General features: G+C 64.2%; 102 protein-coding genes and 11 pseudogenes (2 of these 113 running past the window's edge). 61 read left to right on the top strand and 52 right to left on the bottom strand.

Annotated elements, in window-relative coordinates; translation table 11 throughout:
- Positions 1-700, bottom strand: the 5' portion of a protein-coding gene (locus tag ACVWW1_RS15430; protein ID WP_456656401.1) for a LysR family transcriptional regulator. Its footprint begins 215 nt before the window's first position; 700 of the gene's 915 nt are visible here — the first part of the coding sequence; it begins with the start codon at positions 698-700; the stop codon falls past the left edge of the window.
- 230 nt (positions 701-930) lie between these two features.
- On the opposite strand from ACVWW1_RS15430, the pseudogene ACVWW1_RS15425 reads away from it, so the two are divergent.
- From ACVWW1_RS15425 to ACVWW1_RS15415, 3 genes and pseudogenes are all read left to right on the top strand, one after another.
- Positions 931-1,814: pseudogene (locus tag ACVWW1_RS15425) on the top strand (nitrilase-related carbon-nitrogen hydrolase).
- Positions 1,811-2,170 carry an amidohydrolase family protein gene (locus ACVWW1_RS15420; protein WP_456656400.1) on the top strand — a complete coding sequence of 120 codons (360 nt, stop codon included), beginning with the start codon at positions 1,811-1,813 and terminating at the stop codon, positions 2,168-2,170. The pseudogene ACVWW1_RS15425 and the gene ACVWW1_RS15420 overlap by 4 nt, the downstream one beginning before the upstream one ends.
- A gap of 52 nt (positions 2,171-2,222) precedes the next feature.
- The gene (locus ACVWW1_RS15415; RefSeq protein WP_092124206.1) at positions 2,223-3,155 is read left to right on the top strand and encodes an N-carbamoyl-D-amino-acid hydrolase; all 933 of its coding nucleotides are present in this window, start codon (positions 2,223-2,225) and stop codon (positions 3,153-3,155) included.
- A 49-nt stretch (positions 3,156-3,204) separates the two neighbouring features.
- Here the strand turns inward: ACVWW1_RS15415 and ACVWW1_RS15410 are convergent, their stop codons facing one another.
- Positions 3,205-3,867, bottom strand: coding sequence for an aspartate/glutamate racemase family protein (locus ACVWW1_RS15410; protein ID WP_456656399.1), 663 nt, complete (start codon positions 3,865-3,867; stop codon positions 3,205-3,207).
- A 155-nt stretch (positions 3,868-4,022) separates the two neighbouring features.
- Here ACVWW1_RS15410 and hydA point away from each other — a divergent pair, with 155 nt between their 5' ends.
- The 6 genes from hydA (at position 4,023) to ACVWW1_RS15380 (ending at position 11,300) form a co-directional block, all read left to right on the top strand.
- A complete protein-coding gene (gene hydA / locus ACVWW1_RS15405) occupies positions 4,023-5,492 on the top strand; it encodes a dihydropyrimidinase (RefSeq protein WP_092124207.1) in 1,470 nt (489 codons plus the stop codon).
- A gap of 308 nt (positions 5,493-5,800) precedes the next feature.
- Positions 5,801-7,411: an ABC transporter substrate-binding protein gene (locus tag ACVWW1_RS15400; RefSeq protein ID WP_456656398.1), complete on the top strand. Its 1,611-nt coding sequence runs from the start codon at positions 5,801-5,803 to the stop codon at positions 7,409-7,411.
- Between the two features lie 20 nt (positions 7,412-7,431).
- Complete coding sequence (locus ACVWW1_RS15395; protein ID WP_456656397.1) at positions 7,432-8,373, top strand: ABC transporter permease; 942 nt, start codon at positions 7,432-7,434, stop codon at positions 8,371-8,373.
- Complete coding sequence (locus ACVWW1_RS15390) at positions 8,370-9,293, top strand: ABC transporter permease (RefSeq protein WP_106325643.1); 924 nt, start codon at positions 8,370-8,372, stop codon at positions 9,291-9,293. The genes ACVWW1_RS15395 and ACVWW1_RS15390 overlap by 4 nt, the downstream gene beginning before the upstream one ends.
- 19 nt (positions 9,294-9,312) lie before the next feature.
- Complete coding sequence (locus tag ACVWW1_RS15385) at positions 9,313-10,302, top strand: ABC transporter ATP-binding protein (protein ID WP_456656396.1); 990 nt, start codon at positions 9,313-9,315, stop codon at positions 10,300-10,302.
- Positions 10,299-11,300 carry an ABC transporter ATP-binding protein gene (locus ACVWW1_RS15380; protein WP_456656395.1) on the top strand — a complete coding sequence of 334 codons (1,002 nt, stop codon included), beginning with the start codon at positions 10,299-10,301 and terminating at the stop codon, positions 11,298-11,300. Before ACVWW1_RS15385 ends, ACVWW1_RS15380 begins: the two co-directional genes overlap by 4 nt.
- 455 nt (positions 11,301-11,755) lie before the next feature.
- Here ACVWW1_RS15380 and ACVWW1_RS15375 read toward each other — a convergent pair whose 3' ends face one another.
- Complete coding sequence (locus ACVWW1_RS15375; protein ID WP_456656707.1) at positions 11,756-11,986, bottom strand: hypothetical protein; 231 nt, start codon at positions 11,984-11,986, stop codon at positions 11,756-11,758.
- Between ACVWW1_RS15375 and ACVWW1_RS15370 the strand changes: the two are divergent.
- Positions 11,880-12,467 (top strand): annotated as a pseudogene (locus ACVWW1_RS15370) (hypothetical protein); the annotation flags it as partial. The gene ACVWW1_RS15375 and the pseudogene ACVWW1_RS15370 sit on opposite strands and share 107 nt — an antisense overlap.
- A gap of 75 nt (positions 12,468-12,542) precedes the next feature.
- Here the strand turns inward: ACVWW1_RS15370 and ACVWW1_RS15365 are convergent.
- Positions 12,543-13,670: a site-specific integrase gene (locus ACVWW1_RS15365; protein WP_456656394.1), complete on the bottom strand. Its 1,128-nt coding sequence runs from the start codon at positions 13,668-13,670 to the stop codon at positions 12,543-12,545.
- A gap of 134 nt (positions 13,671-13,804) precedes the next feature.
- On the opposite strand from ACVWW1_RS15365, the gene dusA reads away from it, so the two are divergent.
- Positions 13,805-14,800, top strand: coding sequence for a tRNA dihydrouridine(20/20a) synthase DusA (gene dusA, locus ACVWW1_RS15360; RefSeq protein WP_456656393.1), 996 nt, complete (start codon positions 13,805-13,807; stop codon positions 14,798-14,800).
- A 9-nt stretch (positions 14,801-14,809) separates the two neighbouring features.
- Here the strand turns inward: dusA and ACVWW1_RS15355 are convergent, their stop codons facing one another.
- From ACVWW1_RS15355 to ACVWW1_RS15335, 5 genes are all read right to left on the bottom strand, one after another.
- Positions 14,810-15,727, bottom strand: coding sequence for a LysR family transcriptional regulator (locus ACVWW1_RS15355; RefSeq protein ID WP_456656392.1), 918 nt, complete (start codon positions 15,725-15,727; stop codon positions 14,810-14,812).
- 165 nt (positions 15,728-15,892) lie between these two features.
- Positions 15,893-17,071: a muconate/chloromuconate family cycloisomerase gene (locus tag ACVWW1_RS15350; RefSeq protein WP_456656391.1), complete on the bottom strand. Its 1,179-nt coding sequence runs from the start codon at positions 17,069-17,071 to the stop codon at positions 15,893-15,895.
- Between the two features lie 67 nt (positions 17,072-17,138).
- Complete coding sequence (locus ACVWW1_RS15345) at positions 17,139-18,008, bottom strand: dioxygenase family protein (RefSeq protein ID WP_456656390.1); 870 nt, start codon at positions 18,006-18,008, stop codon at positions 17,139-17,141.
- Between the two features lie 71 nt (positions 18,009-18,079).
- Positions 18,080-18,604, bottom strand: a complete 525-nt coding sequence (locus ACVWW1_RS15340) for a flavin reductase family protein (protein WP_456656389.1) — start codon at positions 18,602-18,604, stop codon at positions 18,080-18,082.
- Positions 18,601-19,218: an FAD synthetase gene (locus ACVWW1_RS15335; protein WP_456656388.1), complete on the bottom strand. Its 618-nt coding sequence runs from the start codon at positions 19,216-19,218 to the stop codon at positions 18,601-18,603. Before ACVWW1_RS15335 ends, ACVWW1_RS15340 begins: the two co-directional genes overlap by 4 nt.
- 264 nt (positions 19,219-19,482) lie before the next feature.
- Between ACVWW1_RS15335 and ACVWW1_RS15330 the strand changes: the two genes are divergently transcribed.
- Both ACVWW1_RS15330 and catC read left to right on the top strand, forming a co-directional pair.
- Complete coding sequence (locus ACVWW1_RS15330; protein WP_456656387.1) at positions 19,483-21,060, top strand: 4-hydroxyphenylacetate 3-hydroxylase N-terminal domain-containing protein; 1,578 nt, start codon at positions 19,483-19,485, stop codon at positions 21,058-21,060.
- 111 nt (positions 21,061-21,171) lie between these two features.
- A complete protein-coding gene (gene catC, locus ACVWW1_RS15325) occupies positions 21,172-21,462 on the top strand; it encodes a muconolactone Delta-isomerase (RefSeq protein WP_456656386.1) in 291 nt (96 codons plus the stop codon).
- Positions 21,463-21,464: 2 nt separating this feature from the next.
- Here the strand turns inward: catC and ACVWW1_RS15320 are convergent, their stop codons facing one another.
- The 4 genes from ACVWW1_RS15320 to ACVWW1_RS15305 all read right to left on the bottom strand — a co-directional run bounded on the left by ACVWW1_RS15320 (position 21,465) and on the right by ACVWW1_RS15305 (position 25,365).
- The gene (locus ACVWW1_RS15320) at positions 21,465-22,049 is read right to left on the bottom strand and encodes a TIGR02281 family clan AA aspartic protease (protein ID WP_456656385.1); all 585 of its coding nucleotides are present in this window, start codon (positions 22,047-22,049) and stop codon (positions 21,465-21,467) included.
- 25 nt (positions 22,050-22,074) lie between these two features.
- Complete coding sequence (locus ACVWW1_RS15315) at positions 22,075-22,278, bottom strand: DUF1289 domain-containing protein (RefSeq protein WP_456656384.1); 204 nt, start codon at positions 22,276-22,278, stop codon at positions 22,075-22,077.
- Positions 22,279-22,426: 148 nt separating this feature from the next.
- Positions 22,427-24,031: a sensor histidine kinase gene (locus ACVWW1_RS15310; protein WP_456656383.1), complete on the bottom strand. Its 1,605-nt coding sequence runs from the start codon at positions 24,029-24,031 to the stop codon at positions 22,427-22,429.
- A 389-nt stretch (positions 24,032-24,420) separates the two neighbouring features.
- Complete coding sequence (locus tag ACVWW1_RS15305; protein ID WP_456656681.1) at positions 24,421-25,365, bottom strand: NAD(P)-dependent oxidoreductase; 945 nt, start codon at positions 25,363-25,365, stop codon at positions 24,421-24,423.
- A gap of 130 nt (positions 25,366-25,495) precedes the next feature.
- Here ACVWW1_RS15305 and ACVWW1_RS15300 point away from each other — a divergent pair, with 130 nt between their 5' ends.
- From ACVWW1_RS15300 to ACVWW1_RS15275, 6 genes are all read left to right on the top strand, one after another.
- Positions 25,496-25,933: a VOC family protein gene (locus tag ACVWW1_RS15300; RefSeq protein WP_353700242.1), complete on the top strand. Its 438-nt coding sequence runs from the start codon at positions 25,496-25,498 to the stop codon at positions 25,931-25,933.
- A 56-nt stretch (positions 25,934-25,989) separates the two neighbouring features.
- Positions 25,990-27,120 carry a P-loop NTPase gene (locus ACVWW1_RS15295; protein WP_456656382.1) on the top strand — a complete coding sequence of 377 codons (1,131 nt, stop codon included), beginning with the start codon at positions 25,990-25,992 and terminating at the stop codon, positions 27,118-27,120.
- Between the two features lie 210 nt (positions 27,121-27,330).
- Positions 27,331-27,567 (top strand): hypothetical protein, encoded by a 237-nt coding sequence (locus tag ACVWW1_RS15290; RefSeq protein WP_176532039.1) that lies wholly within the window; start codon positions 27,331-27,333, stop codon positions 27,565-27,567.
- Between the two features lie 309 nt (positions 27,568-27,876).
- On the top strand, positions 27,877-28,965 hold the full coding sequence (locus tag ACVWW1_RS15285; RefSeq protein WP_097672506.1) for a TRAP transporter substrate-binding protein: 1,089 nt from the start codon (positions 27,877-27,879) through the stop codon (positions 28,963-28,965).
- A 262-nt stretch (positions 28,966-29,227) separates the two neighbouring features.
- Positions 29,228-30,316 (top strand): TRAP transporter substrate-binding protein, encoded by a 1,089-nt coding sequence (locus ACVWW1_RS15280; RefSeq protein WP_456656381.1) that lies wholly within the window; start codon positions 29,228-29,230, stop codon positions 30,314-30,316.
- 84 nt (positions 30,317-30,400) lie between these two features.
- Positions 30,401-30,730, top strand: coding sequence for a hypothetical protein (locus tag ACVWW1_RS15275; protein WP_207837117.1), 330 nt, complete (start codon positions 30,401-30,403; stop codon positions 30,728-30,730).
- 51 nt (positions 30,731-30,781) lie between these two features.
- Here the strand turns inward: ACVWW1_RS15275 and ACVWW1_RS15270 are convergent, their stop codons facing one another.
- From ACVWW1_RS15270 to ACVWW1_RS15255, 4 genes are all read right to left on the bottom strand, one after another.
- Positions 30,782-31,114 carry a hypothetical protein gene (locus ACVWW1_RS15270; RefSeq protein ID WP_456656380.1) on the bottom strand — a complete coding sequence of 111 codons (333 nt, stop codon included), beginning with the start codon at positions 31,112-31,114 and terminating at the stop codon, positions 30,782-30,784.
- A gap of 303 nt (positions 31,115-31,417) precedes the next feature.
- A complete protein-coding gene (locus ACVWW1_RS15265) occupies positions 31,418-33,013 on the bottom strand; it encodes an efflux transporter outer membrane subunit (RefSeq protein WP_456656379.1) in 1,596 nt (531 codons plus the stop codon).
- Positions 33,013-36,273 (bottom strand): efflux RND transporter permease subunit, encoded by a 3,261-nt coding sequence (locus ACVWW1_RS15260; RefSeq protein ID WP_456656378.1) that lies wholly within the window; start codon positions 36,271-36,273, stop codon positions 33,013-33,015. Before ACVWW1_RS15260 ends, ACVWW1_RS15265 begins: the two co-directional genes overlap by 1 nt.
- Positions 36,274-36,329: 56 nt before the next feature.
- Positions 36,330-37,529, bottom strand: a complete 1,200-nt coding sequence (locus ACVWW1_RS15255; RefSeq protein ID WP_456656377.1) for an efflux RND transporter periplasmic adaptor subunit — start codon at positions 37,527-37,529, stop codon at positions 36,330-36,332.
- Between the two features lie 393 nt (positions 37,530-37,922).
- Between ACVWW1_RS15255 and ACVWW1_RS15250 the strand changes: the two genes are divergently transcribed.
- On the top strand, positions 37,923-38,597 hold the full coding sequence (locus ACVWW1_RS15250) for a response regulator (protein ID WP_176532034.1): 675 nt from the start codon (positions 37,923-37,925) through the stop codon (positions 38,595-38,597).
- Positions 38,598-38,599: 2 nt separating this feature from the next.
- Entirely contained in the window at positions 38,600-39,934 is a 1,335-nt protein-coding gene (locus ACVWW1_RS15245; RefSeq protein WP_456656376.1) for a sensor histidine kinase, read from the top strand.
- A gap of 48 nt (positions 39,935-39,982) precedes the next feature.
- On the opposite strand, the gene ACVWW1_RS15240 is transcribed toward ACVWW1_RS15245, so the two are convergent.
- The 7 genes and pseudogenes from ACVWW1_RS15240 to ACVWW1_RS15210 form a co-directional block, all read right to left on the bottom strand.
- Positions 39,983-40,726, bottom strand: coding sequence for a glutamate carboxypeptidase (locus ACVWW1_RS15240; RefSeq protein ID WP_456656375.1), 744 nt, complete (start codon positions 40,724-40,726; stop codon positions 39,983-39,985).
- Positions 40,727-40,784: 58 nt separating this feature from the next.
- Positions 40,785-40,880 (bottom strand): annotated as a pseudogene (locus tag ACVWW1_RS15235) (hypothetical protein); the annotation flags it as partial.
- Positions 40,881-41,409: 529 nt separating this feature from the next.
- Entirely contained in the window at positions 41,410-43,014 is a 1,605-nt protein-coding gene (locus ACVWW1_RS15230; RefSeq protein ID WP_229170963.1) for a TRAP transporter large permease, read from the bottom strand.
- Positions 43,011-43,550: a TRAP transporter small permease subunit gene (locus tag ACVWW1_RS15225; protein WP_092127299.1), complete on the bottom strand. Its 540-nt coding sequence runs from the start codon at positions 43,548-43,550 to the stop codon at positions 43,011-43,013. Before ACVWW1_RS15225 ends, ACVWW1_RS15230 begins: the two co-directional genes overlap by 4 nt.
- Positions 43,551-43,898: 348 nt before the next feature.
- The gene (gene moaA, locus ACVWW1_RS15220) at positions 43,899-44,933 is read right to left on the bottom strand and encodes a GTP 3',8-cyclase MoaA (RefSeq protein ID WP_456656374.1); all 1,035 of its coding nucleotides are present in this window, start codon (positions 44,931-44,933) and stop codon (positions 43,899-43,901) included.
- A gap of 314 nt (positions 44,934-45,247) precedes the next feature.
- Complete coding sequence (locus ACVWW1_RS15215; protein WP_456656373.1) at positions 45,248-45,730, bottom strand: hypothetical protein; 483 nt, start codon at positions 45,728-45,730, stop codon at positions 45,248-45,250.
- A 160-nt stretch (positions 45,731-45,890) separates the two neighbouring features.
- Entirely contained in the window at positions 45,891-46,571 is a 681-nt protein-coding gene (locus tag ACVWW1_RS15210; RefSeq protein WP_456656372.1) for an HAD hydrolase-like protein, read from the bottom strand.
- Positions 46,572-46,739: 168 nt separating this feature from the next.
- Between ACVWW1_RS15210 and ACVWW1_RS15205 the strand changes: the two genes are divergently transcribed.
- The 7 genes from ACVWW1_RS15205 (at position 46,740) to ACVWW1_RS15175 (ending at position 52,686) form a co-directional block, all read left to right on the top strand.
- Positions 46,740-47,483 carry an SDR family NAD(P)-dependent oxidoreductase gene (locus ACVWW1_RS15205; protein WP_456656371.1) on the top strand — a complete coding sequence of 248 codons (744 nt, stop codon included), beginning with the start codon at positions 46,740-46,742 and terminating at the stop codon, positions 47,481-47,483.
- A gap of 108 nt (positions 47,484-47,591) precedes the next feature.
- Positions 47,592-48,290 (top strand): ribose-5-phosphate isomerase RpiA, encoded by a 699-nt coding sequence (rpiA, locus tag ACVWW1_RS15200; protein WP_176532026.1) that lies wholly within the window; start codon positions 47,592-47,594, stop codon positions 48,288-48,290.
- Between the two features lie 23 nt (positions 48,291-48,313).
- On the top strand, positions 48,314-48,847 hold the full coding sequence (locus ACVWW1_RS15195) for a DUF2059 domain-containing protein (protein ID WP_223973379.1): 534 nt from the start codon (positions 48,314-48,316) through the stop codon (positions 48,845-48,847).
- A gap of 178 nt (positions 48,848-49,025) precedes the next feature.
- Positions 49,026-50,411: a glutathione-disulfide reductase gene (gene gor / locus ACVWW1_RS15190; protein ID WP_456656370.1), complete on the top strand. Its 1,386-nt coding sequence runs from the start codon at positions 49,026-49,028 to the stop codon at positions 50,409-50,411.
- A 543-nt stretch (positions 50,412-50,954) separates the two neighbouring features.
- Positions 50,955-51,605: an alpha/beta hydrolase family protein gene (locus tag ACVWW1_RS15185; protein ID WP_456656369.1), complete on the top strand. Its 651-nt coding sequence runs from the start codon at positions 50,955-50,957 to the stop codon at positions 51,603-51,605.
- 459 nt (positions 51,606-52,064) lie between these two features.
- On the top strand, positions 52,065-52,274 hold the full coding sequence (locus ACVWW1_RS15180; protein ID WP_456656368.1) for a DUF2934 domain-containing protein: 210 nt from the start codon (positions 52,065-52,067) through the stop codon (positions 52,272-52,274).
- A 58-nt stretch (positions 52,275-52,332) separates the two neighbouring features.
- Complete coding sequence (locus ACVWW1_RS15175) at positions 52,333-52,686, top strand: cupin domain-containing protein (protein WP_456656367.1); 354 nt, start codon at positions 52,333-52,335, stop codon at positions 52,684-52,686.
- A 97-nt stretch (positions 52,687-52,783) separates the two neighbouring features.
- Here the strand turns inward: ACVWW1_RS15175 and ACVWW1_RS15170 are convergent, their stop codons facing one another.
- A complete protein-coding gene (locus ACVWW1_RS15170) occupies positions 52,784-53,674 on the bottom strand; it encodes a LysR family transcriptional regulator (protein WP_456656366.1) in 891 nt (296 codons plus the stop codon).
- Positions 53,675-53,809: 135 nt separating this feature from the next.
- Between ACVWW1_RS15170 and ACVWW1_RS15165 the strand changes: the two genes are divergently transcribed.
- Positions 53,810-54,799 carry an aldo/keto reductase gene (locus tag ACVWW1_RS15165; RefSeq protein WP_456656365.1) on the top strand — a complete coding sequence of 330 codons (990 nt, stop codon included), beginning with the start codon at positions 53,810-53,812 and terminating at the stop codon, positions 54,797-54,799.
- On the opposite strand, the gene ACVWW1_RS15160 is transcribed toward ACVWW1_RS15165, so the two are convergent.
- The 3 genes from ACVWW1_RS15160 to ACVWW1_RS15150 all read right to left on the bottom strand — a co-directional run bounded on the left by ACVWW1_RS15160 (position 54,800) and on the right by ACVWW1_RS15150 (position 57,923).
- Complete coding sequence (locus ACVWW1_RS15160; protein WP_456656364.1) at positions 54,800-54,937, bottom strand: hypothetical protein; 138 nt, start codon at positions 54,935-54,937, stop codon at positions 54,800-54,802.
- 342 nt (positions 54,938-55,279) lie between these two features.
- Positions 55,280-56,332 carry an IS110 family RNA-guided transposase gene (locus tag ACVWW1_RS15155; RefSeq protein WP_456656363.1) on the bottom strand — a complete coding sequence of 351 codons (1,053 nt, stop codon included), beginning with the start codon at positions 56,330-56,332 and terminating at the stop codon, positions 55,280-55,282.
- Positions 56,333-56,993: 661 nt separating this feature from the next.
- Positions 56,994-57,923, bottom strand: a complete 930-nt coding sequence (locus ACVWW1_RS15150) for an alpha/beta hydrolase family protein (protein ID WP_456656362.1) — start codon at positions 57,921-57,923, stop codon at positions 56,994-56,996.
- Positions 57,924-58,069: 146 nt separating this feature from the next.
- Here ACVWW1_RS15150 and ACVWW1_RS15145 point away from each other — a divergent pair.
- The 3 genes and pseudogenes from ACVWW1_RS15145 to ACVWW1_RS15135 all read left to right on the top strand — a co-directional run bounded on the left by ACVWW1_RS15145 (position 58,070) and on the right by ACVWW1_RS15135 (position 61,745).
- Positions 58,070-59,460, top strand: a pseudogene (locus tag ACVWW1_RS15145) (class II 3-deoxy-7-phosphoheptulonate synthase).
- A 29-nt stretch (positions 59,461-59,489) separates the two neighbouring features.
- The gene (locus ACVWW1_RS15140; RefSeq protein WP_092127200.1) at positions 59,490-59,843 is read left to right on the top strand and encodes a diacylglycerol kinase; all 354 of its coding nucleotides are present in this window, start codon (positions 59,490-59,492) and stop codon (positions 59,841-59,843) included.
- A 147-nt stretch (positions 59,844-59,990) separates the two neighbouring features.
- Positions 59,991-61,745: pseudogene (locus tag ACVWW1_RS15135) on the top strand (NAD+ synthase).
- 3 nt (positions 61,746-61,748) lie between these two features.
- Here the strand turns inward: ACVWW1_RS15135 and ACVWW1_RS15130 are convergent.
- Both ACVWW1_RS15130 and ACVWW1_RS15125 read right to left on the bottom strand, forming a co-directional pair.
- Positions 61,749-62,903: a DUF2865 domain-containing protein gene (locus ACVWW1_RS15130; RefSeq protein WP_456656361.1), complete on the bottom strand. Its 1,155-nt coding sequence runs from the start codon at positions 62,901-62,903 to the stop codon at positions 61,749-61,751.
- Positions 62,904-63,046: 143 nt separating this feature from the next.
- Positions 63,047-63,370 (bottom strand): hypothetical protein, encoded by a 324-nt coding sequence (locus tag ACVWW1_RS15125; RefSeq protein ID WP_456656360.1) that lies wholly within the window; start codon positions 63,368-63,370, stop codon positions 63,047-63,049.
- A 296-nt stretch (positions 63,371-63,666) separates the two neighbouring features.
- Here ACVWW1_RS15125 and cysS point away from each other — a divergent pair, with 296 nt between their 5' ends.
- The 4 genes from cysS to ACVWW1_RS15105 all read left to right on the top strand — a co-directional run bounded on the left by cysS (position 63,667) and on the right by ACVWW1_RS15105 (position 67,663).
- On the top strand, positions 63,667-65,082 hold the full coding sequence (gene cysS, locus ACVWW1_RS15120) for a cysteine--tRNA ligase (protein WP_456656359.1): 1,416 nt from the start codon (positions 63,667-63,669) through the stop codon (positions 65,080-65,082).
- Positions 65,079-65,585, top strand: coding sequence for a GNAT family N-acetyltransferase (locus ACVWW1_RS15115; protein ID WP_456656358.1), 507 nt, complete (start codon positions 65,079-65,081; stop codon positions 65,583-65,585). The genes cysS and ACVWW1_RS15115 overlap by 4 nt, the downstream gene beginning before the upstream one ends.
- The gene (cimA, locus tag ACVWW1_RS15110; protein ID WP_456656357.1) at positions 65,582-67,180 is read left to right on the top strand and encodes a citramalate synthase; all 1,599 of its coding nucleotides are present in this window, start codon (positions 65,582-65,584) and stop codon (positions 67,178-67,180) included. The genes ACVWW1_RS15115 and cimA overlap by 4 nt, the downstream gene beginning before the upstream one ends.
- A 105-nt stretch (positions 67,181-67,285) precedes the next feature.
- Positions 67,286-67,663, top strand: coding sequence for a VOC family protein (locus ACVWW1_RS15105; RefSeq protein WP_456656356.1), 378 nt, complete (start codon positions 67,286-67,288; stop codon positions 67,661-67,663).
- A gap of 159 nt (positions 67,664-67,822) precedes the next feature.
- On the opposite strand, the gene ACVWW1_RS15100 is transcribed toward ACVWW1_RS15105, so the two are convergent.
- Positions 67,823-68,428, bottom strand: a complete 606-nt coding sequence (locus ACVWW1_RS15100) for an LOG family protein (protein ID WP_176532011.1) — start codon at positions 68,426-68,428, stop codon at positions 67,823-67,825.
- 213 nt (positions 68,429-68,641) lie between these two features.
- Here ACVWW1_RS15100 and ACVWW1_RS15095 point away from each other — a divergent pair, with 213 nt between their 5' ends.
- The 4 genes from ACVWW1_RS15095 (at position 68,642) to ACVWW1_RS15080 (ending at position 73,399) form a co-directional block, all read left to right on the top strand.
- Complete coding sequence (locus ACVWW1_RS15095) at positions 68,642-70,630, top strand: ABCB family ABC transporter ATP-binding protein/permease (protein ID WP_456656355.1); 1,989 nt, start codon at positions 68,642-68,644, stop codon at positions 70,628-70,630.
- Positions 70,631-70,683: 53 nt separating this feature from the next.
- A complete protein-coding gene (locus tag ACVWW1_RS15090; RefSeq protein ID WP_456656354.1) occupies positions 70,684-71,382 on the top strand; it encodes a phosphatidylserine decarboxylase in 699 nt (232 codons plus the stop codon).
- Between the two features lie 179 nt (positions 71,383-71,561).
- Entirely contained in the window at positions 71,562-72,440 is an 879-nt protein-coding gene (gene pssA, locus ACVWW1_RS15085; protein ID WP_456656680.1) for a CDP-diacylglycerol--serine O-phosphatidyltransferase, read from the top strand.
- Positions 72,441-72,679: 239 nt separating this feature from the next.
- The gene (locus tag ACVWW1_RS15080; RefSeq protein ID WP_176532009.1) at positions 72,680-73,399 is read left to right on the top strand and encodes an RraA family protein; all 720 of its coding nucleotides are present in this window, start codon (positions 72,680-72,682) and stop codon (positions 73,397-73,399) included.
- A gap of 168 nt (positions 73,400-73,567) precedes the next feature.
- Here the strand turns inward: ACVWW1_RS15080 and ACVWW1_RS15075 are convergent, their stop codons facing one another.
- The gene (locus tag ACVWW1_RS15075) at positions 73,568-74,188 is read right to left on the bottom strand and encodes a TerC family protein (RefSeq protein WP_456656353.1); all 621 of its coding nucleotides are present in this window, start codon (positions 74,186-74,188) and stop codon (positions 73,568-73,570) included.
- A 167-nt stretch (positions 74,189-74,355) separates the two neighbouring features.
- On the bottom strand, positions 74,356-74,649 hold the full coding sequence (locus tag ACVWW1_RS15070) for a hypothetical protein (RefSeq protein ID WP_456656352.1): 294 nt from the start codon (positions 74,647-74,649) through the stop codon (positions 74,356-74,358).
- A 324-nt stretch (positions 74,650-74,973) separates the two neighbouring features.
- On the opposite strand from ACVWW1_RS15070, the gene ACVWW1_RS15065 reads away from it, so the two are divergent.
- Entirely contained in the window at positions 74,974-75,801 is an 828-nt protein-coding gene (locus tag ACVWW1_RS15065; RefSeq protein ID WP_456656351.1) for an SDR family NAD(P)-dependent oxidoreductase, read from the top strand.
- Here the strand turns inward: ACVWW1_RS15065 and pdxR are convergent.
- Positions 75,779-77,233 carry a MocR-like pyridoxine biosynthesis transcription factor PdxR gene (gene pdxR, locus ACVWW1_RS15060; protein ID WP_456656350.1) on the bottom strand — a complete coding sequence of 485 codons (1,455 nt, stop codon included), beginning with the start codon at positions 77,231-77,233 and terminating at the stop codon, positions 75,779-75,781. The genes ACVWW1_RS15065 and pdxR overlap by 23 nt on opposite strands.
- A gap of 88 nt (positions 77,234-77,321) precedes the next feature.
- On the opposite strand from pdxR, the gene ACVWW1_RS15055 reads away from it, so the two are divergent.
- Together ACVWW1_RS15055 and ACVWW1_RS15050 are read left to right on the top strand one after the other, a co-directional pair.
- Positions 77,322-77,729, top strand: a complete 408-nt coding sequence (locus tag ACVWW1_RS15055; protein ID WP_456656349.1) for a cupin domain-containing protein — start codon at positions 77,322-77,324, stop codon at positions 77,727-77,729.
- Positions 77,726-78,193, top strand: coding sequence for a carboxymuconolactone decarboxylase family protein (locus ACVWW1_RS15050; protein WP_456656348.1), 468 nt, complete (start codon positions 77,726-77,728; stop codon positions 78,191-78,193). Before ACVWW1_RS15055 ends, ACVWW1_RS15050 begins: the two co-directional genes overlap by 4 nt.
- 130 nt (positions 78,194-78,323) lie before the next feature.
- On the opposite strand, the gene ACVWW1_RS15045 is transcribed toward ACVWW1_RS15050, so the two are convergent.
- The 6 genes and pseudogenes from ACVWW1_RS15045 to ACVWW1_RS15020 form a co-directional block, all read right to left on the bottom strand.
- A complete protein-coding gene (locus tag ACVWW1_RS15045) occupies positions 78,324-79,241 on the bottom strand; it encodes a DMT family transporter (RefSeq protein ID WP_456656347.1) in 918 nt (305 codons plus the stop codon).
- A gap of 126 nt (positions 79,242-79,367) precedes the next feature.
- On the bottom strand, positions 79,368-79,667 hold the full coding sequence (locus tag ACVWW1_RS15040) for a GrpB family protein (RefSeq protein WP_456656346.1): 300 nt from the start codon (positions 79,665-79,667) through the stop codon (positions 79,368-79,370).
- A 19-nt stretch (positions 79,668-79,686) separates the two neighbouring features.
- The gene (locus tag ACVWW1_RS15035) at positions 79,687-79,926 is read right to left on the bottom strand and encodes a GrpB family protein (protein ID WP_456656345.1); all 240 of its coding nucleotides are present in this window, start codon (positions 79,924-79,926) and stop codon (positions 79,687-79,689) included.
- Positions 79,927-79,971: 45 nt separating this feature from the next.
- Complete coding sequence (locus ACVWW1_RS15030; protein ID WP_456656344.1) at positions 79,972-80,568, bottom strand: DUF2889 domain-containing protein; 597 nt, start codon at positions 80,566-80,568, stop codon at positions 79,972-79,974.
- 228 nt (positions 80,569-80,796) lie between these two features.
- Positions 80,797-82,355: pseudogene (locus ACVWW1_RS15025) on the bottom strand (acyl-CoA synthetase).
- The gene (locus ACVWW1_RS15020) at positions 82,285-83,109 is read right to left on the bottom strand and encodes a TetR/AcrR family transcriptional regulator (RefSeq protein ID WP_456656343.1); all 825 of its coding nucleotides are present in this window, start codon (positions 83,107-83,109) and stop codon (positions 82,285-82,287) included. The pseudogene ACVWW1_RS15025 and the gene ACVWW1_RS15020 overlap by 71 nt, the downstream one beginning before the upstream one ends.
- A gap of 94 nt (positions 83,110-83,203) precedes the next feature.
- Between ACVWW1_RS15020 and ACVWW1_RS15015 the strand changes: the two genes are divergently transcribed.
- From ACVWW1_RS15015 to ACVWW1_RS14995, 5 genes are all read left to right on the top strand, one after another.
- Positions 83,204-84,388, top strand: coding sequence for a lipid-transfer protein (locus tag ACVWW1_RS15015; RefSeq protein ID WP_456656342.1), 1,185 nt, complete (start codon positions 83,204-83,206; stop codon positions 84,386-84,388).
- Between the two features lie 8 nt (positions 84,389-84,396).
- Positions 84,397-84,828, top strand: coding sequence for a MaoC family dehydratase N-terminal domain-containing protein (locus ACVWW1_RS15010; protein WP_456656341.1), 432 nt, complete (start codon positions 84,397-84,399; stop codon positions 84,826-84,828).
- Entirely contained in the window at positions 84,825-85,232 is a 408-nt protein-coding gene (locus ACVWW1_RS15005; protein WP_207837182.1) for a MaoC family dehydratase, read from the top strand. The genes ACVWW1_RS15010 and ACVWW1_RS15005 overlap by 4 nt, the downstream gene beginning before the upstream one ends.
- Positions 85,233-85,324: 92 nt before the next feature.
- A complete protein-coding gene (locus ACVWW1_RS15000) occupies positions 85,325-86,152 on the top strand; it encodes an SDR family NAD(P)-dependent oxidoreductase (protein ID WP_456656340.1) in 828 nt (275 codons plus the stop codon).
- Positions 86,153-86,230: 78 nt separating this feature from the next.
- Entirely contained in the window at positions 86,231-87,376 is a 1,146-nt protein-coding gene (locus ACVWW1_RS14995; protein ID WP_456656339.1) for an acyl-CoA dehydrogenase family protein, read from the top strand.
- 24 nt (positions 87,377-87,400) lie between these two features.
- Here the strand turns inward: ACVWW1_RS14995 and ACVWW1_RS14990 are convergent, their stop codons facing one another.
- Entirely contained in the window at positions 87,401-88,891 is a 1,491-nt protein-coding gene (locus tag ACVWW1_RS14990) for a methyl-accepting chemotaxis protein (RefSeq protein WP_456656338.1), read from the bottom strand.
- Positions 88,892-89,781: 890 nt separating this feature from the next.
- On the opposite strand from ACVWW1_RS14990, the gene ACVWW1_RS14985 reads away from it, so the two are divergent.
- Both ACVWW1_RS14985 and ACVWW1_RS14980 read left to right on the top strand, forming a co-directional pair.
- Entirely contained in the window at positions 89,782-91,437 is a 1,656-nt protein-coding gene (locus tag ACVWW1_RS14985) for a thiamine pyrophosphate-binding protein (protein WP_456656337.1), read from the top strand.
- A gap of 86 nt (positions 91,438-91,523) precedes the next feature.
- Positions 91,524-92,796, top strand: a pseudogene (locus tag ACVWW1_RS14980) (NAD(P)/FAD-dependent oxidoreductase).
- 10 nt (positions 92,797-92,806) lie between these two features.
- Here the strand turns inward: ACVWW1_RS14980 and ACVWW1_RS14975 are convergent.
- Positions 92,807-93,040 (bottom strand): hypothetical protein, encoded by a 234-nt coding sequence (locus ACVWW1_RS14975; RefSeq protein ID WP_456656336.1) that lies wholly within the window; start codon positions 93,038-93,040, stop codon positions 92,807-92,809.
- Positions 93,041-93,058: 18 nt separating this feature from the next.
- Here ACVWW1_RS14975 and ACVWW1_RS14970 point away from each other — a divergent pair, with 18 nt between their 5' ends.
- Positions 93,059-93,244, top strand: a complete 186-nt coding sequence (locus tag ACVWW1_RS14970) for a hypothetical protein (protein WP_456656335.1) — start codon at positions 93,059-93,061, stop codon at positions 93,242-93,244.
- 340 nt (positions 93,245-93,584) lie between these two features.
- Here the strand turns inward: ACVWW1_RS14970 and ACVWW1_RS14965 are convergent, their stop codons facing one another.
- From ACVWW1_RS14965 to ACVWW1_RS14955, 3 genes and pseudogenes are all read right to left on the bottom strand, one after another.
- A complete protein-coding gene (locus ACVWW1_RS14965; protein WP_456656334.1) occupies positions 93,585-94,052 on the bottom strand; it encodes an SDR family NAD(P)-dependent oxidoreductase in 468 nt (155 codons plus the stop codon).
- A complete protein-coding gene (locus ACVWW1_RS14960) occupies positions 94,045-94,434 on the bottom strand; it encodes an SDR family NAD(P)-dependent oxidoreductase (RefSeq protein ID WP_456656333.1) in 390 nt (129 codons plus the stop codon). The genes ACVWW1_RS14965 and ACVWW1_RS14960 overlap by 8 nt, the downstream gene beginning before the upstream one ends.
- A gap of 184 nt (positions 94,435-94,618) precedes the next feature.
- Positions 94,619-95,122, bottom strand: a pseudogene (locus tag ACVWW1_RS14955) (IS110 family RNA-guided transposase); the annotation flags it as partial.
- 164 nt (positions 95,123-95,286) lie between these two features.
- On the opposite strand from ACVWW1_RS14955, the gene ACVWW1_RS14950 reads away from it, so the two are divergent.
- A complete protein-coding gene (locus tag ACVWW1_RS14950) occupies positions 95,287-95,556 on the top strand; it encodes a hypothetical protein (protein WP_456656332.1) in 270 nt (89 codons plus the stop codon).
- 394 nt (positions 95,557-95,950) lie between these two features.
- On the opposite strand, the gene ACVWW1_RS14945 is transcribed toward ACVWW1_RS14950, so the two are convergent.
- From ACVWW1_RS14945 to ACVWW1_RS14920, 6 genes are all read right to left on the bottom strand, one after another.
- Positions 95,951-97,387, bottom strand: coding sequence for an IS1182 family transposase (locus tag ACVWW1_RS14945; RefSeq protein ID WP_456656331.1), 1,437 nt, complete (start codon positions 97,385-97,387; stop codon positions 95,951-95,953).
- A 252-nt stretch (positions 97,388-97,639) separates the two neighbouring features.
- On the bottom strand, positions 97,640-98,011 hold the full coding sequence (locus tag ACVWW1_RS14940; protein ID WP_456656706.1) for a hypothetical protein: 372 nt from the start codon (positions 98,009-98,011) through the stop codon (positions 97,640-97,642).
- Positions 97,944-98,447, bottom strand: coding sequence for an SGNH/GDSL hydrolase family protein (locus tag ACVWW1_RS14935; protein ID WP_456656330.1), 504 nt, complete (start codon positions 98,445-98,447; stop codon positions 97,944-97,946). The genes ACVWW1_RS14940 and ACVWW1_RS14935 overlap by 68 nt, the downstream gene beginning before the upstream one ends.
- A 466-nt stretch (positions 98,448-98,913) precedes the next feature.
- Positions 98,914-99,339 (bottom strand): GFA family protein, encoded by a 426-nt coding sequence (locus ACVWW1_RS14930; protein WP_456656329.1) that lies wholly within the window; start codon positions 99,337-99,339, stop codon positions 98,914-98,916.
- 203 nt (positions 99,340-99,542) lie between these two features.
- Positions 99,543-99,731, bottom strand: a complete 189-nt coding sequence (locus tag ACVWW1_RS14925; protein ID WP_456656328.1) for a hypothetical protein — start codon at positions 99,729-99,731, stop codon at positions 99,543-99,545.
- 828 nt (positions 99,732-100,559) lie between these two features.
- A complete protein-coding gene (locus tag ACVWW1_RS14920; RefSeq protein ID WP_456656327.1) occupies positions 100,560-101,540 on the bottom strand; it encodes an NADPH:quinone oxidoreductase family protein in 981 nt (326 codons plus the stop codon).
- 374 nt (positions 101,541-101,914) lie between these two features.
- On the opposite strand from ACVWW1_RS14920, the gene ACVWW1_RS14915 reads away from it, so the two are divergent.
- The 9 genes and pseudogenes from ACVWW1_RS14915 (at position 101,915) to ACVWW1_RS14875 (ending at position 111,514) form a co-directional block, all read left to right on the top strand.
- Positions 101,915-102,688 (top strand): motility protein A, encoded by a 774-nt coding sequence (locus tag ACVWW1_RS14915; protein ID WP_029078588.1) that lies wholly within the window; start codon positions 101,915-101,917, stop codon positions 102,686-102,688.
- Between the two features lie 32 nt (positions 102,689-102,720).
- Positions 102,721-103,551, top strand: a complete 831-nt coding sequence (locus ACVWW1_RS14910; protein WP_097672457.1) for an OmpA/MotB family protein — start codon at positions 102,721-102,723, stop codon at positions 103,549-103,551.
- Between the two features lie 112 nt (positions 103,552-103,663).
- Positions 103,664-105,562, top strand: coding sequence for a potassium transporter Kup (locus ACVWW1_RS14905; RefSeq protein ID WP_456656326.1), 1,899 nt, complete (start codon positions 103,664-103,666; stop codon positions 105,560-105,562).
- A 154-nt stretch (positions 105,563-105,716) separates the two neighbouring features.
- Positions 105,717-107,643 (top strand): annotated as a pseudogene (locus ACVWW1_RS14900) (potassium transporter Kup).
- 137 nt (positions 107,644-107,780) lie between these two features.
- Positions 107,781-108,110: a rhodanese-like domain-containing protein gene (locus tag ACVWW1_RS14895; RefSeq protein WP_176531973.1), complete on the top strand. Its 330-nt coding sequence runs from the start codon at positions 107,781-107,783 to the stop codon at positions 108,108-108,110.
- 8 nt (positions 108,111-108,118) lie between these two features.
- Positions 108,119-109,289 (top strand): annotated as a pseudogene (locus ACVWW1_RS14890) (aminotransferase).
- A gap of 6 nt (positions 109,290-109,295) precedes the next feature.
- Positions 109,296-110,406 (top strand): annotated as a pseudogene (locus ACVWW1_RS14885) (polyamine ABC transporter substrate-binding protein).
- Positions 110,407-110,568: 162 nt separating this feature from the next.
- Positions 110,569-111,231 carry a pyridoxal-phosphate dependent enzyme gene (locus tag ACVWW1_RS14880; protein WP_456656325.1) on the top strand — a complete coding sequence of 221 codons (663 nt, stop codon included), beginning with the start codon at positions 110,569-110,571 and terminating at the stop codon, positions 111,229-111,231.
- Positions 111,158-111,514, top strand: a complete 357-nt coding sequence (locus ACVWW1_RS14875; protein WP_456656324.1) for a pyridoxal-phosphate dependent enzyme — start codon at positions 111,158-111,160, stop codon at positions 111,512-111,514. The genes ACVWW1_RS14880 and ACVWW1_RS14875 overlap by 74 nt, the downstream gene beginning before the upstream one ends.
- 22 nt (positions 111,515-111,536) lie before the next feature.
- On the opposite strand, the gene ACVWW1_RS14870 is transcribed toward ACVWW1_RS14875, so the two are convergent.
- Positions 111,537-111,995, bottom strand: the final stretch of a protein-coding gene (locus ACVWW1_RS14870) for a lipid A biosynthesis lauroyl acyltransferase (RefSeq protein WP_207837224.1). The gene runs 477 nt beyond the window's last position; 459 of the gene's 936 nt are visible here — the last part of the coding sequence; the start codon falls outside the window, past its right edge; the stop codon is at positions 111,537-111,539.

Here is a 111,995-nt window from a genome sequence, read left to right as displayed (position 1 = left end):
CGGCGGCCGCGAGCACACAGGCAGTGTTGCAGTATCGCACCTCCACCGTCGGCTGAAACGGCGCACCGGCCCGGGCAAAGCTCTCGCGTACCGCTTCGCCCAGTCGCGTTCCGCGCTCCAGCCCGATGAAGGGCAGGCCGACAAGATCGGAGGCGGATATGACGGGATGTTCAGCCAGTGGATGCTTCGGCGGCAGGACACAGACCATTTCGCCGGTGTGGACCACCTCATGCGCGATGCCGGGATGATGCGACAGGCCGAGCACGAAGCCCAGTTCGGCGACCCGGCTCGTCACGCCTTCGATGATTCCTTCATAGCGACGCACGTCAAAGAAGACCCGCGTCTGCCGCCGCTGTTGCAGGAAGTCCGAAAGCGCGGGAGGAATGATGCTATAGGCCAAGGGGGGCGTCGCCACGATCGACAACAGCCCCGAACGACTTTCCCGCAAATCGCGCACGCGGTTTTCAAGCTTGGCGTGAAGCGCAAAGATCGCTTCGCTTTCCTTGTAAAGCGCCATCGCCTCTGATGTCGGGAATAGCCGGTTGTTGACACGTTCGAACAGGGCAAAGCCGGCCTGCGCCTCCATTGCCTTGAGTGCATTGCTGATCGCCGGTTGAGACAGCGCCAGTTCGTCCGCCGCCGCGACCGTGGTCCGGTGCCGGATGACCGCTCGCAAAATCTCCAACTGGCGAAGGTTCATATAACTGCCGGTTATTGTCTCGCCCGAAATATCATAGCACGGGTGATTGCAATTAGCAGGCCGTTTTCACGTAATGGGCGGCGCGGCGGAATGCTGATGGAGCAGAGCATCGCCTCGTGCATTGGCAATCCGCACAGTTTGGAGGCAATATTGGTCCGCATACTTCGCGCCGCTGCCGCCCAGATGGGGCGACGCAAAAAGCGGATCCTCGAGAGCGCACGCTTGGCCGGATGCTGGAGCTTCTGGAGACGGCTGCCGCGCGCGGCGCGGGCCTGGTCGTGTTTCCTGAACTGGCCTTCACCACGTTTTTCCCGCGATGGTACCTCGAAGGCGATGCGCTGGATCAGTATTTCGAGTGCAGCATGCCCAATCCGGCCGTGCAGCGCCTGTTCGATCGCGCCCGCGCGCTCCGCGTCGGATTTTATATCGGCTACGCCGAACAGACTGCCGACCGCCAACGCTACAACTGCTCGATACTGGTCGATCGCGACGGAGCGATTCTCGGCCGCTATCGCAAGGTGCATCTGCCGGGTTCGGTCGAGCCGCGCGCCGACGCACGCTTCCAGCAGATTTCCTGCCTTTCGCGCAGGACCGGATTGGTGTCACGCCGATCATGGGTATGATGATCTGCAACGATCGCCGCTGGCCCGAATCCTGGCGCGTCCTTGGCTTGCAGGGGGTTGAACTGGTCTGCGTCGGCTACAATTCGGCAGCCTATGCCCCCAATGGCGGCGTCACGGAAGATGCCGCGCTGCGCACCTTCCATTCAACGCTGGTGACGCAGGCCAACGCCTACATGAACGCGACCTGGGCGATCGCCGTCGCCAAGGCGGGCGACGAGGACGGCTCCGGACTGATCGGCGGCTCCTGCATCGTCGATCCGAACGGCCGCATCGTCGCCGAAGCGGCGACGTTGGGAGATGAGGTCGTCGTTGCAGACCTTGATCTCGACCTCTGCCGGCAGGGCAAGGACAAGATGTTCGACTTTGCCGCCCATCGGCGGCCCGAGCAGTACGCCGTCATCACCGAGCGTGCCGGTGTTGTCGAGCCGGCCGGGCTCGATGCGGTGGCAACGAATCTTCGGAACCAGGAGGCCGAGCGCCGATCCCGATGAGTAGCTCCGTCAGTGCCGACGTGGCGAATGCGCCCGATCTGATCGAAGTGATGACCGCAACCGCCGCTGCGCTGATCAGGCGGCCGGACCTCGGAGCGATCGCGCCGGGGGCAACCGCCGACCTCACCGTGGTCGACCTGACGCATCCGCATCTGCAGCCGCTGTTCGATCCGCGTCGCGGCCTGATCGCGTTGGCGAACCGCGCCACTATCGACCAGATCGTCGTTGATGGACGCGTGCTGATCGATGTCGGCCGCTATGTCGCCGGCGACGAGGCGACAATTATTTCGGCCGGGACCGCGGCGATCGGCAGGATCTGGGATCTGCCGGAAGCGCAGGCGGCCTTCGATGGATGACGGATCGGCGATGCTCAAACGCAACACCAGGTAAGGTAATCGGGAAAAGCTCATGCGTGTCATCAATGTTGCCGCTGCCCAGATGGGACCGATCCAGAAGGCAGACAGCCGCGAGGCGGTCGTCGGGCGCATGATCGCGCTGATGGATCAAGCCAAGGCTCGGGGCGCCGATCTGATCGTCTATCCGGAGCTGGCGCTCACCACGTTCTTTCCGCGCTGGTACATGACGGACCAATCCGAGGTCGACCGCTGGTTTGAGCGCGACATGCCCAATGCGGCGACCAGGCTGCTGTTCGAGCGCGCGGCAAAACACCAGATTGCGATGAACTTCGGCTACGCCGAATTGACACCGGACGGCCACCATTTCAACACCAGCATCCTGACCGACAAATCCGCCCGCATCGTCGGCAAGTACCGCAAGGTTCATCTGCCCGGTCATTCGGAATTCGATACCGAACGCGCATTCCAGCATCTTGAGAAACGCTACTTCGAACCGGGGGATCTTGGCTTTAATGTCTGGCGTGCGCTTGGCGGCATCCTTGGCATGGCGATCTGCAACGACCGGCGCTGGCCGGAGACCTATCGCGTGATGGGCCTGCAAGGCGTCGAGATGGTGATGATTGGCTACAACACGCCCTCGGTGAACGCCGAGAAGAGCGAGGAGGGGCCGGCGAAGCGGTTGTTCCACAACCGGCTCTCGGTGCAGGCCGGTGCCTACCAGAACTCGACATGGGTCGTGTGCGTCGCCAAGGCCGGCGTCGAGGATGGTCATCCCTTGATCGGTGGCACCCTGATCGTCAATCCCGACGGCGAGATTGTGGCCGAAGCCGGCACCGAAGAGGACGAATTGCTGGTTCACCCCTGCGATCTGGACGCCACCGCCTTCGGCAAGGACACGATCTTCAACTTCGCGCAGCATCGTCGCATCGAGCATTACGGCCTGATCACCAGCCGTACCGGCGCACAACCGCCTCCGGAAAACTGATGTCCGAAACCCGGACGCCGTGGCTCGCAGGTGTCAAGAACGATTGGAATCAGTGATGGGCGAACTGCACCGTGCCCAACGCCATCGTCACGGCGGCCTGTGTCGGATCGATCACGGGAATCCCGAGGGCCTGTTCCAGCGCTCGGCGGTGACGCGCCATGCCGGCGCAGCCCATCACGATGGCTCCGGCGCCATCTTCGTCCTTCATAGCGCGACCGACCTCGATCATCCTCGCCAGCGTTCCTTCACCCGATGCGGTCTCCGCCACGCTCATGTTGAGCGGTCGTTCCCCGGACAGGCGATCCATCAGGCCCATCTGCCGGAGATAGCGCATATGACGGCGGATCGAGCGCTGCGTGATCGCGATGACGCCGAACGAATCGGCGCGCGCCAGCGCCGTCAGCACGCCGCACTCGGCGATGCCGAAGATGGGCCGGTCGGTTGCTTCACGGCAGACATGCAGACCAGGATCGCTGTAGCAGGCAATGACGAAGGCCGCCGAGCTGTTGTCGCTCTCCACCAGCCGGCGCAGCGGCATCGTGACACTGTCGGCATCGGCCTGGCTCTCGATTCCGTAAGGACCTTCCGCCAGCTTCGTGCAGATGATTTCGGGGCCGCCCTCAAAGCAAAGCGGCTTCAAGGCGTCCTCGAGGCCCTGGGTGACGAGTTGGTTGGAATTGGGATTGATCACGAGGATGCGTGGCCGGGACATCGTGGTTTCCTGCGGGATGATGCTTCGCGCGGCAACGTGAGGCAGCGCTATGGCGAGATTACAGCAGAGGCAATCGACGTGCCATCAGCGATGCGCGGCCCGCGCGATCTGTGCGTTCTTCGAAGGGCGTAAGAGCCAGGACCCGGGAGTTTGTGATGACTGAATTCACGTATGATCTCGTCATTCGCGGCGGACGCGTCGCGACTGCGAGCGATGTGTTCGAGGCCGATGTCGCGATTTCCGGTGAAACGATTGCTGCGATCGGTCACCGGCTGGCGGGCGGGCGGCGCGAGATCGACGCGCGCGGCAAGCTGGTTCTGCCGGGCGGTGTCGACAGCCACGCCCACATCGAGCAGCTTTCGGCCGCGGGCATCGTCAACGCCGACACGTTCGAGAGCGCGACCGTCTCGGCGGCCTTCGGCGGCACCACCACCGTGATCCCGTTCGCGGCCCAGCACGTTGGCATGAAGCTGCCTCAGGTGCTCGAGGAGTATCACGCGCTCGCCAGAAAGGGCGCCGTCATCGATTATGCCTTTCACATGATCATTGCTGATCCGACCAGGGAGACGCTGGAAACGGATTTGCCTCGTCTGGTCAAGCAGGGGCATGGTTCGATCAAGATCTTCATGACCTACGACCGGTTGAAGATCGAGGATGAACCGCTGCTGGATATCCTGCTGGCGGCGCGTGAGGGCGGCGCGATGTTGTGCGCTCATGCCGAGAATCACGGGATTATCTCCTGGATGGTGAAACGGCTGCTCGCGCGCGGCTACACTGATCCGAAATACCACGCCATCAGCCATGCGCGCGTCTCTGAAGCGGAGGCGTTCAATCGCCTCATCGGCATGGCGGCCCTGATCGACCAGCCGATCATGATCTTTCACGTGTCGACGGCGGAAGGCGCTAGGGTGATCCGCGATGCGCGCGGCCAGGGGCTGAAAGTATTCGCGGAAACCTGCCCGCAATATCTCTTTCTCACCGCCGCCGATCTCGACAAACCAGGCGTGGAAGGCGCGAAGTGGATGTGCAGCCCTCCACCACGTCGCGCGACCGATCAAGAGGCGTTGTGGCGGGCGCTCGCGCTCGGAGATTTGCAGACGGTTTCGTCCGACCACGCACCGTATCGGTTCGACGAAACCGGCAAGCTGCGCGCTGGCCCCAATCCCAACTTCAAGCAGATCGCGAATGGCTTGCCGGGGCTGGAAGTGCGTTTGCCATTGCTGTTCGACGCGATGGTCTCCCAAGGCCGTCTGAGGCTTGAAAAATTCGTCGATTTGACCGCGACTGCACCGGCCAAGATCTACAATCTGCATCCGCGGAAGGGCTCGATTGCAGTCGGGGCCGATGCGGATATCGGGATCTGGGATCCGCAGCGTGAGGTCACGCTGAGCGACGCCATGATGCATGATCTCGCCGGCTACACGCCCTTCACCGGCCGCAAGCTGCGCGGCTGGCCGGTCACCGTGCTTTCGCGCGGGCGTGTGATCGTGTCCGACGGCAAGCGTTCGGTCGAAGCGGGTTCCGGCCGTTTCCTTGCGCGTGGCGGCGGCGAGGCAGCGAAGCCAACCGGACGGCTGATGCCGGACATGGATCCGGAGCTGAATTTCGGTGCAAGGCTTCTGTAAGCCACTTGCGGCGACCTGTCCGGGGTGAGCGTCAGCCCGTCCGGACAACGTCATGATCGACAACACAGCGATGTCGAGATTGTCGGTAAGCACCTGATAGGGGATCGCAAATCCGCGTGATCGCATTGAAAATGCGCGCGCCCGAAAGTTGCCGCTCCCCCGGTGCCGCCGGACCATGCTGGCATACCATTTGCACGCAAATTGATCAGCATCACCGGTTCGACCGCCTTTGTCACCTCGCCTTGTGCCAAACCTCCACCGATGAAACGGGCGGAGTCGCCACAACAACCGACGTTTGGGAGAGTTTCATGGATCGCAGGACTTTGTTGAAAGGATTGGCCGGGGCAGGCAGCCTCGCGGCGACAGGCGGCCTTTCGATGCCGGCCCTTTCCCAAGGCGCAGCGGCGCGCACCTTGCGCTTCGTGCCGCAGGCCAATCTTGCGAATTTCGATCCGATCTGGGGGACCCAGTATGTGGTGCGCAACGCCGCCGCGCTGGTGTGGGACACCCTCTATGGCGTCGACGCGACATTGCAGCCGCAGCGTCAGATGGTCGAGTCCGAGGAAGTCACCGATGATGGCTTGACCTGGACCTTTCGTCTGCGGTCGGGGCTCAAGTTCCACGACGGCGAGCCTGTGCGCAGCAAGGACGTGATCGCAAGCCTCACGCGGTGGTCGGCCCGCGATCCGATGGGACTGATGATCAAGGCGCTCCAGCAGGAGTTGGAGACTGCCGTCGACGACAGGACTTTCAAATTGGTGCTGAAGCAGCCCTATCCGAAGCTGCTCTACGCGCTCGGCAAGAACAATACGCCGATTGCCTTCATCATGCCTGAGCGCATTGCGCAGACCGACCCGTTCAAGCAGATCACCGACTATGTCGGTTCGGGGCCGATGAAGTTCGCGAAGGCCGAGTGGGTCCCCGGCGCCAAGGCGGTGTTCGAGAAATTCGCCGACTATGTGCCGCGGCAGGAGAAATCGTCCTGGCTCGCCGGCGGCAAGCAGATTCTGATCGACCGCCTGGAATGGGTGGTGATCCCGGATCCCGCAACGGCAGCGGCCGCATTGCAGAACGGCGAGGTCGATTGGTGGGAAAGCCCGATCACCGATCTCGTGCCGGTACTCAAGAGCAACCGCAACATCAACGTCGACATCGCCGATCCGCTCGGCAACGTCGGTTCTTTCAGGATGAACCACCTTTACCCGCCGTTCAACGACGTCAGGGCGCGGCGTGCGGTACTGATGGCGATGAGCCAGGAAGACTACATGCGGGCGCTGGTTGGAGATGACACCTCGCTCTGGAAGCCGCTCCCCGGCTTCTTCACGCCGGGCACGCCGCTTTATTCGGAGGCGGGCGGCGAGATCCTCAAAGGCAAGCGCGATTTCGACGCGGCCAAGAAGCTGCTGGCGGAGAGCGGCTATTCGGGCCAGCCGGTCACCTGCCTCGTGGCACAGGACCAGCCGATCACCAAGGCGCAGGGCGACGTCACCGCGGATTTGCTGAAGAAGCTCGGCATGAATGTCGATTTCGTCGCGACCGACTGGGGCACGGTCGGATCGCGCCGAGCCCAGAAGACGCCTCCGGGGCAGGGTGGCTGGCAGATGTTCCACACCTGGCACGCCGGTGCCGACTGCATCAACCCCGCGCCCTACAACGCCATTCGCGCCAATGGCGACAAGGCGTGGTTCGGCTGGCCTTCGAGCGATGCCGTGGAGAAGGATGTCGTGGTGGCGTGGTTCGAGGCCAAGAATCTCGATGAAGAGAAGGCGGCGATCAATCACCTCAACAAGGCGGCACTCGAGAACGTGGTCTATGCGCCGACCGGCTTCTTCCTGGGTTACACGGCATGGCGCAAGACCATCTCCGGCATCGCGAAGGGGCCGCTGCCGTTCTTCTGGGGCGTGTCGAAGACCGCATGACGACGGCACGGTGAACTGACATGGTCTCGTATATCCTGCGGCGCATTGTCGCGACGTTGCCGGTGATGGCAATCGTCGCGCTGTTCGTCTTCAGTCTGCTCTACATTGCACCGGGCGATCCCGCAGTCGTGATCGCCGGCGATCAGGCCAGCCCCGCCGACGTTGAACGGATACGCCAGAGCCTCGGCCTCGACCGGCCGTTTCTGGTGCAGTTCGGGTCATGGCTCTGGCACATCCTGCACGGCGATCTTGGCACCTCGATCTTCACCAGCCTGCCGGTCTCGACGCTGATCGCGCAGCGTATCGAGCCGACACTCTCTCTGATGGCGATTGCCCTCTCCCTGACAGTTCTGATCGCCGTGCCACTCGGCGTCGTGGCGGCGTGGAAGGCGGGAAGCTGGATCGACCGCAGCATCATGGCATTCGCCGTGTTCGCCTTTTCGCTTCCTGTCTTCGTGATCGGATACGTCCTGGCCTACGTGTTCGCGCTCAAGCTCGAATGGCTCCCGGTGCAGGGCTATACGCCGATCGCCGAAGGCGTCTGGCCGTGGCTGCAGAACCTGATCCTGCCGGCGGTTGCGCTCGCCGATATCTACATCGCGCTGATCGCGCGCATCACGCGCGCTTCCATGCTCGAAGTGTTGCAGCAGGATTATATCCGCACGGCTCGCGCCAAGGGCCTTGGGATGCGCGACATCCTGTTCGTTCATGCACTGAAGAACGCCGCGGTTCCGATCGTGACGGTGATTGGTATTGGCATCGCCCTGCTGATCGGCGGCGCCGTGGTGACCGAAAGCGTGTTCGCGATCCCGGGCCTTGGCCGACTGACGATCGACGCGATCCTGCGCCGCGACTACCCGGTCATCCAGGGCATCGTGTTGGTGTTCAGCTTCCTTTATGTGCTGATCAACCTAATGGTCGACGTCATCTACACCCTGGTCGACCCGAGGATCCGCTATTGACCGTATCCACCACCCGCACTGTAACCCTGCCTCCGGGCCTCGTCATCGCGCCGCAACTGCCTGATCTGCTGCGGCCGGTGAAAATCCGGCGCGGCGTGCTCGGCTTCCTTCGCAGTCATCCGACGGTTGCGATCGGCGGCGCATTGCTGCTCTGCCTGGTCCTGGTTGCGATCTTCGCGCCTTATCTCGGGACCGTCGACCCGACCGCGCTCGCACCCGCCAAGCGTACACGCGCGCCATCGGCCGACTTCTGGTTCGGCACCGACATGCTGGGCCGCGATATCTATTCACGCGTGCTCTACGGGACGCGGGTCTCGCTCACCGTCGGACTTTCGGTGGCGGTGCTGGCCTCGCTTGCCGGTCTTGCGGTCGGCCTCGTCTCGGGCTTCGTGCGTTGGGCAGATGGGATCTTGATGCGGTTCATCGACGGGTTGATGTCGATACCGCCGATCCTGCTCGCGGTTGCGTTGATGGCGTTGACACGTGGCAGCGTCGGCAACGTCATCCTGGCGATCACGGTCGCCGAGATCCCGCGCGTGACGCGGCTCGTGCGCGGCGTCGTGCTGTCGTTGCGCGAGCAGCCTTACGTGGACGCTGCCACGGCCTCCGGCACGCGAACGCCGATGATCATCATGCGTCACATCCTGCCCAACACGCTGGCGCCGATGTTGGTCCAGGCCACCTATATCTGCGCCAGCGCCATGATCGTCGAGTCGATCCTCTCCTTCATCGGCGCAGGTACGCCGCCGACCATTCCGTCCTGGGGCAATATCATGGCCGAGGGCAGGGCGCTGTGGCAGGTCAAGCCTTTCATCGTATTCTTTCCTGCCGCGTTCCTGTCCGTCACCGTGCTTGCCGTCAACCTGCTCGGCGACGGCCTGCGTGACGCGCTCGATCCGCGCATGGCGAAAAGCCTGTAGGAAGTCGAGGCTTGATCCGATGGCATTGCTCGAAGTCGAGAATCTGCAGACCCATTTCCGGACGCCCGACGGGATCAACCGGGCGGTCGACGGCGTGTCCTTCCAGGTCGACGAAGGTGAGACACTGGCGATCGTCGGCGAATCCGGCTGCGGCAAGTCGGTCACCTCGATGTCGCTGATGCGGCTGATCCCCGAGCCGCCGGGCAGGATCGCGGGCGCGGTTCGTTTCCAGGGCAGGGACTTGCTGCAACTCTCCGAGCGCGAGATGCGCGCCGTCCGCGGCAACGACATCTCGATGATCTTCCAGGAACCGATGTCGAGCCTCAATCCGGTGCTGACCGTCGGTCGCCAGATCGGCGAGACATTGCGGATGCATCAGGGCCTGGACAAGCAGGCTGCAGAGGTGCGCGCCGTCGAGATGTTGAATCTGGTCGGCATCCCGGAGCCGGCGCGGCGTGTGCGCGAATATCCGCATCAACTGTCCGGGGGCATGCGCCAGCGCGTGATGATCGCGATGGCACTGGCCTGTAATCCAAAGCTCCTGATCGCCGATGAGCCGACCACAGCGCTGGACGTCACGATCCAGGCGCAGATCCTGCAGTTGATGCTGGACCTCAAGCGCCGGGTCGGGGCGGCGATCGTCCTGATCACTCATGATCTCGGCGTGGTTGCCGAGATCGCCGAACGCGTCATGGTGATGTATGCCGGCCGCAAGGTCGAGGAAGCGCCGGTGGCCAAGCTGTTCCGCTCCCCCCGCCATCCGTATACGCAGGGCCTGCTCGGCGCGGTACCCAAGCTCGGCTCTTCCCTGACCGGCGCGGCGCGACGGCTCACCGAGATTCCCGGGCAGGTCCCCAGCCTCAAGAAGGCCATCGAGGGCTGCGCCTTTGCCGGGCGGTGTGCGCTCGCGACCGATCTTTGCCGGCAGGTCGCGCCGGGTCTCGAAGTAAAGGGCCCCGGCCATATCGCCGCGTGCCATTACGCTGCCAAGGAAGCTGCTGCGGCATGAGCGCCCCGCTGCTCCAGGTCAACGACCTCAAGAAGCATTTCCCGGTTCGCAGCGGCCTGTTCGGCCGCCGGTCCGGCTCGGTCTATGCCGTCGATGGCGTGTCCTTCGAGGTCGACCGTGGCGAGACCCTGTCGCTCGTCGGCGAATCCGGCTGCGGAAAATCGACGGTCGGCCGGGCGATCCTGCGACTGTTCGACGTCACCTCGGGCCAGGTGGTGCTCGATGGCCAGCGCATCGACGATCTTTCACCCGGCGGGCTGCGCGCCATGCGCCGCCGTGTTCAGGTGGTGTTCCAGGATCCGTTCTCCAGCCTCAATCCGCGGATGCGCGTGCGCGATATCCTGGCCGAGCCGATCCGCAATTTCGGTCTCGCCAAGTCTTCCGCCGACCTCGAGATGCGCGTTGCGGCGCTGATGGACACCGTGCGCCTGCCGCGCGACGCGCTGAACCGGCGGCCCCACGAATTCTCGGGCGGTCAGCGCCAGCGTATCGGGATCGCCCGCGCGCTTGCGGCGGAGCCCGACCTGATCGTCTGCGACGAGGCGGTGTCGGCGCTCGACGTCTCCGTCAAGGCTCAGATCGTCAATCTGCTGCAGGACCTTCAACAGCAATTCGGTCTCGCGTTGCTCTTCATCAGCCACGATCTGGCGATCGTCGAGCACATGACGCACCGTGTCGCTGTGATGTATCTCGGCAGGATCGTCGAGATGGCGCCAAGGCGGAAGATCTTTACCGCACCGGGGCATCCCTACACCAAGGCCTTGCTCTCGGCGGTGCCGGTGCCGGAGCCTGGCGCCGCGCGAAACCCGATCATCCTGAAGGGCGACGTGCCGAGTCCGATCAATCCGCCGAAGGGTTGTCGCTTCAACACCAGGTGCCCGTTCGTCTTCGACCGCTGCAAGGCAGAGGAGCCGCAGCTTGTTCGGTCGGCCGGAGACGGTCAGTGGGTGGCATGCCATCTCGAAGCGCTTCCGGAGGCGCCAGGCTCCGCCGGATGAACGATGTGGGCGCCGCGATGCAACGGTCGGCCTGGCGGACAATGCATGCGCATGCCACTACCAGCGAGCATCGGAGGAGATGTTTGGCGCCTCCCCGATTCAACCCCGCGAGGCCTCAGGGCGAACGAAGCCCGGTATTGGTCTAATGTCCGGCCGGCGCCGAATACCTACCGGTGTAGTAGGACGGAGCGGGACTGATCACCCTGGAAGGCTGCGATGCTGCATAGGCGTCGGTGGGACGTGCCTGTGATTAATGTGTCGGTGCAGCCTGGGGCTAGCGGTGACGCTCTGTGGCCGTCGCGCTCTGCACGGTCAATGCAAGCAACAGACCTGTCGCGACAGCGTAAACGTTCTTCCTCATTGGGCATCTCCCTTGCGCGTTTTAGCCGGCGTTATCGCCGGCCCGTTCCTCACCAAATAGTGCTTGCAAGGGCGTTCCCTTAGGGTGGCTACAATCACGAAGCAGTGCGCAAATAATTGGGCGCAAGATCCTGAAGAGCGTGCAGGCCGCGGACGCCGGCCGTGTCTCCTTGCGCTTCACTCTGGGGGTCTTTCACGATGTTCAACATTCGCCGAACCTTGTCGGCCGCCGTACTGTCATTGGGGTTGGTACCGGCCGCCAATCTCGCGAGCGCCGCTGATCTGCCGGTCAAGGCGCCCGCCGACCTGCCTTTTTTCTTGGTCATCGATGATCGCGTGACCTACTCCTACATTTTCTCCGGCACCGATCCGGGCGTATTCTCCGTCCGTCCTGACGGCAGCATCAATGGAAAGACCGCCAAGCAGGTCTATTCGTTCACGCACTTCGACATCTGGGCCTACGGCCAGAACTTCTTCACGATCTCGATGTACAAGTCGGACCACAACGACCCGGCATCGCCGTGCTCGAATGTCGGTGTGACCATCACCGGAGCTCCAGCAACCTGCGCTGGCGCCACCGAAATTTATGGCCTGTTCCGATCTACCTTCGGCTGGAACCAGATCTTCGACACGAAGGCGTTCAGCATGGGGCCGCTGAACAACATCTCGTTCGAAGTCGGCATGGACGCCAACACGGAGAACAATTTCCTGGGGCCCGCCAAGCGGGACGTCGTCGCCGGTCTCCAGTTCGAGTTCAACCTTCGCTACAAGGGTTACATCAACGTGGGGCCGTTGATGTACTACGAGTAACCCGTTGAAATCACATCAAAGGAGATCGCCCTTCGAGCGCACCATAAGATCGCAGCTCGCGTCCTTAGATTTCTAGATCTGTCGTCGGACCGTTGCCGTAGCAGGCTCGGTTGTTGTGAGCGTCTGGATGAACTCCTCCAACGATGGTTGCGGCGCCGTTTGTAGCTTGTGGAGTTCTTCCGGCTTCAGCTTGGTGTAACGCCGCAATGTCCGCCAATCCTTGTGACCAGTCACGAGCGCGACCTTCTCGATCGTGAGACCTGCTTCGAAGAGGCGGCTAGTACCCTCGTGTCGCAGGTCATGAAAATGCAGATCCTCGATTTTCAACTCATCGCAGGCTCGTGTGAAGGCCGCGCTCACTGAGCGGTGGTTGTAAGGGAATACACGCCCCCAGCCACGAGTGATGATGCGCTGCTGAAGCATGATCTCCCACGCATCGTAGCCGGTCAGATTGAGAAGCGGGACCTTCTGATCGTTGCCATCCTTGGCCCGAGGATCCTTGCGATCGCGAATGATCAGGGGCCGCTTTTGCATATCGACATCAGGCCAGTCGGGCCGGCAAATCTCTTCCTGCCGCATCGTTGTCGCCACAGCGTATCGAACGATGCGGCCCATAGGGACGAACTGCCGACGATTGGTCTCGAAGTATTCGACGAGCTCATCAAGTTCATCTTGGGTTGGTCGCCGGTCTCGCTCCTCCGAATTGCCGACAAGTCCCAAATGCTTCATTGCGAAGCGCGCTAGTCGAACCTCTTCGGCCGAGACCTCAATGCCGTGTACCGCGGCAGCATGAGTGGCAACAGTTCTGATGAATGAGAAGTCGATTGCAAGTGTGGCCGGCCCGGCACCTTGCTTCGCGCGCTTCCGACCGAATTCGATCAGTCGCTCACGATTGAGCTGGGACAACTTCACTGCTCCCAAGGAATCTTTCAGCGCCTCCAAGACGGCGGCCTTGGAGCGGCGGGGAGGGCGGCCGACTTCGTGCATATCTTCGACATGAAGATCGATAATGTCGCCGAACGTTCGAGCCTGTGCAGCAGCCTTCGGTTTTGGTGATCCGCGGCGATCGATATTGCGCTCCATGTCGAGCGCCCAGTCTTCACCGTCCTTGCGTCGACGGAAGGTCTCTGACACGTAGCGGTTCTTGCGGCGGACCTGGACGCGCCAGTTCCCAGAGGGCAACTGAGTGAAGCTGGCCATGGCCGTGTGCACTCCCCAATTCGTGTGCGCTATGTGTGCACTGAGAGGTCAAAACGGGTACAAACGTGTGCAATTTCGGCTAGTTTGGAGTGCACACGTTCGTGTTTCATCCCATTGAAACATAAGGTAAGTCATTGAAATCGCAAGATTATCGCTTTTCCGTGGCCCCGATGATGGATTGGACTGACCGGCATTGCCGGGTCTTCCATCGCCTGATGTCGCGGCGGGCGCGGCTCTACACGGAGATGCTGACGACCGGCGCCATCATCTGCGGCGACCGGGCGCGGCTGCTCGGCTTCGATGCCAGCGAGCACCCGGTGTCGCTGCAACTCGGCGGTTCCGATCCGCGCGATCTCGCGACCGCCGCGCAGATCGGCGAGGACTTCGGCTATGACGAGATCAATCTCAATGTCGGCTGCCCTTCCGATCGGGTGAAGGACGGCCGTTTCGGCGCCTGCCTGATGGCGGAGCCCGCGCTCGTCGCCGAGGGCGTTGCGGCGATGAAGCGCGCAGTGAAGGTTCCTGTCACGGTGAAGTGCCGGATCGGCATCGACGACCAGGATCCGGAAGTTGCGCTCGATACGCTGGCACGCGGCGTGATTGCAGCGGGCGCGGACGCGCTCGTCGTGCATGCGCGCAAGGCCTGGCTCAACGGATTGTCGCCGAAGGAGAACCGCGACATTCCGCCGCTCGACTACGATCGCGTCTATCGCCTTAAGGCAGCGCTGCCGGACGTGCCCATCATCATCAACGGCGGGATCACGAGTATCGCCGAAGCGAAGCAGCATCTGGCGCATGTCGATGGCGTGATGCTGGGACGGGCGGCCTATCGGGAGCCGTGGCGGCTGCTGACAGTCGATTCCGAGCTGTTCGGTGAAACGCCGCCGCACGCCACGATGAAGGACGTGTTCGCGGCGATGCTGCCGTATATCGAGCGGCAACTGGCCGAGGGCACGCGGCTGCATTCGATCACGCGCCACTTCGTCGGTGCTTTCCACGGCGTGCCCGGCGCGCGCGCCTTCCGCAGGCATCTCGCGGAGAACGGCGTTCGGCCGGGTGCCGGGACCGACGTGCTGCGCGAGGCGATCGCACGCGTCGACGATCGCGTCCTGGCGGCGGTCGCGGCCTGACGGCGCAGGCTATTGTCTGCGCTGACGCCGCGTGACGTCGTGTGCGACCTTCAGGAAGTTGAAGAGGTGCGGCATCCGGTTGTCGCGCCGGTAGTTCAGCGACAGCGCGGTGCCGGGATTATGTCCCTCATAGGCGCGATAGGCGACGCCGGGCCGGTCCGCCTGCGAGACGGATTGCGGCACCAGCGCGATGCCGACGCCAACCGACACCAGGCTGATCGCGGTCTGGTAATCCTGGGCCAGTACCTGCGATTTCGGAATGAAGCCCTCTTCGAGGCAGATATTGAGGATGTGGTCGGCGAAGCTCGGGCGCGGCTTGCGCGGGTAGAGCACGAAGGTCTCGGCCTTCAGCGCAGCCAGCCGCGTGACCTGCTGCTCGAGCAAGGGCGAGGTGTCGGACAGCGCGAGGATCAGCGGCTCCTGCAGCAGCGGCTCCGACTTCAATTCCTCGTCGTCGAGCGACGGGCGGGCGACGGCGATGTCGATTTCGCGCTGGATCACCGCGCGCTTCTGCTCTGCGTTGTTCATCGCCGACAGCGCGAGCTCGACGTCAGGATAAGCCAAACGAAACGCCTTGATCACATTGGGCAGCACGCCATAGGTCGCCGATCCGACGAAGGCGACGCGCAGGTGCCCCGAAAAGCCTTCGCCGATCCGCTTGATCTCGCGGTGCGTCCGGTCGAGCCGCTCCAGCACATCGCGTGCACGTTCCAGCAGAACGCTGCCGGCCTGGGTCAGCCGGATCTGGCTTCGGCTCCGGTCAATGAGCACGACGCCGAGATCGCTTTCCAGCTGTGCAATCTGCCGGCTGAGCGGCGGCTGGGCGATCGCGAGCCGTGATGCGGCGCGGCCGAAATGCAATTCCTCGGCGACGGCGACGAAGTAGACCAGTCGCCTCAGATCCATGACGTCGTCGCGATCGGTCACGGTCAGCCGAACGTTTGTCCGCGCGCTTCCGTGGAAGCTGCGGGAAAGGCCTGCCGGGTTTGATATCGCGTGGTCATCGGCGCATGATCGAGACGGTGGTTCCGGCGGGAAGACTGTGCGGGCATCCCTGGATTGTCAATTGTCCGCGGGGACGACGCCATCTGGCTAGTCCTTCCGCGCGAAGGCGCGGATCTTGTCCTCGTCGACCTCGACACCGAGGCCCGGGCCATCGGGCACGCAGATCTCGAACGCGTCGAATCTGATCGGGTTGACGACGAGGTCTTCCACGAGGATACGCGGACCGAAATGCTCGCTGCCCCATTCGAGCCTGGGCAGGGTGGCGAACGCGGCGAGATGCGCAGCCGCGCCGATGCTGCTCTCCAGCAGGCAGCCACCGTAGAGCTCAAGGCCGTGCGCGCCGGCGACCGCGGCGGCACGCTTCATTTCAAACAGGCCGCCGCTCTTCACGAGCTTCAGCGAGTAGACGCTGCCGCAACCCATCGCGGCGACGCGGGCGATTTCCTCCTTGGTGAAGGCCGCTTCGTCGACCAGCAACGGAATGGAGGTGCGCGCCGCGACACGCGCCATGGTTTCCAGATGCAGCGCTGACACCGGCTGCTCGACCAGAGCGACGTCCAGTTCCTCCAGCGCGGGCATGAAGCGGATGCATTCGGCTTCGGTCCAGCCCTGGTTGACATCGACGATCAGGCGGACCTCGTCGCCGAGGCCGGCGCGCAGCGTCTGCAGCCGCTTCAGATCCGCCGGTGGGCGGTTGAAGCCGAACTTGACCTTGAACTGGCGGTGTTCGCGGCGCCGCAGCTTCTCCTTCGCTTCCTCCAGCTCCTGGCCGCTGTCGCCCGAGGCCAGCGCCCAGATCACTTCCATGCGCTGGCGAACCGCACCCCCGAGCAGCGCGCTGGCGGGGAGGCCGAGCGTCTTGCCGGCGGCGTCGAGCAGGGCGGATTCGATCGCGCCCTTGGCTGCGAAATTGCGGGTGGCGGCCTTGCCCATGCGCAAGGCGTTGGCTTCGAAGGCGAGGACAGGCTGCCCGAGCAGCGCCGGGGCCAGGTAATTCGTGACCGCAGCCTTGATCGATTCCACGCTCTCCTCGGCCCAGCGCGGCCCGCCGAGCGTCGAGGCTTCGCCGATACCCGTCACGCCGTTATCGAGCAGGACGCGCACCAGAACGTAGCCCTGATGCGTGACTTCCGTGTTCGAAAGCTTGTGCCGCCGGCGGGTGGGCGCTTCCACGATGGTGGCGCGGATACTGCGGATCGCAGTGTCTCTTGCGAAGTTCTGCACTTGCTCCACGGGCTCGGCGATTTCGATCACGGCACGACTCATAGGTCCTCGCAGGTCAGTTCAAGGGAACCCTGCCAGGCTTTCCGGGCCCGGCAGGGCTTGGTGCAGATCACTCGGCCGCGACGAGGCGCTCGACCGCCGCCTTCTTGAGCTTGAAGTCGAAATCGAGAACGAGATCCGTGTCGGCGCCGGCCGGCGCTTTCGCGAACTTGCCGATCAGGCTCTGCTTCACGGCGAACACCGAGTCGTTGTCGAGATACTTGGTCTCGGAATCGTAGATCTGCGAGATCAGCGATTGATAGCCGTCCTTGGAGAGCATGAAGTGGATGTGGCCCGGACGCCAGGGATGGTGACCCATGTACTTCAAGAGCTCGCCGCCGGCGCCGTCATAGGGGATCGGGTAGGGCTCGGGACGGAGTGCCACGAAGGCGTATTCGCCGTTGGCATCGGTGGTGAACCGTCCGCGCAGATTATAGGCCGGCTGCTCAGGGTCCTGCAGGTCATAGAGCCCGTTCGGCGCGTCCTCCCAGACGTCGATGGTGACGCCCTCGATCGGCCGCCCCGCGGTGTCGCTGATGCGTCCGCCGACCCTCACGGTCTGCGCGTTGTCGAACGTCTTCTTGATGATGGAAGCACCCTTTGGCAGCACCGGCGGGTTCTCCCGATAGAACGGCCCGAGCACGGTGGACTCGCTCTCGCCGTCGGTGACCCGGTGGTCGAGCATGTCGACCAGCACCTCGACGCCGAGAATGTCAGCGATCAAAATGAACTCGTTGCGCTTCTCGTCCGAGATGTCGCCGGCGCGCCGCAGGAATTCGCAGGCAGCGAACCACTCGGCGAAGGTCAGGTCGACCTCCTTGCAGAAGGCGTGCATGTGGCGGATCAGGCTCGTCATGATCTGACGATTGCGGTCCGGAATGTCCTTCGAGAGCGCGGCGATCACATGGTCGGTGATGGTGTCCTTGTTGACGTTCAGCATGGTCGTTTCCTCCTTTTCTTGCAGTTTGGATCAAACGTGCATCCCGTTTTCGGGAATATCTTCTGGCGGTCTCACCAGACAAATTCGTAAGCAGCATTCTCGAGCGTCGCGGGCGCGGGGTGCGGGTCGGCCAGGCCGCCGAAGCGGCCGCGGCAGAACAGCAGCGGCTTTTTGCCGGGCTCCAGCGACATCTCGCGGACATGGCCGAGGAAGATGGTGTGGTCGCCCGCGACGATCTCATCAGCAAGATCGGTCACGAAATACGCCGCTGCATCGGCGATGACGGGTAGCTCGTTGCGGCGCTCGAAGACGTCGCAGAGGTCGAGCCTGGGTTTGCCTGCGAAGTGCCAGGCAAGATCCTCCATGCCTTCGGCGAGCACGCTGACCGCGAAGCGGCCGGTGTTCTGGATGTGGCAGAGCATCTTCGCGCTTTTCGCGATCGAGATCGCGACCAGCGGAGGATCGAGCGAGACCGACATGAAGGCGTTGGCCGTCATGCCGTGGTCGCGTCCCTCGCAATGCGTGGTGATAATGGTGACGCCGGTGCCGAACTGGCCACAGGCATTGCGCAGCTCGCGCGGATTGATGGTCGTCATGGGCTGATGACCTCGAGTTGGGCCAGACTAGATCGGTTGGCCGGCGGCGCGATCACGATATCTCGCCAGTTTTCCAGCGCTGCCGCGGCGGCGGCAAGGCCGGATCGCCGAAGCGTGCGGATCCGGCTGCTGGAGACGATCTCGCCATTGCCGCAGCGCACCGGCGGCAGGATGCGCGTGTCGAAATGTTGCCGCAGCAGCTGCGCGGTGCCACCCTTGCAGGACCCGAAGCGGAAATCCTCGCCGACGATCACTTCACGCGGTTGCAGACGCTGCAACTCGGCGAGGAAATCGGCTGCGCTGCGGCGGACGTAGATCTGGTTGAAGTCGGCGACGACGACATGGGCCGGTGCGAATGTTGCGATGCGCTCGGGCTTTTCGCCGAGCGAGATCAGCGCCTCGGCCTGGCCGAAATACACCTTCGGCGGCGGATCGAAGGTATAGACCACGGCCGGAACGCCGCGGCGCTGCGCTGCGGCAATGGTCTGCCGGAGCAGTTCCTGATGGCCGCGGTGGACGCCGTCAAACGCGCCGATGGTCACGACGCTTGCCGTGAGGGCCAATTCGCCATCGCGATGGAAAGCGACAGCAGCGCTGTCAAAACCCTTGCCCATGGTTCGCTCCCTTGCCGCGCTGCGCAATTGCTGCGTCAGCTGCGGCGTTGCGTCGGCCGGTCGATCATGCGTCGTCCGGTCCGTGCCACCTGAGTCATAGCCCGAGCCGCGACGGTTCGCGCGGTATGGTGTGATACCTTTCGCCCGCTCCGGGTGAGCGCGTAGCTTTTCCGCCGATGTCACGCCGACCAAGAGCGTGACGGGATGGTCCGGGCCGGGGTGGCAACGCCCTCCGGTCCAACGATACAAGCGGAGGAGAAACCCATGACTACTGCAGCTGCCCTGCGGGCCGATGCGCCTGCGTCAACCACCAGCGTCTATACCGGCGCGGAATTCCTGGACAGCATCCAGGACGGCCGGGAAATCTACATCTACGGCGAGCGCGTCAAGAACGTCACGCAGCATCCCGCCTTCCGCAACTCGGCGCGGATGGTGGCGCGCTGGTACGACCGCTTTCACGAGAAGAAGGATCAGATCGGCGTCCTGACCGACACCGGCTCCGGACAGTTGACCCATCCGTTCTTCCTGGGCTCGCGTACGTCCGATGACCTGATCAAGGGCCGCGATGCGATCGCCGAATTGCAGAAGGTCGCGTACGGCTGGATGGGTCGCTCGCCGGACTACAAGGCGGCGTTCCTTGGGACCTTGGGCGCGAATTCGGGCTTCTATGGCGAATACGCCGGCAACGCGAAGAGGTGGTATGCCCGGACCCAGGAACGGCTCGACTTCTGGAATCACGCCATCGTCAACCCGCCGATCGATCGCGATCGGGCGATCGAGGACGTGCGCGACGTCTTCATGCATGTCGAGAATGAGACCGACGCCGGCCTGATCGTCTCGGGCGCGAAGGTGGTTGCGACCGGCTCGGCGCTGACGCACTACAATTTCATCGCGCACTACGGCATCCCGATCAAGGACAAGTCGTTCGCGCTGATCTTCACGGCGCCGATGGACGCCAAGGGCGTCAAGCTGATCGCCCGCTCGTCCTACGAATTCACCGCGGCTGCGACCGGATCGCCGTTCGACTATCCGCTGTCCAGCCGCTTCGACGAGAACGACTCGATCCTCGTTTTCGACAAGGTGCTGGTGCCCTGGGAGAACGTCTTCATCTATGGTGACGTCGACAAGATCAACCAGTTCTTCCCGGCGTCGGGCTTTATCCCGCGCTTCACGCTGCATGGCGTGACGCGGCTTGCCGTCAAGCTCGACTTCATCGCCGGCCTGTTCTCGATGGCGGTGGAGGCGACCGGGTCGAAGGATTTCCGCGGCGTGCAGACGGCGGTGGGCGAGGTGATCGCGTGGCGCAATCTGTTCCACGGCATTTCCGATGCGATGGTGAAATCGCCGATCGCCTGGCAGGGGACCGAGGGCTACAATTTGCCCAACCTGAACTACGGGCTGGCCTATCGTGTGTTCGCGCCGATGGCCTATCCGCGGATCAAGGAGCTGATCGAGCGCCATGTCGCGAGTGGCCTGATCTATCTGCCGTCAAGCTCGGCCGACCTCGAGAGCGAGGCGATTAGGCCTTATCTCGACCGCTTCGTGCGCGGCTCCAACGGCTACGCCGCGATCGACCGGATCAAGCTGCTCAAGCTGCTTTGGGACGCGGTCGGCTCCGAGTTCGGCGGCCGGCACGAGCTCTACGAGCGCAACTACGCGGGCAATTACGAGAACCTGCGCGTCGAGACGCTGATGGCCGCGAGCGCCACCGGTGACCTCGGCGCCATGCAGGATTTCGTGCGCAACTGCATGAGCGACTACGACGTCTCTGGGTGGACGGCGAAGGATCTCGTCAATCCCGACGATATCAATCTGGTCAGCCGCGGACTGGTGCAGGGCTGACGACTGGGCTGACGATCTGATAGACAGAGCGATGGAGCCGCCGCGGTCGCGCGGCGGCTCCATTCCGTTTTCGCGCTACCGCTTCATCGCTTGCAGAGAGAGTTGATCATCATGCTGTTTCACGTCCAAATGGACGTGCGGATTCCGTACGATCTCCCAGCCGAAAAGGTCGATGCGCTGAAGCAGGCGGAACGCGTCCGCGCCATGGAGCTGCAGCGCACCGGGGCCTGGCGTCATCTGTGGCGGGTGGCTGGACGCTACGCCAATGTCAGCATCTTCGACGTGTCGGGCGCGCAGGAATTGCACGACATGCTGTCCAGCCTGCCGCTGTTTCCGTTCATGGAGATCCGCGTCACGCCGCTATGCCGGCATCCGTCGTCGATCCACGACGACGACCGCTAGAGCTAGTCGACAACCGTGCGCGGGCTCCGGTGACGGGCCGGGGAGTTGAGGCTGCCGGTGACGTCGGGGTATCCGGTGAGGCTCAGCGTGTCGGAACGGACTCCCCAGCTTTCGAGCCGGTCGAGGAAGCTCATGCCGAGCAGGTTGGTCTTCATCTGCCCGCGTTGCACCACCAGCGCAGGCACCGATTTCTCGACCAGCTTGCCGACCGCGAGACGATCGAGCGTCAGCCGCGCCGCCTTGGTGTGACCGCCGGCGGTCTCCAGGTCGACATTGTATTCGAGCATGTCGGTCGGCAGCCCGATCGCCTTGGCGGTTTCCCAGGTCAGCACGACCGAGGTTGCGCCGGTGTCAATCACCATCGGCGCGCTGACGCCGTTGATCTTGGCGCGGAACGCGAACTCGCCGCCCTGGCTGCGTGCAATCTGCACCGCCGGGGCAGGGGCGGAGGCCGGCGCGGCGATGCCGCGGCCGAAGATCTGGGTCAGATTCTGTCTGGCGCGCGCGATCTGATCGGGGTCGCCGTAGGCGACAACGGCGCCGGCGGTTGCCATCAGCAGCAGGATGACAAGGAGGATGCGGGTCACGGTGCGACTCCGGTCGCGGCGGTGGTCACGCGCGCTTCGGACGCGGCTCCATGCGCTCGAGCCCAGCCTCGGCCATCCGCGCCGGCAATGTCGTCATGACAGACAGCCGCTCCACGCGGTCCATCTTGTGCCAGCGTGCGATCTCCGGGAGCGTGCGACCACAGCCGAAGCAGAGCTTCGTCCTGGGGTCGATCATGCAGACTGCGATACACGGCGTTTCTGAGCTCATTTTTCAACTGTTGAACCGTTTCACCTGCCAGTGCAAATCGGTCGAATCGGGATACGCCATCACGCCCCGGCTTTTTGTCGCGAGCATGGTCTTGGCGCGAACGCCTCGGATTCATTGGCAGCGAAAACCGCGTCACCCGCGACATGCTCTACAATCCGGTGCCGGCACTCATGATCGACTTGCGGCGCACACGTTTCCGGTCGGCGCCCATCGAGGGCTCGGCGGGCTCGGGCTGCACCGGCGGCGCGTCTTCCGTCATCGGCGCCAGCGCGCTCATCACCCGCTCCGGCGGCAAGGTCACGATCACCTCGGTGCCGATGCGTAGCTTCGATTTCAGCGTGAAGGTGCCGCCATGCATGTCGATCAGGCTCTTGGCGATCGGCAGTCCAAGGCCCGCACCCTGTTCCGCCGACTTGATCGAGTTGGAGCCCTGGCCGAACGAGGCCAGCACGACCGGGATCTCGTCCTCGGCGATGCCGCTTCCGGTGTCCTTGACGCTCAGATATTGCCCGCCCGACGCGGTCCAGCCGACCTTCAGCCAGATCTCGCCGCCCTGCGGGGTGAACTTGATCGAGTTGGAGAGCAGGTTGAGCACGACCTGGCGGATGGCGCGCTCGTCGCCCCAGATCCGGGGCATGCCATGCTCGAACACCTCGTGGATGGTGATGCCGCGGCTGGAGGCGCGCAGCTTCAGCAGATGGTGGCAGTCGGCGACGACATGCACCAGCGCCACGGCCTCTTCGTTCAGCTCATAACGGCCGGCCTCGATGCGCGACAGGTCGAGGATCTCGTTGATGAGATTGAGCAGGTGCACGCCGGAATTATGGATGTCGGCGGAATATTCCTTGTAGACCGGCACCGCGTGCGCGCCAAAGATCTCGCTCTTCATCACCTCGGAGAAGCCGAGGATGGCGTTGAGCGGCGTGCGGAGTTCGTGACTCATCTGGGCCAGGAAGCGCGACTTGGCGACGTTGGCGGATTCGGCGCGGTGCCGCGCCTCGTCGGAGATCGCCTTGGCCTGTTCCAGTTCGCCGATCAGCGCGTCCTTTTCGGCGCGGGCTTCCAGCGTCGCCAGCGTGGTCGAATGCAGCCGATGCGCCAGCAGCGCGAAATAACCCTCGGCGGCAAGCGCAAGCAGCGCCAGCACGTAATTGTCGAACGCGCCGTTGAGCACGAGGTCGAGCGCAATCCCGACCGTCACCGGAACGGTCGCCGCGAGTGCTGCGATCGGCAGGCTCGCCGCCAGCATGCTGGAGACCGCGATCACCAGCAGCATCAGGAACATCATCAGCGTGTTGGAGGAGAGATCGCGACCGGCGGGGTGGATCAGGATCGCGGTCCAGCACAGGCCGTAGAGCAGATCGAGCAGCACAAAGCGGGTCCGCCATTTGCGGGTCACCGCGACCGAGGTCGGCTCGGCGAGGAAGCGGGCGCAACTGCGGATGATGGCGAGATGGACACCGAGGATGCCGACCGTCCAGGCGGCGGCCACGATCGGCTTCATCCAGAGGCCAAACAGGACGCCGGTTGCCACCACGAGCAGCATCACGACGTAGGATGCCGAGATCCGGGTCTGGGCATATTGCCGGAGCAGTTCGGCGTCGAACGCCGGGCGGGTTCCACTGGTTGACGTTAACCGATCCCGCGCCTCGCGCACCCGCTGCGCGGCAACGCGCCGGCTGTTGACCGGCGCTGCCACCTGAGGTCCTGCCGGAAGCTGCACAACTTCAGGCTTTTCTGCGGGATTACTCATCAACAACACAAATCCTGCGCGCGAACCGCGCGCGCCTTTTGCATTGTCTATCTGTGACGCTAATTCATTAAGCGTTACCTTAAAGAGCTAAAGAAACTCGTTAACCGGAGGTTAAATTAACCTTTGCCCGGGCGCCGCGCCGTTGCGCAATGTCAGGGCGCAATCGCGTCAGGAGCAGCGCCGACCAAAGTCGAGAGGCGACGCCGCTGGGGCAGGGTGAGCCCGCCGGCGCGCGGGGCAATCGCAGATGATGTCCGCTCGCACTCCGAGACTGACAATTTCCCGTCCTCATGGCCGGGCTTGTCCCGGCCACCCACGTCTTGCTTCGCGTGGATCCAAAGACGTGGATGCCCGGGACAAGCCCGGGCATGACCAGATTGTAGGAGGAGCTAGCGCTGCAGGCGGGCCAGCAGGCTCGACGTATCCCAGCGCTTGCCGCCCATCTTCTCGACCTCGGCATAGAACTGGTCGACCAGGGCGGTCGCCGGCAGGGTGGCGCCGTTGCGGCGGGCTTCAGCCAGCGCAATCGAGAGGTCCTTGCGCATCCACTCGACCGCGAAGCCGAAATCGTACTTGCCCTCGTTCATGGTCTTGTAGCGATTTTCCATCTGCCAGGACTGCGCCGCGCCCTTGGAGATGGTTTCGATCACGGCGGCGACGTCGAGGCCACTCTTCTTGGCGAAGTGGATGCCCTCGGACAGGCCCTGCACGAGGCCTGCGATGCAGATCTGGTTGACCATCTTGGTCAGCTGGCCGGCGCCCGCCGGTCCGAGCAATTTGCACATCCGCGCATAGGCGCCGCTGATGATCGGCTCGGCGCCCGCATAGGCGTCTTCGCTGCCGCCGCACATCACCGTCAGCACGCCGTTCTCGGCGCCGGCCTGGCCGCCGGACACCGGCGCGTCGACGAACTTGAAGCCGGCCTTGGTGGCGGCGGCATCGAGCTCGCGGGCGACCTCGGCGGAGGCGGTGGTGTGATCGACGAAGGTCGCGGCCTTCTTCATGCCGGCGAAGGCGCCGCCGGGGCCGATCGTGACCGCGCGCAGGTCGTTGTCGTTGCCGACGCAGCACATCACGAAATCCTTGCCTTCGGCGGCGGCCTTCGGGGTCGGCGCCGTCTTGCCGCCGAACTTGTCGGCCCATTGCTTCGCCTTCGCCGCGGTCCGGTTGTAAACGGTGACCTCATGGCCGCCCTTTTTCACGAGGTGTCCCGCCATCGGGAAACCCATTACGCCGAGACCGAGGAAAGCGACTTTAGCCATGTCTGATACCTTGTGATTTGCCGTGGTGATCGCCCTTGGGACCGCCGGAAAACGACGCGGCGGGCAGGGCATTCCGTCCATGGAAGGGAGCCGCACCATACCCCCTGCGCAGCGGAGGGCAACGCCTTCGTTGGATGGCAGACCCCGGTTTTGTGCTAGGATCGGCCCACCAAAGAACCTCACAAAAAAGGGAGTGTCTCGCATGGGCATGAGCGTCGGTGTGCTCGATCATTTCAATATCCGGACCCGGAATCTCGCCGCCACGGTGCGGTTCTATGAGGACATTCTGGGCCTGGAAAAGGGGGCGCGGCCGAACTTCGCGTTCCCGGGTGCGTGGATGTACAGCGAGGGCAAGGCGGTCGTGCATCTGGTCGATATTTCCGCGACCGACGAGGCACAAAAGCCTGACTCCGGCGTCGTCCATCACGTCGCCTTTGCCAGTCAGGGCTTTGACGGGATGCGGAAGCGGCTGCAGTCCAAGGGCATGGAATTCGACTCGCGCCAGGTTCCCGGCGGGGACCTCTGGCAGATCTTCGTCAACGACCCCAACGGGGTCATGATCGAGCTGAACTACGAGGCCGCCAAGGAGGGCGGCTCCGCTGCGCCGGCCGAGCGGCGGGACGACGTCGGAGCGAGGTAGCCTTTTGCGCTGCGACGCTCTATGGGTGCTCTCTTGAATTTGCCAGGAGATACGCGGTGAGCGTGACGCAGCAACAGGTTCTCGATTGTCTTGCCAAGGTGATGTCGCCGCGCGGCACGGCCTTGACCAACGCCAATGTGCTGTCGGCGATCACGGTCACCGACGGCAAGGTGTTCTTCTCGATCAACGTCGATGCCGCGGAAGCCCGCGCCTGGGAGAGCGTGCGTGCGCAGGCCGAGAACGCCGTGCGCGCCATTCCCGGCGTCAGCGTCGCGATGATCGCGTTGACCGCGGAGCGCAAGGCGGGTGGTGCGGCGCCTGCGCCGCGGCCGGCCGGCGGCGTCCCGCCTGCGTCCGCGCACCGTCATCCGCACCCGCCGGGTGCGCAATCGCCGATGGCGCGCCAGGCCGAGATCCCCGGCATCTCCGCCGTCATCGCGGTTGCCTCCGGCAAGGGCGGGGTCGGCAAGTCGACCACGGCGCTCAACCTTGCGCTCGGTCTGCGCGACATCGGCCTGCGTGTCGGGCTGCTCGACGCCGACATCTACGGCCCATCGGTGCCCCGGCTGACCGGCATCCGCGAGAAGCCGCAGCTCAACGAGGACAAGAAGATGATCCCGCTGCAGCGCTTCGGCCTGTCGATCATGTCGATCGGCTTCCTGGTCGAAGAGGACACCGCGATGATCTGGCGCGGGCCGATGGTGATGTCGGCGATCACCCAGATGCTGCGCGACGTCGCCTGGGGCACGCTCGATGTGCTGGTCGTCGACATGCCGCCCGGCACCGGCGACGCCCAGCTCACGCTGGCGCAGAACGTCCCGCTCAAGGGCGCCGTCATCATCTCGACGCCGCAGGACCTCTCGCTGATCGACGCGCGGCGGGGACTGGCGATGTTCAAGAAGGTCAATGTGCCGGTGCTCGGCATTGTCGAGAACATGAGCTATTTCCAGTGCCCGCATTGCGGCACGCGCTCGGACATCTTTGGCCATGGCGGCGCTCGCCACGAGGCCGAGAAGCTCGGGGTGCCGTTCCTCGGCGAGATCCCGCTGCATATCGCCATCCGCGCCGCCTCCGATTCCGGCAACCCGGTGGTCGAGAGCGAACCGGACGGCCCGCACGCGGCGATCTACCGCGCGATCGGCAGCAAGGTCCGTGAGCAGCTGCAAGGCGTCGTCGCCGCCGCCTGAGCCCGCGCTGGTGTCCCGGTCAGCAGGTGGGCCCCAAAGGCCGGTATCCCGGCGGTCTTTCTTCACAGGCCTGTCGCCCTTGGACGATTGCTGAATCGCGTCCGGCCTGTATGTTTGTCCAGCACTGGCCGAATCGTACCACCGTTCCGTCAATTGAAGGCGGGCACGGGTAGCCGTAATGCGGGGAGGGGCCGTGAGGCGACCAGCGACATGGCAGCATCACGCGAAGCAAACAAACAACGCCGTAAGCATCTGACGCGGGAGAAGCGCGAAGAGGCCTCCCGGGCGGCGTTCAACCTCGCGAAGAAATCCGACTCGATCGGCGAGGCCGCCATGGCGATCGCCAAGACGTTTGGAGTCAGCAAGACGACCGCGCAAAGCTGGATCCGGCGTGGGCGGCATTTGGCCGATAAAGCCAAGAAGGCGCGAGAGGCGACGCGGCGCTGATTGCCTCGGGAGCCCGGTGGCTGAGTGCCTGCCGGGCGGCCCGCACGCGGCGATTTACCGCGTGACGGCGACAAGGTCCGCGAGCCGCGGCAAGCCGTCGTCGCCGCAGCCTGAGCCCGCATTTTCCGGCAGATTTCCCGCATCATCAGACTTTCGTTTAATTGGTGCGGTCATGCCATTGTCGCGTTTCCGTGAGGCCGCCTTCCGTGGTAAAGGGCCGACCCAGAGCGTCCCGGCTGACCTTCAAGCGTCCTGCCGGAGAATTGCTTGCGGACACCGGGAAACGCCCCCTCAAGGAGAAGCCTTACGATGAAGCGTCGTGATTTTTTGAAAGTTTCTGCGGCCGGTGCTGCCGCGACGGCGGTTGCCGCGCCGGCGATTGCGCAGTCCTCGCCTGAAATCAAGTGGCGCCTGACCTCGAGCTTCCCGAAGTCGCTGGACACCATCTATGGCGGCGCCGACCAGGTGGCGAAGTATGTCGCCGAAATGACCGACAACAAGTTCCAGATCCAGGTGTTTGCGGCGGGTGAGATCGTCCCCGGCCTGCAGGCGCTGGACGCGACCTCCAACGGCACGGTCGAGATGTGCCACACCGTGTCCTACTACTATGTCGGCAAGGACCCGACCTTTGCGATCTATGCGTCGGTGCCGTTCGGCCTCAACGCCCGCATGCAGAACTCCTGGTGGTACCAGGGCGGCGGCGAGGCGCTCGGCAACGAGTTCTTCAAGAAGTTCGGCGTGATCGGCTTCCCCTGCGGCAACACCGGCACCCAGATGGGCGGCTGGTTCCGCAAGGAGATCAAGACGGTCGCCGATCTCTCGGGCCTCAAATTCCGCATCGGCGGCATCGCTGGCCAGGTGCTGCAGAAGGTCGGCGTGGTGCCGCAGCAGCTCGCCGGCGGCGACATCTATCCGGCGCTGGAGAAGGGCACCATCGACGCCGCCGAGTGGGTCGGTCCCTATGACGACGAGAAGCTCGGTTTCCAGAAGGTCGCCAAGTACTATTATTATCCGGGCTTCTGGGAAGGCGGCCCGACCGTGCACGCCTACTGCAACCTCGAAAAGTGGAACGCGCTGCCGAAGAACTACCAGGCGATCCTGACCAACGCGACCGCCAACGCCAACACCTGGATGGCTGCGCGCTACGACATGCAGAACCCCTCGGCGCTGAAGCGGCTGGTTGCCGGCGGCACGCAGCTGCGTCCGTTCACCAACGAAGTGCTCGAGGCCTGCCTCAAGGCGACCAACGAGCTGTGGGGTGAAATCTCGGCCAAGAATGCCGACTTCAAGAAGTCGATCGACGCCATGCAGGCGTACCGTTCCGACCAGTATCTGTGGTGGCAGGTCGCCGAATACACCTTCGACAGCTTCATGATCCGCTCGCGCACCCGCGGCTGATCGCGCTCCGAGTGTTCGCGAGAAGAGAACGCGCCAAGAGCTTCGACCTAACAAGAGCTTCGACTTAAGTAGCCCGGCCCCCGCAAGGAGGCCGGGTTTTTTGCGTCTGGCATTCACCGAGGGGATGTTCCATGCTCGCGTCCGAAGCCTCGGCACGAAGGCGGCGCCTGATCGGTCACCGGTCATGACGGCAAAGAAACGCAGCGCGACGATCGCAAGCAGTCGACGCTCGGACAACACAATCACACAGGGTGGGAAGCAAATGAAGCGCAGAGATTTCATCAAGGTCACGGGTTTGGGCGTCGCAGGCGCGGCAACGGTCGCAGCTCCTGCGATCGCGCAGTCGATGCCGGAGCTCAAATGGCGCCTGACGACGAGCTGGCCGAAGTCGCTCGACACGCTGCACGGCGGCGCCGAGCTGATGGCCAAGGCGGTGGGTGAAGCCACCGACAACAAGTTCCAGATCCAGACCTTTGCCGCCGGCGAGATCGTGCCGGGCCTGCAGGTGCTCGACGCCGTGCAGAACGGCACGGTCGAGATGGGGCACACCGCGCCGTATTACTATTTCGGCAAGGACCCGACCTTCACCTTCGGCTCCTCGGTGCCGTTCGGGCCCAACATGCGGCTCAACCAGGCCTGGTTCATGCTGGGCGGCGGCAAGGAGCTGCTCAACGAGTTCTACAAGAGCTACAACGTCACCTCGCTGCTTGCCGGCAACACCGGCTGCCAGATGGGTGGTTGGTTCCGCAAGGAGATCAACAGCGTCGACGATCTCAAGGGCCTCAAATTCCGCATCGGCGGCTTTGCCGGACGGGTGATGCAGAAGCTCGGCGCGGTGCCGCAGCAGCTCGCCGGCGGCGACATCTATCCGGCGCTGGAAAAAGGCACGATTGATGCGGCCGAGTGGGTCGGTCCCTACGACGACGAGAAGCTCGGCTTCTACAAGGTCGCGCCGAACTACTATTTCCCCGGCTGGTGGGAAGGCGGCCCGATGCTGGTGGCGATGATCAACCTCGACAAGTGGAACGCGCTGCCGAAGCACTACCAGTTCGTGCTCGAGCAGGCCGGCCATCTCGCCAACAACTGGATGATGGCGCGCTACGACCAGGCCAACCCGCTCGCACTGAAGAAGCTGCTCGCGGCCGGCACCAAGCTGCGCCCGTTCCCGTCTGCGGTGATGGAAGCGTCCTTCAAGGCCGCCAAGGAGCTGCATGCCGAGGTTTCGGCGACCAATGCCAATTTCAAGAAGGTCTATGACTCGCTGACATCGTTCTCCAACAACGGCTATCAGTGGTTCCAGGTCGCCGAAGTCGGCTACGACAATTTCATGGCACGCCACTCTCAGGCCTGACGCCACTGACCTTCAGCGCAAGCAGAACCCCGGGCAAAGCTCCGGGGTTTTTTGCTGGGAGCCGGCGAGGGGCCAGCCAAATGAATGCTGTTCGCCCAGATTCGTGCTAACGTTGCTCAGGAGCGTGAATCAGGGCGCCATATGCGTTTCCTCGGTCTTATCCTGCGGACGCTGTTTCTGACCCTGGTGGTGGTCATCACCGCTCGCGTCGCAAGTCCGCAAAACGAAACTATCTGGTCGGCCTACGAGACGCCATCGGATTTGTTTCGCATCATCCTGGGCGCCGCGGTCTGCCTCTTCGTCGCCGTCCAGATCTTCAGGTATTCCAGAGATCCCGCTGATATGCGCAGGTGGGTCGTCATCGGCGGCGCCGCGGTGCCGTTGGCGCTGGTATGCGCGGTCGTCATCTGGTAGGCGCGGTCGCTGATCGCGTCGGCCCGGTAATCATCGTGCAAGCCCCGTCGATCAAAATGGAAACGGCAATGAGCGCACCGGAAGGCGGCTTTCGAAGCTCAATCCGGTGGCCGGTCCGGTGCGGTAATGGCCGTTATAGTGCCCCGCGCCCGGGCAGTAATTCGGATCGTGACGCTCCTGATCGTCGATCTTCCGGCGATAGGGTCGCTGCTGATAGCGCGTCTGCCAGCAGTGGCAGTTCTGGTCACAAGCGAGCCGTATCCGAACGACGCTTGCGGGGTCTTGCGGCGACAGCCGCGTGACCCGAACAGGCGCCGCGCAGGCAACCGACGCCATCATGGCACCGGCCGCAGCGATGAGAAGCAGACGCGTTGTATCTTTCATATGGGTCACATCGAGCCGATCGGCGTGAATCTCGAAAGCTAATTCAATTGCGGGAGCGTGCCGCTATTTCCTTGGCAATCGCTTTGGCGGCGATGCTGGAGGCGTTGATACGACAGCCGGCGTCGTGCGAACCACCGGGTTCTTCTGCTCGGTGGGACCGCCGAGATTGCTTGGCTTCTTCGGACCGCCGACCGCGCTTTGCGCGGCTGCGGATCCCGCAGAGATCGCAAGGAGAATTGCCGGCAGGGTGAGCATGTTTTTCATTCGTCGGTTCCTCCAGTCAGTAGCCTTGTGCGGCGCTTGTCAGCGGACAGGCGGCCCGTTTTCGCTGACGCGCTGCGGGGTGGCGGCGGGCAAATCCTCCAGGGCACATTTGCGCCAGTCGTCGGATGCGCAGTTTGTCGGCCAGCCGCCACCAAGCGCCATGAAAAGCGCGGCGCTGTCCGAGAGGCGCGTCGCCTGGGCCTGCACGCGGACCACTGCGGCCGTCAGATAGACCTGCTGGGCATTGAGCACGACCACCTGATTGACCTGCCCGAGAGCAAGCTGTTTCTGGATGATGTCGAGGCTGGCCTTGGCGGCGAGCTCGGCCTTGACCGCAGCCTGCAAGGCGCGCGCGTCGGCCTGCAGGCTGCGCAAGGCGTCGGCGACGTTCTGCATCGCCGTGACGACGGCTTGGCGATAGAGCGCGTCCGCCTGGTCCACCGCGGCCTCCGCGGCCTTCTGCTTGTGGTAGAGCGTCAGGCCGTCGAACAGCGGCTGGGTCGCGCTCGCCGCGATGACGTAGAAGCTGGTCCCCGGCGTGAACAGCTCGGCGAGGCTGAAGCCAGCGGCGCCGGCATTGCCTGATATCGTGATGTTGGGCAGCCGCGCCGCGATCGACACGCCGACCTGGGCATTCGCCGAGTGCAGCAGCGCCTCCGCGGCCCTGACATCCGGACGCTGGGCAATCATCTTGCTCGGCAGGCTCACCGGCAGGTGTGCGGGAAGCGCCAGGCGGTCGAGCGTGAACTTCTGCAGGATTTCGTCCGCCGAGAATTGCCCGGCCAGCGACGTCAGCAGGTCGCGCTGAACCGCGAGCTGCTTTTCGAGCGGCGGCAGCAGTTGCTCGGACTGGGCCAGCGCGGCCGCCTGCGCCAGCACGTCGACCTGGGCGGCACCGCCCGCGTTGAACTGGTTCTTCACGATCTCCAGAATGCCGCGTTCGATCTTCACGACCCGCTGGATCGCGGCAATCTGGCCGCGAAGCGATGCTTCCTGGATCGCCGCGGTGACGACGTTGGCTGTCAGCGTGAGGTAGGCCGCTTCCAGCTGGAACAGTTGCTGCTCGGAAATCGCGTCGAGACTTTCAACCGCGCGAACATTCTGACCCCAAATATCCGGCACGAAGCTGACGTTCAATTGCGCGGTATGAAGCGAAAATACCGAGGGGGACTGGCCACCCGGGCCCGAGCCCGATGCGCCGGAAATCTGCTGCTGGGTGGGCGTGTAATTTGCGCCGAGCTGCGGGAAGAACAGCCCGCGCTGGGCCAGCGCGTTGTATTGCGCAATCCTGATCGACGCCTCGGCCGCCTGCAGGGACGGGTTGTGCTCGACCGACATCTTGATCAACTCGTCGAGCGGCCTTGAGCGAAATGCCGTCCACCACCGAAGCGATAGGTCCTCTCCGCTGACGAAGTGCTGCTTGGGCACGCTGGGGCCCCCGGCACTGGAGCTCGGGGAGGCCAGCTTCTCCGGCGTGTAGCGATCGACGTCCGGAGCGGCCGGCGGCACGAAATTCGGGCCGACGGCGCAGCTTGCCAGCAACAGCCCGGCGGCGCCGGCGCCAAGCGTCGGACGCAGGGCGCGCCTTCCGCACCGCGCGAGCGCGGCAACAACCCTTGCGACGATCTCGGACATCAGGCGCCCCCTTCATGCGCCGCTTCGGGCGGTGCCGTGGCGGCCGCCTGGTCGGGAGAGGCGACAGACTCGCGCGACAGAAAGATCTTGCGCAGCGCAGGCGCCACGATCAGCAGCAACAGCGGGCCGATGAACATGCCGCCGACCACCACGGTCGCGAGTGGCCGCTGCACCTGGCTGCCGATGCCATGCGACAGCGCGGCAGGGAACAGGCCGACGCCCGCGGACAGCGCGGTCATCAGCATCGGCCGCATGCGCTGCTCGGCGCCGTTGAACACCGCCTCCGCGATGCTCATGCCCGAGGCTCGTAACTCGCGGAAATAGGTGATGTTGAGGATGCCGTCCATGACGGCGACGCCGAACAGCGAGATGAAGCCGATCGCGGCCGAGATCGAGAAATCGAGCCCGGCGAGATACAGCGCGATCAGGCCGCCGCCGACCGCGAAGGGTATGCCGGCCAGCGCCAGCAGGCTGTCGCGCAGCGAGTTGAACAGGCTGTAGAGCAGCACGAAGATCAGCAGCAGCGTCACAGGCACCACGATCATCAGGCGCGCCTTGGCGGCTTCGAGATTGTCGAATTCGCCCGACCAAATCATCCGGTAACCGGTCGGAAGCTGCACCGCCTCGGCGACGCGCGTCTGTGCCTCCGCCACCGTGCTGCCGAGATCGCGGCCGCGCACGCTGAACTTGATCGGGATGTAGCGCTGGCTGCGCTCGCGATAGATGAACGACGCGCCGGTATCGAGCGAGATGTCGGCAAGCTCGCTCAAGGGGATGTAGGCGTTGGTGCCGGATGGCGTCTGGTACGCGACCTTGATCTCGCGCACCTCGTCGATGCTCTGGCGGAACTTCGGATCGAGCCGCACCACCACGCCGAACTGCCGGTCGCCCTCCAGCACCGTCGTCGCACTGGTGCCGCCGAGCGCCGCCTGGACGACGGTCGTCACGTCGCCGGTGTTGAGACCGTAGCGCGCGGTCTTCTCGCGGGTGACCTTGATATTGAGGTTGGGCTGCCCGACCAGATGGAAGATGCCGAGATCGGCGACGCCGCGGATCTTGGCCATCTCCTGCGCGACCTTGGTCGCGAGCTGTTCGAGCACGGCGAGGTTGGGACCGATGATCTTGACCGAGTTCGCGCCTTTGACGCCCGACAGCGCCTCCTCGACGTTGTCCTGGATGTATTGCGAGAAGTTGAAGGTGACGCCGGGTAGTTCCTCGTCGAACTCCCTTTGCAGTTCCTCGGTCAGCTTCTCCTTGGTCAGGCCGGGCGGCGGCCACTGGTCGAACGGCTTGATCGGCGCGAACAGCTCGACATTGGAGAATGGAGAGGCGTCGCTGCCATTGTCGGGGCGGCCATGCTGCGACACCACCGTGATGATCTCGGGGTGACGCAACAGGATCTCGCGCATCTTGCGGGTCGGTTCGGTGCCGGCGTCGAGCGACATGGTCGGCGGCATCGAGGCACGGATCCAGAAATTGCCTTCCTCGAGCGCGGGCAGGAATTCGCTGCCGAGCCGGCTCGCAGCAAGGCCGCTCAGTCCGAGGAAAATGATGCCGGCTGCGACCGCGACCCTCAGATGCGTCAGCGACCAGCGCAGCACCGGCGTGTAGGCCTTGCGCAGCGAGCGCACGATGATGGTCTCGGTTTCCTCGACATGCCGCGGCAGCAGCAGCGATGCCAGCACCGGCGTCACCGTAAATGTCGCCAAGAGCGCGCCGGCGAGCGCGTAGCCGTAGGTGCGCGCCATCGGTCCGAAGATCTGACCTTCGACGCCCTGCATGGTGAACAGCGGCACGAACGCGGTGACTGTGATGGCCGCGGTGAAGAACACCGCCTTGTCAACCTGCAATGCGCTGACGAAAATCATGCGCAGCCGCTCGGTCCAGCCCGGCGCGGGCTGGCCGTTTCGCGTCGTGGGATCGCCACCCCAGTATCCCGCGGCGAGGTTTTGCAGCACCGGGAGCCGGTTTTCCGGGCTGGACTGGAAATTGCGGAAGATGTTCTCCATCATGATGACGGCGGAATCGACGATGATCCCGAAGTCGACGGCGCCGAGCGACAGCAGATTGGCGTCCTCGCCCTGCAGCACCAGGATGATGATCGCGAAGAACAGCGCGAACGGGATGTTGGCGCTGACGATCAGCGCGCTGCGCAGGTCGCCCAGGAAGACCCACTGGATCACGAACACCAGCAGGCAACCGAACATCAAATTGTGCAGCACGGTGTGGGTCGTGACACTGACCAGCGACGTGCGATCGTAATAGGGAACCACCTTGACGCCGGGAGGCAGGGTGCCGTCGCTATTGATCTTGGCGACTTCCTCCTCGACCTTCGGCACGATGTCGTTGGTGTGCTGCGTGCGTCCCATCACGACGATCGCCGCAGCGACGTCGTCGTTCCCGTCCTTTCCGGCGATGCCGAGCCGCGGCACGTAGCCGACCGAGACCTTGGCGACATCCTTGATCTGGATCGGCAGCCCGTTGGATTGGGTCAGGACGACGTTCTCGATGTCCCGGACCCGGTAGCCCTTGGTGATATCGTCATCGCCGCCTGAGTTGATCAGGCCGATGCCGCGGATGTTGACGGATTGCTGGCCGATCGCGATTTCGCGGCCACCGACATTGATGTTCGCGTTGCCGAGCGCGCTGATCAGCTGCGGCACGGTGATGTTGTAGGCTTCGAGCTTTGCAAGATCGGCGTCGACGTTGAACTGCTTGGTGGTGCCGCCCCAGGAATTGATCTGCACCACGCCCGGTATCGTCATCAGCCGGCGGGCGACGACGTAGTCCTGCAACGTCCTGAGATTGGTCAGGCCGAAATTCGGCGGACCGACGAGCTGGTAGCGGTAGATCTCGCCAACCAGGCTGGACTGCTGGATCTGCGGGATCTGATTACCCGGTAGCTGGACGTTCTGCGTGAGGTTGTTGGTGGCCTGCGAGAGCGCGAAGTAATAGTCGACGCCGTATCTGAAGGTGACCCGCACGAACGACAGGCCGTAGAACGAGGTCGAGCGGATGTTGACCACGCCCGGCGTCGAGTACAGCCCGACCTCCATCGGGATCCTATAGTACTTCTCCATCTCCTCGGCGGAGAGGCCGGCGGCCTGCGCCGTGATCTCGAGGATGACGGGTGCCGGGTTCGGATAGGCTTCGATGTTCAGCTTGGTGAACGCGGCGAATCCGGCGGCGCAGAACACGGTGAGGCCGAGCACGATGACGGCGCTTCGGGTCAGGCCGAATTGAAGGAGGCTCTTGATCAAGGTGCTGCACTTACTCTTGAGCGGACGAGGGCGCGGTCAGCGTTGCGGCTGGCGCGCTAGCCGGTGGCCGCGTTGGCGAACTTGTTGCTGAGGAAGATCGCGCCGGTGGAAGCGACCTTCTCGCCGGCTGCGAGGCCGCTGAGGATCTGCCGCCAGCCATCCTGCTCCATGCCGATCGTCACCGTGCGGCGGTCGAACTTGCGGCCGTCGGTCGTGACCCACACCGTCATCGTGCCGTCGCCCTCGCGCACGATGGCGTCCAGCGGAACGCTCACCGACGGCTTTGGCGGCTCGGTTTCGATCGTGAAGCTCGCCAGCATGCCGGCGCGCAGCTTGTGCAGGGGATCGTCGATCACCGAACGCACCAGCTGGCGGTGCGAGTTCGGATCGATGTTGAGGCCAAGCGTCGTCACGCGGCCGCGAAACACCTCGTTCGGATAGGCCGGCACCCGCACCTCGACCGGCTGGCCGATCCGGTAGGCGGGGGCATCGGTCTCGATAACATTGGCGACCATCCACATCGTCGAGATGTCGGCCAGCGAATAGGGCGCCGGCGCATTGCCGGGCTGCACAAAGAGTCCCGGCGCGGCATTGCGCGCAATGATCCGGCCGGAGATCGGGCTCGGCACCACCAGAATGGAATCGACCTTGCGGTCGGCGACGATGCGGTCGATTTCGGTATCGGTCTTGCCGAAGATGCGCACCGCGTCGCGCCCGGCCTTGTAGTTGCCCTCGGCGGTCTGCTGATCCGACGTCGCCTGATCGACGTCCTTTTGCGCGCCGCCGCCGGTCTTCAGCAGCTGCCTGACCCGGGCCAGCGTCCTGGTCTGCAGTTCGAGCACGCCGGCCGCGGCGAGCAGCGACGACTCGGCCTGCAGCAGATCGGGGCTGTCGATCGTGAACAGCCTGTCGCCCTTCGCAACCTCGTCACCGACATTGAGGGGCGTGTCGACGATCCTGCCGGGATTTGGGGTAAACGCCTGCACCAGCATGTTCTGATTGAAGTCGATCGAGCCGACGGCGTTCTTCAGGGTCCGGAACGAACGCTGCTCCGCGGCGATGGTCTTCAAGGAAGCCGCCTGCTTGTCGCTCAGCGCGACGTATTGCTGCTCGACGTTGACATCCTGCGGCGCGGTCTCCTGCGCGGCCTTGGCGTTCACCACACCATCGGCGCGCGTCGTGAGCCACGCGCCGGCGAGAAGCGCCGCCAGCACCGGCATCGCCGCAAAGCCCAAATACTTCATTCGAAATGACATCGCCCGCCTGGCCAATACTGCATGAAAGTCCCGCGCGAGAGACGAGGTCCTGCCGCATGGTGGGCCGTCGTCGATCTCCCGGTGAGAGCAGATGAACGACTATCAGGGCTAACTGACGCCCAGCCTTACATTTGCCCTTTTCAAGAGCGCGCCCGGCGCGCGAATTTGATTGCGGCGGAGGCCGGTTTATCTATTTTGCGTGGGGACAGGAGCGGTCGCGCATAGCCAAAATATAGCGCGGTTAGCTGCAATCCGGGCGTTGTGTTTAAATGCGTATCGTTTGCATATCGGGATTGCTCAACGCGCGATCTGTCGCGGAATTGTCGCTTGGCTGGCGCATCGCAACAAGGTGTGCAATCGGAAGACCGATCGAATGAAAACAGGACTGCTGCGATGCGCCTTCTGATCGTCGAGGACAATCTCGAGCTCTCGCGGCTGCTCGCGAGCGGGCTGGTGGCGGCGGGATATGAGTCCGATATCGTCCACAGCGTTGCCGAGGCGCGTGATGCGCTGCGCAGCGTCACCTATGCTGCCATGATCCTCGATCTTGGTCTGCCTGACGGCGATGGCCTGTCGGTGCTGTCGGAGCTGCGCCGCAAGACCGACCCGCTGCCGGTCCTGGTGCTGACTGCGCGCAACGGCCTGCAGGACCGGGTCAACGGCCTGCGCAGCGGCGCGGACGATTATCTGGCGAAGCCGTTCGCGCTGGAAGAGCTGGTGGCGCGGCTCGAAGCCATCCTGCGCCGGCCCGGCCAGCTGCTCGGCTCATCGCTGAAGCTCGCCAATCTGGTCTACGACACCGAGAGCAAGCAGGTGTTCGTCGACGGTGCGCCGCACGTCTTCTCCGCGCGTGAAACATCAGTGCTCGAGATCCTGCTGCGGCGGCAGGGGCGGGTGGTGCCGAAGAAGAATGTCGAGGACCACATCTTCGGTCTGTCGGGCGAGGTCGCCTCGAATGCGGTCGAGGTCTACGTGTCGCGCCTGCGCAAGCTGCTCACCGAGCACCGCGCCAAGGTCACCATCCACACCATTCGCGGCGTCGGCTATCTGATGGCGGAGGAGAAATAGGGGTGTTCCGCTTCACGTCGCTGACCTCGCGGATCGTGTTCCTGCACATCGTGGCGGTCGCGGTCGCCGCGATCTTTCTGCCGCTGCTGCTGTTGTGGTTGCTGAATTCGGAGATCAACCAGCTGCATCGCGAAGCGATGCGCGATCAAGCCGCCGATCTCGGCCAGAACCTCGTGGTCGATTCCGCCGGCAAGGTGCAGCTCAACTTGCCGGACAGCCTGAGGGGGCTCTATTCCGACGCCTACGGCCGCTATCGCTACGACATCTACGATGCGGACGACAATCTGCTGTTTTCGTCGCATCGCGGAGCGCCGCGACTGCCGGCCTTGGCCGACCGGATTTCCGGCGCCAGCGCCACCAAGCTCGTCGGCGGCCAGACGCTGCGCATCCAGGTGGCCGAGGATCTGTCGCATCGCGACGTCATCATCGATGACATCGTTTCCAACTTCTTCCGGCGGGTCGGCTGGATCACCATCCCGATCCTCCTGATCCTGCTGGCGACCGACATCCTGATCTTCCGCCGCGCCGTGATTCCGCTGTTGCGGGCTTCGGAAGAGGCCAGGAGTATCGGGCCGGCCAGGACCGACATCCGTCTGCCGACGGAGGGGATTCCGAGCGAGATCCTGCCGCTGGTGACCGCCGTCAACCAGGCCTTCGATCGTCTGGAGGACGGGTTTCACGTGCAGCGCCAGTTCACCGCCGATGCGGCGCATCAGCTGCGCACCCCGCTCGCGATCCTGAGGACCCGGATCGAGACGCTGGATGTAGCTAGGGGGACCAAGGAGCTGCATGCCGACATCGAGAGCATGAGCCGTATCGTCAGCCAGCTGCTCGAGATCGCCGAGCTCGATACGCTGGTGCTGGACCCCGGCGAAACCGCGGATCTGCGCGCGGTGTGCGCCGAGGTGGTCGGCTCGATCGCGCCCTATGCGCTGGCGCAGCAGAAGGACATTGCGCTGCGCGGCACCGATGGTCCGGTGCGGGTCAAGGGCAATGCCGAGATGCTGCAGCGCGCGATCTTCAATCTGGCGGAAAACGCCATCAAGTACACGGCAGACGCGACCTCGGTCGATGTCGAGGTGCACGAGGACGGTTCGGTGCAAGTGCGCGACTGCGGGCCGGGGATTGCGCCGGCCGAGCAGGGCCTGGTGTTCCAGCGCTTCTGGCGCGGCGATCGTCAGCGCCAGCGCACGGACGGGGCGGGGCTCGGGCTCTCGATCGTCCGCGGCGTCGTCGACGATCACGACGCGACGATCAGGGTGGAGAACCTGCCGTCCGGCGGTGCCCAGTTCACGCTGAGCTTCCGCCTCGCCAAGGCGGAGCCGGCGACCGCCTGAGAGGCTCGGCCTGCGGCACCTGTCGTGCCGCGGGCCTGCCTGTCCTGTCTATTTCAGCTTGCCGTCGGACAGGTCCATGATGATGCGCGTGGTCAAATACAGGCGCGGCACGATGCTGTTGATCTGCACGTACTCGGCATCGTTGGAGTGTGCGCCGAAGCCCGAGAGGCCCATGCCTTCAACCACGGCTCCCTTGGTCTTGAGGGCGGCAAACGCAGCGTCGGTGCCGCCGCCCGTGGCCCGCTCGGCCACGTTCAGCGGCATGCCGAGTTCCTGATAGATCGTCTTGCCGTGGCTGGCCACGCGGCGCGAGGCGTCGTTGGCTTCGAGCGGCGGGCGGCGTACCTCGAACTTCACGTCCACCTTGGAATCGGACAGCAGACGGTTCTTGATCTTGTCCTGCAGCGCCGTCTCGAGTTCGTCGAAGTCGGACACCTTGAGCGCACGCGCGTCGGCCTGGGCGGTGGCTTCGGCGGGGATCACATTGCGGTTGGTGCCGGACTTCGAAACCGTCCAGTTCAGCTTCAGGCCCTGCTCGGGCTTCGACAGGTCCTTCATCTGCAGCACCTGGTGTGACAGCTCATAGAGCGCATTCACGCCGCCTTCAGGCCTTGCACCCGCATGCGACGACTTGCCATGCACCGTGAGATAGGCCGAGCCGATGCCGCTGGTGGCGAGGCGGAGCGTGCCGCTGGCGTCGCTGCCCTCGAACGAGAACACTGCATCCTGCTCCGCGGCGACGCGGGTGATGGTGCTGCGCCAGCCGGGCGAAGAGATCTCCTCGTCGCCCATTGATGAGCACCGTGAGCGTGCCGTAATCCTTGAAGTTCAGCTTCCGCAGCAGCGCCACGCTGTGGATGATGGTGGCGATGCCCTGCTTGTCGTCGGCGATGCCGACGCCGTAAGCCTTGTCGCCATCGACGCGAAAGGGCTGATCCTTCAGCATGCCCTTGAGATACACCGTGTCCATATGCGCGATCAGCATGATCTTCGCGCTGCCCGTGCCCTTGAAGACGGCCTGCACGGCAGGGCCGATCTTCTCCGGCGTGTCGTCCAGCCGGTAGATGTCGGTGGTCTGCAGGATGTCCACCGCGCCGCCGAGTTCTTTGAGCTGGCCGGCGATGCGCGCGGCGATCTGGTTGAGGCCTTCGATGTCCTTGCTGCCGGATTCGATCTGCACGAGGTCGCGCAGGGTGTCGAGCAGCGGCTGCTGCTCCTGTTGCGCCAGTGCGCGAATGTCGGCCGCCGGCGCCGCATGTGCTGTGGCAGCGGCAAACGCCAGGCTGAGGGATGCCAGGCTGAGGGATGCGATGAGCGGGCGAACGAACGAGCGGGCGGGATGCGATTGGGGCATGGCGGCGGTCTGTGAGTTGGAGGGCGATCGTATCCCCGCCTCTTCACAGGACTCGACCCCGCCGTCAACGGTTTCAGCGTGCCCCGCTCCCGCCGGGGCACGCTGAAGAAGCTGACGCCGGCTACTGCTTCGGTTGCCCGAAATCGAGCGGCGGCAGCTCGATCTGCGGCACCTCGATCTTGACCTTGTTGAGGTCGACATCAAGCGGCTTGTCGAGCAGTCCGGTGACGACGACCGGGAACGCGATCACCAGCGCCACCATGATCGCCTGCAACCCGATCCAGGGCATTGCGCCCCAATAGATGTCGGAGCTCTTCACTTCCTTCGGCGCCACGCCGCGCAGATAGAACAGCGCGAAGCCGAACGGCGGATGCAGGAACGAGGTCTGCATGTTGACGCAGAGCATGACGCCGAACCAGATCAGCGCGGCGTCGGGGCCGACCACCGGCGCCAGCACCTTCTGCGCGATTGGCGCGATCATCGGCAGGATGATGAAGGCGATCTCGAAGAAGTCGAGGAAGAACGCCAGGAAGAAGATGAAGAGATTGATGAAGATCAGGAAGCCCCAGACGCCGCCGGGCAGCGAGGTCAGAAGGTGCTCAAGCCAGACGCCGCCCGAGACGCCGAGGAACACCACCGAGAAGCAGGTCGAGCCGATCAGGATGAAGGTGACCATGCAGGTGATGCGCATGGTGGTCTCGTACCCCTGCTTGATCAGGTCGCGCAGGTCCGGGATCTTGACGGCCTCGAGGCAGATCCAGACCACCGCGAGATAGGTGATCGCGAACGCGAGCCTGAAGATCAGGTTCTCGCTGTAGAGCATCGCGATGATGGTGCCGATGCCGCCGGCGATCACGCCGACGATGAGCACCTTGCGGCCGGTCGCGCTGAAATCTTTGTGATGGATCGCGGCGAGCACGATGGCGCCGACCGCGCCCATGGCGCCGGCTTCCGTCGGGGTCGCAAGGCCCATCATCATGGTGCCGAGCACGACGAAGATCAGCACGGCGGAGGGGATGATGCCGAGCAGGCACTTCTTCCACAGCGCCCAGCCGGTCAGCGTGCGCGCATCGATCGGCACCGCAGGCACATGGCTCGGCTTGAAGATGCCGAGCAGGAAGGTGTAGCCAGCGAACAGCAGGATCTGGAACACCGACGGGCCCCAGGCGCCGAGATACATGTCGCCGACCGACTTGCCGAGCTGGTCGGCGAGCACGATCAGGACGAGAGAGGGAGGGACAAGTTGCGTGATGGTGCCGGAGGCCGCGAGCACGCCCGTGATGTAGCGGATATTGTAGCCGTAGCGGATCATCACCGGCATCGAGATCAGCGCCATGGCGATCACCTGCGCTGCCACCGTGCCGGTGATGGCGCCGAGGATGAAGCCGACGATGATCACGGAATAGCCGAGGCCGCCGCGGATCGGGCCGAACAGCTGGCCCATCGAATCCAGCATGTCCTCGGCGAGCCCGCATCTCTCCAATATCGCGCCCATGAAGGTGAAGAACGGGATCGCGAGCAGGAGCTCGTTGGACAGCACGCTGCCGAAGATGCGGCCCGGGATCGCCTGCAGGAAGTTGAGGTCGAAGAAGCCGAGATAGATCGAGAGAAACCCGAACGACAGGCCGACCGCGGCGAGCGTGAACGCCACCGGATAGCCGATCAGCATTGCAATGATCAGGCCGCCGAACATCAGTGGCGGCATCATCTCCAGCGTAATGGTCATTGCGTCGGCCTCTCGTACTTCGCGTCGATCGTCACATAGCCCTGCAGCGCGGCGATCCGCTTGATCACCTCGGAGACGCCTTGCAACGCGAGCATCACGAAGCCGGACGGGATAACGAATTTGATCGGCCAGCGCAGCAGCCCGCCGGCATTGCCGCTCATCTCGCCGACCGCATAGGCCTGGTGGAAGAACGGCCAGGACAGATAGGCGAGCAGCAGACAGGAGGGGATCAGGAAGAACAGGGTGCCGATCAAGTCGAGCCAGAGCTGGCCGCGTTCGGACAGCATCAGATAGAGGATCTCGACGCGCACATGCTCGTTGCGCTTGAAGGTGTAGGAGGCGCCGAACATCACGAGGATCGCAAACATGTACCACTGCGCCTCGAGCCAGCCGTTCGAGGAGTAGCTGAACGCGTAGCGGATCATGGCATTGCCGGCGCTGACCAGGCAGGCGAGCAGGACGAGGAGGTTGCAGACGTATCCGATCTTCTCGTTCAGTCGGTCGATGGCCTGACTCAGTGCCAACAATGGGCGCATCACGATCTCCACGGCCGCGCGATCTGCGCGCCGAATATCTTTTCAAGCATCATCTGGCCACCGCACGCACGCGCACGGAGCCACGGCTCACCTTCAGGAGCAGTTGCAAACGTTCATCCTCCCCCGAAATCCGCTTCCGCCGTTGTTAGGTGCTCTTGGCTACCGGATCGTCGGCAGGTGCCGACAGGGGGCAGCGGCCTATCCGGCCGGGCGAGCGTGAAAGCTGGGGCACCAAATCAGCGCCGTTGAACGCCGTCAATCGGAAAATGGGCAAATTGACGACGCAGCAAATCGTTGTCCCGCCTTGGTAATCGGGGGACGGCGCAGGCGTCGGCAGCGGGCTTTGAACTAGCCGCCAGTGACGCTCATGTGGCGGCTGACGCTCGGGCGGTTGTGGCGGCGGTCGATGATGAAATCGTGCCCCTTCGGCTTCAATCCGATCGCCCGGTCGATGGCCGCCGACAGCAGATCGTTGTCGTCGGAGGCGCGCAGCGGCCGGCGCAGGTCGGACGCGTCCTCGTGGCCGAGGCAGGTGTGCAGCGTGCCGGTGCAGGTGATCCGCACCCGGTTGCAGGATTCGCAGAAATTGTGGGTCATCGGCGTGATGAAGCCGAGCTTGCCGCCGGTCTCCGCGACCCGGACATAGCGGGCAGGGCCGCCGGTGTCGTCGGCAAGATCGGTCAGCGTGTAATGCTTCTCGAGCCGCGCGCGCAGCAGCGACAGCGGAACGTACTGATCGATGCGGCCCTCGCCGATGTCGCCCATCGGCATCACCTCGATCAAGGTCAGGCCCATTCCCTTGCCATGCGCCCATTCCATCAGCGCGGGAATCTCGTCCTCGTTCATGTTCTTCAGCGCGACCGCGTTGATCTTGACCGCAAGCCCGGCCGATCGCGCCGCCTCGATGCCCCCCAGCACCTTGTCGATGTCGCCCCAGCGGGTGATGGCCCGGAATTTTACCGGGTCGAGCGTGTCGAGCGAGACGTTGACGCGCCGCACGCCGCAATCGGCCAGCTCCTGTGCGAAGCGTGCCAGCTGCGAACCGTTGGTGGTCAGCGTCAATTCGTCGAGCGCGCCGGTCGAAAGATGGCGCGACAGCGAACGCACCAGGCCCATCACATTGCGGCGGACCAGCGGCTCACCGCCGGTGAGGCGGACCTTGCGCACGCCCTTGGCGACGAAGGCCGAGCAGAGGCGGTCGAGCTCTTCCAGCGTCAGCAGGTCGGCCTTCGGCAGGAAGGTCATGTCTTCCGACATGCAGTAGAAGCAGCGCAGGTCGCAGCGGTCGGTGACGGAGACGCGCAGGTAACGGATCGTCCGGCCGAACGGATCGGTCATCGGACGAAACAGCGTGTCGGAATGCGCCTGCGTGGATCCGTTCATTCAACCCAAGCCTATAAGCCAAGCCATCGACGCGGGACCTTAACTCAAGATCTCAACTCAAGTCTTGAAATGTGTTCCCTGCGTGCGGAGCCGAACTCGGCTCCAGACCCACAATCTATGCATGTTGGCGCGCCGTCACAATGCGTCCGTAAGGATGATCCGCAACATGCAAAGCTGATTGCGCGCGATCGGTGAGGCAGATCGCGCGATACATGATCGCAATCGCCGATGTGGCTCCACGAAATACAAAAACCCGGCTTTGGGTCGGGCTCTTGTGCAGTGCAATGTCGATCAGACGCGTGCAGCGTTGCACGTCAGCGCGTGGGCGCCGCAGCCGGCGGCGGTGCCGCGCTCGGAGCAGGGAACGCCGCGTCCGGAGCGGCAGGAGCCGCAGCGGCAGCCGGCTTCGGCTTCTTCTTTTTCGGCCGCATCGCCTTGTGCCCGCGCGGCGGCGGGCCGGCGGGTTGCAGCTCGGCGAACACCGGGCTCGGATCGAGCGTGGTGGTGGCCGGGCTGGTGATGTCGCCCGGCGTCCGGGTCACCGTCACCGGCACGGTCGCCGGCTGGAACTTCGGCATGTTGAAGGTGACGGTGAAGTTGGCCTCCGGCGCCGGGATCGACACCGAGCAGGGCGTCTTGCAACCCGGCCCGATCGAGGTCACGGCGTCGGCGCCTTGCGGTGCCGAATCCAGCTGCACCTGCATCGGCGGCGGTGCCGACTTGAACGAATCCAATGAGAACGACGAGCAGCCGGCCAGGCTCAGCCCGGCGGCTGCAATCACGATGATACGACGCATGATCCACACTCTACTGCGGCAATCAGCCACAATCCCCAGACCGACCATAGGAGCGTCGGAACAGAGGTGCAACAGGAGGAGGTCTGTTCGTTAAAGGATGGTTAATGGAAAATTCGCATGGCAAAATATTGCCAAGCACTATCAATGCATTGCGGAAATCTTATGCTGCGCCGAGGCTGGCGACGGCGTCTGGCAGATCGCGCATATGGCTGATCAGCCGATCCGGCTTCAGCTCGGTCATCGGGACGTCGGTGTAGCCGAAATCGACGCCGATCACCGGAACGCTGGCGCGCCGGGCGACCCCGACATCCGGACCGGCATCGCCGACCATGATGGCGCCGGGCAGCCTTCCGCCGGCGCGGGCGACCGTCTCGCGCAGGAACGCCGGATCGGGCTTGGCGACGCCGAATGTGTCCTGGCCGCAGATCGCGGCAAAGCGCGGCGTCAAACCGAGCCGGTCGAGCAGCAGCTTCGATAGCCATTCCAGCTTGTTGGTGCAGACCGCAAAGCGATGGCCTTTGGCCTCCAGCCGATCGAGCGCGGCTTCGAGCCCGTCGAACGGGCGCGAGCCGTCGACGATGTGTTCAGCGTAATAGTCGATGAAATCCTTGGTCAGGCGATCGAGGTCCGCGAAGCTGACCGCGCGTCCGTCCACTTCGAGCCCGCGCTCGAGCAGCTTGCGCGCGCCGGCGCCGATCATGTTCCGGGCGGCCGACAGCGGCACCGGCCGCAGACCTTCGCGGTCGAGCACATAATTCAGCGCGCTGATCAGGTCAGGCGCGGTGTCGACCAGCGTGCCGTCGAGATCGAACACGATGATGGAGGGAGAGAAGGCGGACATCACGCTTTTCGCTATCGGGCTGCGCGCCGCGATGCAAGAGTAAGATGTCGGCGCGTCATGAAATTGGGGAGGCCGGGATGCGGGAACTCGCCGGAAAAGCCGCTTTTGTCACCGGTGCGGCCAGCGGAATTGGCCTCGCCATGGCAACCGCAATTCGCGCGCGAGGGCATGAAGGTGATGCTCGCCGACATCGAAACCGGCGCGCTCGACAAGGCCGTGGATGCGCTGCGCGTCGGCGGCGCGGATGTCCATGGCGTGGTCTGCGACGTCGCCGATCCCGCAAGCGTCGATCGCGCGGCAGAGGCATCGTTCCGCGCCTTCGGCAACGTCCACGTCGTCTGCAACAATGCCGGCGTCGCAGGTGGCGGCGGCATCGACCAGATCTCGGTCGATGATTGGCGCTGGGTGATCGACGTCAATCTGATGGGCGTCGTGCACGGCATCAGGAGCTTCCTGCCGCACATCCGTGCGCACGGCGAGGGCGGCCATATCGTCAACACCGCCTCGATGGCCGGGATGAATGCCGGGCTCGGCGTCAGCCCGTATTCGGCGACCAAATTCGCCGTCGTCAGCCTCTCCGAAGGACTTTCGGCGCAACTCGCGCCGCTCGGGATCGGCGTCAGCGTGCTCTGTCCGAGCTATGTGCGGACCCGGATCGGCGAGAGCGGGCGCAACCGCCCCGAGCACTACGGAGCGCCCCGCCAGCTCGACCCGGCGAGCCCGATGGCCGCTGTCGTCGCCGAGATCGCGCGCCGCCTGGAGGCCGGTCTCGATCCGGCCGTGGTTGCAGCCCGCGTGGTGCGCGCGATTCACGACGGCCAGCTCTATGTTTTCACCCATCCCGGGATGCGGGCCGAGGTCGAGGACCGTTTTGCGGCGATTTTGGCCGCGATGGATGCCGTTTCGGCCTAAAGACGGGCCCGGATGGCGCTATTCCTGCCCGTGAATCGAGGCTAGATATGCGCCCGCCGGGCCGCCCGATGGCGCGCCCGTAACGGACAACCGAGGGGCTATCGGCCGGTGGATATGGACGCTCTGAAACGCCAGGCGGCGGCGCGCGCGCTCGAAGAGGTGCGCGACGGCATGAAGCTCGGGCTCGGCACCGGGTCGACCGCCAAGCATTTCGTCGAGCTGCTCGGCGAGAAGGTCCGCGCCGGCATGAAGGTGATCGGCGTGCCGACCTCGGAGGCGACCCGAGCGGACGCGATCCGCTGCGGCATTCCGCTGACCACGCTGGACGAGGTCGATCATCTCGACCTCACCATCGACGGCGCCGACGAGATCGACCACGCGCTCAATCTGATCAAGGGCGGCGGCGGCGCGCTGCTGCGCGAGAAGATCGTGGCAGCCGCCAGTGATCGCATGATCGTGATCGCCGACGACAGCAAATGGGTCGAGGTGCTCGGCCGCTTTCCGCTGCCGGTTGAGGTGATCCCGTTCGGGCTCGCCGCGACAGAGGCCGCGATGGCGCGGGCGTTCGCACAGGCCGGCGTGTCCGGCCAGATGATCGTCCGTAAGGGCAAGGACGGTCACGTTTTTGTCACCGATGGCGGCCACTGGATCGTCGATGCCCATCTCGGCCGGATCGGCGACCCGCCGCGTCTCGCCGGTTTGCTCAGCGTGATTCCGGGCGTGGTTGAACATGGTCTGTTCATCGGGCTCGGCAGCGTCGCCGTTCTGGCCGGCGCACAGGGAATTCGGGTTGTTGAACGGCGATAGCGCCGCAAGCAAGGAGACTTGGAATGAAGCGTTTTTCGGGACTTTTGTCGGCAGCGGCCCTGGCGGCTGGACTGGCGCTCGCGGCCGCACCGGCCATGGCGCAGCAGCAGCTGCCCCCCATGCCCAAGGTCAAGCAGTCGACCCCCGCGGCGATTGCGGCTGCCAAGGAAATCCTGACGATGAAGAACGTGGCGGTGATGTATTCCGGCGCCGTTCCCGGAATCATCGAAAAGACCAAGACCGGTCTGTTGCAGCAGTACCTGAATTACCAGAAGGATCTCGACGAGGTGGCGGTGATCGTCGCCAAGCAGTTCGCGGGCGGCGAGAAGGAGATCGGCGACGGCATGGCGCAGATCTACGCCGCAGAGTTCACCGAGCAGGAGCTGAAGGACCTCGTGACGTTCTACAAGACCCCGCTCGGTCAGAAGCTTTTGACCGCTGAGCCCACGGCAATCAACGGATCGCTGCAATATATGCAGCAGTGGGCGCAGCAGTTCGGCGTGATCGTCAACGGCCAGTTCAAGGCCGAGATGAAGAAGCGCGGCAAGGACATCTAAACGGGCTGATCACCTCGCCCCGCTTGCGGGGAGAGGTCGGCACGAAGTGCCGGGTGAGGGGGACTCTCCGCGAGTCGGATTCGTGGAGGCGGCCCCTCACCCCAACCCTCCAAGAGCGAGCTTTGCTCGTCTTGACCCCGCAAGAGCGGGGCGAGGGAGAAGGAAGTGAGAGGTTGCCATGGCCGAGTTTGACGTCGACCTGTTTGTCATCGGTGGTGGTTCGGGCGGCGTTCGTGCCGCCCGCATCGCCGCCAACTATGGCGCGAAGGTCATGGTCGCCGAAGAGTACCGGATGGGCGGCACCTGCGTGATCCGCGGCTGCGTGCCGAAGAAGCTGTTCGTGATCGGCAGCCACGTCCACCAGGAGATCGAGGACGCGGCCGGCTTCGGCTGGAGCATCGGCCAGGTCTCGTTCGACTGGGCGACGCTCGTCGCCAACAAGGACAAGGAGATCGCCCGGCTCGAGGGCGCCTACACCACCAATGTCGAGAAGTCGGGCGCCAGGATCGTTAAGACCCGTGCGGTGCTGGAGGATGCCCACACCGTTCGCTTGGCCACCGGCGAGAAGGTGACGGCGAAATACATCTTGATCGCCACCGGCGGCGCGCCCAATCACGGGCCAGCCGTTCCCGGCATCGAGCACGTGATCTCCTCCAACGAGGCGTTTCACCTGAAGGAGCTGCCGAAGCGGATCGTGATCCAGGGCGGCGGCTACATTGCGCTGGAATTCGCCGGCATCTTCGCCGGCTTCGGCTCCGACGTGTCAGTGGTCTACCGCGGCGACAACATCCTGCGCGGCTTCGACGAGGACGTCCGCAAGCATGTCCGTGCGGAGATGGAGAAGCGCGGCATCACCATCATCACCGGCTGCACGGTGACGAAGATCGACAAGCACGGCCGCGATTTCACTACGCATCTGTCGAGCGGCTCGAGCATCGCCTCCGACCAGGTGATGTTCGCGATCGGCCGGCATCCCAATGTCAGGGGTCTCGGGCTCGAAGCCGCGGGCGTTGCCATCAATCCCGCCAATGGCGGCATCCAGGTCGATGGCTGGTCGAAGACCTCGGTCGACAACATCTACGCGGTCGGCGACGTCACCCACCGCACCAATCTGACCCCGGTCGCGATCCGCGAGGGCCATGCCTTCGCCGACACCGTGTTCGGCAAGCGCCCCGTGCAGGTCGACCATGCGACGATCCCGACCGCGGTGTTCTCGCAGCCGGAGGTCGGCACGGTTGGTCTCACCGAAGAAGAGGCGCGGGCGCAGTATAGCCACGTCGACATCTACAAGACCGATTTCCGCCCGATCAAGGCGACCATGTCCGGCCGCGACACCCGCGTGCTGATGAAGCTCGTGGTCGACGGCTCAAGCGACCGCGTGCTCGGTTGTCACATCGTCGGCGATGCCGCCGCCGAGATCACGCAAGCCGTTGCGATCGCCGTCAAGATGAAGGCGACCAAGGCGGATTTCGACGCCACCGTCGCGCTGCATCCGACCGCCTCCGAAGAGCTGGTGACGATGCGCACCCCGACCGCGCGCCACGTGCGCCAGGCGGCGGAGTAGGGCGCACGCGGCGTGCCGGGATGATGCGGCGCATCGCGGCGAACCATCCGGACACATCGAGCCGGACCGCGGATGCGCGGAGCGACCAACGGTGATCGGGAGCGTCTGGATGCGGTTTCTGGCGCTGTGGTTGATCCTGTTCGCGGCGCCGCAGTTCGCATACGCCGACGATACTATATTGAAGGTCGGCGTCACGACGCGCGATTTCGTTCCGGCCGAGCCTTACGACTGGCGCGGCGCCGCAACTCACGCGCTCCGCGTCATGATCTGGTACCCGGCCGTGGCCGAAGCGCGCGAGCAGCCGCAATCGATCGGACCGCGCCTCATCCCCTTCGCCCGCGCCGGCCGCGCCGCGCCCGATGCTGCGCCCGCGGTGGGACCGAGACGTCCGCTGGTGCTGCTGTCGCACGGCTTCGGCGGCACGGCATCCGATCTCGCCTGGCTCGGCGTGGGGCTTGCAGCCCACGGATTTATCGCTGTTGCGGTCAACCATCCCGGGAATAATCAATTGGAGGACTACACGGTCGAGGGTTTTGCGCTGATGTGGCTGCGCGCCGTCGACCTCAGCGCGATCATCGACGCGATGCGCGCCGACGAGACTTTCGGCGACCGGATCACCCGGCGCGGATCGGCGCTGCCGGCCACTCGCTCGGCGGCTACACGGTGCTTGCGATCGCAGGCGGCATCACCGATCCGGCGCGGACGGAGGCGTTCTGCCGCTCACCCGCTGCCGACGCGCTGTGCACGGCGCAAGCGGGCGTCTCGGACCTGCGCCGGAAGAGCCAGCTGCGCCTCGGTTCCGATCCCGACTTCCGGCAACGCTACAGCCTTGCCGGCAATTCCTATCGCGATGAGCGCGTTCGCGCTGTTTTTGCCATGGCGCCGGGACCGGGACCGGCCTTGACGCCGGAGAGCCTTGGCGGAATATCAATCCCGGTCGCGATGGTCACGGGAAGCGCCGATGAAGTGGCGCCGCCGGCTTCCGGAGCCGAAGCGCTCGGCAAGGCCATGCCGCATGCGGCGCTGACGGAGTTTCCGCGCGCCGGCCATTTCGTCTTCTTCGATACCTGTACCGCAGTAGGGCGTCTGGTGATCGGGGCTGTCTGCCGCGATCCCGATGGCATCGACCGCGAGGCGGTCCATGCCGAGACGATCGGCCTTGCGCTCGATTTCTTCACTGCAAACTTGCGCTGAGCAGCCGCCGCGCCTTGGTGTGGCGGTCGGGAACGGGGAACGAGCCCTGCCTGACAGCCCAACGCCGCCCGCTTAAAATACATGCGAGCGGCGTTGTCTCTAGCCCCAGGAAGGTCACGGCAAAATCCTGATAATCTTAAGTCTGCAGAAGCGCGCAAAGGTTTCATACCTCAGAAGGGGTAGGTTGCCTCCGCAAGACTGGCGCGCTGCCGGCGGCCGCGCTTGATGCTGGGGAATTGGGCACCCTTGTTGACAGGCATATGCTTCGGGGTCTTTTCCCCCGGGGCCGCTCTTCGCGCGCTCAAATCAAATGCAGTTTCCGGCAAATGGCCTGCGCAACGGCGCTTGTGCGCAGATGGTGCGATGGGCAGCGCGGCGATCTCGCGCGCCTTGGAACCTTGCGCTATGCTGGCAGTTCCACTCCAAACGGTTTGATGTCTCAAATAGAGGGAGCCGCCCATGACAGGCCCAACCGAGCAGGAGATTCGGACCCGCGCCTACGAATTGTGGAAGGATGCCGGCGAACCGCCGGGCCAGATGGATCAGCTCTGGTACAAGGCGGAGCGGGAACTGCTGGCGCGCAAGGCCGCCAACGGCGAAACGCATTGCGAGATCAACGGGCACAACGAGCCGGCACCGTATCCAGAGAAGTTAAGGGGCGTGCATTGAGTGTGTCGCGCGGCTGAGCTAACGAGCCCGGGCAAGCTGGCCCGGACCCGGAGGCATCATGAGCGACGCGATCGATCTTTCGGAGAAACTGGCGACATTCTCCGATCACTGGTCGCCGCGCACTGTGGCGCAATTCAACGCCTGCGACGTGATGGTGGTGAAGGTGCAGGGCGAGTTCGTCTGGCACAAGCATGACGACACCGACGACTTCTTCCTCGTCCTGAAAGGCGTGCTCGACATCGAGCTGCGCGATCGCACCGTGACGTTGAAGCAAGGTCAGATGTATGTGGTTCCGAAGGGCGTCGAGCATCGGCCTGTCGCACGGGAAGAGGTGCATCTGTTGCTGATCGAGCCGACGGGGACGCCGAACACGGGTGATGCGGCGACGGCTGCGCCGCGGAAGGTGGTGTGAGGGTGGCGCTGCGTAGCATCTCTGCGCGCAGAGACGTGGCAGGTGTCGGATAAGCAGTATCGACCGTGATGGTCCCGAGCAAGTTTGGGTCTGCCGACTATTTGCCACGATATCGGAGAACGTCAGTCAATAGAGCCAAGGCAGGCGACGAGTGCCGTCTGCTGGGATAGTAGAGGTGATAGCCGGGAAAGGCTGGACACCAATCTTCCAGAACCCGCACCAGGCGCCCGTCTGCAATATAGGGAAGCGCCTGGTCCTCGGGCATGTATGCAACGCCGAGACCGTCCAAAGCCGACTGCAGCCTCATACCGAGACTGTTGAAGACGAGTTGGCCTTCTCCGCGCACCTTGACCTCGCGCTTCTTCTTTTCCAGGTCCCAAGGAAACAACCCGCCATAGGTCGGGAGCCGGATATTGATGCAGTTGTGCGCCGTCAGGTCCTGCGGCGTTTCGGGGATCGAATGTTTTTGGAAATAGGCGCGCGACGCGACGACCGCCATGCGCAGATCCGGGCCGATGCGCACGGCGATCATGTCCTTTGCAACCTGCTCGCCCATCCGGACACCAGCGTCATAGCCTTCGGCGACGATATCGGTGAGGCCGTAGTCGACGATGATCTCGACCTGGATGTCCGGATAGTCGGGCAGGAACCGTTTGAGCGCGGGTTGCAGGACGGAGATTGCCGCATGCTCGCCAGCAGTAATGCGTACGGTTCCTGCAGGCTTCTCCCGAAGCTCGCTCAAGGCCGTCAGTTCGGCTTCGATTTCTTCAAAGCGCGGCGCAATGGTGCGTAGCAGACGTTCGCCAGCTTCCGTTGATGCGACGCTGCGCGTGGTACGGGTCAGGAGACGCAGACCCAGCCGCTCCTCGAGATTGCGGATGGTCTGGCTGAGCGCCGACGGTGAAACGCCGAGTTTGGCCGCGGCGCGGGTAAAGCTCCGCTCCCTGGCCACGGACGCGAACGCAGCTAGATCGTTGAAGTTTTCCATTCTGATTTGTTAGCTCAGCTAAAAAGCTCATTCTTATAATAGCGCCTTATCGCAAGCTCCGACAGCTCCTAGATTTTTGGTCATCGCTATTGAGGGCTGAAGATCAGAAAAGCCCGACGCCTATTGGAGACCGCCATGCAAGTCCGCAAACTTGGAACGCTCGAAGTATCCGCGCTCGGCCTCGGCTGTATGGGCATGAGCTCTGCCTACGGCCCGGCGGCCGACAAACGGGAGATGATCAACCTCATTCGCGATGCTTATGATCGCGGTATCACCCTGTTCGACACGGCCGAAGCCTACGGCCCATTCGTCAATGAGGAGTTGGTCGGCGAGGCACTCGTGCCGATTCGCGACAAGGTGGTCATCGCCACCAAGTTCGGCTTCGACATCAACCTCGCGACTGGCGCCCGCAATGCCGGCACCAATAGCCGTCCAGAACACATCAAGGCGGTCGCCGATGCCAGTCTGAAGCGGTTGAAGACGGACCGGATCGATATTTTCTATCAGCATCGGGTCGATCCTGCTGTGCCGATCGAGGACGTTGCCGGCGCGGTCAAGGAGTTGATCGTGGAAGGCAAGGTGAAACATTTCGGCCTCTCCGAAGCAGGTGTCCAGACGATCCGTCGCGCACACGCGGTGCAGCCGGTGACGGCTGTGCAGAGCGAGTATTCGTTGTTCTGGCGCGGGCCGGAAGCTGAACTTCTTCCAGTCCTCGAGGAGCTTGGCATCGGCTTCGTGCCGTTCAGTCCGCTTGGCGCGGGATTCCTGACTGGAAAGATTGACGAGAACACCAGGTTCGATCCCACGGACTTTCGCAACAGCGTACCGCGTTTCTCCCTGGAAGCCCGCAAGGCCAATATGGCCCTCGTTGATATCGTCAAGGCCGTCGCCGCGCGCAAAGCCGCGATGCCCGCGCAGGTCGCGCTCGCATGGCTGTTGGCGCAGAAGCCGTGGATCGTTCCGATTCCTGGCACCACCAAATTGCATCGGTTGGAAGAAAACTTCGGTTCCGTCAATGTGACGCTCACGACAGAGGACCTGGCAGAGATCGCAGCGGCGCTTTCGAAAATCGTAGTGCAGGGCGAACGCTTGCCGGAGGCGGTGCTCAAGATGACGGGTCTCTGATCACGCCGTCGGCATCGCCTTGCGCGCAAACACGAAGTTCATCAACCAAATCAAAGCGATTTGTGCTGTCCAGTCCTTGCGCGGAAAATATTCCGCTTGGCGTTTGACCCAACTGTATGGACCGGCCGTGCGTTGCAAGCTGAATCTTCAGAACAGTGGTTGGTCTTGCGCTTCTGTATCCGGCCCTTGCGTGGAGCAGATCGCTCCTGGCCATCATGGATATCCGCGCGCGTCCGATCTCATTCTCGGATAGGCCCTCGAAGGCCAATTGGGTCACCAGATCACGAACGCGACGGCGAGACCGTTCTCCCATTCTTCAAATCCAACTCGCAGACTTCGGCGGGTATCTCCCATTTCAAATGTTCTCTAGGATTGACTGAAGCCATCCCTTCGGAGCCACCGTCGCTCGCCCCGATGGGCGAGCGACGGTGGCGGAGAAGGGTGGCGGTCATCCCTTTGGTGAACCAGAGCGAGCTCATGTCATACCGCTGCTGCGCTGAGACGCGTCTCGTATACACGATGTTGTGCCAACACGCTCCATGCGATGCGAGCCAGCTTGTTAGCCAGAGCCGTCGCCAGCACATTATGGTGTAGGCGTTGAGCCGCAGCGGCAAGCCAAGGTCCAAAGCCGTGCTTCATCCAGTTCCTTGGTCGCAGCAGAACGACGCGAGCGGCCTGCATGAAGAGCATGCGAAGGTAGCGATTGCCGCGTTTGGTGATGCGCCCGAGAATCGTTCGATCACCTGTCGATATCTGCTTAGGGACCAAACCGAGCCATGCCGCAAAATCGCGGCCGCGTGTGAAGGCAATGCCATTGCCGATCGCGGCGACGACGGCGCTCGAGATGATCGGACCTATGCCCGGTATTGTCATCAAGTGCCGACAAGACTCCGTGGTCTGGGCAAGCGCTTCGATTTCGCCACTCACGGCCTCGATGCGATCGTCGAGGCGGCGCCAGTCTTGAGCCAGATCTTCTAGGATGCGAACCATCCGCGGTGACAGGACGTCTGTGCGTTGGGAAAGGATGTCTGGCAATGCATGGCGCAACCAGTGGAGCTGTTGCCTCACGGTGAGGCCGTGCTCCAGGAGAAAGCAGCGAATCTGATTGATGATCGCGGTCCGCTCGCCCACCAGGCGGTAGCGCACACGGTGCAATGCCTGGAGATCGAGCTGCTCGTCCGTTTTCGGCGGCACGCACCGTGTCGTCGGACGTTGCACGGCTTCAGCAACCGCATGCGCATCTCGAAAGTCATTCTTGTGGGTCTGCCGGAAAGGCTTGGCGTAGACCGGCGGCACCTGTCTCACGTCGTGGTTGAGGGCAAGCAGTTCGCGGGTCACATAGTGCGTTCCCATGCCTGCCTCTATCCCGATCAGGCATGGCGGCACATTCGCGAGCCGAGACACAATTTTGGTGCGGGCCACCTTCTCACGCAGCACGATCTCTCCTCGGGCGTCGAGGCCAACCATGTGCAGTGTGTTCTTGCCGGGATCGATACCAATGGTGACGACTGCGGTGTCAAACTTGTGTGGCATGGGCGTGTTCCTCCTCCTGATTCCCCCCACAAGTATGCTCGCGGGTTTGGCGGGAGCACGGCCGGTCCATCCCATTCTCAGATGTTCAATTGGCCCGTCTGACCCAATCGAGGGGCGCTGCGCATCGTCAGGAGTGTTGCGGTGAGATGCGGTGGACGCCGGGCATGCGAGAGACGACATGCATGCGAGGCGGACGGCGAAATCGTGTGGTCCTGACGCCCTAGCGGCAGGTGTCTCGTCGCAGCACGCGCAAGCGTCTTGCGAAGGCGGTGACAAGCAAGCCCAATCTCACCGGGGAGAGCAGGTATAAGCCGTAACCCATCGCGCAGGGAAAGCCGGGATGTTTCCGGTTACACCTGTGGTCCGACCTCCGGTGCTTTTTGTTGCACCGGACCCATGGGTGCGATCGGCACCCGGCTTTCCCTGCGCCCTCTGTTTGGAGAGAGCGCGAAACGAAGAGCAGAGCTCGGACGATTCATGTCGCGAGAATGCGAAGCTATGTCCACCGGCCACGCAACATACTCAGTGTCGTCCCTGCGAAAGCAGGGACCCAACCACCTACGCTGATTGGCGCGCGATGCTGGAACGACGAGTCCCGTTCACAACATCCGCGGCGTATGGGTCTCTGCTATCGCAGGGACGACAGCGGAGAATCTGGCCCTTACCCCTCCGCCTCGAGCCACTCCGCGGCGCCGCGCCACAGCGTGTCGCGGTGGTCGCTGCGGAAGAAGCCGAAATGGCCGATCGCCTTCGCGCCGACATCCGCGGGGCGGATCGAGATGATTTCCGGCGTGATCGAGGTGAACGCGGAGCACAGCAGCTCGACCGCCGGCCGCGTCGCCCAGGTGTCGTCGGTGATGACAAGCGCGCGGAGCTTGCCCTTGAACTTCGGAAAATATTCGCGCGCCGCGAGTGTGGCATCATCGAGCAGATAGCGCTCGCGCATTACCCAGCCTCGCCATTGCTCGAACACGCCCCGCGGCAGGTCCATGCCGAGACCGGCCCAGGCAGGCACATAGCCGAGCGTGCGCGCCAGCGGCAGGCCGATGCCGTTCATGAAGGCGACGACGCGGTAGCGCTCGGGCGAGGCCATCAGCTTCCAGGTGGCGGCCTGCGAGGCGACCAGCAGCGCGCGGGGAATTTCAGCGTTGTTGGCAAGGAGCCCGAGCGCCTGGCCGCCGAAGGAGTGGCCGACATAGGCGAAGGGGAGGTCGCGGTAGCGATAGCGCATCCAGCTCACGGCCGCGGTGGTGTCGAGCGCGGCCCAGTCCGCCATCGTGGCCTTGAAGCCGGCCAGCGACTTCGGCTTGTTGAGGCCGGTCGTCGCCGCCATCGGCCTCGAGTCGCCGGTGCCGCGGTAGTCGTAGGTCAGCACCGCCGCGCCGCGGCGGGCGAGGTAGCCGGCAAAGCCGCGATAGACCTTTCGGGGCACGGCGGTCGCCGAGTTGATCAGGACGGCGTGGCGCTTCCTGCCGCGCGGCAGGAACAGCGTCGCGGCGAGCGGATAGCCGTCCGCGGCCGGCACGACGATGTCGTCGCTAAAAACGTCGTCCAGCGCGGCGGAGGCTGCGGCAATTTCCCTGGCATTCATGGTATGGTCCAGCAAATGCGAATTCGTATTTTCCTGCAAGAGTTTGACGGGATTGCAGGAATCCTTCTAGCGGGGGAGCGGGCGGCTGTGTATAAGCCCACCTTTCCCGTCGATTAAGTCGCGGTTTTTGCTCAGGAGTTGACCTCATGTCCGAGCGGTGGACACCCGATAGCTGGCGCGCCAAGAAGGTGCTGCAGGTGCCCGATTATCCCGATGCCAAGGCATTGGCCGATGTCGAGGCGCAGCTTGCGACCTTTCCGCCGCTGGTGTTCGCGGGCGAGGCGCGCAACCTGAAGAAGGCGCTGGGGCGGGTCTGCGCCGGCGAAGCCTTCCTGCTGCAGGGCGGCGACTGCGCCGAGAGCTTTGCCGAGCACGGCGCCAACAATATCCGCGACTTCTTCCGCGTGCTGCTGCAGATGGCCGTGGTCATGACCTATGCCGGCGCGCTGCCGGTGGTGAAGGTCGGCCGCATTGCCGGGCAGTTCGCCAAACCGCGCTCGTCGCCGACCGAGAAGCAGGGCGATGTCGAGTTGCCGAGCTATCGCGGCGACATCGTCAACGACATCGCCTTCACGCCGGAGGCGCGGATTCCCGACCCGCAGCGCCAGCTGATGGCCTATCGCCAATCCGCGGCGACGCTGAACCTGCTGCGCGCGTTCGCCACCGGCGGCTTTGCCAATCTCGGCAGCGTGCATCAATGGATGCTGGGCTTCCTGAAGGATTCGCCTCAGTCCCGCCGTTACAAGGAGCTGGCCGACCGTATCTCGGACGCGCTGAACTTCATGCGCGCCTGCGGCCTCTCGATCTCGAGAGCCATCCGGAGCTCCGCGCCACCGATTTCTACACCAGCCACGAGGCGCTGTTGCTCGGCTACGAGCAGGCGATGACGCGGGTCGATTCCACGACCGGCGACTGGTACGCGACCTCCGGCCACATGATCTGGATCGGCGACCGCACCCGCCAGCTCGATCACGGCCATGTCGAATATTTCCGCGGCATCAAGAACCCGATCGGCCTGAAATGCGGTCCGTCCTTGAAGCCGGACGAGCTGCTGAAGCTGATCGACGTGCTCAGCCCCGACAACGAGCCGGGACGGCTGACGCTGATCAACCGCTTCGGCGCCGACAAGGTCGGCGACCATCTGCCGGGCCTGATCCGCGCCGTGCAGCGGGAAGGGCGCAAGGTGGTGTGGTCGTGCGATCCGATGCACGGCAATACCATCACCTCGACCTCGGGCTACAAGACGCGGCCGTTCGACCGCGTGCTGTCCGAGGTGAAGGCGTTCTTCCAGATCCATGCCGCCGAGGGCACCCATGCCGGCGGTGTGCATCTGGAGATGACCGGGCAGGACGTCACCGAGTGCATCGGCGGCGCCCGCGCCATCACCGATGAGGATCTCAACGACCGCTACCACACGGTCTGCGATCCCCGCCTCAACGCCGAACAGTCGATCGACATGGCCTTCCTGATCGCCGAGCTGCTGAAGCAGGAGCGCGCCGGCAAGGTCAAACCGATGCCGGCCGCCGCTGGGTTGTGATTTGGGGGCGGTGACTTGAGGGCAGGGACTTGCTGAGGTTCTGGCGAGCCACCATCAACTCGCGCAACGGGCTGGCCTTCGCCATTCGCTCGGAGCAGGCGATTCGCGAGGAGGTGGTGGCACTGGTGCTGTCGGTGCCGCTGGCCTGGCTGGTCGGCGCCACCGTGATGCGCCGGGTCGAGCTGGTCGCAACCGTGGTGCTGGTGCTTGTGATCGAGCTGCTCAACACCGCGATCGAGAAGCTCGCCGACCGCCTGACCATGGATCACGATCCACAGATCGGGCGGGTCAAGGACATGGGCTCCGCCGCCGTCGGCGTCGCGCTTGTGATGGCCGGGCTGTTCTGGCTGTTCGCCCTCGCTGAGCGCATGGGCGCGTTCTGATCCGAGCATGATCCGGAAAAGTGGAGACCGGTTTTCCAATCAGATCATGCTCAAAACAAGAGAACGACGGTCATGGTGCGATTTCTGCAATCGCACCATGACCGGAGCACCATTGAAGTTTGCTCTTGTGCGGGACAACATGACGGTATGAGCGAACAACAGATCAAGATCACCCTCGCGCAACTCAATCCGACGGTCGGTGACGTCACCGGCAACGCCGCGAAGGCACGCGCCGCGCGCGACAAGGCGAAAGCCGACGGGGCCGATCTCGTCGTGCTCTCGGAACTGTTCATCGCCGGCTATCCGCCGGAGGATCTGGTGCTGAAGCCGGCGTTCCAGTCGGCTTGCCGCGCCGCGATCGAGGAACTGGCGCGCGAGAACTGCCGATGGCGGCCCGGCCATGCTGATCGGCACGCCCTGGGTCGAGGACGGCAAGCTCTACAATGCGTGCGCGCTGCTCGACGGCGGTCGCATCGCCGCGCTGCGCTTCAAGGCCAACCTGCCGAACTACGGCGTGTTCGACGAGAAGCGGCTGTTCGCGCGCGGCCCGGCATCGGGCCCGGTGACGGTGCGCGGCGTGCGCATCGGCGTGCCGATCTGCGAGGACATCTGGCTCGAGGAGTCCGAGGACTACGAGAACGTCGTCGAGTGCCTGGCTGAGACCGGCGCCGAGATCCTGATCGTGCCGAACGGCTCGCCCTATGCCCGGGACAAGACCGATCTGCGGCTGTCGATCGTGGTGGCGCGCGTCACCGAGAGCGGGCTGCCGCTGATCTATCTCAATGAGATGGGCGGCCAGGATGAGCTGATCTTCGACGGCGCCTCGTTTGCGCTCAATGCCGATCTCTCCGTAGCGGCGCAGCTTCCGGCGTTCGAGGAGAACATCACGACGCTGATCTGGCGCAAGACCGCGGATGGCTGGCGCTGCAATGGGCCGATCACGGCGCAGCTCGAGGGCGACAAGGCCGACTACGCGGCCTGCGTGCTCGGCCTGCGCGACTATGTCCGCAAGAACGGTTTTCCCGGCGTGCTGCTCGGCGTCTCCGGCGGCATCGATTCGGCGCTATGCGCTGCCATCGCGGTCGACGCGCTCGGCGCCGACAAGGTGCGCGGCGTGATGCTGCCGTTCCGCTACACCGCGCAGGTCTCGCTCGACGATGCCGCCAAGCTCGCAGCCGCGCTCGGCATCCGCTACGAGATCCTGCCGATTGCCGACGCCGTCAACGGGTTTGAGGCAATTCTCGCGCCGGTGTTCAAAGGGCTGGAGCGCGACATCACCGAGGAAAACTTGCAGGCGCGCGCCCGCGGCACGCTGTTGATGGCGATCTCCAACAAGACCGGCGCCATGGTGGTGACAACCGGCAACAAGTCGGAAATGTCCCGGTCGGCTACGCCACGCTCTACGGCGACATGAACGGCGGCTTCAACCCGATCAAGGACATCTACAAGACCGAGGTGTTCCGCTTGTCGAGCCTGCGCAATGAATGGAAGCCGGACGGCGCGCTTGGGCCGTCGGGCGAGGTGATCCCGGTCAATATCATCATCCGGCCGCCGACCGCTGAGTTGCGCGAGAACCAGACCGACCAGGATTCGCTGCCGCCCTATGAGGTGCTGGATGCGATCCTGGAGCGGCTGGTGGAGCACGAGGAGCCGCTTGCGACCATCATCGAAGCCGGCTTCGACCGCGATGTGGTGACCCGCGTCGATCGCCTGCTCAACATCGCCGAATACAAGCGGCGGCAGGCTGCACCGGGGGTGAAGGTGACGCGGAAGAACTTCGGCCGCGACCGCCGCTATCCCATCACCAACCGCTTCCGCGATTTCGGCAAGGCGCTGCCGGAGCCCGACGAGAAGCTGGTGACGCGCGGCTCGCGCGCGTCGGCGGAAGCGTTCGAGGGGTGAGCCTTACTGCTTCTTCGGGATGAAGGTCGGGCCGACCGTGCGGATCTGGCCGTCGCTCGCGGGTGCGGCAGGCGCAGTGGCGTCAGCGGCGGCGGGCTGCTGCGGTTGAGCCGCCGCTGCGGGCGCGCCCTTCTTGCCGGCGGCAGTCTTGGTCTGCGCGCGCTGCTGCATCTTCCGCGCGCTCTCCTCGGTGACGATGATGTCGCCCTGCTGCGCGGCGGACGCCTGGTCGTCGACCGCCTTCAGCGCCTCCGCCCAGCTCTGGCCGGCCGCCTTGCAGGAGCAGGACGGATTGAACTCGGTGCGGTACTTGAAGGCGTTCGGCAGCGACGAGTAGGACTGGCCGCTGATCGAGACCGCCTGGTTGATGTCTTCGCCGGGATTGCGGTAGGCGAACAGGCTGGCCTCCGCGGCCGGGCACTGCGCCTTGCAGATTTGCTCGTCGGCGGCAAAGCGCGCCTGCGAGGTCGCGAACGAGATCGGGAAGTAGGCGCCGTCGCAGGTGCGGACGCAGACGGTGCGGAAGGTGCCGGACTGTCCGCTATATTGTGCGTCGGGCGGGGGCAGCGGATTGTTGGGATTGCCACCGCCGCCGCCGCCGCCGAACAGGTTCTCGATGAAATTGCCGGGGCCGCGCGCGGCCGCCGCGTATTGCGGGCCGCAATTGTTCTGCGCCAGCGCGGTCAACACCGAGCGGCGCTGGTTCTCGCGGTCGGCGCCGCCGAGCCCGCCGGTGCGCAGCCGCTCGAGATTTGCGGTCATCTGGTCGAGATTGGCGCGCATCTGCTGGATCTGGTTGTTGACCGGCCCGCACTGCGCCGAGTTGTTGTTGAAGAGCGAAAGGAATCCGGAGCTGTCGCAGCCCATGCGCCGGGCCTGCGCGGTCACGCGATCGAGTTCGCCCTGCTGCCGGGTTGCAGCGTCCTGATAGCGGCGGATCTGCTCGTCCTTGGCCGGATCGCCGCCGCCGCGATCGATCGCGGCCAGCTGGCCCTCCAGCCGCGCGCACATCGGATTGGCCTGCGCGCCTTGGGGAGCCGGGCCGGGTGGGCCCGGAGGCACCTGCGCCAAGGCATGCGTGGCGGGCAGGGCTATGCCGGCCAGCACGGCGCAAGCCAAGAACCAACGGGAGAAGCGAGAACGGGAGCTATGGGGCATATCCGGCCATTAAAACGACGCCGCGCGGCGATCAACGCCAAAGCGCGCAGGCAAGGCCGCTGCAATAGCCGTTTCTCGGGGCAGCGTCACGTCGTTTCCGGGGCGCCGGTGTGGCAATAACCCCGTTCGTCCAGCGGCTTGGCTCAGCGCTGGCAGGTGATGGCGACGTATTCGCCGCAGCTATTGCCGGTGCAGGTCTCGCCCGCGGCGTGCGGAACCGCGCCGGTGATCTCGTCGGGATCGACGCGGCGGTAACTGGTGGCCTGCGCAAAATCGCGTGACCGGCAGTAGGCGCGGGCGGCGGAGGCACCGCAGCGGTCGCCGTGGGCGAGGCACTGGTCGATGCCGTATCCGTCGGCCTGGTTGGCGACGATGAAAACGCGGCTGTCGGCCAGCGCGGCCGAGGGGGCAAGGAAGCAAGGGGTAACGAAGAGCGTGCAGGCAATCAATGCTGAAACGGGCCGCATGGTGCACCAGTGAAAATGGCGGGGAATCCGCAGGCCCTCCCGTACGCCCAATTCCTTAATAATGATTAACCATGAGGGCGTTGGCGTGATTTCGGCGCGGGGCGAGGTACAAAGCGCCTGAAAGCAAGCCCCTTGACGCGATAAAGGGGCCGTGAGACATGGTGGAACCATGAACGGCCACCTCGCCATCTGCAGCATTTGCCGCGAGATTATGAGCTAGCGATTCGCTGGCTGAGGCCGTCTTTTCTCAATCCCCTGAGAATCACTGGACGCCCGGCCGCAAGGGATGGTGATCCATGGAATTGCGCCTTTACGATACGTTGACCCGGGAGAAGCGGCCCTTCGTGCCGCTCGATGCCGATAATGTCCGCATGTATGCCTGCGGACCGACGGTCTACGACTTCGCCCATATCGGCAACGGCCGGGCCGCTGTTGTCTTCGACGTGCTGTTCCGCGCGCTGCGCCATCGCTATGGCACCGATCACGTCACCTATGTCCGCAACATCACCGACGTCGACGACAAGATCAACGTTCGCGCCGCGCGGGATTATCCCGGCGTGCCGCTGAACGAGGCGATCCGCAAGGTCACCGAGCAGACCTATCAGCAGTACCAGGACGACGTCACCGCGCTGGGCTGCTTGCCGCCGACCGTGCAGCCGCGCGCGACCGAGCATATCCCGGAGATGCGCGCGATCATCGAGAAGCTTGTCGCCGGCGGCTTTGCCTATGTCGCCGAGGATCACGTGCTGTTCTCGCCGCAGGCGATGAACGCGGCCAATTCAACGCTGCCGCGCTACGGCGCGCTGTCGAAGCGCTCGCTCGACGAGATGATCGCGGGCGCCCGCGTCGATGTTGCGCCCTACAAGCGCGACAACACCGACTTCGTGCTGTGGAAGCCGTCGAAGCCCGGCGAGCCGTCCTGGCCGTCACCGGCAGGCATTGCGGTCGAGGGCCGGCCCGGCTGGCACATCGAGTGCTCGGCGATGGCCTGGAAGCATCTCGGCGAAAAGTTCGACATCCATGGCGGCGGCATCGACCTGGTGTTTCCGCACCATGAGAACGAGCTCGCGCAGACTTGCTGCGCGTTCCACACCGACCGCATGGCCAATGTCTGGATGCACAACGGCTTCCTGCAGATCGAAAGCGAGAAGATGTCGAAGTCGCTCGGCAACTTCTTCACGATCCGCGATCTGCTGGCCGATTGGCCGGGCGAGGTGCTGCGTCTCAGCATGCTGAGAACGCACTACCGGTCGCCGCTCGACTGGACGCTGAAGAGCGCGGAGGAAGCCGCAAGGACGCTCGACGACTGGTATGCGGTCGCGGCCGACGCCGAGCCCGGCGCGCCGTCGCCGGCGCTGGTCGAGGCGCTCTACGACGATCTCAACACGGCGCAGGCCATGGCCGTGTTGCACAGCCTGCGGAATGCCGCCGCGAGCAATGAAGCGAGCCGCAAGGAATTTGCAGGTTCGCTGCGGCTGCTCGGCTTCCTCGCCGAGAGCGCGGCGTCGTGGAAGGGCCGCAAGGAGCAGGCCAGCGGCGTCGATGCTGCCGCGGTCGAGGCACTGATCGCCGAGCGCACCGCGGCGCGTGCGAGGAAGGACTTCAAGGAGTCCGACCGGATCCGCGATCAGCTCGCCGCGATGGGCGTCGCGATCAAGGACGGCAAGGATGCCGAAGGAAAGCCGATCACGACCTGGGAGGTTGCGCGATGAGCCGATCCGCACCCGCATTGCGTCCCTATCTGCCCGACGATGCGCCGCTGCTGGCGGCGATCTTCGCGGCGTCGATCATGGATCTGACCGGCGACGATTACAGCGAGGCGCAGCAGGAAGCCTGGGCGATGGCCGTCGACGATGAGGAAGCCTTCGGCAAGAAGCTCGCCGGGCAGCTAACCCTGATCGCGACACTGCAGGGCGCGCCGGTTGGATTCGCCTCGCTGAAGGGGGCCGATCACATCGACATGCTCTATGTGCATCCGAGTGCGGTCGGGCAGGGTGCAGGCAGCGCGCTGTGCGATGCGCTGGAGAAGATCGCGAGCGCCCGCGGCACCAAGGCCCTGAAGGTCGATGCCAGCGACACCGCGCTCGAATTCTTCCGCAAGCGTGGCTACGTCGCGCAGCAGCGCAATACGGTCACCATCAACGACGAATGGCTCGCCAACACCACGATGCAGAAGACGCTCGACGGCGTTGCCGTGCCCGGAGGCCACGCATGAGCCGCGAGCGCCTCTATCTGTTCGACACCACGCTGCGCGACGGTGCGCAGACCAACGGCGTTGACTTCACGCTGCAGGACAAGCAGGTGATCGCCGGCATGCTCGACGCGCTCGGCATCGACTATGTCGAGGGCGGCTATCCCGGCGCCAATCCGACCGACACCGAGTTCTTCAGCAAGAAGCCTGCGTTCGACCACGCGCGCTTCACCGCGTTCGGCATGACGCGGCGGCCGGGCCGTTCGGCGTCGAACGATCCCGGGCTCGCCGGTATCCTCGAGGCCAAGGCGGACGCGATCTGCTTCGTGGCAAAATCCTCGGCCTACCAGGTCCGGGTCGCGCTCGAGACCACCAATGAGGAGAACCTCGCCTCGATCCGCGACAGCGTCGCGGCCGCCAAGGCGCTCGGCCGCGAGGTGATGGTCGACTGCGAGCACTTCTTCGACGGCTACAAGGAGGACCGCGACTACGCGCTCGCCTGCGCCATTGCGGCCTATGAGGCCGGTGCGCGCTGGGTGGTGTTGTGCGACACCAATGGCGGCACCATGCCGCACGAGATCGAGACCATCGTCGCCGATGTCGTTAGGCAGGTGCCCGGCGCCCATCTCGGCATCCATGCGCATAACGACACCGAGCAGGCGGTGGCCAATTCACTCGCCGCGGTGCGCGCCGGCGCACGGCAGATCCAGGGCACGCTCAACGGCCTCGGCGAGCGCTGCGGCAACGCCAATCTCTGCTCGCTGATCCCGACCTTGAAGCTGAAGCAGGAGTTTGCCGACAAATTCGACACCGGCGTCACCACCGAGAAGATGGCGACGCTGATGAAGGTGTCGCGCACGCTCGACGACATGCTGAACCGCGCGCCGAACCGCCATGCCGCCTACGTCGGCGAGAGCGCCTTCGTCACCAAGACCGGCATCCATGCCTCCGCTGTCATGAAGGATCCGCAGACCTATGAGCACGTGCTGCCGGAATCCGTCGGCAACCACCGCAAGGTGCTGGTCTCGGATCAGGCCGGCCGCTCCAATGTGATGGCCGAGCTCGACCGCGCCGGCATCGTCTATGACAAGGGCGATCCGCGGCTGACGCGCCTGGTCGAGGAGCTGAAGGAGCGCGAGGCCGCGGGATTTGCCTATGAATCGGCGAACGCCTCGTTCGACCTGTTGGCGCGCCGCACGCTCGGCAAGGTGCCGGAATATTTCAAGGTCGAGCAGTTCGACGTCAATGTCGAGCAGCGCTATAACGCCAACGGCCAGCGCGTCACGGTGGCGCTCGCGGTGGTGAAGGTCGACGTCGACGGCGAGCGGTTGATCTCGGCCGCCGAGGGCAACGGTCCGGTCAACGCGCTCGACGTGGCGCTGCGCAAGGATCTCGGCAAGTACCAGAAATACATCGATGGCCTGAAGCTGATCGACTACCGCGTGCGTATCCTCAATGGCGGCACCGAGGCGGTCACGCGCGTGCTGATCGAAAGCGAGGACGAGACCGGCGAGAGCTGGACCACGGTCGGCGTCTCGCCCAACATCATCGACGCCTCGTTCCAGGCGTTGATGGATTCGGTGTTCTACAAGCTGGTGAAGTCGGGCGCGCAGGCGTGAAGAAGAGGTAGCCCGGATGGGCGAAGCGATATCCGGGGCCATGTCGATTTTCCCCGGATGTCGCTTCGCCCATCCGGGCTACAGATTTCAGAGGAGGGCGTTTTCATGATCGACCACGTCTCCGTCGGCGTCCGCGATCTCGAGCGCGCCGCGCGGTTCTATGAACCGACGCTGGCCGCGCTCGGCCTGAGCCGCCTCGTCACGCGGCCGGCGACGATCGGCTTCGGCAAGGCCTATCCCGAATTCTGGATCAATCTGCGCGCCGCGATGGCGCAGGTCGCGCGCGAGAGCGGCACGCATATCTGTTTGCGGGCGAAAACCACCGCCGAGGTCGACGCCTTCCACGCTGCCGCGCTGGCCTCGGGCGGCGAATCCGATGGTGCCCCGGGCCTGCGCCCGCACGACCGCGTGCGCTACTACGCCGCCTTCATCCTCGACCCCGACGGCAACCGCATCGAGGCGGTGACGTTTCCGAGCGAGTAGGGCCTCGATACGCGGTGAAGCTGTTGAACCCGTCATCCTGAGGTGCGAGCGAAGCGAGCCTCGAAGGATGGACGGCACCAGCCGGGCCGTGCATGCTTCGAGACGCGCGTTCCGCGCTCCTCAGCATGACGGTGATGGAGCTGAAGGCGTGGTGAACGCTTACAGCCGCCGCGCCACTTCGGGCGCGAGCTCCTTCGCGGCCGCCGGTTTGCCGGCCACGGCCGAACGCAGCCGCGGCAAAATCTCGTCGACGCGGTCGGCCATCAGCACGTTGATCGGAAGCGTCGCGCGGATGAACTCGGTCGTGCGCATGTGGCTCAGCAGCGAGAGCAGGGGTTCCCAGAAACCATCAATATTGGCGAGCAGGATCGGCTTGGAGTGACGGCCGAGCTGCTGCCAGGTCAATTGCTCGACCAGCTCCTCCAGCGTGCCGATGCCGCCGGGCAGCGCGACGAACGCGTCCGAACGCTCGAACATCAGCCGCTTGCGTTCATGCATGTCGGGGGTGACGATCATCTCCTGAACCGAAGTCAGCGCGTTCTCGCGCGCCCGCAGGAATTCCGGAATGATGCCGGTGACGGAGCCGCCATGATCGAGGGTGGATTTCGCGACCGCGCCCATCAGGCCGATCGAGCCGCCGCCGTAGACCAGGCGCACGTTGTTTTCGGCAAAGGCCTTGCCGAGCGCGACGGCAGCTTCAACGAAACGGGGATTGTTACCGGGGCCGGAGCCGCAATAAACACAGACAGTCTTGATTTGGTTCATACGATCCTTGTGGCACTGCAGCGTAAACAGGGTCAAGACTCGCATATGGGCATTGAGGGCCAAAATATCCCGTAAATTCCCGCGAATCGCGAACAATTTTCGTCATAAGCCTGTACGCCACGTTGAAACGATCTATATGACGGGCACAATGGCAAATCGTGGAAAAGATGTGGCCGCGGGCCGCCGCGCCATGACGGCAAGAGCGGGCTCCTGATGGTGCCGCCGCAACAGACTGTGACCGCGGCCGATCAGCCCACGGCCACCACCCCGGCCGCCGAGAAGGGGACGCTGCTCGGCACCCTCGTTCATCTCTGGCCCTACATCTGGCCCGGCGATCGCGCCGATTTGAAGATGCGCGTGATCTGGTCGGTGGTGCTGCTGCTGTTCGCCAAGCTCGCGACGCTGTCGGTTCCGTTCACCTTCAAATGGGCGATCGATGCGCTGAACGGCACGGGTTCGGCGCCGGTCGCGACCTCGAACTGGATGGTCTGGCTGATCGCCTCGCCGGTGCTGATGACGATCAGCTACGGCGCGGTGCGCATCATCATGGCGGTGCTGACGCAGTGGCGCGACGGCATCTTCGCCCGCGTCGCGATGCACGCGGTGCGGAGGCTCGCCTACATCACCTTCGTGCACATGCACGAGCTGTCGCTGCGCTTCCATCTCGAGCGCAAGACCGGCGGCCTGACCCGCGTGCTGGAGCGCGGCCGCTCCGGCATCGAGACCATCGTGCGGATGGTGATCCTGCAGCTGATCCCGACCATCGTCGAGGTCACGCTGCTGGCGGGAGTGCTGCTCTGGCAGTTCGACTGGCGCTATGTGCTCGCGGTGCTGATCACGGTCGTCGTGTTCATGTACTACACCTACATTGCGACCGAGTGGCGGATCGGGATCCGCCGCAAGATGAACGATTCCGATACCGAGGCGAACACCAAGGCGATCGACTCGCTGCTCAACTACGAGACGGTGAAGTATTTCGGCGCCGAGGAGCGCGAGGCCAGGCGCTACGACCGCTCGATGGAGCGCTACGAGCAGGCGAGCGTGAAGACCTACACCTCGCTCGCCGTGCTCAACACCGGGCAGGCGATCATCTTCACCGCGGGGCTGACCGCGACCATGCTGATGTGCGCGTTCGGCGTCCGCAACGGCACCCACACCGTCGGCGATTTCGTGCTGATCAACTCGATGATGATCCAGCTGTACCAGCCGCTGAACTTCATGGGCATGGTGTATCGCGAGATCAAGCAGGCGATCATCGACATCGAGAAGATGTTCGACGTGCTGGCACGCGATCCCGAAGTGAAGGACGTGCCGGGCGCCAAGCCGCTCGTGGTGTCCACAGGCAGCGTGCGCTTCGAGGATGTCCGCTTCGCCTATGAGCCCGACCGCCAGATCCTGAAAGGCCTGAGCTTCGAGGTGCCGGCCGGCAAGACGGTCGCGATCGTCGGTCCCTCCGGCGCCGGCAAGTCGACGATCTCGCGGCTCTTGTTCCGGCTCTACGATGTCTCGAGCGGCCGCATCCTGATCGACGGCCAGGACATCAAGAATGTGACGCAGACCTCGCTGCGGTCAGCGATCGGCATGGTGCCGCAGGACACCGTGCTGTTCAACGACACCATCCGCTACAACATCCGGTATGGCCGCTGGGATGCCGGCGATGACGAGGTGGAGGAGGCGGCGCGGCTGGCGCAGATCGACGGCTTCATCCGGATGTCGCCGCAGGGTTACGAGACGCAGGTCGGCGAGCGCGGCTTGAAGCTCTCCGGCGGCGAGAAGCAGCGCGTCGCGATCGCGCGCACCGTCTTGAAGGCGCCGCCGATCCTGGTGCTCGACGAGGCGACCTCGGCGCTCGACAGCCACACCGAGCACGAGATCCAGGGCGCGCTGGAGCGCGTCTCGCGCAACCGCACCTCGCTGGTGATCGCGCACCGGCTGTCGACCATCGTCGGCGCCGACGAGATCATCGTGCTGGACCAGGGCCGGATCGCCGAGCGCGGCACCCACGCGCGGCTTTTGGCCTCGGACGGCCTCTATGCCAGCATGTGGAACCGGCAGCGCGAGGCCGAGGAGGCCCGCGAACGGCTCGCCCAGGTCGATGACGACGGCAGCGCGCCGAATCGCCTGCCGCCCGTGGTCGCCGATTCGCCGGAGGATTCCACCCCCGTTGTGGGTGAGAAACCCTTGCCGACCGCCGCGGAATAGTCGATTTAGGGCCTCTCCCGCCAAACGGGGCGGGGAAACGCAAGCGAGCTCTGATGTCGATCGCCAATTCCATCCGCGCGCAGATCCCGCCGATCCACCCCGAGGGCTATCCCTTCATCGGCGGCTTCGCTCTGGCGAGCCTGATCCTGTTCTGGATCTGGACCCCGCTGGGCTGGATCGGGACGCTGCTCACGGTCTGGTGCGCGCTGTTCTTCCGCGATCCCGTGCGCGTGACGCCGCTGCGCGACGGCATCGTGGTGTCGCCGGCCGATGGCCGCGTCTCCATGGTGGTGCAGGCGCTGCCGCCGGCCGAGCTCGGCCTCGGCGACAAGCCGCTGCCGCGGGTCTCGGTGTTCATGAGCGTGTTCAACTGCCATGTGAACCGCAGCCCGGTGGCCGGCCGCATCGACCGCATCGCCTACAGGCCCGGCGCCTTCATCAATGCCGAGCTCGACAAGGCGAGTGAGGACAATGAGCGCAACTCGCTGGTGATCTCGGGCGCCAATGGCCGCATCGGCGTGGTCCAGATCGCCGGTCTCGTGGCGCGCCGCATCGTCTGCTTCGTCAAGGAAGGCCAGTCGATCGGCGCCGGCGAGCGTTTTGGCCTGATCCGCTTCGGCTCGCGGCTCGATGTCTACCTGCCCGAGGGCACCAAGGCGCTGGTCTCCGAGGGGCAGACCGCGGTGGCCGGCGAGACGGTTCTGGCGGATTTCCGCAACGCCGACCCGGGCCGCACCTACCGCGCCGATTAATTCTGTTTCGCCAGCCTGGAGCTCCCCTTCCGCTCGGAATCGGAACGGGAGCTCTGGTTTTCTATCTTGACGCGTTTTCTTAACGCGAACCGCTATCCACTTCGCTGGACACGCTTTAACCAGCAGGTTCGCGCCGTGATGGCGGAGCCGGGCCATGCTTGCTATATTGCAAGGCCATGATGCCCTTTGATCCCAACTCCACCGAGTCTCGCCGCCGCCGGTTCCGCCCGATCCCGGTGCGGATGCTCGTGCCCAACATGATCACGCTGCTGGCGATCTGCGCCGGCCTGACCGCGATCCGGCTGTCGACGGAAGGGCGGATGGAGCTTGCGGTCGCCGCCATCGTGTTCGCCGCGATCCTCGACGGCATCGACGGCCGCGTCGCCCGCATGATCAAGGGCCAGTCGAAATTCGGCGCCGAGCTCGACAGCCTCGCCGACTTCGTCAATTTCGGCGTCGCGCCAGGTCTGATCCTGTATTTCTGGCAGCTGCACGAATTGAACAATGGCGGCTGGATCGCCGCGATGGTGTTTGCGATCTCCGGCGGCCTGCGGCTTGCGCGCTTCAATGCCTCGACCGACGACCCGAACAAGCCGGCCTTCGCCGCCAATTACTTCACGGGTGTGCCGGCGCCGGCCGGTGCGATCACGGTGCTGCTGCCGATCTATCTCGCCTTCCTCGGCGTGCCGATGCCGCCGGCGACGTTGACGGCGTTCTACACGCTCTTGATCGCCTTCCTGATGGTGTCGCGGCTGCCGGTGTTCTCCGGCAAGACCGTGAAGATGCGCGTGCCGCCGGAGATGGTGCTGCCGGTGTTCGTGTCGGTGGTGTTCTTCGTCGCGCTGTTGATCGGCTATCCCTGGCACATCCTGTCGGCGGGCTCGGTCGCCTATTTGATCAGCCTGCCCTGGGGCTGGAAATCCTACCGCGACCAGGAGCGCCAGCTTGCGGCTCAGACGCAAGGCGCAAGCGCGCCGGTGCCGGCATCGACTGCGGCTCCCTATGCGGCGCCGGTCGCGGACGCTGACAACGACGATCGTCCGACGCATCTGCACTGACACATCTGCCCGACCCGTCATCCTGAGGAGCGCGTAGCGCGTCTCGAGAGATGCACGGCCACAGTCGGGCCGTCGACCCTTCGAGACGGCCGCTGCGCGGCCTCCTCAGGGTGACGGTGATGGAGCAGGTTGCGTCTTCCCAAATATCAGCCATGAGCGTGGCTCGGTTGGGTTCGCCTGCGATCTCGGCTATAGGCTGAGACGGCCCAGCGAACGCCAAAAATCAGGAGAGAAACGCCGTGACGACATCCGCTTCCGCCCCGCTGCCTGCTTCCGTCCTCGAGGCGTTGGCGCGCTATGACACGCCGACGATCTGCAACGCGATGGAGATCGTCGCGCCGGAGCGTCGTCTGATCGGCTACACCGTGAAGCCGCTGGTCTGCCCGTTCCCGACCTTGCCGCCGATCGTCGGCTACGCGCGCACGGTCGCGATCCGCTCGGTGCTGAAGTCCGGCCTCTCGGCCGAGGAGCAGTCGAAGCGCCGCATCGAATACTATGAATATGTCGGCACCGGCTTCGGTCCGCGCATCTCTGTGATCCAGGACATCGACGGTCCCGACGTCGGCTATGGTGCGTTCTGGGGCGAGGTGCAGAGCGCCGTGCACAAGGCGCTCGGCTGCCTCGGCGTCATCACCGACGGCTCGATCCGCGACATTCCGCAATGGGCGCCGGGCTTCCAGGCGCTGGCCGGCTCGATCGGCCCGTCGCACGCCTGGGTGCATGCCGAAAGCTTTGGCGGCGAGGTCCGCGTCGCCGGCATGACGGTGCGCTCTGACGATCTGATCCACGCCGACAGCCACGGCGCGATCGTGATCCCCCATGACATCGCGGCGAAGCTGCCCGAGGCCGCCGAACTCTGCGGCCGTCGCGAGACCCCGATCCTCGACATCGCGCGCAGTAAGGATTTCACGCTCGAGAAGTTGAAGGAAGCGCTGAAGCGTTCGGCGGAAATCCACTGACGCTGGATGAGATCGATCGGCCGCCGCGACAGAACTGCGCTCCCTCTCCCGCTTGCGGGGGAGGGCTCTCTCCACGAGTCATATCGTGGAGAGAGCCCCCACCCGGAACGCATCTGACGATGCGTTCCGACCTCCCCCGCAAGCGGGAGAGGTGCAACGAGCCCGCCGTCAAGCCGGCGCGACCTTCGCGATCTCGGATGCGCCGCGGATGATCATGTCGACGGCGACGTAGAGGATCACGGCGAGGCCGACATAGGCGATCCAGCGGTGGTTCTGCAGCAGTTTTGCGATGAAGGTGGCGGCCGCGCCCATCATCGCGATCGAGAGCGCGAGGCCGAACACCAGCACGATCGGCTGCTCGCGCGCCGCGCCCGCAACCGCCAGCACGTTGTCGAGCGACATCGAGACGTCGGCGACGATGATCTGCGTCGTGGCCTGCCACAGCGTCTTGCGCTGGCCCTCCGCGCCATCGGCGGCATGCTCGACCGTCGTCTCCTGTGCGGTGGCGCGCAGCTCGCGCCACATCTTCCAGCACACCCATAGCAGCAGGATGCCGCCGGCGAGCAGCAGGCCGACGATCTGCATCAGTTGCGTGGTGAGAAGGGCGAACAGGATGCGCAGCAATGTCGCAGCAGCGATGCCGATCAGGATCGCCTTGCCGCGTTGCTTCGCCGGCAGGCCGGCCGCGGCAAGGCCGATCACGACGGCGTTGTCGCCGGCCAGCACGAGGTCGATGGCGACGACTTGCAGCAACGCGCTGAGGGCGTCGAGTGAAAACAGTTCGGACATGAGCAATGCTCCCCTTGAGGTCGGGGAGTGGGACCGTTCGACGACGCAGGATGTCGCCGTCATGTAGACGGCAATTCCGCCGCGGCGCGCGTCGAAGCAGGCCCACTCCAACTGAGTTCCAGTCCGACATCGCAGCTTGTGGCTGCCAGAGGGGCCCGGCCTGGGATCTACGGTCGTAACACCGGACGCAGCGCGGTCTGTTCCTCGAAGAACAGCGCCGCCTGATCCGGCTCGCCGAGGATCGCCGCCGCGCACCCCATGAAGGTGAATGCTCCGGCAAAATCCCACAGCGTGAGGTTCGCCACGTTTGCACGCATGTGGATCACGCGCGCCGCAAACGCGGCAATGGCTGCCTCCGCGAACAACACCAGGCTGAGCGCGGGCAGCACGAGTGCGGGCTCAACCAGACGAACGGTCAGGATGATCGGCAGCGCGGTCAGCACCGCGAACAGCAGGAGCATGCCGAACGGCTCCAGCGAGGGAGCCTTCCGCGAGAACCTGTCTGGAATGGTCGAGGACATTCCGGTTCTTGCCGACTCTTGCCGATCCTGGCCTTGTTGTTCATCCCGACGATATCAGAACGTATCCACGTTGAGGCGCGGCGCGGCGCCGCGCGACCGCAGGCCGCGCGACAGACTGTACACTTGGGACCACGGACGAGGGCCGTGGGCGGGCGATTTCGGCGCCGTTTTTGGGTGATCGCGCCGCGGCCTGCCATGGCAAAGTTCAAGTGGCGCATTTATCTTTGCTGACAGCGCTGGGAGAACGACCGAAGGGCCATTTCCATGAATATGTCAGGCAAGACGGTGCTAATCACCGGTTCCACCGATGGCGTCGGCCGCTACGTTGCGATGAAGCTGGCATCTGCCGGGGCCCGGGTCCTGATCCATGGCCGCGATACCAAGCGGGCGCAGACCCTGGCCGACGAGATCAAGCGGGTCTCCGGCCGCGAGCCGATGTTCTATCAGGCCGATCTGTCCTCGCTTGCCGAGGTCCGCGAGTTCGCCCAGCTGGTGCTCGACGACCAGGAGCGCCTCGATGTTCTGGTCAGCAATGCCGGCATCGGGTCGCAGAACGACGGGCCGGCGCGGCAGACCAGCAAGGACGGCCACGAGCTGCGCTTTGCGGTGAACTATCTCGCCGGCTTCCTGCTCGCACATCTGCTGCTGCCGCGGCTCAAGGCGAGCACGCCGGCGCGCATCGTCAATGTCGCGTCGCTCGGCCAGCACCCGATCGATTTCGCAGACGTGATGATCACGAAGAATTACAGCGGCGCGCGCGCCTATGCGCAGAGCAAGCTGTCGCAGATCATGTTCACCATCGATCTCGCCGCCGAGCTCGAAGGCACCGGCGTGACCGTTAATTCGCTGCACCCGGCGACCTACATGAACACCACGATGGTGCGCGCCAGCGGCGCGACGCCGATCTCGACCGTCGAGCAAGGCGGCGACGCCATCCTGCGTCTGGTCCAGGACGACGACGTCGCCGGCCAGAGCGGGCTGTTCTTCGACGGCAAGCGCGAGGCGCGTGCCCATGCGCAGGCCTACGACGCCGAGGCGCGCAAGCGGCTAAAGGCGTTGAGCCTTGCGCTCACCGGGCTGCGGATTTCCTGACGCGGCGCGCGGCCGGCGTGCCTTGAGTGCGACCTTGGGCACGGATCGCCTCGAACAGACGCTTGCAGGCGGCCTGAACGCCGCGATCGGGCACGGTTGCGATGCCGAGCAGCAAGCCGGGCTGCGCCCGCTTCGGTGAGAGATACCAGGGCGAGAGCGGGGCGGGTGCCAGCCCACGCGCCAGCACCTGCCGCGCGATCGCGACATCGTCGGCCGTGTCGGGCAGCGTCAGCATGACCGCGAGGCCGGCAACCCGCGTGTCGTTGCTCCACGGCCGCAGCGCGGCCGTCAACGCGTCGCGGCGCTCGCTATAGGCCCGCTTGGTCCGCCGGAGATGGCGGATGTAGTGGCCGTCGCGGATGAACTCCGCGGTGGAAAGCTGCACGGCCGGTCCGGGAGCAGGGGCAAGGCATGTCGCGACATCGGCGAACTGCGTTGCCAATTGCTCGGGCGCAACCAGGAAGCCGAGCCGAAGCGTCGGCGAGATCGTCTTGCTGAAGGAGCCGAGGTGGATCACGCGGCCGGCGCGGTCGAGCGAGGCCAGCGCGGGCGCGGCGCGGCCATCGAGCTGCAACTCGCCGAGATAGTCGTCCTCGATGATCCAGGCGCCGGTTTGCGCGGCCCAATCGAGCAGTTGCGCGCGACGCTGGGCTGACAGCGGCGGCCCAAGCGGCGCCTGCTGTCCCGGCGTCACGACCGCGAGCGCCGCGTCGGGGGCGTGCTTGAGGCCGTACTCGACATCGATACCGTCGCCGCCGACAGGGATCGGGACCAGCTCCAGCCGGGCGAGCTCGAGCCCCTTTCGGGTCAATGGAAATCCCGGATCTTCCATCCATGCGCGGCGGCCTTCGAGGCCGAGCACGCGCAGCGCGAGGCCGAGGCCGCCGGTGAAGCCTGAGGTGATGACGATCTGCGCAGGCGAGCATTCAAGCCCGCGCGCGATCGCGAGGTGCGCCGCGATCTCCCGCCGCAGTTCGAGCTCGCCGCGCGGATCGATGGTGCGGGTCACCGCGCTCAATTCCGCCCGAACGGCGCGGGCGCGGATTCGGGCCAGCAGCTTTGCGGGGAGAGCGTCCTGCGCAGGGACGCCCATCCGGAAGTGTCCCTGGCCGCTGAGGTCATGAAACATCTCCACGACCGAGCCGGGAGCGATCGGCGCATCGGGTCTTGCAGTCTTCCCCGGCCGCCTTGCGACGGTGGTGCCGTTCGCCTTCGACGACACGATGTGCTGGGCATCAGCCAGTTTGTCGTAGGCTGCCCGCACGGTGCCGCGCGCGACGCCGAGCTGCGCGGCGAGGTCGAGCCATGACGGCAACCGGGCGCCCGGCACCAGCACGCCATTGTCGATCGCCGCCGCAATCGCCTTGCGGATCTGCTCGGAGAGCGGCGTCCTGGCCGAGCGGTCGAGCGCGATGGGAAGCGGGGTGGGCATGGCCCGTGGTACACCAATTCAATTCATTCTTGGTGCTTCTTTTCAGGCTCGCGCGCCCGCATTGATCCGACAGCAATGGAGGCACGAGATGAAGACCTTTTGGATGACGCTGCTGGCCTGCGCCGCGCTTGCGACGCCGGCAAAAGCGCAATCGGTGACGCCGAAGTTCGAGCACGCCATCACCAACATTCCCGGCAAGTCGCTGATCGCGGTCGAGGTCAATTTCCCGCCGGGCGAGCCGTCGGCGCCGCACCATCACGCCAAGTCGGCGTTTCTCTATGTCCAAGTGCTCCAGGGCGCGATCGAGAGCCAGCTCGAGGGCGAGGCCGCGCATACGTACCGGGCCGGGGACAGCTTCTTCGAGCCGCCGGGCGCGCATCACGTGCTGGGGCGAAATGCCAGCGCAACCGAGCCGGCGAAGCTGCTTGCGGTGTTCGTCGTTGACAGCAACGACAAGGCGCTGACCGTCTTCGACAAGGAAGGACACAAGCCGTGAGCATGCGGATCGATTACAACAAGGTCGCGCCCGCGGGCATCAAGGCGCTCGGTGGCGTCTATGGCTACCTCACGCAATGCGGCCTCCCGGCGGCGCTGATCGAACTCGTCTACCTGCGCATCTCGCAGATCAACGGCTGTGCCTATTGCCTCGACATGCATACGCGCAGCTTGCAGAAAATGGGTGTTGCGGTCGAGAAGCTGGCGCTGCTGCAGGTCTGGCGCGAGGCGGAGGTTCTGTTCGACGCCGAGGAACGCGCGGCGCTGGCCTGGGCCGAAACCGTCACCCGCGTGGCGGAGACAGCGATCCCGGACGAAGATTATCGGGCTGCTCGGGCCACCTTCAGCGAGAAGCAGCTGGTCGACCTGACCATCGCGATCGGCCTGATGAACACCTACAACCGGATGGCAATCGGCTTCCGCAACCCGCCGCAGGCCGTGCGCGAGCATTCCGCCGCGGCGTGATCTTGTAGGGTGGGTTAGCCGCCCACGAGTGCGGTCGTTCGACAAGCAATGGCGCAAGGCGTAACCCACCATTTATGTCGCACACAGATGGTGGGTTACGCTTCGCTAACCCACCCTACGAGCTGACAAGCTAGCTCTGACGCTGCGCGAGGTAGAACCCGGCCAATACCGTGACCAATCCGGCTGCCTGTAGCGTGGTCGGCGGCTCGCCAATCAGCAGCCAGCCCAGCAGCAAGGTCAGCACCGGCACGGTCGCAGGAAATACGGCCGCGCGGGCTACGCCGAGCCGCTGGATCGACAGCGCGAACAAATACATTGCTGCGGGCCCGGCCAGGATGCCCTGGGCAACGGCCTGCAGCGCATTCTCGTGCAGGCCGATGGCCGCATCGCGCGCCAGCCCGCCGGAGGCGGCATACAGTGGAAACAGCGAGAGCGACAGCACGCTGATGACGGTCGCCACCGAGAACGCGGACACGCGCCAATAGCGTACCAGCGTGGCGAAGCCTGCGAACATCAAGCCGGTCGTGACGAAGATCAAATCGCCCATAACGGCGCTCAATCCCATATGGCCGATTGACTCGCTGCCGATCACGGCAAGCCCGGTCACGATGACAACGGCGCCGGCGACCCGGGAGGGTGAGATCTGTTCCTTCAGCAGGACGACCGCGAGAAACAGTCCGCCCAGCGTCGCGCAGGAAGGCTGGATCACGCTGCCATGCCCGAGGGGCACGAACACGAAGCCGACATAGCTGATCAGCGACATCACCGGCCCGCCCAGCATCATCAGCGCCATGCCGCGGCCCCATCCGATGCCGCAGAGGTCTTTCAGGCCGGCGCGTACAACGAGCGGGATGAACACGATGCCCGACCACAGGAAGCGATGCATCAAGAGGTCCACAGGCGTGAACCCGACTTTCAGGCCATGCCGGGTCGCCACGAAGCCAAGAGCCCAGCAAAGCGCCGCGCCGAGACCGCATGCGACCCCGAGCAGAATGGCTTTCTTATCAGGAAGGGCTGCCGTCTTGGGGCCGGCCGCATGTTTGTTCATGCCGGACGACTACGTTAGCTGCCAAGGCGGATCAACCCATGGCGACGCAGGGCTGATTAGCGCAGCGGCCAATTGCGCAGTTCTTCTTCGGCGAGGAACGTGCAGGCTTGCCGCGGTCCGCTGGTGCTATTGATCTCGTGCCGCTGCGCGCCATGCACGTGCCTTGGCTGTGGTCTCCTCGACAAAAGCATCCTTGCCGGTTCGATAGGCTTCGATGTCGTCTTTTGAGGAGGCGGCGAGAGCCCGCTTGATGTCGGCGTAGGCGCGGGCCGCTTCGCCGTGCGCGCGCAGATAATCACGAAACACCAGACGTGCGTCCCAGTTCGGATGGGACTGCTCCATCATGTGCAGATGGTGGGTCCACGGACCCGGCGGCCCCTTGCGGAAGAACAACTCGCCGGGGATCCACGACGCGTATTCCGGCATGTAGACATAGCCGAGCGCCTCAAGCGGATTGATGCAGCGTTGCCTGGCCTCGTTCGAGGCTGCGCACGCCAACCAGCAGGTCGATGATGGGCTTCGACGGGAGACCTGGAACGGCCGTGCTGCCGACATGCTCGATGGCCAGTGCGAACGCGCCGAGAGCCTGCTCGATCCGCTTGCGCTCCTGCGCGAACAAGGCGGGCCAGTTGGGATCATAGTCGGAGATGACAATCGACCCTACGCCGTATTTCTCCACGTTCACCCCCTGATCGTCGTGTACAGAGTATCACGTAGCCGGTGGCGTCGCTCACGAACCCTGCTTCGCCTCGACAGGCTGCTTCGCGAACTGCGGGAATGTCTCGGCCACGACGGGCCCATCCAGCCGCCACGAATAGCAACCGCCGACGAAGAACGGTGGCTCGGTGGCGCCCTGCTGGTGATCGAGCGCGCCGCGGCCCTGCGGATCCTTGCCGGAGGTCGCGGTCTGGAATAGCGTCGTCACCGCCGGACCCAGCAGCTCGGCGAGATGGGTGCAGGTCTCGAGCCTGCCGATCTTGCGGCGGACCAGCTCGCGCCAGCCCTTGCCGATGCGTTCGCCGACCAGGCGCTGCAAGATGCCTTCGACGTCGAGGCAGGACGGGTAGGGCGTCGAGGCCATCGTGGTGCCGGTCTCGCGGATCGTGAAGCTGTCGTCAACCGCGAGCCGCAGCCTGATGTCGTGCACGGGATCGTCGGGCTGCTGCAGGCCGCGATGCCTGTCCTGCCGCGCATAGGGTTTGGTGTCGACCAGCCGCGCCTCGACCTCCCACAGCCCGTCGTCACGGAGATAACCGAGGCATTCGACGGAGCGGCGGTGCATCAGGCGGCGGGGCTTGCCGTCGGCATTGGTATCAGGTGCGGACATCGGAACTCGCTGGATTGAATCTAAGCCGATCCAATCGGCCGCATGCCGCGGTGTCAACGGTCGCGGCTGAATGGCGTCATGAGCCTCCGTCATTCCGGGGCGATGCGTCAGCATCGAACTACGGTGCGCAATTGCGCACCTGAGAATCTCGAGATTCCCCGATGCGCTATTGCGCATCTGAGGTTCATGCTTCGCATGCCCGGGAATGACTGGATCGCGCCTCGCGCCTCAGCTCACGCGCCGCTCCCGGTTCTCCCAATACGGCTTGCGCAGCTCGCGCTTCAGGATCTTGCCGGCGCCGGAGAGCGGCAGCGGAGTTGCCGTGATGTCGACGCTGCGCGGGCATTTGTAGCCGGCGATCAGCGTCTTGCAGTGCTCTATCAGCTCTTCCGGCGTGGCGCTGGCGCCGCTCTTCATCACCACGACGGCGTGGACCTGCTCGCCCCAGCGCTCGCTCGGGATGCCGATCACGGCGCATTGAGCCACCGCCGGATGCTGGGCCAGCGCGTTCTCGACCTCGGCCGAATAGACGTTCTCGCCGCCGGAGATGATCATGTCCTTGACGCGGTCGACCACGTAGACGAAGCCGTCCTCGTCCATGTAACCGCCGTCGCCGGTATGCATCCAGCCGTCGATCACGGCGCGCGCGGTCTCTCCTCCGGACGCTCCCAATAGCCCATCATCACCATATCGCCACGCACCGCGATCTCGCCGACGGTGCCCGTCGGCACCACCTTGTCGTCCGCATCGACGATCTTCACTTCGGCGCCAAGCGTCGCCCGCCCGGCGCCGCGGTGCCTGCCCTTGGCGCGGCCGTCGCCGATATGCTCCTTCCAGTGCAGCAGCGTCGCGATCGGCGACAGTTCGGTCATGCCATAAGCCTGGGTGAACTCGACATGCGGCAGCGCCTTCATGGCGCGCATCAGCACGGCGTCGCTGATCACGGAGGCGCCATAGGAGATTCGCTTCAAGGACGACAGGTCGTAGGTGCCGAGCGTCGGGTGATCGACGAACATCTGGATCATGGTCGGCACCAGCAGCACGTCGGTGATGCGCTCCTTCTGCACCGCGGCCGCGACGCCATCGGGCGTGAAGCCCTGGATCACGACATTGGAGCCACCGGACAAGAGCACCGAATACATCGCCGCGCCATTGGCGAGGTGGAACATCGGCGCGGCGTGCAGATAGATCGTGCTGCCCGGCCACAGGCCTTCGCCGAGCGCGTTCAGCGCATTGGCCATCAAATTGCCGTGGCTCAGCATCACGCCCTTGGAGCGGCCGGTGGTGCCGCCGGTATAGAAGATGCCGGCGAGGTCGTCGCGCGTGCGCATCGCGTCCGGAATGGGTTCGCTGCGCGCGATCAGCGTCTCGTAATTCTCCATGCCCGCCGGCGTCTCGCCTTCGTCGGCATAGACCAGCTTCAATCCGGCGATGGTCTTGGCGAGCGCCACGCCGACCGCCGCGAACGCCTTGTCGACGAACAGGATCGTGGCGCGGCAGTCGCGCAGCGCATCTTCGTTCTCAATCGGAGACCAGCGGATGTTGAGCGGCACGATCACGGTGCCGGCCCAGCCGACCGCCAGATACAGTTCGAGATAGCGGTCGGAGTTCAGCGACAGGATCGCGACGCGGTCGCCGTTGCCGGCGCCAAGCGAGCGGATCGCGGAGGCGAGGCGGGCGACGCGGGTGCCGACTTCGCGCCAGCTGCGCCGCCGCTCACCGCAGACGACTGCGAGCCCGTTTGGATTGACCTGCAGCGCCCGCCGCAGCCCGTGCGTGATGTTCACTCCTGTCCTCCCTTGATGCGTTTCCCACGTTTCCCTTGCGAGGCGGTTTGTCCGCCTTCGCTGCAGCCGGAACGGCTGCCTTGCGCGTTGTTGTCTCGTGCGTCGATGTTACTTGCGTTGTTGTTTTGGCGATGCCTTCGGTGAGGCGGATCGCGAATTCCTCGGCGACGGCGCGTCCGGTCAGCTCGCCGCCGGGCTGAAACCAGTGCCCGATCCAGTTCAGCGAGCCGGCGATCGCAAACGCCGCGAGCTTCGGGTCGCAGGGTTTCACCGAACCGTCCGCGATGCCGGCAGCGATATAGTCGCGGAAGGCGCGGTCGATCCGCCGCTTCGCGGTCTGCACGATCTTGCGGTTGTGCTCGCTGAGATCGCGGAGATCGAAGCGGACCAGGCTCTTGCCGTAGTCCGTCGTCATCAGCTCGGCGTAGCGGGTGGTGAGCTTGCGCAGCTTGTCGAGGCCGCTGCCGCTGCCGGCCGAGGTCTCGGCAATGCAGTCGTCGACCAGCTCATGGCCGATCGACCAGCACTCGAACAGGATCTCGTCCTTGCCGCGGAAGTAATTATACAGCGCCGGCTTGGTGATGTTGAGCCGCTTGGCGACGTCGTTCAGCGTGGCGCGGTGATAGCCCTGTTCGAGGAACAGCTGCACGGCGGCGCGCAGCACGGCTTCGCGCTTCTCGTCGCGGGCGCGGCGCCGACTCTCGAACGGCAGCCAGGGCGACTCGGTGTTGGAAGGGGGGAAGCGGGCGTCCATCGCGTGGCTGTTGTCGCATTGACTCCGGAAGGTGGCCCGTATATTACCCATGGGTAATAAATAGTCCAGTGGGTAATTTCCGGGAGGACACGCGATGACGTCACGCACCTATGTTGCCGGGGTCGGCATGATCCCGTTCGTCAAGCCCGGCGCCAATGCGCCGTATCACGTGATGGGCGCGGAAGCCGCCAAGCTCGCGCTCACTGATGCCGGGCTCGCCTACGGCCGTGTGCAGCAGGCCTATGTCGGCTATGTCTATGGCGACTCGACTTGCGGGCAGCGCGCGCTCTATCCGGTCGGTATGACCGGCATCCCGATCGTCAACGTCAACAACAACTGCTCGACCGGCTCGACCGCGCTGTTCCTGGCGCGGCAGGCGATTGAATCGGGCGCGGCCGATTGCGTGATGGCGCTCGGCTTCGAGCAGATGAAGCCCGGCGCACTCGGCGCTGTGTTCACTGATCGCCCCAGCGCGTTCGACGATTTCGACGCCGCCGCCGACAAACTGGTCGATGCGCCCGGCGTGCCGCTGGCGCTGCGCTATTTCGGCGGCGCCGGCCTCAGCCACATGAAGAAGTACGGCACGCCGCTCTCCGCGTTTGCAAAAGTGCGGGCCAAGGCGAGCCGCCACGCCAAGAACAATCCGCTGGCGCTGTTCCGCAAGGAGGTTACAGCCGACGACGTGATGAACGACCAGGTGATCTGGCCCGGCGTGATGACGCGGCTGATGGCGTGCCCGCCGACCTGCGGCGGCGCCGCCGCGATCCTGGTATCGGAGAAGTTCGCCGACCAGCACGGACTCAACAAGAGCGTTCGCATTGCGGCGCAGGCGATGACGACCGACACGCCCTCGACCTTCGGTGCATCGGACATGATGCAGGTGGTCGGCTACGACATGGCGCGCGACGCCGCGAAGAAGGTCTATGAGGCGGCCGGCATCGGCCCCAACGATCTCGACGTCGTCGAGCTGCACGACTGCTTCGCCCATAACGAGCTGATCACCTATGAAGGGCTCGGCCTGTGTGGACAGGGCGAGGCCGCGAAGTTCATCGATGACGGCGACAATACCTACGGAGGGAAGATCGTCACCAATCCGTCCGGCGGGTTGCTGTCGAAGGGCCATCCGCTCGGCGCCACCGGTCTCGCGCAGTGCTACGAGCTGACGCGGCAGCTGCGCGGCACGGCTGCTGCGACGCAAGTGGAGGGCGCGCGGCTCGGCTTGCAGCATAATCTCGGCCTCGGCGGCGCCTGCGTCGTGACGCTCTACGAACGCGCCTGAGGCAGCCCATGGTCGATCAATCCGCCGTCGGGCGTAGCTTTACGCCCGTGACCGCGCGCGTCGAGCCGGGGCGCCTGCGCTTCTTCCTCGACACGCTGGGCGAGACCAATCCGGTCTATCGCGACGGGGCAGCGGCGCCGGTGCCGCCGACCTATCTGTTCTGTCTTGAGATGATGGATGCGGCTGAGCCGTTCGAGTTCCTGACCGCGCTCGGCATCGATCTCGCCCGCGTGCTGCATGGCGAGCAGCGCTTCGACTATCACGCCCCCGTCGTCATCGGCGACACCCTGACGTTCCGGCCGCGCGTCACCAGCGTGACCGAGAAGAAGGGCGGGGCGATGGCGCTGATCGTGGTCGAGACCGCGGTCACCAATCAAGCCGGCATCCACGTCGCCGATACCTCGCGCACCATTGTGGTGCGCAATGCGAGGCCGTCATGAGCAGCAGCGTTCCCGCGGTCGGCGACCGCATCGTCCACAAGGAATTCCCGCCGATCAGCCGCCATCGCCTCGCGCTGTACTGCGGCGCCTCGGGCGACCATAACCCGATCCATGTCGACATCGACTTCGCGAAGCAAGCGGGGTTTCCCGACGTGTTCGCGCACGGCATGCTGGTCATGGGCTATCTCGGCCAGGCGTTGACGGACGCGGTCAGCCCGTCGCGCATCCGTTCATTCTCGACGCGCTTTGCCGCGATCACCCAGCTCGGCGCCGCGTTGACCTGCGAAGGCACAGTGACCGAGCTGATCGAGCAGGGCGGTGAGAAGCGGGCAAAACTCGCGCTGACCACGAAGGATCAGAACGGTGAGGTCAAGCTCGCGGGGGAAGCGGTTATCGCGCTCTGATTGGCCGCGCCGCTACCGCAGCGGTACTGGGGCTCCCTCCCCCGCAAGCGGGAGAGGTGAAGAAAGAAGATCACTTGTTTGAGGGAGGAACCATGTCGAAACTGCAAGGCAAGGTCGCGCTCGTCTCCGGATCGGGCCGCGGCATCGGGCGCGCAATTGCGCTGAAGCTCGCGAGCGAGGGCGCGAAGGTCGCGGTCAACGACCTCGATGCCGAGCCGGGCAATGCCGTCGTCGCCGAGATCAAGGCCACGGGTGGCGAGGCGATCGCGGTCAATGGCAGCGTGACCGAATCCGGCTTTGCCGATCGTTTCGTCGGCAGCGCCATCGAAAAATTCGGCGGCCTCGACATCATCGTCAACAATGCTGGCTACACCTGGGACTCGACGATCCAGAAGATGTCGGACGAGCAGTTTCAGGCGATGCTCGACGTCCATCTGGTCGCCCCGTTCCGGATCCTGCGCGCGGCATCGGAGCCGATCCGGGTGATGGCGAAGAAGGAGGCTGAGGCAGGCCGTGAGGTGTTCCGCAAGGTCGTCAACATCTCCTCGATCGCGGGCCTTTACGGCAATGCCGGGCAGGCGAGCTATTCCTCGGCCAAGGCGTCGCTGATCGGGCTGACGCGCACGATGTGCAAGGAGTGGGGCCGCTACAAGGTCAACGTCAATTGCGTGGCGTTCGGCCTGATCAACACCCGCCTGACCCAGCCGATCGAGAGCCAGCAGAAGACCATCGACGTCGCCGGCCGCGACATCAAGGTCGGGGTGCAGCCGCAGATGCTGGAGGCGATGGGCCGCATGATCCCGCTCGGCCGCGGCGGCACGCCGGAAGAAGCGGCGGATGCGGTCTATCTGTTCTGCGCGCCGGAATCGAACTACATCAGTGGTCAGGTGATCGTCGCCGGCGGCGGTCTCTTGATTTGATCAGAGCGTTTTCAAGCGAAGTGGGCACCGGTTCGCGTCAAGAAAACGCGTCAAAAAAGAATGCGGAGCGAGGGCAGAATGCATTATCGATCGTCCTGGATGACCGAGGAGCTGGACACCTTCCGTGACCAGTTCCGCAAATTCCTCGCCAAGGATCTTTTACCACACGCCGAGAAATGGCGCGATCAGAAGCTGGTCGACCGCTCCGCCTGGCGCGCGCTCGGTGAGATGGGCGCGCTGCTGCCGAGCGTGCCGGAGGCCTATGGCGGCTTAGGGGCCAGCTTCGCCTATGACGCCGCTGTGCTCGATGACCTCGAGAGCACGGTGCCGGAGTTGACCACCGGCGTCTCCGTGCACAGCGCGATCGTCGCGCACTACATCGTCAACTACGGCTCGGAGGAGCAGAAAAAGCGCTGGCTGCCGAAGATGGCGTCGGGCGAGATGGTCGGCGCCATTGCGATGACCGAGCCCGGCACCGGCTCCGACCTGCAGGCCGTCAAGACCACCGCGAAGAAGCAGGGCAATTCCTACGTCATCAACGGCCAGAAGACCTTTATCACCAACGGCCAGGCCGCCGATTTCGTCATCGTGGTGGCGCGCACCGGAGCGCCGGGCGCGAAAGGCATCTCCCTGATCGTCGTGGAGACCGCCGGAGCCGAGGGCTACCGGCGCGGCCGCAACCTCGACAAGATCGGCCTGCACGCGTCCGACACGTCGGAGCTGTTCTTCGACAATGTCACGGTGCCCCCGGAAAACCTGCTCGGAGGCGAGGAGGGCAACGGCTTCGTCCAGCTGATGCAGCAATTGCCGCAGGAGCGGCTGTCGCTCGCGATCGGCGCGGTCGCCTCGATGGAGCGCGCGGTCAAGATCACCGCCGAGTACACCAAGGCGCGCACCGCGTTCGGCAAGCCGCTGATCGAATTCCAGAACACCGCGTTCACGCTTGCCGAGCGCAAGACCGAGGCGATGATCGCCCGCGTGTTCGTCGATTGGTGCGTCGAACGTCTGGTCGCCGGCGACCTCGACACCGTGACGGCCTCGATGGCGAAATGGTGGTGCTCGCAGAAGCAGGTCGAGACCGCCGACGAATGCCTGCAGCTGCATGGCGGCTATGGCTACATGCAGGAATACCCGATCTCGCGCATGTTCATCGATTCCCGCATCCAGAAGATCTATGGCGGCACCAACGAGATCATGAAGGTGCTGATCGCGCGCTCGCTGTAGGGCAAGCGCGCGACCTCCGCGGCGTTACATCGCCCGCACGTTCTTGAGGAACTTGTCGACCTGGACTTCCAGCGCGGACGCGTTGCTGGCGAGCTCTCCGGAGGCCGCCAGAACGTTCTCGGCGGCCTTGCTGGCATCGTCGATCGCCTTGGTGGTTCCGTTGATGTTGGCGGTGACCTCCTTGGTGGCCGCGGCCTGCTCCTCGACGGCGCTGGCGATCACGGTCGAGATCTCGCTGATCTGGACGATGACCTGCGAGATCGACTTCAGCGCCGTGGCGGTGTTGCCGGTCGCGGCCTGCATCTCGTTGATCTGCGCCGAGATGTCTTCCGTGGCCTTGGCGGTCTGGTTGGCCAGCGCCTTCACCTCGGATGCGACGACGGCAAAGCCCCGGCCGGCTTCGCCGGCCCGCGCGGACTCGATCGTGGCGTTGAGCGCGAGCAGGTTGGTCTGGCCGGCGATCTGGCTGATCAGCGCGACGACGTCGCCGATCTTCTGTGCCATGGTCACGAGGCCTGCGACCAGCTTGTCGGACTTCTCGGCCTCCTCGACCGCCATGCGGGCGATGCGGCTCGCTTCGGACACCTGGCGGCTGATCTCGTTGACCGAGGACGACAGCTCTTCGGAGGCGGACGCCGCGCTCGCCGAGCGCTGATTGACGAATTCGGCGGTCGTCGTCAGTGATCGCGCGGTACCCTGCATTTGCGTCGAGGCCGATGCCAGCATCCCGGCAAGGCCCTTCACGTCCTTCTCGAAATCGTCGGCGAGCTTCACATTGCCCGTGACGACCGCCCAGCTCAGCATCGCGCCGGTATAGTTGCCGCGCTTGTCGGTCAGCCCGGAGACCCTGAGGTCGAGCGTTTCCGGGCCGAGCTTGATCTTGGCCGCGTGCGGCAGGTTCTTGGGATCGCCGACGATGCGGCGCTGATGCGCCGGGTTCTTGTGGAAGATGTCGAACGAGTTGCCGAGGATCTTGTCCGGCGCCACCGGGAGCAGGTGCTTCACGGTGTCGAGCGTCTTGAGGCTGGTCTGGTTGATGTAGGTGATGTTGAAGTCGGTATCGCACATCATGATGTTGATCGGCATGTTGTCGAGCATCTGCAACAGCCGCTCGGTCTGGGTTTCAAGCCGCGCCTTCTCGGTCGCGAGCTCCCAGGTCAGCATCGGTCCGCTGTAGCGGCCGCGCGAATTGGTCATCGCCGTCACGGTGAGATCGAGCGTCTCGCCGCCGATGGTGATGCGCGCCTTGTGCGGCAGGTTCTTCGGATCGGACAAGAGCCGGCGCTGATGCTGCGGGTTCTTGTGAAAGATGTCGATCGATTGTCCGATCAGCGCGTCGACTTTCACCGGCAGAACATGCTCGATCTTTTTCAGATTCTGCCGCGTCGACTCGTTGATGTAGGTGATCTTGAAATTGTCCAGCTCGCAGAGCATGACACTGATCGGCATGTCGTCGAACAGCCGGTAAGAACTGTCCGAGCCGACTACGCTTGCGACGCTCTTCATCCCCAACATGCATTGCCTCCAGCATTGATATTAATTTGTGAACGCAAAACGATGCACCTGATCGGCAGTAAGCCGCAGGACGGCGGGCAGGTGCGATACACGATTTACAATTTGTGACTGCACGAAACCGTAGGCGATTCGAGTTCCATCAAGAAGTGCATGCAGTGTGTCGCGCGCGATCGCGCAAGACCGACCGCGCGAAGCGTGCAATGAGTGCAGCCGAAATCGACGCGCTAGGAGTCGTTTTTCTGCGAAATCCGCACGATCCTGCATCGAACGGTGCGAGGCGACCGATCGCTGCACCGTAGTCTTACGGAAGCACACGCGCGCGCTTCGAATGATTGTTATCGTGCATATGACGCGATGGTGCATGCAGTTTGTGCCACGCTGTCGTCACGCGCGCCGCAACGCGCTGGCTTTCACGCGCCCCGTGCGGCGGCCGCGCGCCGTCGGTCTTTGCGATGCCCGCGGATCATCTCTCCCGCATGCGCGCTGCTGCGGCGGTTGGTGCCGCGTGATGAGCGCGAGGCTGCCGCATCGCCAATGGAGTGTTGTTGAAAGAAAACACGCACAGGTAGAGTCTTGCGCCGCGATACCGGATCGAACTTGCCGACCGGCGACGGAACATGTCGTCCGCACGCTGACGGCGAGGGCGCTCTGAAATCGGCGGAAGTTACCTATCTGCTCTCCGGCCGGGCGGCGACGATCGCCGCCGGCGATCGTCCGCTCTGCAGAAATCGATGACGAAAGGGCGATGCCCATTGTCTATCGCATGGCTTGCCCCGGCTTCGCCCGCGAGAAGCGGCTTCGGCCTTGCACCATATTCCCGTCTATCATACCCCCGTCGGACCACGTTCCGCGCGAGCCGCAAGCGCGCGCCAATGCCGCAGGGAGCCCTCATGACCAAAAGCAACGCCCGCACCGGAGGCCAGATCCTGATCGACCAGCTGGTCGCGCAAGGGGTGGAGCGCGTCACCTGCGTGCCGGGCGAGAGCTACCTGGCGGCGCTTGATGCCCTGCATGACAGCCCGATCGACGTCGTGATCTGCCGCGCCGAGGGCGGTGCGGCGATGATGGCGGAGGCCTATGGCAAGCTCACCGGGCGTCCCGGCATCTGCTTCGTCACCCGCGGTCCCGGCTCGACCAACGCCGCGCACGGTGTGCACATCGCGATGCAGGATTCTACCCCGATGATCCTGTTCGTTGGCCAGGTCGACACCGGCATGCGCGAGCGCGAGGCGTTCCAGGAGCTCGACTACAAGGCGGTGTTCGGCACCATGGCGAAATGGGCGGTCGAGATCGATCGTCCGGACCGCATTCCGGAACTGGTCGCGCGGGCCTTCCGCGTCGCGCTGCAGGGCCGCCCCGGTCCGGTCGTGATCTCGCTGCCGGAGAACATGCTGACCGAAACCGCAGCGGTCGCCGACGCGCCGAAGGTCGAGCCTGCGGTCACCTGGCCGGCGCCATCGGATCTCGAGCGTCTCGGCAGCATGCTCGCCGGCGCCAGGGCGCCGATCGTGGTGCTCGGCGGCTCGGCCTGGACCGCAGAGGCCGCCAAGAGCATTGCGCGTTTTGCCGAGCGCTTCGACCTGCCGGTCGCGACCTCGTTCCGCCGCGCCTCGCTGTTCGACGCCGACCATTCGCACTATGCCGGCGATCTCGGCATCAGCCCGAGCCCGAAGCTCAGGGATCGCTTCACCGGCGCCGACGTCATTCTTCTGATCGGCGGCCGCATGTCGGAGATGCCGTCCTCGTCCTACACGCTGCTCGACATTCCGGTGCCGAGCCAGAAGCTCATTCACGTGCATCCGGGCTCCGAAGAGCTCGGCCGCGTCTACCAGCCGGCGCTGGCGATCCAGGCGACGCCTGCGGCCTTCGCCGCCGCGGTCGAGAGCATGAAGCCCGCAGCCGCGCCCGCCTGGAAGGGCGAGGCGGCCAAGGCGCACGCGGACTATCTTGCCTGGACCGACAAGCCGCGCGAGCTGCCGGGCCATTTCCAATATGGCGAGGTCGTGACCTGGCTGCGCGATCGGCTGCCGAAGGATGCGATCGTCTGCAACGGCGCCGGCAATTACGCCGGCTGGATTCATCGCCACCATCGCTTCCACACCTTCGCCGCGCAGCTCGCGCCGACCTCGGGTTCGATGGGCTACGGCGTGCCGGCGGCCGTGATGGCCAAGCGGCAGCATCCGGATCGCGTCGTCGTGGCGTTCGCCGGCGACGGCTGCTTTCTGATGAACGGGCAGGAGTTCGCCACCGCCGTGCAGTATGACGCGCCGCTGATCGTCGTCGTCATCGACAACGCGCAATACGGCACCATCCGCATGCATCAGGAGCGCGACTATCCCGGCCGTGTCGTCGGCACCCAGCTCAAGAACCCGGACTTCGCGCTCTACGCAAAGGCGTTCGGCGGCCATGGCGAGCGGGTCGAGCGCACCGAAGACTTCGCGCCGGCGTTCGAGCGGGCGCTGGCCTCCGGCAAGCCGGCGATCCTGCACTGCCTGGTCGATCAGCGCGCGCTGTCGGTCGGCAAGGATTTTGTGCCGCAGGCATGATCCGGAAAAGTGTGAAGCGGTTTTCCCTTGCGACAAACGCGTAGCGTTTGCGCGGAGATCATGCCCAAGCAAGAGGCCATACGCTGATGCCCGAGACTGCCAGCCGTCACGTCGCGATCATCGGCGCCGGCGCGGTCGGCGTGATCAGCGCCATCGAGGCGCTGCGCGCGGGCCTCCGAGTCACGCTGATCGACCCGGGCGAGCCCGGCGGCACCCAGGCCGCGAGCTATGGCAATGCCGGCTGGCTGTCGTCGCATTCGGTGATCCCGCCGGCCGAGCCTGGCACCTGGAAGAAGGTGCCGGGCTATCTGATGGACCCACTCGGGCCGCTTGCGATCCGCTGGTCATATCTGCCGAAGGCCTTGCCGTGGCTGATCAAGTATCTGCTGTCGAGCCGGACCGAGGCGCAGGTCGAGGCGACCGCGCGGGCGATGCGCGATCTGCTCAAGGACGCGCCGCTGCTGCACCGGCAGCTCGCCGAGGAAGCCGGCGTGCCCGAACTGATCGAGCGGTGCGGGGTGATGCATGTGTTTCCCTCGCGTGCGCCGTTCGACCGCGACCTCGGCTGGCGTATCCGCAAGCGCGTCGGCATTGAATGGCTGGAGCTCGATGAAAACGAGATGCGCCAGCGCGAGCCCGATCTGCATCCGCGCTACAAGTTCGGCGTCGTGGTGGAGGAGGCCGGCCGCTGCCGCGATCCCGGCGCCTACGTCGCAGCGCTCGCCGCGCACGCGATCGCGATCGGCGCCGAGCGCGTCGCCGCCAAGGCAATAGGCCTCAAGCTTGCGGGCGACCGGCTCGTCGCCGTGGTCACCGAGACCGGCGAGATCGCCTGCGATGCGGCGGTCGTCGCCGCCGGTGCACGCTCGAAGCAGCTGACCGCATCGATCGGCGATCCGCTGCCGCTGGAAACCGAGCGCGGCTACCACGTCATGATCGAGAATCCGGAATCCGGACCGCGCAATTCGATGATGGCCTCGGACGCCAAGATGGTGGTCAACTGGACCGATAAGGGGCTGCGTGCCGCTGGCACGGTGGAGATTGCCGGGCTCGACGCCGGGCCGAACTGGAAGCGCGCCGAGATCCTGCGCGAACATCTGCTCAGTATGTTCCCGGAACTGCCGAGGGACATTCCACCCTCGCGGATCAAGACCTGGTTCGGCCATCGCCCGAGCATGCCCGACGGGCGGCCCTGCATCGGCCATAGCCGCGCCTCGCGCGACGTGGTCTATGCGTTCGGCCATGGCCATGTCGGCCTGGTCGGCTCGGCCCGCACCGGCCCGGCTGGTCGCGCAATTGCTCAGCGGCAAGGTGCCGGAAATTCCGCTGCAGCCGTTCGCGCCGTCACGCTTTTTGTAAGAAGTAAACCTCAGCTCTCGCCGGCCCAGGCCGCGATCGCGGCCGGCGCGATCACGCGTCTCGGCGTGTGCGGATTGATCGTTCCGGCGCTGACGTCTTGAGTCTGCACGAGCAGGGTGCGCGCAAAAGCCTTGGCATCCTGCTCGGTCGTGAAGGTGCGGGTCTGGCGCGCGAAGCGGTGGTGTCCGGCGTCAGGGGTTCTGACGGCGAATGAGACGTACCAGATGGCTTTGTCCATCTTCATGGCGCGTCTCCGGCGGCGGTGCTCCGCCTGCGCGATCGGGACGTCGTGCTCGACGCTCGATATGCAAAAAGTGCCAAGGTGAATGATCCTGAAATTCAACAGATGACGGCTAAATTCCTCCCGGTGGACGGGCAATGTACCGGGATCGGCGCCTATGCCGATACTGGCGGGATATTACTGTTCAACCAAGGGGTGCAACAATAATGCGCCGCTGCGGCGTTGGTTCCTGCGGTCCGAATGCAGCATCTTTTCATCGCCTTGGAGCACGTCTCCGGCTGCGCAAGCAGGCCGCAACGGCCCAACCACCTGGACCTGATTGCCGTTCGAGCACGGCTTTGACACGGCGACGGAGACTGGTGCGGCGGCTGCCAAGGAATTGATGCGTCCGGTGGTTCCTGCAAATTTGCTGGGACTGCCGTTGGCCTGTGTACCGGCTGGAAGGGACGAGGAAACCGGATTGCCGATTGGGGCGCTTATCGCCGGCTTGCGTCTCGGCGGCATGGCCCCATAAGAGCACAATCCGGCCGGTGGAAGGGTTGCGCGCTTATCGTTCCGGGTTGCGCCCACGGATGTGGTCAAAGCCTTGCTTGATTGCGGCGAAGCGCGCTTCGACCATCGGCTCGAATTCGAGGTCGGTGAAGATATAGGGCCAGTCGTTTTCGATGCCCTCGCGGACGAGTTCACCGACATACATGGGATCGATGCCCTGAGAGAGGCGTTCCCGGATCAGATTGATCTGCTCGGCAAGTGGGCCCGAAGTCGGCAACGCACCGAGCTCCCCCTCGAAGCGCTTGGGGAGGTTGCGCCTCGAGTTCAGGATTTGAGTGCGGATGAACCCGGGACACAGCACCGACACGCCGATCCCGCGGGGCGCTAGTTCACCCCGCAGTCCCTCGGACAGCGCGACAACGCCATACTTTGAAACGTTGTATGCATTGCTCGCCCCTGAAATTAGGCCAGCGATCGAGGCTGTGGAGACGATGTGTCCACCCTCGCCATGCTGCTCAATCAACGGCCCGAAAATCTCGATCCCCCCAAACGGTCGCCATCAGGTTGACGCCCATGGCCCAATTCCAGGACGCCTCGGTCCAGGTGCCATAGGACCCACCACCGCCGACGCCCGCGTTGTTGACGAGGATATGCACCTTGCCGTAGCGGGCAGTCGTGGCTTCGGCGGCCGCCGCGAGTTCGTCCTTGAGTGAGACGTCCGCTTGCACGCCGTCGACATCGACGTTGGTGAGCCTCAGTTGCTCGAGCGCCGCGGACAGAGCCGCTTCTTCGATATCGCAAAGCATGACTTTCACCCCCGCCTGGGCGAGAGCGGTCGCGATCCCCAATCCAATGCCTGACGCCGCGCCGGTGGCGAACGCGGCCTTTCCAGCGAGTTCCTTCACGCGCATTCTCCCCCGTGCAAGCGGACACCCTCGCACCAAAACGCCAAGTGTCACCGGACGCCATTTGACCGCACTTTCAAGCGATTGGGAAGTGTGCGGGATGTCCGCTCCTGATGCTTTTCGGAAGTGGAGCGTTGGCTATCGAAAATCCGGCGTTGGGGGTGAAGCGGACGTCACGATTGCGCGGCAGTTCCGTGCGCAGGAAGCCGATACCCTGGCGCACGGCGATCCCGCGTTCCAGCATAAAAGCGCGAATCTGGTTGATGATGCCGGTGCGTTGCGACACCAGCCGCTCGCGCACCCGATGCAGCGCCTGCAGATCGAGTTGCTCCGCGGTCTTGGTCGCCACGAACTTCATCGTCGGACGCTGCACGGCTTCGGCAATCGCTTCGGCATCGTTGAAGTCGTTCTTCTGTCCCTTGCTGTAGGGGCGAACATATTTGGCCGGCATCAACCTGGCATCGTGACCAAGCGATGCGAGCTTGCGGCTCAGGTGATGTGCGCCGACGCAGGCCTCCATGCCGACCAGGCAGGGCGGTAAGTTGGCGAGCCGCGCTTCCACTTGGCCACGCGACCACTTTTGCCGTAGCACGATGGCGCCGCGCGCATCGTGGCCCACGACGTGGAACGAGTTCTTACCGATATCGATGCCGATCACGGCGAGTGCGGTATTGGGTGTCTCAGACATGGCGTGCTCCTTGTCTTTGGCGCCCCTTGCCAGCTTCGCTTGCTGGCAGGGCAGGAGCACGGCCGGACCATCCCATCAACGGACGTTTGGCACTGCCGAGTATCACCTTTAAGCTAGGGAGGTCAGCTTTTGGGAAGGCACTGTAAAAAATGACAGAAGGTGAAATGAAACTGCTGGTCGCTCTCGCCAAGATGGTCGATCAGTTTTGTGGCAGCTCAAAGGGTTTCGCCGATCTTCAAGCGATGTCCGCTCCTCAGCGGGCGGCAGAAGCGCTGGCCGACTATGATCTGATGAAGGTTTTTGATGCGCGTACCGCTCAATGGACCGACGCTGGCAAGAAGCTACTCGAGGATACCGCGAAACCGGAATTTAGGGGCACCGCTAATACAGCGAGCGACGCAAAAGTTTTGATCTTGAAGCAGCGAGAACCATGATGACGGACAATCGGGCGGAATTGATCCGACGTGCCGAAATCATGGCGTCAGAACATCGGCCGCCTGGCTTCATTACGGCAAGTCAACTCAGAGCCCTATTTTCAGAGGCGGATTTCTTAGGGGACCCCGATGCAGGCGTGTCATTTGTGAATGAGCTGTATGAAAAGGGCATTATAGTTACGAAGGACTGGAAACCCCATCAACGCCTGTAAACTCACGTCGTCGGCCCTAAACCCGTGATGTCGCCTGTTGGCCCAGGCCGTGTGACAACTTGGGGCGCACTGGCGCATTACGTGGCCGCCGAGCTTCTCATTCGGTGGAATCGACCTCCTGTCATCTCAGTGGCAACCAGGAGGTTCAAGTAGGCGCTGATTTGGTCGCGCAGAGGCGGGCCTCAGGCCCGCATCGCCTCCAGCAATCCGTCTACGCCTATGATTGTCATCACGCGCTTCATGTTGTAGGCGAGCACGGTGAGTGCCATCTCGGTGGCCACCTTTGGCAACCTTTTCGTGAGAAAGTGCGTTGCTCCCATCCAACACTTCATCGTACCGAACGGATGCTCCGCTGTCTGACGGCGGAGCCCCATTGCATTGGGGTTGTGGTCGAGCCGATCTTGAACTTTCTCCAGAACGGCCTCGTGCTCCCAGCGTGAGATGCGGCGCTCGGGGCCTGTCGTGCACTGAGCCTTTAGCACGCAGGTTTTGCAGGCGCTTGTCCAATAGCGGCGCAGTGTCTTTCCGTCCTCTACGTTCGTATAGTGATAAGTTAGGCGCTCGCCGGCGGGACAGCGATAAACATCGTCGGCGGCGACATAGACGAAGTCCTGTTTGCCGAAGCGGCCAGCAGCTTTGGCGCCCGAAGTCATCGGCTTCGGCAACGTCACCGTGATGTCGGCTTCGTCGCAGGCCCTGATCTCCCCTCCATCGTAATAGCCGCGGTCTGCCACGACTTCGAGCGTCTCGACAGCCATCTCGTCGCGCGCCTGGCCGGCCATATTGGTGAGTTGGTGGCGATCGGTGCCCACGTTGGTCACCTCGTGAGCCACGATGAGATGATGCTGCGTATCGACCGCAATCTGCACGTTATAGCCAACGATCCCGGTGTCCTTGCCACTTGTCGCCATCGAGCGCGCGTCAGGATCGGTCAGCGAGATCTGCTTGTCTTCGCTCTTCATCATCTCCGCATTGATCGCATCAAGCCGGACGGTCTCCTCCCTGAGCTTCTCGATCTTGCCCTTCAACTTCGCAACTTTCGCCGCCGGCACTGCGTCGCCGTGCCGATCGGCGGTCGCGAGCTGCGAGAGATAGCGGGCGATGCTCTCGTCGATCCGCTCCAGGCGCCGCTTCATCTTCGCCTCGGTGAAGTTCTTGTCCCGCGCATTGACGGCCTTGAACTTCGATCCATCAATGGCGACGCTCGCCGCAACAAGCAGATCAAGCTTGCGGCGCAGCGCGACGAACGCGCGGCAGACCTCACGAATGGCCTTGCCATTGTCCTTGCGGAAATCCGCGATGGTCTTGAAGTCCGGCGCCAACTGCCCGGTCAGCCAGATCATCTCGATATTGCGCTGGCATTCCCGCTCCAGGCGTCGGCTCGACGGCACGCGATTGAGGTAGCCGTAGATATAGAGCTTCAGCATCATGCCGGGGTGATAGCTGGGTCGGCCGGTGGCGAGTGGCTGGACACCGACAAACCCGAGCCTGTCGAGATCGAGACCGTCGACGAACACGTCGACCGCTCGCACCGGGTTATCTTCGGTCACATAGTCGTCGAGCAGCGCGGGGAACAACGTGCTCTGTCCGCGATCAACCCCTTCCACGAATCCCGCCATCGCTCGTCCCCGCCGATTCATTGGAGAATAATAGCAGAGGCGGAGTTTTCACACGGCCTGGGCCCTTTTCGGACCTCTTCGCGCGGTCTGGGGATCTCTGCTCACTGGGGACCAGCGGACTCGGCAGAAGGCTTGCCGACCTCTGAGTATGACCCAACTGAGACCTTTGCCGCAAAATTGCGGCGGCCCGGTATCGGACTCTCGCTCTGGCACCAACAACCGCCTGCTTAACAGCAGCCGACACGGCCCAGCTCAATTCGAATGCCGCGGCTCTTTGTCGATGAACTCCTGGACGAGATCGGCCACGATCATTGCGCCTCGACTGTTCAGATGAACGCCGTCGGTATGAAAGCGCCATCCATTCATCTGGGCAATCCCGTCCGGGCTCTTGCTCAATGCGAGCGCGCGGAAGGCATCACGATAGAACGGAAAAAATTGGAAGCGTGTGAAAGCGCGACCGGGCTCGGCCATGATTTGCGAAAGCATCGCTTCATGGACAGCGAGATAGCCGACATCCTCTTCCTGCGCCACTAACCTAACGCTTTCGCTGAACTCATCAACGCGCCGGTTGATCTCGCTTTGGAAGGGGTTTGAAGAGATCGGGTCTTCTCCAATCGGGGACAAGGAGCAGAGCGCCACGTCGGAAAGAGGTTTCAGCCTTTAAACGTCGGACTATCCTCCGAATGTTCTCTCGGAACCATTCCGGCGACGGATCGCTTGGCAGATGCTTCGAGAATTGAAAGAACCGTCTGACCTTTTTTGAAACCAATGCAAGCACATCATTGCCGCCGACCCAGACCACAATCTTTTGGGGGTGGCAAGCAAGCACATCGGGTAGTCGCTGGAGGGCGTTGTAAGCTAAATCGCCGCCTATGCCAAAATTGCGAAAACGGCAGTGCCGGTTGCGAGGTCGTCGTTCAAGTTCTCCGATCCAATCGAAGGCCTGTCCTTTCCCGGCCGTGCTGCTCGAACCGAGACAAGCGATGATCGACGCTCCGTCGTTACATTTGGAGAGGGGAACTCGACGAGGCGTTTCTGGTGGCAGATCGGGGGCGGTCATTGCTTCACTATATTCTCTGCATCACGGCTTGCTTCGCAAGCCAATGGCTACTTCGTTCAGAGCAAATTCAGCAGATGTGTCTTAATGGCCCAAACGGAAGTGATCGCATTCCCAACGCGGCGATTTTCGAAGTGTCGGCAGGATATGCAACGACACACGTCAGCTTCCGAACACCTGACCAGTGAACGGTGACCGAAGGCACGTCCCGCCGGTAGCTTCATCTTATTTGAAGACACTCATGGCAAGGGACACAAGACGGAACATTCTCCCGAAGAGCCGACTGTCATCTGGATCAGCCTTGACGATGAATGGTTCGGCCACTGGCCCTTCTCGGACCGCGTGCAGGGTCCGCTTCTCCGCCGCTCATTGAGGATGAGCAGACATCCCGGATTTGGCGAAGGCGCCCTGGTTGGAGAGGCTGGCTTCTTTGAGGGCATCGCTGAGCGGTGCCGGCTGATCGCAAGTGCTAGTCAGCCGGGATGAAGCGGAGGGTGCCTGCTCGACGCGTTGGCCTGCCGGTGTCGTTGGTATGGTTGACGCCATCCATGACGGGTACCTCGGAGAAATCGAACGGGCTTACGCCGTCCAGGCAAGCCACGTTCACGGCATACAGGTTCTGGTCGGATCGTCGTTGATGATGCGTGTATATTCCGCAGCGAGAACAGAAGAAGTGCTGCGCCGATCCGGTATGGAAGCGGTAGCTCGTCAGCGTATCCTCGCCTCGCAGCAGCTTGATCCCACCCATCTCCGCCATGACAACGACGGCGCCTCGCATCCGGCAGTAGGAGCAGGTGCAGCGGCGGATTGAATTGAAGCCGTCGCTGAGCGTTGCCTCGAAACGCACCGCGCCACAATGGCACCGGCCGGCCCGGACGTTCGTGTTGCTCGCCATGTTTGTCCCTCCTGTCGAGATCGTCTCTGAAAAAGATGAGCCGGACAATTCAGAAAAATTCGTAGATGACGTGAGAAAATCTCGAGCGAACCGATGCAAACTTCAACGGTGCTGTGTGTGAACCAGGCGGCGTCACCCGTCTCTGTGGCACGAATAGAGACTCGCTCCCTTGGGGGCGGAAGCAAGCTGGTTGTATCCACACCCTAATTGGCTTCGCCCTTCCTTCCGGCCGCGGCAATGGCCTTTTCCACTTCCGCTGCGAGGGCTGCGAGATGCTCGGCGAGCTTGGCGAACAGTTCGCGCTTCTTGAAGTCCGTGGCCAGGTCGCGGATCAGGGCGCACTCCGCAGCGTCGGTGCGAAGCTTCTCCAGATGCGTCAGCATGTCCTGCATTTTTTCACCCCACCGCCGTTTTCGGCAAACGGTAGGAGGCGCGGAACCCAGCAACAATAACGTGCGATAATTTGTCGCCGGGCCTCGGGCCGGGCAGGGCGCCCGCATGCCGGCCGCACCGTCGATCCATTCGGCTTTTCAGAATTTAACTTGACGCCGGACCCAACTCAGATGTTCAATACGCCTGTCTCACCCGACACGAGGGGCGCTTCGCGGTCGTCACGAACGCGGGTCGAGATGCGGTGGACGCCGAGTGCGCAACTGACGAGTGCGCGTGACGCGGACGGTGAAGTCGTGTGGTCCTGACGCCCTAGCGGCCGGTGTCCTGTCGCAAAACGCGCAAGCGTTTTGCGAAGGCGGTGACAAGCAAGCCCAGTCTCGCCGGGGAGAGCACGAAGTAAGCCGTAACCCATCGCGCAGGGAAAGCCGGGTTGTTTCCGGTTACACCTGTGGTCCTACCTCCCGCGTTTTTTACTACGCGGGACCCATGGGTGCGATCGGCACCCGGCTTTCCCTGCGCCCTCTCTCCAAGAGAGGGCGGAACGAACTGCAAAGCTCGGACAAATCATGCCGCGAGAACGCGAACGTATGGCTCGCGCCGCGCCCTCGGCGTCGTCCCGGCGAAGGCCGGGACCCATTGCTCCAAATGGTCGCTATTGCAGCGCGCTGGGGCCACAGCAGCCTTCTTCGACAACTCGCCCCCGTGGTTGATGGTGCTGTGTGTGTGGCAGGACATCATTTCCGACTCCATGCGCAATTGCGCGCGATGGTGGAACGGCAGCGAGCGGCCGACGCGACAGCGAGGATGAGGTGATAGCGGTGCCTCTCTCACTGTCCGATCCGCACCACCATCTTGCCCAGCGCCGCGCGGGTCTGCATCGTCGTGAACGCCGCGCGGAAATCTTCAAGCTCGAACACCTTGCCGACAACAGGCGTCAGTCGCCCGTCGTTCAGCCATGCCGACAATTGCGTCATCACGCGCGCCTGCGCCTCGGGCTCGCGGCGCGCGATCTGCGCGGCGTCGACGCCGATCAGGAGGCCGCCCTTCAACAGCGGCAGATTGAACGGCAGAGCGGGGATCTGGCCTGCCGCAAAGCCGACCACGACATGGCGACCGTTCCAGGCGATCGAGCGGAACGCCTGCAGCGAGACCTCGCCGCCGACCGGATCGAAGATCACGTCGGGACCATTGCCGCCGGTTGCGTCCTTCAACGCGTCGCGCCAATCGGGCTTTGTGTAGTCGATGGCGGCGTCGGCGCCGAAGCTCGCGGCGAAGCTACGCTTCTCGTCGGTCGAGGCCGCGGCAATGACGCGCGCGCCGAGCAGCTTGCCGACCTGGATCGCGGCGATGCCGGTGCCGCCGGCGGCACCGAGCACCAGCAGCTGCTCGCCGGCCTTGAGCGAGCCGCGCTCGGCGAGCGCATACAGCGCGGTGAGGTAATTGGTGCGAAAGGCCGCGGCGGCCTCCATCGACAGGCCGTCGGGCATGACCTCGACGGCGGCAGGCGGCACCACGATGTACTCGGCCAGCGCGCCCGAGCGCGCCGCGCCCATCACCCGCATGCCCGGCGCGATGCCGGCGACGTCGCCCGCGACCTCGTCGACCACGCCGGCGAATTCCGCACCCGGCGTAAAGGGCAGGGCATCCTTGGTCTGGTAGCGGCCCTCGACCTTCAACCCATCGACGAAGCCGATGCTCGCGGCGTGGACCCGGACGCGGATCTGTCCGGGGCCGGGTTCGGGCGTGGTGATCTGCTTCAGCTCGATCTGATCGATAGGCGCATATTGCTCAACGACGACCGCCTTCATCCTGTCCTGCTCATTGGTTCGTTTCCCCTGGAGCCTTTTCCGTTCCGATTGAATCGGAACGGGGCTCCAGAATCTTGTGTTGACGCGTTTTCTTCACGCGAACCGGTACCCACTTCGCTCGAAAACGCTCTTGGCAAACCTATCTCATCTCCGTTGTTCTACGGGGAGGCCTTTTGCGCATGCAGCGGCGGCGTCCCATGCGGAAAGCCAACATCTTCAACGACGTCGCGAAAAGGCGGACGTTTACCCGTTGTTATCCCTACCAGATTCGGTAACGCGTCCTTAATGGCGTTAACGTTAGGGTTTTCCACGCGGCCCGCACTGGGCTGCGCGCCGTCCAGGACGGGCAGGTTGCGTACGCGTTGGAGTCTCCTATGGATATCATGACTGGCGCCGGGCTGTTGGCTGGCATCATCGTCATCGCTGTGATGATGTTCATGGGCGGCGACCTGCACATGTTCATCTCCGAACACGCCATGATCATCATCTTCGGCGGCTCGATCGCGGCGACGATGATCCGCTTTCCGCTCGGCGTGATGCTGCACGGGCTGCCCCTCGGCGCCAAGTTTGCCTTCACCATGAGCCGGCTGTCGGCCCGCGACCTCGTCGACGAGCTCGCCCGCATCGCCGAGATCGCCCGCAAGCAGGGCCCGGTCGGCCTGGAGAAGGTCGAGACCGACGAGCCGTTCCTCGCCAAGGGCATCCGCTACGTCGCCGACGGCTACGATCTCGAATTCATCCGGGACAACATGGAGCGCGACCGCGACAACTTTCTGATGCACCTCGACGAAGGCAGCAAGATCTACCGCGCGATCGGCGACTGCGCGCCGGCCTTCGGCATGATCGGCACGCTGATCGGCATGGTGCAGATGTTCGCCAACATGACCGACCCTTCCAAGCTCGGCCCGTTCATGGCGACCGCGCTGCTCGCCACGCTGTACGGCGCGCTGGTGGCCAACCTGTTCTGCCTGCCGATCGCCGACAAGCTGCACGGCAAGCTGCTCGACGAGGAGACCAACCGCACGCTGATCATCGACGGCATCCTGATGATCCGCGACTCCAAGAGCCCGGCGCTGGTGCGCGAGATGCTGCTGGCCTATCTGCCGGAGAAGCATCGCAACGAGGAGGGTGAGCCGGTTCCGGCCTGACGGCCCCGACTGGCACTCCCGGGACAGCAGCGATGGCCAAGAAAAAGCGCGGCGACGCCCATACCGGAGGTCACGGCTGGTTCGTGACCTTCGCCGACCTGATGGGCCTGATGATGAGCTTCTTCGTGATGCTCGTCGCGTTCTCCACCATGGACAACAACAAGCTGAAGATCGTCGCCGGCTCGATGCGCGACGCCTTCGGCGTGCAGACCAATGTGCGCTATTCGGGCATCGTCGAGTCCGACGGTCTGCCGACCCGGCCGAAGCTCAAGAATGTCGAGCACATCTCGCCGGAAGAGTCCTCGGCCAATCCGACGCCGGACGAAAAGGAGCGCAGCCAGATCAACGGCGCGCGGCTGAAGATCGACCGCGAATTCGCGCTGGCCTCCGCTTCGCTGCGCCAAGCGCTGCAGGACATGCCGGAGCTGACCGAGATTTCCAAGAACATCATGTTCGAGGAGACCAAGGAGGGGCTCAACCTCGAGATCGTCGACCAGGACGGCCGCTCGATGTTCGCCGACGGCTCCAGGGAGCCGTATGAGCGCACCCGCCGGCTGATCCAGAAGCTCGCCGCGCCGCTGAAGGCGACGCCGCTGCGGATCGCGATCGTGGGGCATACAGCCGCAGGCTTCGTGCCGGCGCGCAGCGATTACGACGCCTTCGACCTGTCCGCGGACCGCGCTAACGCGGTGCGGCAGATCCTGGAGCGGGAAGGGCTGCCGCCGTCCCACATCTTCGCGGTTTCCGGCAAGGCGGACGGCCAGCCGCTGTTTCCCGACGATCCGACGCTGCCGGCGAACCGTCGCGTGACCATCACGTTGATGCGGGAAAATCCGCCACTGCCGCCGGACCTGAAGCCGTAGCTCCGGGTTACTCTGCTACCGCCTTTGGCCGTGTTGCTCGGTTGACAGGCGAGGCGGAAGCGTCGATAGCCGCGCGGATCAAAATCAACCGATCGGGCGTTCCAACCTCGCCATGGCTGTCAGCGTCTCATCCACCGAAGTCCAGGAAGGCAAGCTCACCTCCGGCTTCTGGGCCCTGACACTGGGCAGCATCGGGGTGGTGTTCGGCGATATCGGAACTTCGCCGCTCTACGCATTCCGCGAGGCGGTTGGTGGCGCCGCGCACGGCCAGCCGGTGACCCGCATCATGGTGCTCGGCGTGCTCAGCCTGATCCTGTGGGCGCTGTTCACCGTCGTCACCGCCAAATACGTCCTGCTGCTGCTGCGCGCCGATAATAATGGCGAGGGCGGCACGCTCTCGCTGATGGCGCTCGGCCAGCGTGCGATCGGACGGCGCAGCTGGCCGCTGCTCGCGCTCGGCGTGGTCGGCGCCTCGATGTTCATCGGCGATTCCATGATCACGCCGGCGATCTCGGTGCTGTCGGCGGTCGAGGGCCTCAAGCTCGCCACGCCGCATCTCGAGCACTATGTGGTGCCGCTGACGATCCTGATCCTCGTGCTGCTGTTCTCGGTGCAGCGCACCGGAACCGCGCGCGTCGCCTCCGCCTTCGGGCCGGTGATGGTGGTGTGGTTCGCCTCGCTCGCGGTGATGGGGCTGCTCCACATCATGGACGATCCGTCGGTGCTGGCGGCGATCAATCCGTATTACGCAATCCAGTTCCTGCTGACCCACGGCACCGTCGGCCTGGTGACACTCGGCGCGGTGTTCCTCGCGGTGACCGGCGGCGAGGCGCTGTATGCCGATCTCGGGCATTTCGGCCGCAAGCCGATCCAGTCCGGCTGGCTGTTCTTCGTGCTGCCGTCGCTGCTGCTGAATTATTTCGGACAGGGCGCGCTGGTGCTGTCCGATCCCGCCGCGATCGAGAACTCGTTCTACCGCATGGTGCCCGACGTGCTGCTGCTGCCGCTGATCGGGCTTGCCACCGCTGCCACCGTGATCGCGAGCCAGGCCGTCATTACCGGCGCCTATTCGCTGATCAGCCAGGCGGTGCAGCTCGGGCTCTTGCCGCGCTTCGAGGTCCGCTACACCTCGGAGACCCATGCCGGGCAGATCTACCTGCCGCGGGTCAACCGGCTGCTGCTGATCGGCGTGCTGCTGCTGGTGCTGCTGTTCCGCACCTCGAGCGGGCTCGCCTCGGCCTACGGCATCGCCGTCTCCACCACCATGGTCGCCGACGGCATCATGGGCTTCATCGTGATCTGGAAGCTGTGGAACTGGCGCGTGGCGTCGGCCGCCGCATTGATCCTGCCGTTCGTGATCGTCGACATGACCTTCTTCAGCGCCAATCTCTTGAAGCTGTTCGAGGGCGCGTGGGTGCCGCTGCTGTTCGGCGTCGTGATGGCGACGATGATCTGGACCTGGCGTCGCGGCGCTGCGATCCTCATCGCCAAGACGCGCCGCATCGAGGTGCCGCTGCGCGACCTGATCCACAGCCTGGAGAAACGGCCGCCGCATATCGTCAAGGGCACCGCGGTGTTCCTGACCAGCGATCCCAGCTTCGTGCCGACCGCGCTCTTACACAATCTCAAGCACAACAAGGTGCTGCACGAGCACAATGTGATCCTGACCATCGAGACCGCACCGACACCGCGCGTCGACGTGTCGGAGCGCGTGACCATGGAGAAGGTCAGCGACAAGTTCACCGCGGTGCGGCTGCGCTTCGGCTACATGGAATCGCCGAACGTGCCGAAGGCGCTCGCGGTCGCGCGCAAGCTCGGCTGGCAGTTCGACATCATGTCGACCTCGTTCTTCGTGTCGCGCCGGTCACTGAAGCCGTCCGCCCAGTCCGGGATGCCGCAGTGGCAGGACCACCTGTTCATCGCGATGAGCCGGTCGGCCAACGATGCCACCGACTATTTCCAGATTCCGACCGGGCGGGTCGTTGAAGTGGGTACTCAGGTAACTATTTGATGCGGCAACGGATTCGACAGTTGAAAAGCCGTGATCTATGCGTGATATGCATGGCGGAGGCCTGAATCCGGGCTAACCTATGCATTCCTGCCGGGAGTATAGGCCTGCAACCCGGCATTGTGCAGTGCGGCAGAAGACAGAGGCGCAGCTTCCCATGTCATCCGAGAGTGCGATCACCGCGGCGGAAACGCCCGCGGTAAACGGCCATGGCGAGGCGCATTCAACCGCCACCTTCAAGGCGCTGATGCTCGGCAGCATCGGTGTCGTGTATGGCGACATCGGTACCAGCCCGCTGTATGCGCTGCGCGAAGCCGTCGTCGCGGCTGCCGGCGGCGAGGGCGCCGTGACGGCGCATGCGGTGCTCGGCGTGCTCTCGCTGATCCTGTGGGCGTTGATCGTCGTCGTGACGCTGAAATATGTCGTGATCCTGCTGCGTGCCGACAACAATGGCGAGGGCGGGACGCTGGCCCTGATGGCGCTGGCGCAGCGCGCAGTCACCAAGGGTGGAGCCGCGATCGTGCTGCTCGGCATCATCAGCGGCGCGCTGTTCTACGGCGATGCCGTCATCACCCCGGCGCTTTCGGTGCTGTCCGCGATCGAAGGCATCAAGCTCGTCACCGCCACCTTCGACCCCTACGTCGTCCCGCTCACGGTGGTGATCCTGGTCGTCCTGTTCTCGGTGCAGTCGCGCGGCACCGCGCGCGTCGCCGCGTTCTTCGGCCCGGTGATGTGCGTGTGGTTCGCCGTGATCGCGATCGCGGCGCTGCCGCAGATCGTGCGGCACCCCGAGGTGCTGTACGCATTCAACCCGATCCTTGCGGTGTCGTTCATGTTGCATCACGGCGTGATCGGCTTCATCACGCTCGGTGCGGTCTTCCTCGCCGTGACCGGCGCGGAGGCGCTCTATGCCGACCTCGGTCACTTCGGCAAACGCCCCATCCAGACCGCGTGGCTGTTCATCGTGCTGCCGTCGCTGGCGCTGAACTATCTCGGGCAGGGCGCGCTTCTGATCGGCGATCCCAAGGGCATCGAGAACCCGTTCTTCCTGATGTTCCCGGACTGGGCGCTGATCCCGATGGTTGCGCTTGCGACCATGGCGACGGTGATCGCGAGCCAGGCCGTCATCACCGGCGCCTACTCGCTGACCCGGGCAGGCGATCCAGCTCGGCCTGATGCCGCGGTTCGAAATCCGCCACACGTCGGAGGCGCATTCCGGCCAGATCTACATGCCGCGCATCAACCGGTTCCTGTTCATTGCGGTCATCGTGCTGGTGCTGATGTTCCGCTCGTCGAGTGCGCTGGCGTCGGCCTACGGCATCTCCGTGACCGGCACCATGGTGGTGACGGCGATGATGGGTTTTGTGGTGATCTGGAAGGTCTGGCGCTGGTCGCCGCTCGCCGCCGCGGCGCTGGTCGCGCCGTTCCTGTTCCTGGACATCACATTCCTGGCCGCCAATCTGCTCAAGGTGTTCGAGGGCGGCTGGGTGCCGCTTGCGCTTGGCGGAGCCATGATCGTGGTGATGTACACTTGGCGGCGCGGCAGCCGGCTGTTGTTCGAGAAATCGCGCAAGCTGGAATTCCCGCTCGCCGATCTCGTCGCGATGCTGGAGAAGCGGCCGCCGCAGCGCGTCTCTGGGACGGCTGTGTTCCTGACCAGCGATCCCGTCAGCGCGCCGACCGCGCTGATGCACAGCCTCAAGCACTACAAGGTGCTGCACGAGAAGAACGTCATCCTGACCATCGAGACCGCGCCGACGCCGCGCATCGATCCGTCCGAGCGGGTGCGGATGGAGCAGTTGACCGAGACTTTCTCCAAGGTGACGCTGAAGTTCGGTTTCATGGAGCAGCCGAACGTGCCGAAGACGCTGGCGATCGCCCGCAAGCTCGGCTGGCAGTTCGACATCATGTCGACCTCGTTCTTCCTGTCCCGCCGTGCGTTGAAGCCGGCGGCGCATTCGGGCATGCCGAGCTGGCAGGACCATCTGTTCATCGCGCTGAGCCGCTCCTCGAACGATGCCACCGACTATTTCCAGATTCCGACCGGGCGGGTGGTCGAGGTCGGCACGCAAGTCACGATCTAGGGTCCACGATCCAGCGTTTCCGCGCGGCATCTAACCCGTTTCGGGTGCTTGATTTTCTTCGCGCGAGAGGCGACTTTGCGGCCCGGACCGGCGAGCCGCGCGACGCTCGCCCAAGCTGATATCGGGAGGATATTTCCGTGGCGGACCACAAGGTGGAAGATTTGTTTCCGGACGAGGTGTCGAAGGGCATAGCGGAAGGCCGTTATCTCCTGGTCGACGTCCGCGAGCCCAATGAGGTCGCCGTCGAGGCCTATCCCGATGGCGTCGTGGTGCCGCTGTCGACGTTCGATCCATCAGCGATTCCCGATCCGCAGGGCAAGCAGGTGGTGTTCGCCTGCCGTTCCGGCAAGCGCTCGGTGACGGCCTCGCTGGCGGCCCAGGCCGCGGGCCTGCCTTACGACAAGCATTTGGCGGGCGGCATCATCGGCTGGAAGGCGGCAGGACTGCCCACCAAGACCGGGGGCTGATCCCTGACATGACCTCCATGAACAAGGTCTTCGCGGACCTTCCCGTCACCATCTTCGAGGCGATGTCGCAGGCGGCGCGCGACAACAACGCCATCAATCTCGGCCAAGGCTTTCCCGACGATCCCGGACCGGAGGACATCCGCCGCGCCGCCGCGGACGCGTCCATCAACGGCTACAACCAGTATCCGTCGATGATGGGCATTCCGGAACTCCGTCAGGCGATCGCATCGCATTACGGCCACTGGCACGGGCTCAAGCTCGATCCGATGACCGAGGTGATGGTCACCTCCGGCGGCACCGAGGCGCTGACCTCCTCGATCCTCGCCGTGGTCGAGCCGGGCGACGAGGTGGTGTGCTTCCAGCCTGTGTATGATTCCTATCTGCCGATCATCCGCCAGGCCGGCGGCATTCCGCGGCTGTTACGGCTCGAGCCGCCGGAGTGGCGGCTGAACGAGGAGATGCTGCGCAGCGTCTTCAACCACAAGACCAAGGTGGTGCTGTTCAACAACCCGCTCAACCCGGCCGCGGTGGTCTATCCGCGCGAGGACCTCGAACTGCTGGCGCGGTACTGCCAGGAGTTCGACGTGGTTGCGATCTGCGACGAGGTCTGGGAGCACGTCGTGTTCGACGGCCGCGAGCACATCCCGCTGATCACGATCCCGGGCATGCGCGACCGCACCATCAAGGTCGGTAGCGCCGGCAAGATCTTCTCGCTGACCGGATGGAAGATCGGCTTCGTCTGCGCCGCGCCGCCGCTGCTGCGCGTCGCTGCGAAGGTGCACCAGTTCCTCACCTTCACGACGGCGCCCAATCTGCAGGCGGCGGTCGCGTACGGCCTCAGCAAGCCGGACGATTATTTCTTCGACATGCGCAAGGACATGGCGCGGAGCCGCGACCGCCTCACCAAGGGGCTGGAGAGCATCGGCTTTCCGGTGCTGAAGTCGCAGGGGACCTACTTCCTCACCGTCGATCTGTCACCGCTTGGTCTGAATGAGACCGACGCGGAGTTCTGCTGGCGAATTGTGCAGGATTACAAAGTTGCGGCTATTCCCGTGTCGGCGTTTTACGAGCAGAATGCGGTGACGTCGGTGGTGCGTTTCTTGTTTCGCCAAGAAGGACTCGACGCTCGACACCGCGCTGGAGCGGCTGTCCGACGCAGTTCATCGTCGCAAGAGGTAGACCAGAATGCAGAAGCAGAGCCGTCGTCTCGTCAACCTTGTTGGTACGGTCGCCACGGTTCTGTTGTTTGCTGCCTCCGCACGTACGGAGGAGCGCACGGTCAATTTCTACAACTGGTCGAACTACATGGCGCCGGGTGTCCTCGAGGACTTCACCAAGGAAACCGGCATCAAGGTCGTCTACGACACGTTCGACGCCAACGAGACGCTGGAGACGCGGCTGCTTGCCGGCAAGTCGGGCTACGACGTCGTGGTCCCGACCGGCTATTTCCTGCAGCGCCAGATCACCGCGAAGGTATTCCTCAAGCTCGACAAATCGAAGCTGCCGAACCTCGCCAATGCGTGGCCGGTGGTGACCGGTCAGCTCGCGACCTACGATCCCGGCAACAATTACGGCGCCAACTACATGTGGGGCACCACCGGCATCGGCTACAACGTCAAGATGGCGGAGAAGATTCTCGGGCCTGATGCGAAGATCGACAGCTGGGACATGGTGTTCAAGCCGGAGAATCTCGCCAAGTTCAAGGATTGCGGAATTCACATGCTGGATTCCGCCGACGACATCCTGCCGGCGGCGCTAAGCTATCTCGGCCTGGACCCGAACTCGACCAAGCAGGCTGACCTCGAGAAGGCCGCCGATCTCGTCATCAAGATCCGGCCCTATGTGCGCAAATTCCATTCATCCGAATATCTCAGCGCGCTGGCCTCGGGTGAGATCTGCTTCGTGGTCGGATGGTCGGGTGACATCATGCAGGCGCGCAGCCGGGCGGCGGAGGCCAAGACCGGCGTCGAGATCGGTTACACGATCCCGAAGGAAGGCGCGCAGATGTTCTTCGACAATCTCGCGATTCCGGCGGACGCGAAGAACGTCGCCGAGGCCTACGAGCTGATCAACTACCTCTACCGTCCCGACGTCGCGGCCAAGGAATTCGAACTTCCTGTCCTACGCCAACGGCAATCTGGCGAGCCAGAAGCTGATCGATCCGAAGATATTCAACGACAAGAACATCTATCCTGACGAAGCGATGCAGAAGAAGCTGTTCGTGATCACCGCGCGCGATCCGGCGACGCAGCGGATCATCAACCGGCTGTGGACGCGGGTGAAGACCGGGCGCTAGGGCTGCGTGTGGGCACGGCGGACATTCGGCTATTGCCTGTGACGAGCTGAGATATTTCAGGCGTTCACAAGATAAATCGAGCAGTCACAACAGCTGATTGGACACCCGTGCAGGTGTGTCCGATAGCCCTCGGTACTCCTTGCGATTGCCGCAGAAGCCAAGATGCCCCGTCCGATTCATTTGGTTCGTGATGATCTCGAGTTTATTGCAGGGCGGGCGCTGGAAACACCCATACGATCTTGCGCCGCGTTGGACGCACTGACTGGGCGAACAATCCTCATCAAAGACGAGACCGTTCAACATGGCCGCTCGTTCAAGTTTCGAGGAGCAATCCTTGGGACGAGAAACGCCGAGCGAGGAGTTGTCGCCGCAGGATCGGGAAACTTTCCGATCGCGGTTGGCCTGGCCGCTCAGGAGCTGGACAAGCCCGCCTGTTTGGTCATGCCCGCGGACGTAGCGGCCTTTAAGAGGGAGCAGGCCCGAGAAACCGGAGCTGAGATAAAAATCGTCGAGCGGTCGGAGTTGGTCGATTGCGCTCGAATGGAGGCCCATCGACGCGGTTGGCGTAACCTGCACGCTTTCGAAAACGTCGAGATGATTGCTGGAAGCTTCACGGTGGGTTCGGAAATCGCAGCTGCCATTCAGGCAAGTAGCCCAGCCTCTGATGCCGTGATTGTTGCCTGTGGTGGCGGTGGGCTGGCCGCTGGCGTTGCCCTTGCTTTGCGCTCCTGGTCCATTCCGGCTGCAATCTATGTTGCAGAACCGGAGACCCACCAGCGCTACGCGCGTGCCCGTGAGGTTGGCGTTCGTTCCGATCCGGATTGATCCTCGTGGAGATACGGTATGCGATGCTTTGCGCTCCCGCCAGATCGGAGTGCGAGCCTTCGAAATTCTGCAACGGTCAAATGTTCAGGTGTGCGCCGTTAGCGATGAACTTGTGCAACACGCTGCCCGGTTACTCCTTGGGACCTGCGGCATCCGGGTCGAGCCCAGCGGCGCCTTGGCGATGGCGGCAGTCTTGGGAGGTGTCGTCGACAGCGAGCGGTCGCGAATATGGGTAATCGCATGCGGAGGGAACGTACCGTCGCTCGCTCGCGAACGTCTGTGATGCCAATGGCGTCGTCGGACAGTTACCGCCACCGCCGGTGCAGCCAGAGCCACTGATCCGGATATTCGCGGACCCAGCCCTCGACGATGTCGGTGATCGCCTGCATCGTGCCCTGGATGTCGATCTGGCCGGATGCGTCGAACACCGGCTTCACTTCCTCGGTGACTTCGCCGCGGAAACGGCCGTCGGGCAGGCGGATGATCCGGGTGCCGTGGATCGGGCAATCGATCTGTCGGCGCAAGCGTGCCAGCAGCGGATTCGCGGTGGTCTTGCGGCCGAAGAAGGTCACGGGAACGCCGTTGGTCAAATACTGGTCGACCAGCATCGCGACGTGCTGGCCACGCTGAAGCGCCTGCGCCAGCTTGAGCGGCGCGTCGCGGCCAGCCGGGACCAGCGTGCCCAGGTTGACTGCGCGGATGCGTTCGATGGCGCGGTCGGCGGCTTCGATGTTCGGCCGCCGGAACAGGATCGTAGCATCGAG

Source organism: Bradyrhizobium sp. JR3.5, assembly GCF_054057015.1.
This window is presented reverse-complemented; position numbering and strand designations above follow the sequence as displayed.

Coding starts and splice junctions, on each gene's coding strand:
- ACVWW1_RS15420 (WP_456656400.1), top strand. CDS start 1,811: ATGAGTAGCTCCGTCAGTGCCGACGTGGCGAATGCGCCCGATCTGATC.
- ACVWW1_RS15415 (WP_092124206.1), top strand. CDS start 2,223: ATGCGTGTCATCAATGTTGCCGCTGCCCAGATGGGACCGATCCAGAAG.
- ACVWW1_RS15410 (WP_456656399.1), bottom strand. CDS start 3,867: ATGTCCCGGCCACGCATCCTCGTGATCAATCCCAATTCCAACCAACTC.
- hydA (WP_092124207.1), top strand. CDS start 4,023: ATGACTGAATTCACGTATGATCTCGTCATTCGCGGCGGACGCGTCGCG.
- ACVWW1_RS15400 (WP_456656398.1), top strand. CDS start 5,801: ATGGATCGCAGGACTTTGTTGAAAGGATTGGCCGGGGCAGGCAGCCTC.
- ACVWW1_RS15395 (WP_456656397.1), top strand. CDS start 7,432: ATGGTCTCGTATATCCTGCGGCGCATTGTCGCGACGTTGCCGGTGATG.
- ACVWW1_RS15385 (WP_456656396.1), top strand. CDS start 9,313: ATGGCATTGCTCGAAGTCGAGAATCTGCAGACCCATTTCCGGACGCCC.
- ACVWW1_RS15380 (WP_456656395.1), top strand. CDS start 10,299: ATGAGCGCCCCGCTGCTCCAGGTCAACGACCTCAAGAAGCATTTCCCG.
- ACVWW1_RS15375 (WP_456656707.1), bottom strand. CDS start 11,986: ATGACCAAGAAAAAAGGCAGGTCGGCGGGCGCCTTGACCGGCAGATCA.
- ACVWW1_RS15365 (WP_456656394.1), bottom strand. CDS start 13,670: ATGGCCAGCTTCACTCAGTTGCCCTCTGGGAACTGGCGCGTCCAGGTC.
- ACVWW1_RS15350 (WP_456656391.1), bottom strand. CDS start 17,071: ATGAGTCGTGCCGTGATCGAAATCGCCGAGCCCGTGGAGCAAGTGCAG.
- ACVWW1_RS15345 (WP_456656390.1), bottom strand. CDS start 18,008: ATGCTGAACGTCAACAAGGACACCATCACCGACCATGTGATCGCCGCG.
- ACVWW1_RS15340 (WP_456656389.1), bottom strand. CDS start 18,604: ATGACGACCATCAATCCGCGCGAGCTGCGCAATGCCTGTGGCCAGTTC.
- ACVWW1_RS15335 (WP_456656388.1), bottom strand. CDS start 19,218: ATGGGCAAGGGTTTTGACAGCGCTGCTGTCGCTTTCCATCGCGATGGC.
- ACVWW1_RS15330 (WP_456656387.1), top strand. CDS start 19,483: ATGACTACTGCAGCTGCCCTGCGGGCCGATGCGCCTGCGTCAACCACC.
- catC (WP_456656386.1), top strand. CDS start 21,172: ATGCTGTTTCACGTCCAAATGGACGTGCGGATTCCGTACGATCTCCCA.
- ACVWW1_RS15315 (WP_456656384.1), bottom strand. CDS start 22,278: ATGAGCTCAGAAACGCCGTGTATCGCAGTCTGCATGATCGACCCCAGG.
- ACVWW1_RS15310 (WP_456656383.1), bottom strand. CDS start 24,031: ATGAGTAATCCCGCAGAAAAGCCTGAAGTTGTGCAGCTTCCGGCAGGA.
- ACVWW1_RS15305 (WP_456656681.1), bottom strand. CDS start 25,365: ATGCCCTGCCCGCCGCGTCGTTTTCCGGCGGTCCCAAGGGCGATCACC.
- ACVWW1_RS15300 (WP_353700242.1), top strand. CDS start 25,496: ATGGGCATGAGCGTCGGTGTGCTCGATCATTTCAATATCCGGACCCGG.
- ACVWW1_RS15290 (WP_176532039.1), top strand. CDS start 27,331: ATGGCAGCATCACGCGAAGCAAACAAACAACGCCGTAAGCATCTGACG.
- ACVWW1_RS15285 (WP_097672506.1), top strand. CDS start 27,877: ATGAAGCGTCGTGATTTTTTGAAAGTTTCTGCGGCCGGTGCTGCCGCG.
- ACVWW1_RS15280 (WP_456656381.1), top strand. CDS start 29,228: ATGAAGCGCAGAGATTTCATCAAGGTCACGGGTTTGGGCGTCGCAGGC.
- ACVWW1_RS15275 (WP_207837117.1), top strand. CDS start 30,401: ATGCTGTTCGCCCAGATTCGTGCTAACGTTGCTCAGGAGCGTGAATCA.
- ACVWW1_RS15270 (WP_456656380.1), bottom strand. CDS start 31,114: ATGAAAGATACAACGCGTCTGCTTCTCATCGCTGCGGCCGGTGCCATG.
- ACVWW1_RS15265 (WP_456656379.1), bottom strand. CDS start 33,013: ATGTCCGAGATCGTCGCAAGGGTTGTTGCCGCGCTCGCGCGGTGCGGA.
- ACVWW1_RS15255 (WP_456656377.1), bottom strand. CDS start 37,529: ATGTCATTTCGAATGAAGTATTTGGGCTTTGCGGCGATGCCGGTGCTG.
- ACVWW1_RS15250 (WP_176532034.1), top strand. CDS start 37,923: ATGCGCCTTCTGATCGTCGAGGACAATCTCGAGCTCTCGCGGCTGCTC.
- ACVWW1_RS15240 (WP_456656375.1), bottom strand. CDS start 40,726: ATGGGCGACGAGGAGATCTCTTCGCCCGGCTGGCGCAGCACCATCACC.
- ACVWW1_RS15230 (WP_229170963.1), bottom strand. CDS start 43,014: ATGACCATTACGCTGGAGATGATGCCGCCACTGATGTTCGGCGGCCTG.
- ACVWW1_RS15225 (WP_092127299.1), bottom strand. CDS start 43,550: ATGCGCCCATTGTTGGCACTGAGTCAGGCCATCGACCGACTGAACGAG.
- moaA (WP_456656374.1), bottom strand. CDS start 44,933: ATGAACGGATCCACGCAGGCGCATTCCGACACGCTGTTTCGTCCGATG.
- ACVWW1_RS15215 (WP_456656373.1), bottom strand. CDS start 45,730: ATGCGTCGTATCATCGTGATTGCAGCCGCCGGGCTGAGCCTGGCCGGC.
- ACVWW1_RS15210 (WP_456656372.1), bottom strand. CDS start 46,571: ATGTCCGCCTTCTCTCCCTCCATCATCGTGTTCGATCTCGACGGCACG.
- ACVWW1_RS15205 (WP_456656371.1), top strand. CDS start 46,740: ATGAAGGTGATGCTCGCCGACATCGAAACCGGCGCGCTCGACAAGGCC.
- ACVWW1_RS15195 (WP_223973379.1), top strand. CDS start 48,314: ATGAAGCGTTTTTCGGGACTTTTGTCGGCAGCGGCCCTGGCGGCTGGA.
- gor (WP_456656370.1), top strand. CDS start 49,026: ATGGCCGAGTTTGACGTCGACCTGTTTGTCATCGGTGGTGGTTCGGGC.
- ACVWW1_RS15180 (WP_456656368.1), top strand. CDS start 52,065: ATGACAGGCCCAACCGAGCAGGAGATTCGGACCCGCGCCTACGAATTG.
- ACVWW1_RS15175 (WP_456656367.1), top strand. CDS start 52,333: ATGAGCGACGCGATCGATCTTTCGGAGAAACTGGCGACATTCTCCGAT.
- ACVWW1_RS15170 (WP_456656366.1), bottom strand. CDS start 53,674: ATGGAAAACTTCAACGATCTAGCTGCGTTCGCGTCCGTGGCCAGGGAG.
- ACVWW1_RS15165 (WP_456656365.1), top strand. CDS start 53,810: ATGCAAGTCCGCAAACTTGGAACGCTCGAAGTATCCGCGCTCGGCCTC.
- ACVWW1_RS15155 (WP_456656363.1), bottom strand. CDS start 56,332: ATGCCACACAAGTTTGACACCGCAGTCGTCACCATTGGTATCGATCCC.
- ACVWW1_RS15150 (WP_456656362.1), bottom strand. CDS start 57,923: ATGAATGCCAGGGAAATTGCCGCAGCCTCCGCCGCGCTGGACGACGTT.
- ACVWW1_RS15130 (WP_456656361.1), bottom strand. CDS start 62,903: ATGCCCCATAGCTCCCGTTCTCGCTTCTCCCGTTGGTTCTTGGCTTGC.
- ACVWW1_RS15125 (WP_456656360.1), bottom strand. CDS start 63,370: ATGCGGCCCGTTTCAGCATTGATTGCCTGCACGCTCTTCGTTACCCCT.
- cysS (WP_456656359.1), top strand. CDS start 63,667: ATGGAATTGCGCCTTTACGATACGTTGACCCGGGAGAAGCGGCCCTTC.
- ACVWW1_RS15115 (WP_456656358.1), top strand. CDS start 65,079: ATGAGCCGATCCGCACCCGCATTGCGTCCCTATCTGCCCGACGATGCG.
- cimA (WP_456656357.1), top strand. CDS start 65,582: ATGAGCCGCGAGCGCCTCTATCTGTTCGACACCACGCTGCGCGACGGT.
- ACVWW1_RS15105 (WP_456656356.1), top strand. CDS start 67,286: ATGATCGACCACGTCTCCGTCGGCGTCCGCGATCTCGAGCGCGCCGCG.
- ACVWW1_RS15100 (WP_176532011.1), bottom strand. CDS start 68,428: ATGAACCAAATCAAGACTGTCTGTGTTTATTGCGGCTCCGGCCCCGGT.
- ACVWW1_RS15095 (WP_456656355.1), top strand. CDS start 68,642: ATGGTGCCGCCGCAACAGACTGTGACCGCGGCCGATCAGCCCACGGCC.
- ACVWW1_RS15090 (WP_456656354.1), top strand. CDS start 70,684: ATGTCGATCGCCAATTCCATCCGCGCGCAGATCCCGCCGATCCACCCC.
- pssA (WP_456656680.1), top strand. CDS start 71,562: ATGCCCTTTGATCCCAACTCCACCGAGTCTCGCCGCCGCCGGTTCCGC.
- ACVWW1_RS15075 (WP_456656353.1), bottom strand. CDS start 74,188: ATGTCCGAACTGTTTTCACTCGACGCCCTCAGCGCGTTGCTGCAAGTC.
- ACVWW1_RS15070 (WP_456656352.1), bottom strand. CDS start 74,649: ATGCTCCTGCTGTTCGCGGTGCTGACCGCGCTGCCGATCATCCTGACC.
- ACVWW1_RS15065 (WP_456656351.1), top strand. CDS start 74,974: ATGAATATGTCAGGCAAGACGGTGCTAATCACCGGTTCCACCGATGGC.
- pdxR (WP_456656350.1), bottom strand. CDS start 77,233: ATGCCCACCCCGCTTCCCATCGCGCTCGACCGCTCGGCCAGGACGCCG.
- ACVWW1_RS15055 (WP_456656349.1), top strand. CDS start 77,322: ATGAAGACCTTTTGGATGACGCTGCTGGCCTGCGCCGCGCTTGCGACG.
- ACVWW1_RS15045 (WP_456656347.1), bottom strand. CDS start 79,241: ATGAACAAACATGCGGCCGGCCCCAAGACGGCAGCCCTTCCTGATAAG.
- ACVWW1_RS15040 (WP_456656346.1), bottom strand. CDS start 79,667: ATGCCGGAATACGCGTCGTGGATCCCCGGCGAGTTGTTCTTCCGCAAG.
- ACVWW1_RS15030 (WP_456656344.1), bottom strand. CDS start 80,568: ATGTCCGCACCTGATACCAATGCCGACGGCAAGCCCCGCCGCCTGATG.
- ACVWW1_RS15020 (WP_456656343.1), bottom strand. CDS start 83,109: ATGGACGCCCGCTTCCCCCCTTCCAACACCGAGTCGCCCTGGCTGCCG.
- ACVWW1_RS15015 (WP_456656342.1), top strand. CDS start 83,204: ATGACGTCACGCACCTATGTTGCCGGGGTCGGCATGATCCCGTTCGTC.
- ACVWW1_RS15010 (WP_456656341.1), top strand. CDS start 84,397: ATGGTCGATCAATCCGCCGTCGGGCGTAGCTTTACGCCCGTGACCGCG.
- ACVWW1_RS15005 (WP_207837182.1), top strand. CDS start 84,825: ATGAGCAGCAGCGTTCCCGCGGTCGGCGACCGCATCGTCCACAAGGAA.
- ACVWW1_RS15000 (WP_456656340.1), top strand. CDS start 85,325: ATGTCGAAACTGCAAGGCAAGGTCGCGCTCGTCTCCGGATCGGGCCGC.
- ACVWW1_RS14995 (WP_456656339.1), top strand. CDS start 86,231: ATGCATTATCGATCGTCCTGGATGACCGAGGAGCTGGACACCTTCCGT.
- ACVWW1_RS14990 (WP_456656338.1), bottom strand. CDS start 88,891: ATGTTGGGGATGAAGAGCGTCGCAAGCGTAGTCGGCTCGGACAGTTCT.
- ACVWW1_RS14985 (WP_456656337.1), top strand. CDS start 89,782: ATGACCAAAAGCAACGCCCGCACCGGAGGCCAGATCCTGATCGACCAG.
- ACVWW1_RS14975 (WP_456656336.1), bottom strand. CDS start 93,040: ATGAAGATGGACAAAGCCATCTGGTACGTCTCATTCGCCGTCAGAACC.
- ACVWW1_RS14950 (WP_456656332.1), top strand. CDS start 95,287: ATGAAACTGCTGGTCGCTCTCGCCAAGATGGTCGATCAGTTTTGTGGC.
- ACVWW1_RS14945 (WP_456656331.1), bottom strand. CDS start 97,387: ATGGCGGGATTCGTGGAAGGGGTTGATCGCGGACAGAGCACGTTGTTC.
- ACVWW1_RS14935 (WP_456656330.1), bottom strand. CDS start 98,447: ATGACCGCCCCCGATCTGCCACCAGAAACGCCTCGTCGAGTTCCCCTC.
- ACVWW1_RS14930 (WP_456656329.1), bottom strand. CDS start 99,339: ATGGCGAGCAACACGAACGTCCGGGCCGGCCGGTGCCATTGTGGCGCG.
- ACVWW1_RS14925 (WP_456656328.1), bottom strand. CDS start 99,731: ATGCAGGACATGCTGACGCATCTGGAGAAGCTTCGCACCGACGCTGCG.
- ACVWW1_RS14920 (WP_456656327.1), bottom strand. CDS start 101,540: ATGAAGGCGGTCGTCGTTGAGCAATATGCGCCTATCGATCAGATCGAG.
- ACVWW1_RS14915 (WP_029078588.1), top strand. CDS start 101,915: ATGGATATCATGACTGGCGCCGGGCTGTTGGCTGGCATCATCGTCATC.
- ACVWW1_RS14910 (WP_097672457.1), top strand. CDS start 102,721: ATGGCCAAGAAAAAGCGCGGCGACGCCCATACCGGAGGTCACGGCTGG.
- ACVWW1_RS14905 (WP_456656326.1), top strand. CDS start 103,664: ATGGCTGTCAGCGTCTCATCCACCGAAGTCCAGGAAGGCAAGCTCACC.
- ACVWW1_RS14880 (WP_456656325.1), top strand. CDS start 110,569: ATGCCCCGTCCGATTCATTTGGTTCGTGATGATCTCGAGTTTATTGCA.
- ACVWW1_RS14875 (WP_456656324.1), top strand. CDS start 111,158: ATGTTGCAGAACCGGAGACCCACCAGCGCTACGCGCGTGCCCGTGAGG.